This window comes from Nostoc sp. ChiVER01 (genome assembly GCF_034531155.1).
In the GTDB taxonomy this organism is placed as follows: Bacteria; Cyanobacteriota; Cyanobacteriia; order Cyanobacteriales; family Nostocaceae; genus Nostoc.
The window spans coordinates 188,676-304,018 of the sequence record NZ_JAVRBS010000004.1; the positions used below are offsets into that span (position 1 = coordinate 188,676).

General features: G+C 41.0%; 97 protein-coding genes, 4 tRNA genes and 5 pseudogenes (1 of these 106 only partly in view). 58 read left to right on the top strand and 48 right to left on the bottom strand.

Annotated features, from left to right (window positions below; translation table 11 throughout):
* Window positions 1-1,519: calcium-binding protein (locus tag RMY00_RS07605; RefSeq protein ID WP_322646963.1), on the top strand; the 1,519-nt coding region annotated here is incomplete at its 5' end.
* A 358-nt stretch (window positions 1,520-1,877) separates the two neighbouring features.
* Here the strand turns inward: RMY00_RS07605 and RMY00_RS07610 are convergent.
* From RMY00_RS07610 to RMY00_RS07625, 4 genes are all read right to left on the bottom strand, one after another.
* Window positions 1,878-2,399, bottom strand: a complete 522-nt coding sequence (locus tag RMY00_RS07610) for a GNAT family N-acetyltransferase (protein ID WP_322646964.1) — start codon at window positions 2,397-2,399, stop codon at window positions 1,878-1,880.
* A gap of 213 nt (window positions 2,400-2,612) precedes the next feature.
* Window positions 2,613-3,794 (bottom strand): catalase, encoded by a 1,182-nt coding sequence (locus RMY00_RS07615; RefSeq protein WP_322646965.1) that lies wholly within the window; start codon window positions 3,792-3,794, stop codon window positions 2,613-2,615.
* Between the two features lie 57 nt (window positions 3,795-3,851).
* Entirely contained in the window at window positions 3,852-5,483 is a 1,632-nt protein-coding gene (locus RMY00_RS07620) for a peroxidase family protein (RefSeq protein ID WP_322646966.1), read from the bottom strand.
* 82 nt (window positions 5,484-5,565) lie between these two features.
* The gene (locus RMY00_RS07625) at window positions 5,566-6,573 is read right to left on the bottom strand and encodes a DUF2235 domain-containing protein (protein WP_322646967.1); all 1,008 of its coding nucleotides are present in this window, start codon (window positions 6,571-6,573) and stop codon (window positions 5,566-5,568) included.
* A 324-nt stretch (window positions 6,574-6,897) separates the two neighbouring features.
* On the opposite strand from RMY00_RS07625, the gene mtnA reads away from it, so the two are divergent.
* A complete protein-coding gene (gene mtnA / locus RMY00_RS07630) occupies window positions 6,898-8,001 on the top strand; it encodes an S-methyl-5-thioribose-1-phosphate isomerase (RefSeq protein ID WP_322646968.1) in 1,104 nt (367 codons plus the stop codon).
* Window positions 8,002-8,095: 94 nt separating this feature from the next.
* Here mtnA and RMY00_RS07635 read toward each other — a convergent pair whose 3' ends face one another.
* Window positions 8,096-9,517, bottom strand: a complete 1,422-nt coding sequence (locus RMY00_RS07635; RefSeq protein WP_322646969.1) for an NADP-dependent isocitrate dehydrogenase — start codon at window positions 9,515-9,517, stop codon at window positions 8,096-8,098.
* Between the two features lie 270 nt (window positions 9,518-9,787).
* On the opposite strand from RMY00_RS07635, the gene RMY00_RS07640 reads away from it, so the two are divergent.
* The 9 genes from RMY00_RS07640 (at window position 9,788) to RMY00_RS07680 (ending at window position 18,122) form a co-directional block, all read left to right on the top strand.
* Window positions 9,788-10,516: a GUN4 domain-containing protein gene (locus RMY00_RS07640; protein ID WP_322646970.1), complete on the top strand. Its 729-nt coding sequence runs from the start codon at window positions 9,788-9,790 to the stop codon at window positions 10,514-10,516.
* A gap of 25 nt (window positions 10,517-10,541) precedes the next feature.
* Window positions 10,542-10,712, top strand: a complete 171-nt coding sequence (locus RMY00_RS07645; protein WP_322646971.1) for a type II toxin-antitoxin system HicB family antitoxin — start codon at window positions 10,542-10,544, stop codon at window positions 10,710-10,712.
* Between the two features lie 67 nt (window positions 10,713-10,779).
* Window positions 10,780-10,971 carry a hypothetical protein gene (locus RMY00_RS07650; protein WP_322646972.1) on the top strand — a complete coding sequence of 64 codons (192 nt, stop codon included), beginning with the start codon at window positions 10,780-10,782 and terminating at the stop codon, window positions 10,969-10,971.
* A 56-nt stretch (window positions 10,972-11,027) separates the two neighbouring features.
* Window positions 11,028-12,188: an ABC transporter ATP-binding protein gene (locus RMY00_RS07655; protein WP_322646973.1), complete on the top strand. Its 1,161-nt coding sequence runs from the start codon at window positions 11,028-11,030 to the stop codon at window positions 12,186-12,188.
* 111 nt (window positions 12,189-12,299) lie between these two features.
* The gene (locus RMY00_RS07660; RefSeq protein WP_322646974.1) at window positions 12,300-13,079 is read left to right on the top strand and encodes a superoxide dismutase; all 780 of its coding nucleotides are present in this window, start codon (window positions 12,300-12,302) and stop codon (window positions 13,077-13,079) included.
* 143 nt (window positions 13,080-13,222) lie between these two features.
* Complete coding sequence (locus tag RMY00_RS07665) at window positions 13,223-13,366, top strand: hypothetical protein (RefSeq protein ID WP_322646975.1); 144 nt, start codon at window positions 13,223-13,225, stop codon at window positions 13,364-13,366.
* A 24-nt stretch (window positions 13,367-13,390) separates the two neighbouring features.
* Window positions 13,391-13,642: a helix-turn-helix domain-containing protein gene (locus tag RMY00_RS07670; RefSeq protein ID WP_322647134.1), complete on the top strand. Its 252-nt coding sequence runs from the start codon at window positions 13,391-13,393 to the stop codon at window positions 13,640-13,642.
* Between the two features lie 340 nt (window positions 13,643-13,982).
* Window positions 13,983-16,784 carry a hybrid sensor histidine kinase/response regulator gene (locus tag RMY00_RS07675; RefSeq protein ID WP_322646976.1) on the top strand — a complete coding sequence of 934 codons (2,802 nt, stop codon included), beginning with the start codon at window positions 13,983-13,985 and terminating at the stop codon, window positions 16,782-16,784.
* 18 nt (window positions 16,785-16,802) lie between these two features.
* Entirely contained in the window at window positions 16,803-18,122 is a 1,320-nt protein-coding gene (locus RMY00_RS07680) for a response regulator (RefSeq protein WP_322646977.1), read from the top strand.
* A 68-nt stretch (window positions 18,123-18,190) separates the two neighbouring features.
* On the opposite strand, the gene rsmG is transcribed toward RMY00_RS07680, so the two are convergent.
* Window positions 18,191-18,925, bottom strand: a complete 735-nt coding sequence (gene rsmG, locus RMY00_RS07685) for a 16S rRNA (guanine(527)-N(7))-methyltransferase RsmG (RefSeq protein ID WP_322646978.1) — start codon at window positions 18,923-18,925, stop codon at window positions 18,191-18,193.
* Between the two features lie 88 nt (window positions 18,926-19,013).
* Window positions 19,014-19,688: an energy-coupling factor ABC transporter ATP-binding protein gene (locus tag RMY00_RS07690; RefSeq protein WP_322646979.1), complete on the bottom strand. Its 675-nt coding sequence runs from the start codon at window positions 19,686-19,688 to the stop codon at window positions 19,014-19,016.
* 300 nt (window positions 19,689-19,988) lie between these two features.
* On the opposite strand from RMY00_RS07690, the gene RMY00_RS07695 reads away from it, so the two are divergent.
* From RMY00_RS07695 to RMY00_RS07705, 3 genes are read left to right on the top strand one after another with little or no spacing between them, the layout of a single operon-like run.
* Window positions 19,989-20,918 (top strand): Sll0314/Alr1548 family TPR repeat-containing protein, encoded by a 930-nt coding sequence (locus RMY00_RS07695; RefSeq protein ID WP_322646980.1) that lies wholly within the window; start codon window positions 19,989-19,991, stop codon window positions 20,916-20,918.
* Window positions 20,919-20,978: 60 nt separating this feature from the next.
* Window positions 20,979-21,431, top strand: coding sequence for a DUF3531 family protein (locus RMY00_RS07700; protein WP_322646981.1), 453 nt, complete (start codon window positions 20,979-20,981; stop codon window positions 21,429-21,431).
* 8 nt (window positions 21,432-21,439) lie between these two features.
* Window positions 21,440-21,871 (top strand): NUDIX hydrolase, encoded by a 432-nt coding sequence (locus tag RMY00_RS07705; RefSeq protein ID WP_322646982.1) that lies wholly within the window; start codon window positions 21,440-21,442, stop codon window positions 21,869-21,871.
* Window positions 21,872-21,928: 57 nt separating this feature from the next.
* Here the strand turns inward: RMY00_RS07705 and RMY00_RS07710 are convergent.
* The 3 genes and pseudogenes from RMY00_RS07710 to RMY00_RS07720 form a co-directional block, all read right to left on the bottom strand.
* Window positions 21,929-22,168, bottom strand: a pseudogene (locus RMY00_RS07710) (hypothetical protein).
* Between the two features lie 145 nt (window positions 22,169-22,313).
* Window positions 22,314-22,571: pseudogene (locus tag RMY00_RS07715) on the bottom strand (type II toxin-antitoxin system RelE/ParE family toxin); the annotation flags it as partial.
* A 64-nt stretch (window positions 22,572-22,635) separates the two neighbouring features.
* Window positions 22,636-22,899: a hypothetical protein gene (locus RMY00_RS07720; RefSeq protein ID WP_322646983.1), complete on the bottom strand. Its 264-nt coding sequence runs from the start codon at window positions 22,897-22,899 to the stop codon at window positions 22,636-22,638.
* Window positions 22,900-23,247: 348 nt separating this feature from the next.
* On the opposite strand from RMY00_RS07720, the gene RMY00_RS07725 reads away from it, so the two are divergent.
* From RMY00_RS07725 to RMY00_RS07735, 3 genes are all read left to right on the top strand, one after another.
* Window positions 23,248-23,433 carry a hypothetical protein gene (locus RMY00_RS07725; protein ID WP_322646984.1) on the top strand — a complete coding sequence of 62 codons (186 nt, stop codon included), beginning with the start codon at window positions 23,248-23,250 and terminating at the stop codon, window positions 23,431-23,433.
* A 164-nt stretch (window positions 23,434-23,597) separates the two neighbouring features.
* Window positions 23,598-25,361 (top strand): gamma-glutamyltransferase, encoded by a 1,764-nt coding sequence (gene ggt, locus RMY00_RS07730; protein ID WP_322646985.1) that lies wholly within the window; start codon window positions 23,598-23,600, stop codon window positions 25,359-25,361.
* Window positions 25,362-25,612: 251 nt separating this feature from the next.
* Window positions 25,613-26,137, top strand: a complete 525-nt coding sequence (locus tag RMY00_RS07735; RefSeq protein ID WP_322646986.1) for a hypothetical protein — start codon at window positions 25,613-25,615, stop codon at window positions 26,135-26,137.
* A gap of 59 nt (window positions 26,138-26,196) precedes the next feature.
* Here the strand turns inward: RMY00_RS07735 and RMY00_RS36100 are convergent.
* Window positions 26,197-26,313: pseudogene (locus tag RMY00_RS36100) on the bottom strand (TRCF domain-containing protein); the annotation flags it as partial.
* A 73-nt stretch (window positions 26,314-26,386) separates the two neighbouring features.
* Here RMY00_RS36100 and RMY00_RS07740 point away from each other — a divergent pair.
* Entirely contained in the window at window positions 26,387-26,890 is a 504-nt protein-coding gene (locus RMY00_RS07740) for a DUF29 domain-containing protein (RefSeq protein WP_322646987.1), read from the top strand.
* 7 nt (window positions 26,891-26,897) lie between these two features.
* Here RMY00_RS07740 and RMY00_RS36105 read toward each other — a convergent pair whose 3' ends face one another.
* From RMY00_RS36105 to mfd, 4 genes are all read right to left on the bottom strand, one after another.
* Window positions 26,898-26,963, bottom strand: coding sequence for a hypothetical protein (locus tag RMY00_RS36105; RefSeq protein ID WP_416212050.1), 66 nt, complete (start codon window positions 26,961-26,963; stop codon window positions 26,898-26,900).
* Window positions 26,960-27,106 (bottom strand): type II toxin-antitoxin system HicA family toxin, encoded by a 147-nt coding sequence (locus RMY00_RS07745; protein WP_416212046.1) that lies wholly within the window; start codon window positions 27,104-27,106, stop codon window positions 26,960-26,962. Before RMY00_RS07745 ends, RMY00_RS36105 begins: the two co-directional genes overlap by 4 nt.
* Window positions 27,103-27,306 carry a type II toxin-antitoxin system HicB family antitoxin gene (locus RMY00_RS07750; RefSeq protein ID WP_104908349.1) on the bottom strand — a complete coding sequence of 68 codons (204 nt, stop codon included), beginning with the start codon at window positions 27,304-27,306 and terminating at the stop codon, window positions 27,103-27,105. The genes RMY00_RS07745 and RMY00_RS07750 overlap by 4 nt, the downstream gene beginning before the upstream one ends.
* 88 nt (window positions 27,307-27,394) lie before the next feature.
* Window positions 27,395-30,970, bottom strand: coding sequence for a transcription-repair coupling factor (mfd, locus tag RMY00_RS07755; RefSeq protein ID WP_322646988.1), 3,576 nt, complete (start codon window positions 30,968-30,970; stop codon window positions 27,395-27,397).
* A 240-nt stretch (window positions 30,971-31,210) separates the two neighbouring features.
* On the opposite strand from mfd, the gene RMY00_RS07760 reads away from it, so the two are divergent.
* Window positions 31,211-32,539 (top strand): hemolysin family protein, encoded by a 1,329-nt coding sequence (locus tag RMY00_RS07760; protein WP_322646989.1) that lies wholly within the window; start codon window positions 31,211-31,213, stop codon window positions 32,537-32,539.
* Between the two features lie 74 nt (window positions 32,540-32,613).
* Here the strand turns inward: RMY00_RS07760 and RMY00_RS07765 are convergent, their stop codons facing one another.
* Window positions 32,614-33,795 (bottom strand): aldo/keto reductase, encoded by a 1,182-nt coding sequence (locus tag RMY00_RS07765; protein ID WP_322646990.1) that lies wholly within the window; start codon window positions 33,793-33,795, stop codon window positions 32,614-32,616.
* 628 nt (window positions 33,796-34,423) lie between these two features.
* The gene (locus RMY00_RS07770; RefSeq protein ID WP_322646991.1) at window positions 34,424-40,366 is read right to left on the bottom strand and encodes a non-ribosomal peptide synthetase; all 5,943 of its coding nucleotides are present in this window, start codon (window positions 40,364-40,366) and stop codon (window positions 34,424-34,426) included.
* Window positions 40,367-41,662: 1,296 nt separating this feature from the next.
* Here RMY00_RS07770 and RMY00_RS07775 point away from each other — a divergent pair.
* From RMY00_RS07775 to RMY00_RS07795, 5 genes are all read left to right on the top strand, one after another.
* A complete protein-coding gene (locus RMY00_RS07775; protein ID WP_322646992.1) occupies window positions 41,663-43,105 on the top strand; it encodes a sugar transferase in 1,443 nt (480 codons plus the stop codon).
* Window positions 43,106-43,569: 464 nt separating this feature from the next.
* On the top strand, window positions 43,570-44,667 hold the full coding sequence (locus tag RMY00_RS07780) for a glycosyltransferase family 4 protein (protein WP_322646993.1): 1,098 nt from the start codon (window positions 43,570-43,572) through the stop codon (window positions 44,665-44,667).
* Between the two features lie 160 nt (window positions 44,668-44,827).
* The gene (locus RMY00_RS07785; RefSeq protein ID WP_322646994.1) at window positions 44,828-46,051 is read left to right on the top strand and encodes an O-antigen ligase family protein; all 1,224 of its coding nucleotides are present in this window, start codon (window positions 44,828-44,830) and stop codon (window positions 46,049-46,051) included.
* Window positions 46,052-46,594: 543 nt separating this feature from the next.
* Entirely contained in the window at window positions 46,595-48,796 is a 2,202-nt protein-coding gene (locus RMY00_RS07790) for a polysaccharide biosynthesis tyrosine autokinase (RefSeq protein ID WP_322646995.1), read from the top strand.
* Window positions 48,797-48,854: 58 nt separating this feature from the next.
* Window positions 48,855-49,076 (top strand): hypothetical protein, encoded by a 222-nt coding sequence (locus RMY00_RS07795; RefSeq protein ID WP_322646996.1) that lies wholly within the window; start codon window positions 48,855-48,857, stop codon window positions 49,074-49,076.
* Between the two features lie 355 nt (window positions 49,077-49,431).
* On the opposite strand, the gene RMY00_RS07800 is transcribed toward RMY00_RS07795, so the two are convergent.
* The 5 genes from RMY00_RS07800 to fabI form a co-directional block, all read right to left on the bottom strand.
* Window positions 49,432-50,532: a right-handed parallel beta-helix repeat-containing protein gene (locus RMY00_RS07800; protein ID WP_322646997.1), complete on the bottom strand. Its 1,101-nt coding sequence runs from the start codon at window positions 50,530-50,532 to the stop codon at window positions 49,432-49,434.
* Between the two features lie 1,299 nt (window positions 50,533-51,831).
* On the bottom strand, window positions 51,832-53,304 hold the full coding sequence (locus RMY00_RS07805; protein ID WP_322646998.1) for an SLBB domain-containing protein: 1,473 nt from the start codon (window positions 53,302-53,304) through the stop codon (window positions 51,832-51,834).
* 396 nt (window positions 53,305-53,700) lie between these two features.
* A complete protein-coding gene (locus tag RMY00_RS07810) occupies window positions 53,701-54,684 on the bottom strand; it encodes an ABC transporter ATP-binding protein (RefSeq protein WP_322646999.1) in 984 nt (327 codons plus the stop codon).
* A gap of 153 nt (window positions 54,685-54,837) precedes the next feature.
* Window positions 54,838-55,479, bottom strand: a complete 642-nt coding sequence (gene hisB, locus RMY00_RS07815) for an imidazoleglycerol-phosphate dehydratase HisB (RefSeq protein ID WP_196526286.1) — start codon at window positions 55,477-55,479, stop codon at window positions 54,838-54,840.
* A gap of 87 nt (window positions 55,480-55,566) precedes the next feature.
* Entirely contained in the window at window positions 55,567-56,343 is a 777-nt protein-coding gene (gene fabI, locus RMY00_RS07820) for an enoyl-ACP reductase FabI (protein ID WP_322647000.1), read from the bottom strand.
* Window positions 56,344-56,724: 381 nt separating this feature from the next.
* Here fabI and ntcA point away from each other — a divergent pair, with 381 nt between their 5' ends.
* From ntcA to RMY00_RS07835, 3 genes are all read left to right on the top strand, one after another.
* A complete protein-coding gene (gene ntcA, locus RMY00_RS07825) occupies window positions 56,725-57,396 on the top strand; it encodes a global nitrogen regulator NtcA (protein ID WP_017652326.1) in 672 nt (223 codons plus the stop codon).
* A gap of 168 nt (window positions 57,397-57,564) precedes the next feature.
* The gene (locus RMY00_RS07830) at window positions 57,565-59,055 is read left to right on the top strand and encodes a DUF3084 domain-containing protein (protein WP_322647001.1); all 1,491 of its coding nucleotides are present in this window, start codon (window positions 57,565-57,567) and stop codon (window positions 59,053-59,055) included.
* Window positions 59,056-59,170: 115 nt separating this feature from the next.
* Window positions 59,171-59,623 (top strand): pre-16S rRNA-processing nuclease YqgF, encoded by a 453-nt coding sequence (locus RMY00_RS07835; protein ID WP_322647002.1) that lies wholly within the window; start codon window positions 59,171-59,173, stop codon window positions 59,621-59,623.
* A 100-nt stretch (window positions 59,624-59,723) separates the two neighbouring features.
* On the opposite strand, the gene RMY00_RS07840 is transcribed toward RMY00_RS07835, so the two are convergent.
* The 3 genes from RMY00_RS07840 to RMY00_RS07850 form a co-directional block, all read right to left on the bottom strand.
* Entirely contained in the window at window positions 59,724-59,987 is a 264-nt protein-coding gene (locus RMY00_RS07840) for a DUF3146 family protein (protein WP_118171445.1), read from the bottom strand.
* Window positions 59,988-60,464: 477 nt separating this feature from the next.
* A complete protein-coding gene (locus RMY00_RS07845; protein WP_322647003.1) occupies window positions 60,465-60,911 on the bottom strand; it encodes a hypothetical protein in 447 nt (148 codons plus the stop codon).
* 378 nt (window positions 60,912-61,289) lie between these two features.
* A complete protein-coding gene (locus RMY00_RS07850; RefSeq protein ID WP_322647004.1) occupies window positions 61,290-62,051 on the bottom strand; it encodes a hypothetical protein in 762 nt (253 codons plus the stop codon).
* Window positions 62,052-62,212: 161 nt separating this feature from the next.
* On the opposite strand from RMY00_RS07850, the gene RMY00_RS07855 reads away from it, so the two are divergent.
* On the top strand, window positions 62,213-63,079 hold the full coding sequence (locus tag RMY00_RS07855; protein WP_322647005.1) for an aldo/keto reductase: 867 nt from the start codon (window positions 62,213-62,215) through the stop codon (window positions 63,077-63,079).
* 129 nt (window positions 63,080-63,208) lie between these two features.
* Here the strand turns inward: RMY00_RS07855 and RMY00_RS07860 are convergent, their stop codons facing one another.
* The 6 genes from RMY00_RS07860 to RMY00_RS07885 all read right to left on the bottom strand — a co-directional run bounded on the left by RMY00_RS07860 (window position 63,209) and on the right by RMY00_RS07885 (window position 67,371).
* Complete coding sequence (locus RMY00_RS07860) at window positions 63,209-63,667, bottom strand: type II toxin-antitoxin system VapC family toxin (RefSeq protein WP_322647006.1); 459 nt, start codon at window positions 63,665-63,667, stop codon at window positions 63,209-63,211.
* Entirely contained in the window at window positions 63,664-63,930 is a 267-nt protein-coding gene (locus tag RMY00_RS07865; RefSeq protein ID WP_322647007.1) for a FitA-like ribbon-helix-helix domain-containing protein, read from the bottom strand. The genes RMY00_RS07860 and RMY00_RS07865 overlap by 4 nt, the downstream gene beginning before the upstream one ends.
* A 79-nt stretch (window positions 63,931-64,009) precedes the next feature.
* The gene (locus tag RMY00_RS07870; protein WP_322647008.1) at window positions 64,010-64,537 is read right to left on the bottom strand and encodes a hypothetical protein; all 528 of its coding nucleotides are present in this window, start codon (window positions 64,535-64,537) and stop codon (window positions 64,010-64,012) included.
* A gap of 29 nt (window positions 64,538-64,566) precedes the next feature.
* Window positions 64,567-66,006 (bottom strand): AAA family ATPase, encoded by a 1,440-nt coding sequence (locus tag RMY00_RS07875; RefSeq protein ID WP_322647009.1) that lies wholly within the window; start codon window positions 66,004-66,006, stop codon window positions 64,567-64,569.
* A gap of 250 nt (window positions 66,007-66,256) precedes the next feature.
* Window positions 66,257-66,341: transfer RNA gene (locus RMY00_RS07880), tRNA-Ser, on the bottom strand.
* Between the two features lie 100 nt (window positions 66,342-66,441).
* Window positions 66,442-67,371, bottom strand: a complete 930-nt coding sequence (locus RMY00_RS07885) for a TIGR04168 family protein (protein ID WP_322647010.1) — start codon at window positions 67,369-67,371, stop codon at window positions 66,442-66,444.
* A gap of 149 nt (window positions 67,372-67,520) precedes the next feature.
* Here RMY00_RS07885 and nadA point away from each other — a divergent pair, with 149 nt between their 5' ends.
* From nadA to RMY00_RS07900, 3 genes are all read left to right on the top strand, one after another.
* Window positions 67,521-68,495 (top strand): quinolinate synthase NadA, encoded by a 975-nt coding sequence (nadA, locus tag RMY00_RS07890; RefSeq protein ID WP_322647011.1) that lies wholly within the window; start codon window positions 67,521-67,523, stop codon window positions 68,493-68,495.
* Window positions 68,496-68,619: 124 nt separating this feature from the next.
* Window positions 68,620-68,705 (top strand) — tRNA-Tyr (locus RMY00_RS07895).
* 86 nt (window positions 68,706-68,791) lie between these two features.
* Window positions 68,792-68,863: transfer RNA gene (locus RMY00_RS07900), tRNA-Thr, on the top strand.
* 144 nt (window positions 68,864-69,007) lie between these two features.
* Here RMY00_RS07900 and RMY00_RS07905 read toward each other — a convergent pair.
* Both RMY00_RS07905 and RMY00_RS07910 read right to left on the bottom strand, forming a co-directional pair.
* Window positions 69,008-69,698: pseudogene (locus tag RMY00_RS07905) on the bottom strand (group I intron-associated PD-(D/E)XK endonuclease).
* 72 nt (window positions 69,699-69,770) lie between these two features.
* Window positions 69,771-69,843, bottom strand: a tRNA-Arg gene (locus tag RMY00_RS07910).
* 146 nt (window positions 69,844-69,989) lie between these two features.
* On the opposite strand from RMY00_RS07910, the gene RMY00_RS07915 reads away from it, so the two are divergent.
* The 5 genes from RMY00_RS07915 to cutA all read left to right on the top strand — a co-directional run bounded on the left by RMY00_RS07915 (window position 69,990) and on the right by cutA (window position 73,196).
* Window positions 69,990-70,115, top strand: coding sequence for a hypothetical protein (locus tag RMY00_RS07915; RefSeq protein WP_322647012.1), 126 nt, complete (start codon window positions 69,990-69,992; stop codon window positions 70,113-70,115).
* An 85-nt stretch (window positions 70,116-70,200) separates the two neighbouring features.
* Window positions 70,201-70,860 carry an Npun_F0813 family protein gene (locus RMY00_RS07920; RefSeq protein WP_322647013.1) on the top strand — a complete coding sequence of 220 codons (660 nt, stop codon included), beginning with the start codon at window positions 70,201-70,203 and terminating at the stop codon, window positions 70,858-70,860.
* Window positions 70,861-70,984: 124 nt separating this feature from the next.
* On the top strand, window positions 70,985-71,836 hold the full coding sequence (locus RMY00_RS07925) for a hypothetical protein (protein ID WP_322647014.1): 852 nt from the start codon (window positions 70,985-70,987) through the stop codon (window positions 71,834-71,836).
* 20 nt (window positions 71,837-71,856) lie between these two features.
* Window positions 71,857-72,858, top strand: a complete 1,002-nt coding sequence (locus RMY00_RS07930) for a transposase (RefSeq protein WP_322647015.1) — start codon at window positions 71,857-71,859, stop codon at window positions 72,856-72,858.
* Between the two features lie 5 nt (window positions 72,859-72,863).
* On the top strand, window positions 72,864-73,196 hold the full coding sequence (cutA, locus tag RMY00_RS07935; protein ID WP_322647016.1) for a divalent-cation tolerance protein CutA: 333 nt from the start codon (window positions 72,864-72,866) through the stop codon (window positions 73,194-73,196).
* 419 nt (window positions 73,197-73,615) lie between these two features.
* Here cutA and RMY00_RS07940 read toward each other — a convergent pair whose 3' ends face one another.
* The gene (locus RMY00_RS07940) at window positions 73,616-74,557 is read right to left on the bottom strand and encodes an ADP-ribosylglycohydrolase family protein (RefSeq protein ID WP_322647017.1); all 942 of its coding nucleotides are present in this window, start codon (window positions 74,555-74,557) and stop codon (window positions 73,616-73,618) included.
* A gap of 393 nt (window positions 74,558-74,950) precedes the next feature.
* On the opposite strand from RMY00_RS07940, the gene RMY00_RS07945 reads away from it, so the two are divergent.
* The 6 genes from RMY00_RS07945 (at window position 74,951) to RMY00_RS07970 (ending at window position 80,601) form a co-directional block, all read left to right on the top strand.
* Window positions 74,951-75,490, top strand: coding sequence for a hypothetical protein (locus tag RMY00_RS07945; protein WP_322647018.1), 540 nt, complete (start codon window positions 74,951-74,953; stop codon window positions 75,488-75,490).
* A gap of 239 nt (window positions 75,491-75,729) precedes the next feature.
* Window positions 75,730-77,646, top strand: a complete 1,917-nt coding sequence (gene sir, locus RMY00_RS07950) for a sulfite reductase, ferredoxin dependent (RefSeq protein ID WP_322647019.1) — start codon at window positions 75,730-75,732, stop codon at window positions 77,644-77,646.
* A gap of 112 nt (window positions 77,647-77,758) precedes the next feature.
* A complete protein-coding gene (locus RMY00_RS07955) occupies window positions 77,759-78,403 on the top strand; it encodes a Uma2 family endonuclease (protein ID WP_322647020.1) in 645 nt (214 codons plus the stop codon).
* Between the two features lie 13 nt (window positions 78,404-78,416).
* Window positions 78,417-79,124 carry a 16S rRNA (uracil(1498)-N(3))-methyltransferase gene (locus RMY00_RS07960; protein ID WP_322647021.1) on the top strand — a complete coding sequence of 236 codons (708 nt, stop codon included), beginning with the start codon at window positions 78,417-78,419 and terminating at the stop codon, window positions 79,122-79,124.
* 60 nt (window positions 79,125-79,184) lie between these two features.
* Window positions 79,185-80,249, top strand: coding sequence for a tetratricopeptide repeat protein (locus tag RMY00_RS07965; protein WP_322647022.1), 1,065 nt, complete (start codon window positions 79,185-79,187; stop codon window positions 80,247-80,249).
* A gap of 100 nt (window positions 80,250-80,349) precedes the next feature.
* Window positions 80,350-80,601, top strand: coding sequence for a VIT domain-containing protein (locus RMY00_RS07970; RefSeq protein WP_416212047.1), 252 nt, complete (start codon window positions 80,350-80,352; stop codon window positions 80,599-80,601).
* A gap of 130 nt (window positions 80,602-80,731) precedes the next feature.
* Here RMY00_RS07970 and RMY00_RS07975 read toward each other — a convergent pair whose 3' ends face one another.
* Window positions 80,732-81,274: a hypothetical protein gene (locus RMY00_RS07975; RefSeq protein WP_322647023.1), complete on the bottom strand. Its 543-nt coding sequence runs from the start codon at window positions 81,272-81,274 to the stop codon at window positions 80,732-80,734.
* Between the two features lie 495 nt (window positions 81,275-81,769).
* Between RMY00_RS07975 and RMY00_RS07980 the strand changes: the two genes are divergently transcribed.
* Complete coding sequence (locus tag RMY00_RS07980) at window positions 81,770-82,405, top strand: triacylglycerol lipase (protein ID WP_322647024.1); 636 nt, start codon at window positions 81,770-81,772, stop codon at window positions 82,403-82,405.
* A 44-nt stretch (window positions 82,406-82,449) separates the two neighbouring features.
* On the opposite strand, the gene RMY00_RS07985 is transcribed toward RMY00_RS07980, so the two are convergent.
* On the bottom strand, window positions 82,450-82,881 hold the full coding sequence (locus tag RMY00_RS07985; RefSeq protein WP_322647025.1) for a VOC family protein: 432 nt from the start codon (window positions 82,879-82,881) through the stop codon (window positions 82,450-82,452).
* Between the two features lie 521 nt (window positions 82,882-83,402).
* Between RMY00_RS07985 and RMY00_RS07990 the strand changes: the two genes are divergently transcribed.
* From RMY00_RS07990 to RMY00_RS08005, 4 genes are all read left to right on the top strand, one after another.
* On the top strand, window positions 83,403-84,197 hold the full coding sequence (locus RMY00_RS07990) for a TIGR00297 family protein (protein WP_322647026.1): 795 nt from the start codon (window positions 83,403-83,405) through the stop codon (window positions 84,195-84,197).
* A 440-nt stretch (window positions 84,198-84,637) separates the two neighbouring features.
* Window positions 84,638-85,420 carry a peptidylprolyl isomerase gene (locus RMY00_RS07995; RefSeq protein WP_322647027.1) on the top strand — a complete coding sequence of 261 codons (783 nt, stop codon included), beginning with the start codon at window positions 84,638-84,640 and terminating at the stop codon, window positions 85,418-85,420.
* A complete protein-coding gene (locus tag RMY00_RS08000; protein ID WP_322647028.1) occupies window positions 85,369-88,071 on the top strand; it encodes a type I secretion system permease/ATPase in 2,703 nt (900 codons plus the stop codon). The genes RMY00_RS07995 and RMY00_RS08000 overlap by 52 nt, the downstream gene beginning before the upstream one ends.
* A 442-nt stretch (window positions 88,072-88,513) precedes the next feature.
* Complete coding sequence (locus tag RMY00_RS08005) at window positions 88,514-90,190, top strand: S8 family peptidase (RefSeq protein WP_322647029.1); 1,677 nt, start codon at window positions 88,514-88,516, stop codon at window positions 90,188-90,190.
* A 47-nt stretch (window positions 90,191-90,237) separates the two neighbouring features.
* Here the strand turns inward: RMY00_RS08005 and RMY00_RS08010 are convergent, their stop codons facing one another.
* The 4 genes from RMY00_RS08010 to RMY00_RS08025 all read right to left on the bottom strand — a co-directional run bounded on the left by RMY00_RS08010 (window position 90,238) and on the right by RMY00_RS08025 (window position 93,924).
* Complete coding sequence (locus tag RMY00_RS08010; protein ID WP_322647030.1) at window positions 90,238-90,414, bottom strand: hypothetical protein; 177 nt, start codon at window positions 90,412-90,414, stop codon at window positions 90,238-90,240.
* 166 nt (window positions 90,415-90,580) lie between these two features.
* Window positions 90,581-92,077, bottom strand: coding sequence for an HlyD family efflux transporter periplasmic adaptor subunit (locus RMY00_RS08015; protein WP_322647031.1), 1,497 nt, complete (start codon window positions 92,075-92,077; stop codon window positions 90,581-90,583).
* Window positions 92,078-92,196: 119 nt separating this feature from the next.
* Window positions 92,197-93,072 (bottom strand): SDR family oxidoreductase, encoded by an 876-nt coding sequence (locus tag RMY00_RS08020; protein ID WP_322647032.1) that lies wholly within the window; start codon window positions 93,070-93,072, stop codon window positions 92,197-92,199.
* A 474-nt stretch (window positions 93,073-93,546) separates the two neighbouring features.
* A complete protein-coding gene (locus RMY00_RS08025; RefSeq protein ID WP_229471105.1) occupies window positions 93,547-93,924 on the bottom strand; it encodes a hypothetical protein in 378 nt (125 codons plus the stop codon).
* A 128-nt stretch (window positions 93,925-94,052) separates the two neighbouring features.
* Between RMY00_RS08025 and RMY00_RS08030 the strand changes: the two genes are divergently transcribed.
* The gene (locus tag RMY00_RS08030) at window positions 94,053-94,241 is read left to right on the top strand and encodes a hypothetical protein (protein WP_179071541.1); all 189 of its coding nucleotides are present in this window, start codon (window positions 94,053-94,055) and stop codon (window positions 94,239-94,241) included.
* A gap of 857 nt (window positions 94,242-95,098) precedes the next feature.
* On the opposite strand, the gene RMY00_RS08035 is transcribed toward RMY00_RS08030, so the two are convergent.
* Both RMY00_RS08035 and RMY00_RS08040 read right to left on the bottom strand, forming a co-directional pair.
* Window positions 95,099-96,001 (bottom strand): S1 RNA-binding domain-containing protein, encoded by a 903-nt coding sequence (locus tag RMY00_RS08035; protein WP_322647033.1) that lies wholly within the window; start codon window positions 95,999-96,001, stop codon window positions 95,099-95,101.
* Between the two features lie 108 nt (window positions 96,002-96,109).
* On the bottom strand, window positions 96,110-96,850 hold the full coding sequence (locus RMY00_RS08040; RefSeq protein ID WP_322647034.1) for a dienelactone hydrolase family protein: 741 nt from the start codon (window positions 96,848-96,850) through the stop codon (window positions 96,110-96,112).
* Window positions 96,851-97,136: 286 nt separating this feature from the next.
* On the opposite strand from RMY00_RS08040, the gene RMY00_RS08045 reads away from it, so the two are divergent.
* Window positions 97,137-98,120 carry a GntR family transcriptional regulator gene (locus tag RMY00_RS08045; RefSeq protein WP_322647035.1) on the top strand — a complete coding sequence of 328 codons (984 nt, stop codon included), beginning with the start codon at window positions 97,137-97,139 and terminating at the stop codon, window positions 98,118-98,120.
* 140 nt (window positions 98,121-98,260) lie between these two features.
* Window positions 98,261-99,457, top strand: a complete 1,197-nt coding sequence (locus RMY00_RS08050; protein WP_322647036.1) for an FAD-dependent monooxygenase — start codon at window positions 98,261-98,263, stop codon at window positions 99,455-99,457.
* A 14-nt stretch (window positions 99,458-99,471) separates the two neighbouring features.
* On the opposite strand, the gene RMY00_RS08055 is transcribed toward RMY00_RS08050, so the two are convergent.
* From RMY00_RS08055 to tig, 4 genes are all read right to left on the bottom strand, one after another.
* On the bottom strand, window positions 99,472-100,392 hold the full coding sequence (locus RMY00_RS08055; protein ID WP_322647037.1) for an alpha/beta hydrolase: 921 nt from the start codon (window positions 100,390-100,392) through the stop codon (window positions 99,472-99,474).
* 97 nt (window positions 100,393-100,489) lie between these two features.
* Window positions 100,490-101,830: an ATP-dependent protease ATP-binding subunit ClpX gene (clpX, locus tag RMY00_RS08060; RefSeq protein ID WP_229482839.1), complete on the bottom strand. Its 1,341-nt coding sequence runs from the start codon at window positions 101,828-101,830 to the stop codon at window positions 100,490-100,492.
* A gap of 9 nt (window positions 101,831-101,839) precedes the next feature.
* Entirely contained in the window at window positions 101,840-102,538 is a 699-nt protein-coding gene (gene clpP / locus RMY00_RS08065; protein WP_322647038.1) for an ATP-dependent Clp endopeptidase proteolytic subunit ClpP, read from the bottom strand.
* Between the two features lie 363 nt (window positions 102,539-102,901).
* Window positions 102,902-104,347, bottom strand: coding sequence for a trigger factor (gene tig, locus RMY00_RS08070; RefSeq protein WP_322647039.1), 1,446 nt, complete (start codon window positions 104,345-104,347; stop codon window positions 102,902-102,904).
* A gap of 833 nt (window positions 104,348-105,180) precedes the next feature.
* On the opposite strand from tig, the gene RMY00_RS08075 reads away from it, so the two are divergent.
* From RMY00_RS08075 to RMY00_RS08090, 4 genes are all read left to right on the top strand, one after another.
* Entirely contained in the window at window positions 105,181-106,227 is a 1,047-nt protein-coding gene (locus RMY00_RS08075; protein WP_322647040.1) for an aspartate-semialdehyde dehydrogenase, read from the top strand.
* A 133-nt stretch (window positions 106,228-106,360) separates the two neighbouring features.
* Complete coding sequence (gene dapA, locus RMY00_RS08080) at window positions 106,361-107,245, top strand: 4-hydroxy-tetrahydrodipicolinate synthase (RefSeq protein WP_322647041.1); 885 nt, start codon at window positions 106,361-106,363, stop codon at window positions 107,243-107,245.
* Window positions 107,246-107,523: 278 nt separating this feature from the next.
* On the top strand, window positions 107,524-109,296 hold the full coding sequence (locus RMY00_RS08085; protein WP_322647042.1) for a ribonuclease J: 1,773 nt from the start codon (window positions 107,524-107,526) through the stop codon (window positions 109,294-109,296).
* 328 nt (window positions 109,297-109,624) lie between these two features.
* A complete protein-coding gene (locus RMY00_RS08090; RefSeq protein ID WP_322647043.1) occupies window positions 109,625-110,197 on the top strand; it encodes a hypothetical protein in 573 nt (190 codons plus the stop codon).
* Window positions 110,198-110,366: 169 nt separating this feature from the next.
* Here the strand turns inward: RMY00_RS08090 and RMY00_RS08095 are convergent.
* Window positions 110,367-110,744: pseudogene (locus RMY00_RS08095) on the bottom strand (anion transporter); the annotation flags it as partial.
* 445 nt (window positions 110,745-111,189) lie between these two features.
* Between RMY00_RS08095 and RMY00_RS08100 the strand changes: the two are divergent.
* On the top strand, window positions 111,190-111,567 hold the full coding sequence (locus RMY00_RS08100; RefSeq protein ID WP_322647044.1) for a Mo-dependent nitrogenase C-terminal domain-containing protein: 378 nt from the start codon (window positions 111,190-111,192) through the stop codon (window positions 111,565-111,567).
* Between the two features lie 70 nt (window positions 111,568-111,637).
* Here the strand turns inward: RMY00_RS08100 and RMY00_RS08105 are convergent, their stop codons facing one another.
* Window positions 111,638-113,518: a caspase family protein gene (locus RMY00_RS08105; protein ID WP_322647045.1), complete on the bottom strand. Its 1,881-nt coding sequence runs from the start codon at window positions 113,516-113,518 to the stop codon at window positions 111,638-111,640.
* Window positions 113,519-113,718: 200 nt separating this feature from the next.
* Between RMY00_RS08105 and RMY00_RS08110 the strand changes: the two genes are divergently transcribed.
* From RMY00_RS08110 to RMY00_RS08120, 3 genes are all read left to right on the top strand, one after another.
* Window positions 113,719-114,186 carry a hypothetical protein gene (locus RMY00_RS08110; protein WP_322647046.1) on the top strand — a complete coding sequence of 156 codons (468 nt, stop codon included), beginning with the start codon at window positions 113,719-113,721 and terminating at the stop codon, window positions 114,184-114,186.
* Window positions 114,187-114,299: 113 nt separating this feature from the next.
* A complete protein-coding gene (gene rpmF, locus RMY00_RS08115) occupies window positions 114,300-114,473 on the top strand; it encodes a 50S ribosomal protein L32 (protein WP_094328804.1) in 174 nt (57 codons plus the stop codon).
* Between the two features lie 306 nt (window positions 114,474-114,779).
* On the top strand, window positions 114,780-115,343 hold the 5' portion of the coding sequence (locus RMY00_RS08120; protein WP_322647047.1) for a sulfite oxidase-like oxidoreductase. 42 nt of this gene lie beyond the right edge of the window; 564 of the gene's 606 nt are visible here — the first part of the coding sequence; its start codon is at window positions 114,780-114,782; the stop codon falls past the right edge of the window.

The window sequence follows — 115,343 nt, forward strand, 5'->3', positions numbered from 1 at the left end:
ACAAGGAAATGACCGTTTAGAAAGTGGCTTGGGAGATGATACCTTGTATGGTGGTGCAGGGAATGATGTCTTTGACTTGGCATACTCTCAAGAAAAAGATGTAGTGATTGATTTTGTTCGAGGACAAGACAAAATTGATGTCAGAAGCCTGAATATTGGTGATTGGACTACGCTGCAAAAACTGATTACTAATGACGGTCAAGACAATGCTTTGATTACAACTTATTCTAATGGTTATTTGTCCCAACTGAAACTCAATGGCATCAATCCTAGTCAACTGAAAGCTACAGATTTCCTTTTGAATACTGTTAACCTGGCTCAGACAATTGATGGTGATGACTATTACGCAGATCAGTTGTTCGGCGGTTTAGGTAATGACACCCTCAGAGGATTTAGAGGTGATGATGTTCTGTTTGGTGAACAAGGAAATGACCGTTTAGAAAGTGGCTTGGGAGATGATACCTTGTATGGTGGTACAGGTAATGATATTTATTCTTTCCTGGCTAATAGTGCCTTGGGAACCGACACAATTATAGAAACTACAACAGATGGTATTGATACTATTAACTTTAGTGGTACTACAGTTCCCGTCAACGTAAATCTAAGTGTAACCACCTCGCAAACGGTTAATAGCAATCTCAAACTGATTCTCTTTGCCAACAACGTTATCGAAAATGCAACGGGTGGCACAGGTAATGACCGTCTCACTGGTAACACACTAAATAACACTCTGATAGGCGGTAACGGAAATGACCTACTGCAAGGGTTAGCAGGTAATGATACTTATTCTTTCCTAGCTAATAGTGCTTTGGGAACCGACACAATTAGAGAAACCACAACAGGTGGTACTGATACTATTAACTTTAGCGGTACTACAGTTGCCGTAAACCTAAATCTAGGTCTAACCACCTTGCAAACGGTTAATAGCAATCTCAAACTGATTCTCTTTGCCAACAACGTTATCGAAAATGCAACGGGTGGCACAGGTAATGACAGTCTCACTGGTAATACACTAAATAATACCCTGATTGGCAGTGGCGGAAATGACCAACTGCAAGGGTTAGCAGGAAATGACACCCTTGAGGGAGGTAATGGTAATGATATTCTCACAGGTGGAATCGGTAATGATTTTCTCTGGGGAGGACTGGGCAATGATACTTTGACTGGAGGAGTTGGTAGTGATAAATATGTATTCCAAGGCAATGGTGTGTTTAGTACAAGCTTAGGTATTGATTACATCACCGAGTTTGAAGCAGGACAAGACCAAATTGTGCTGAGTAAAACCACCTTTAATGCTATTACTAATACTGTGGGACAAGCTTTAACTGACTTTGCAGTTGTCACTAACGATCAATTCGTCAACGCTAGCAAGGCGCATATTGTCTTTAGCCAAGGTAGTGACAAGTTATTCTATAACCGGGATGGGAATATTTTGGGTGCAGGAGGTGTGTTTGAGTTTGCCACTTTAGGAAATCCTGATATTACTCTCAGTAGTAGCAATTTCAGTTTAATTGCCTAATACCGCTTCGCCCAATTCCAAATAAAAAATATCCAAGTATTTATTGTGAGGTGGTTATCTCGCCTGCCTAATGATCAAAGGCGGGTAAGATGCCCACCCCACAAAATTGGATAATTTATGTACTGAAAGTCCCTTAACTTCCTTTAGCGATCGCAATAAAATTAAAAGCGGACTTTTATTTCAAACCTATCCCAACTAATACCAAAATATGAACCTATCATAGTAACTGAAAACTTTAAAATTATTTTTAAAAGGGCTTATCTTGCGGTCTGTCTCACTTTTTTATTCTCATCAATACTTTAATTAATAGTTTTGCTGCACTTAAATCTTCAGTTTTTCCTAACGCCCAAGCTGCTATTTAGGTATCGTGGTTGAAGTGTAATGCAAGATGCTCTTCATCAAAATATGTGCCATCAATGAATAAAGCGTCACGCTCTAAACCAAAACGCTCGAAACCGCGTGACTTATAAAGGGAGGATGCTGCTAAATTATTCGCAGTTACTCCGAGGACAATCTGTCGCAGCACACCAAGTTGTCGAGCATGGGATAATGCGCGATCGAGAAGCGCTGCTCCAACACCTTGACGACGGAATTCGGGCAAAACATACATACTCCATAGTAAACCGATGTGAGCGCGTTTCGGACGACTCTCACGCGAAAAACCAAGCATTCCTGCTATTCGTTCTCTGTCATCGAAAGCACCAAAAATACCACTAGTATAATTATCGTGAGCGTCTAGTTTGGCAGCAAAGTCAGTCAAAGACAAACAAGCCTCCTGCTCAAAACTGGAAATAAAAGCCGTTGGTGACTCACTCAACGCTTGTAAACGCAGTTTGCGGTAAGCGGCGACATCTTGCGAGTTCAAAAATCGGATTTTCATGTTATCTGGATTCGCATGTGGTGGTCGCAATCACAGCGTTTTGGCATTGCTTAACTTTAAATAATACACAATATTTTGAGTCAAGATTTATATAAGAATAAATCTTGCCAGTACCCAGTAAAACGGGCGTTGCCGATTGAAAATATGAATTAGCCTCACGCAAAGTCACAAAAACGATTTAGGACTACTATAGTTAATAATTTTCTTGAAAAATTAAACAGTTGGTTCCTGGTATTTGACTCCTCGTTTTTGATGACGGTCATTAGCAACGATAGGATAAACAATGCTGCGTAAACGATTGATCGCACCGACAGGACGATGCACTGCTAGACCATTCCCAGGAGAAAAACTGAGATTTTCGCCAAAGTCATTATCTTTAGCAGAATTAACCTTCTGATGCTTAACTGTTAAGCGACCAACTGTAATGAAGGGTGATTCCTTTTCGCTCCAAACAATAGTGGTATCATCAATAGACATTTCTGGGCTAGTTTGAAATTGAATTTGAAAGTCCCAACAATATTCGGCATCAGGCTTTGCTAAAGCTTGAATGATATCATCTCGGTAGTAGTTATCCTCTGAACCGGAGGCTTTGGCACGCTGAAGCTCACTTTCTGGTCTGGATTCGAGAGGAAGTTGTTGATGAGGTGGTTGACTAGAAACTGGAGTAAATGCATATTTAATCACAACTGGATATTCCACAGGAACTCGACCTGGTTGGGATGGGTCAAAATCAGATTTGAGTCCCAAAGAAAACGCTGAAGCACTCCAATAGCGTTCTGTGAGCAAACTCTTAGGAAACCGTTTGAAACTGTTTTTTAAAAGAGTGGATTCGTAGGGATGCAACTTTAGCCAAAAAAGCACCAATAGCTTAAAAAGTGGAAACAGTCCTGCTCGATAAACCGCTACAAAAAAGCTGTGGAAGTCTTTGATGGTTCTAACAAAAAAGAATTCGGTATTGTGGACAATAATATCTTGGGTTTTTAACTCGTGACTTTGCGGTAGTCGTTCTCCTTCTACTCCTATTACCTTTACGGCCATAGAGCGCGTATCCCCTTCATAATCATTCTTGACTGAAAACGCTCCATTTGCAAATCGTAGCCAAACCGAATATTGTTTAGGTTTAGCAAATAAACCTTGTTTTAGAGAAATGGCTTGAAGTTGAGCTTCAGTTAATGAGGTGCGTTTGCTCAATTCCTGTTTAATTGCTACTTCATCAAAGTCAAAGATTTCTAGAGTTCCTTGTACAGCAGCGTTGGTTTTAGAGTGGGTATCTCTCTTTGCAGTTTCTTTCTTCTTACCTCCATAAAGATTTTCCATATTCTTTTTGACTAGTTCACTCATGAGAGCAGAATATTTGGCTTCGTCTTTTTCTGGATATTCGGTAAATAGTTTCATTTTTTTTAGATAGGATTAATCAATTAGTTAGGGTGCGATCGCACTATAAGCCGATCTTTAGTGAAGGTCAAAACTAACTTTGTACTTTTTGCCTGAAGGAGGAACGTTGCGATTAACTAAATCAGAAACAGTGTTGGTATTTTGAATAATTTTCCAACCCACAGGCGAGAAAGTCTTTTCATTAAAGATATTGGGTGATAATAAAGGATTAGTTAGTGCTTGAGAAAAAGCATCAATCCCAATTAAGCGTGCTACTAAGGAAGGAATAGTTGAATTTTTCCGCCCATCCTCGGCATAAAGTCCCACAAAGAATTCAATATTATCAACATGATCATATAATTCTTTGAGTTTATTTTGAGCAAATTTATTGCCAGTAATTTGCTCAAACTTTGTGACTCTGGGGAAACCACACAGTTGGCGATAATCGTTATAGCTTGCTAATTGTAACTGGCGTCCCAGTCGGATTGAAGGTAATTCTGTTAACTCAACCAATATATCAGGTGTGTTAAATAAACCAATTTTTGTACCTGGTTGAGAACAAGTTTCTTCCATCAATGCTCCTAAACCTTGGTCAATAAACATCTTATTGTTCCAAAGAGATGTAGCAATATGAGTTGGTTTACCGTTATAGGTAAAAGTTTCTGGAATCGCACTATGCCAGCGATAAACAAAGTCAAACTCAATTGCCATATAATTGGGACGATGCCAGCTTTCTTTAGTAAAAGCTTCAGGATCAGCAAACAACTTAAAGTGATAAGGAGTTATGTGGTTAATGTACTCTTCCATAATAATTTTGAGAATAATCGCCATGAGAATATTTCTCGATGTTTGGAAGAGGCGTTCATCATCCCAACTTGGGTAATTTTTTGCTAATTCATCACAAAGTCGATTATGTTCCCGGAGACATAGAGTATTGAGCATGACATAGCCAATTTGCACATTTGCTCGTTCTACTCCCATCGCAAACATATATTGTTTTTTATCTACGGCCTGTCTTTTTTCATCATTGATGGGTTCATAAAGGCCCTCAAATTCCGGCTTAACTTTACCCTGTGCTGCATCAGCATAATAAAACAACGGATATTCTTCTTCTACACCATCTTGGCGTTTGAGTTTCTGAGTTTTTAATTTACCTCCTTGAAAAGCTCTTAAAAGATGTGTTTGTTTTCTAGTTAAGCCATAAACATTACACAAATCAATCTCATGATTGGAAGTATTTTTTAATTTATTATAGTGATCGAGGCGGAGAAAACTATCAGTAAACCACTGCACCCAATAGGGAAACAGCATAGTTGATTTGGAAGAATAGATGGTTTTATCATCTCTTTTACGGAATAAGATAGCTAAGTCTTCAACTTTTGGTAAGTTACCCTCAGCGTTTAACTTGGGATCGGGTGGTAGATGTCGTCCTGTATAAGTGCGATCGTTGAGTGATTCCCACGAAGTATAAGTATCAGGTTTTTTAGGAATTTCAGTATCAGGAATATGCTCATCTAGACTCATCATACTGTAGGGATTAGGACGAGTTGGAATTTTATAGATGAGGCTGTTAATTAAAGTTTTATTAACTTTACGTTTTATAGTTTTGTTACTTTGTAAAAGTTGCCAAATCGGTTTAAAGTTTGTTAAAATGTATGTTTGAATTTTGTTACCTAAGCCATCTTTAGATGTATCTCTTTTTCCACCCATAATTTTTTACCTTATTTTATTATGCAACTCTGTATTCAATGCACCCTAAATTTATCTGATGCAATTACCAAATTAATTCAACTTATTTCAGTTTGGAAATAATCTTTTGTAGGTTTTTTGGTCGATAGTCCTTGCGACTTTTCAAACGGTAGATCGCACTTTCATGAAGGTCTTCAATGACATCGCTGACCTCACGAAACTTGACTCCTGCCAATTTAAAGAATCCGACATCGTTCTTAAAGTCACATTCATAATTAGGGTTGATGCCTGTCGGAATCACATTTGGATCTAAGTCAAGCCCTAATCCTAGTTCACCGGTGGAATCAATCATCCACTGTAAGGCAGCATCTGATAACCCACTATATTCTTCCGTTCCACCACCAACGCAACCGTGTACGCCTGGGAACCATTTTTGAATCACCTTCTGATTTTCAGCCTCAGGATGCTTTTTCATGGGAGTGACATCAAAGATTTCACGGATTTCATCAATCGCCATCGCGTGCAATGCATTCTGAACACATTTGTTTAAAGTAGTGTCATGGAATCTGTAGCGCATATTAAGCTGTTTGCTTAACCCACTAAAGGCTGGTATCCCAGGAATACCAAGGGCCCCAACTGTGTCAAAGCAACCGAGTAAGGTGATAGGGACGCGATCGCCATAAGCTTGACGGTATTCTACTGCTGCTTTATCCTTGGGTTTAATATCCCGGTTACGGTAAAGCTCGTAGGCTTCATGTGCTTTAGTAACATGGGGGCGATCTAGAAGACCAGAGCAATAGATCATGCCAGCTAAACTTCTAACTGTGTAAGCACCACGACTGAAGCCGAACAAATAGATTTCGTCACCAAAAACATAATTGAGACTAAGAAATCGGTAGCAATATTCTATATTTCTATCGATTCCTAGTCCGGTAGCTCCGCCTAAAATCTTTTGACCCTCGGTTCCAATGCCCTGGTCATAAAAAACGATTTGTGTAACCCCGTCCCTGGCAATCGATTTCACAGATTGAGCTAGCTTTACCACATTGCTTGGATAACGACTGGTTAACTGTTGCCAAGTTCCATCACAGCAAATAATAAGACGTTTCATAATTCTATTTCAAAACCCTTAAGTAATTTCTTAAACTTTTATCAAAATGTAAATTCGCCATTTAGTTAGGACAAAAGACGCTTTATATATTAACTCATAAATATTTATATTTTATAAATTATTTAGCGAAATGTCTTCCCACTTTTCTAATGAGAATGCAAGAACAGTTAAGCAAAAAATTAAGTAAATAATTATTAAGTAACCATCCGTACAGCAAAATCATCAATAGCTAAAAAATAATTAATTGAATTTTGTTTTTTAAAATGAAATCATCTAATTGCATTAAAGTAAAAAATATTGACCCTTTACTAAAGACCTTTTTCTATGACACCTTCTGCAAACCAGGTTTATCCCGTTATTTGGCACAATGACTCAGTGTCACTAATTGACCAAACTCGCTTACCAAACGAATATACATTTGTAGAAATTCACCGTAGTGAAGATATGGCGCGGGCGATTAAAACCATGATTGTGCGAGGTGCGCCTGCAATTGGCGTGGCTGCTGGGTATGGAATGTATCTTGGTGCTAGGGAAATTAAAACAAGCGATCGCCACGAATTTTTGCAACACTTAGATAAAGTAGCCGAGTTGTTGCGCTCTACTCGTCCAACGGCGGTAAATTTATTTTGGGCAATTAGCCGGATGCTGAAAGCCGCCTACGAAACACTGGGAACAGTAGAAGAAATTAAGCAAACTCTTTTCCAAACAGCCCAAGCAATCAACGCTGAAGATTTACAAACCTGTCAAGCGATCGGCGACAATGGTTTGGCAGTGTTACCCGCTACCCCAGGAAAGCTAAGGCTGCTTACTCACTGCAACGCTGGGGCATTAGCTACTGCTGGGTATGGCACAGCATTGGGTGTTGTACGTTCTGCATGGAGGGAAGGACGTTTAGAACGTTTATTTGCCGATGAAACCCGTCCTCGTTTGCAAGGCGCAAAACTCACCACTTGGGAATGTGTGCAAGAAGGTATTCCAGTAACATTAATTACTGATAATATGGCAGCCCATTGTATGAAACAGGGTTTGATTCATGCTGTAGTTGTGGGTGCCGATCGCATTGCTGCTAATGGTGACACTGCCAATAAAATTGGTACATATAGTGTGGCGATCGCAGCTAAAGCACATAATATCCCTTTCTTTGTCGCTGCACCCCTTTCTACTGTTGATTTTGAATTAGCCGATGGCAGCCAAATTCCTATTGAAGAACGCGAACCAACAGAAATTTATCAAGTTGGTGATACGATTCTCACACCTGCGGGTGTAGATTTTTATAACCCAGCTTTTGATGTGACTCCGGCTGAGTTGATTACAGCCATCATTACAGAGAATGGAGCGATCGCACCTGATAAATTAGCAAAATCACCCGTCTCTACTAGGGCGTGTTATCAAAAAACAAAAATTACCCCCCTTAATCCCCCCTTGTAAAGGGGGGAAACAAGAAATCCAGTTCCCTCCCCAATACATACGGGGAGGGTTAGGGTGGGGTAATTCGACTAGTGACTAATTAACCCTAATAGAATTAACCAAAATGTTGAATAATTGCCTCGGCAAATTCAGAACATTTTAAGGGTTCAACTGGCGGTTCCAGCAACCGGGCTAAATCGTAAGTCACTTGACTATTTGCGATCGCATCGCTTAAACCTTTCTTAATTAGGTCTGCCGCTTCTTGCCAACCCAGAAATTCCAGCATCATCACACCAGACAAAATCACTGAACCAGGATTAATCCGATCTAATCCGGCGTGTTTGGGTGCAGTGCCGTGAGTAGCCTCAAATATGGCACTAGAATCACCAATATTTGCCCCTGGCCCCATTCCTAATCCCCCAACAATGGCGGCGGCGGCATCAGACAAATAATCGCCGTTCAAGTTCATTGTCGCCAAAATCGAATACTCATCCGGTCTGGTTTGGATTTGTTGAAAAATACTGTCAGCAATCCGATCATTCACCAAAACTTTCTCTTTCCATTTGCCATCGCCGTGGGTTGCCCAAATTGTGTTAAGAACAGTTTCAACTTCCTTGACAATTTGCGCTTTCTTTTCTTCAGTGAGACTATCAAACCCAGGATCAATCTCGCGGGCGTTTTCTTCCAAGGAAATATTCGGATTTTTTTCCTTGTTGCTCAAAATCCAAGATTCTCGTTCGGTGACAGTTTCTTGGCGAAATTCGCTGGTTGCTAGTTCATAACCCCAATCGCGGAAAGCGCCTTCGGTATACTTCATGATGTTGCCCTTATGCACCAAAGTCACTTGTTGTTTGTTTTTGGGCAATAGCAAGGCGTGTTTGATGGCACGTCTAACTAGACGCTGGGAACCAGTTTTGCTGATGGGTTTGATGCCAATACCAGAATCAAGAGGAATGCGTTTTTTTCCGTGTTCTGGGGTGGCGGGGATCAGTTCTTCATTGAGAATTTTAATTAAGCGATCGCCAATTTCGCTACCTTGTCGCCACTCAATACCTAAATAAATATCTTCCGTATTCTCCCGATAAACAATTACATCAAGCTTTTCGGGATTTTTATGAGGTGAGGGCGTACCTGCATAGTAACGGCAAGGACGCACGCAAGCATACAAGTCAAAAATCTGTCGCAGCGCTACATTTAAAGAACGAATTCCCCCCCCAACGGGAGTAGTCAAAGGCCCTTTAATAGCTACACCATATTCTTCAATTGCCGTGAGAGTGTCTTGAGGTAAATATTGGTATGTTCCGTATAAATCGCAGGCTTCATCCCCAGCGTAAACTTTGAACCAACTAATTTGACGCTGACCCTTATATGCTTTAGCTACCGCAGCATCTAGCACCTTTTGGGTAGCAGGCCAGATGTCTATACCTGTACCATCGCCACGAATAAAGGGGATAATTGGATTGTCCGGTACGATTGGTTCACCATTTTTGAAGGTGATTTTTGCTCCGGTTGCGGGGGGGGTAATCTTTTCGTACATCGTTCACACACTCCTAATCGATACACTGCTATTCAAAAAAACCTTATGTGGCAGGCTTGTATATTTTGCTATGTATTTTGTTCACCAAGCCATAAGGCGCAGATTTTCCCCCTGTTCCCCACATTATTTGGGGATTAAGTGTGGGATTCAGTGAAGCGATCGCAATTTTGTACGATCAAAAATAGTAAACTACTTTTCGCTATCAGTGCTTCACCTTAGAGGAGCCAGATAGCTTAACGCTCTTTCACTGACCGCTAAAACAAGAATGGCATGACAGACCCAATGATTTTATCAGGCCCTGCAAATGACATCGACTCTCTCCGAAGACCATTAATCGCTGGGTCTGAAAAAGTCCAACAGCAGATAATCCCACAATTAGCTGAGTTGGGTAATGAGGGATTAGACGTGTTGATGGAATTTTTACTGAAACGGCGTGAGAACCCAGCGACTTGGGTCGATGGCAAAGCTTACCAAGTTCTCTATAACTCCGATGCACCTCAAGCCAAAGAATTTCTGCGCTCTTGTTTTCCTGAAGGAATTGTACCTCTAAAATCAGAGTGCGGGATTAACTACAATTCTTTGCAACAGCTACTAGCTGTTCAAGACTTCCAAGCAGCCGATCGCGTCACCATCGAAAAAATGTGTGAACTATCAGGGCCAACGGCTGTACAACGAAAATGGTTGTACTTTACTGAGGTAGAAAATACCTCCGCTATTGACTTGCAAACCATTAACAACCTCTGGTTAGTCCACTCCGAAGGTAAATTTGGTTTTTCAGTGCAGCGAGAAATCTGGTTAAGTTTGGGTAAAAACTGGGAGAACTTTTGGCCGAAAATTGGCTGGAAAGCAGGTAATAACTGGACGCGATACCCTAACGGGTTTACCTGGGATTTAAGTGCGCCTAGAGGTCATTTACCCCTCTCTAATCAACTTCGGGGAGTAAGAGTCTTTGCTTCTTTACTTTCTCACCCAGCGTGGTCTAAGAATCCAGAAAAATGATTTTAAGCCTACGGACAAACAGATTATGATCAATTCCACCAACCGAGAATTCTACGTCATCATTGAACGGGATGAAGATGGCTACTATGTTGGAGAAGTTCCTCAGCTAAAAGCCTGTTACAGTCAGGGAGAAACAATTGATGAGTTGATGGCTAATATGAAACAAGTCATTGAACTTTGTTTGGAGAATGTCTGAGAAGTCAAAAATCTCATGCTGTAGTCTGCGATCAGAGTATGACTTAAAAAGTCTAAGGGTTAGAAAGTTGGGCCCTGAACGAAAGAGCTTTGGTAAGACAACAATTCGTTTAGAACCTGATGTTGCACAGGTTTTTCCCAATGCCGATGCCGTGAATGAGGCTCTAAGATTTCTGATTAGAGTTGTGCAGGACAACCAAGTTTCTGCATTTACAAAGCAGCCTCACAGTTCCTCAGAGGGGGCAGATAAAACCCCCTAGTACTGAGTTGGAGGTTAATTAGCGCAGATCTCAAACTGAAAATATCAAATTAGATAATGGCAAACGTTCGTCTAGAAGATATTAAGCGTAGATTTAATAATGTCACCGCTATTGAGGATATTACCTTTGAAATTCCTGATGGCGAGTTTTGGGTTTTAGTCGGGCCGTCGGGTTGTGGTAAATCTACAATTTTGCGAACGATCGCGGGTTTAGAAACCGCTACATCTGGCAAACTTTTTATTGGCGATCGCTTGGTGAATAATATCCCAGCCAGACAAAGAGATGTAGCGATGGTGTTCCAAAACTACGCTCTCTATCCTCACATGAGTGTGGCAGAAAACATCGGCTTTGGCTTGCAAATGCGGAAGGTTGACCGAAAAATCATTCAAGAACGGGTGATGAATGTAGCGCGATCGCTTTCTTTGGATCACTTGCTGGATCGTAAGCCGAAACAACTTTCCGGGGGACAACAACAACGGGTAGCATTAGGGAGAGCGATCGCTCGTGAACCACAAGTATTTTTACTTGATGAACCTTTATCTAATTTAGATGCCCAATTGCGCGATGATACAAGGGCAGAATTGAAACAGCTACATCAAGAGTTAGGCATTACAACAATTTACGTCACCCACGATCAAGTCGAAGCGATGACTCTGGCTGATAAAATTGTCGTGCTAAATCGTGGACGGATTCAACAAATCGGCGATCCCCAAACTATTTATGCAAGTCCGGCTAATCAGATGGTGGCAACTTTTTTAGGCAGTCCCCCAATGAATATTTTGCCTGCAATCTATGAAAGTAGTGGTTTTGATGTAAGTGGACAGTTATTAACAATTCCAGCAGTTGTGAAAGAAAAATTGCAGTTGCGTCAGGGACACAGTTATGATTTGGGGATTCGTCCAGAGCATATTTTTATTAACGAACCGCCCTCCGGGTTCACAGTCGCTTACGGCGGGAAACCCGCCTACAGCGCTGATTCACCAAGTCGCCAAGGACGCCAAGAAGTAAATGAGGGTCAGCTGATTGTGGAAGTTAAGGTGGTGGAGCCTTTGGGAAGGGAAACTTTGATTCGTGCTGGTTTACTTGGTTCGGCGGTGGTGTTGAATTTTCAGGTGGGCGGGGATGTGCGTCCGCGTCCAGGCGATCGGCTTTCTCTACAACTTGATTTAAATCAATTGTTTGTGTTTGATCCCAAAACTGGAGACAGAATCTTATAAATAGTTTTTTAAACTGCCATAAATAATCACCAATTTCCAATTTTTTGTAGCCAGAATCTAAGAAAATAATAACTGCAATAAATACTTAATGGATTCGCTGCAAAAACTTATATGACTATTAATCGACGCCATTTCTTGTTTTTACTTACATCAGGAGCGGGTGCTTTTGCATTAGATGCTTGTGCATTGGCAGAGAAATCTCCTCAGGGAAACACTGCAACTTCTGACACAACACCAAATACAAAACTAAATACAACAGCAAATACAACAGGGGCTATCCAACTACCGCCTTTACCTTACGCCTACGAAGCACTTGAACCACACATCGATGCCAAAACGATGCAATTTCACCACGATAAACACCATGCAACTTATGTGAAAAACCTGAATGCAGCGTTAGCCAAACATCCAGAACTCAAAGGTAAAAGTGTTGAAGAACTGTTGCAAAAACTTGATACCGTACCACAAGATATTCGCAAAACAGTACGCAATAATGGCGGTGGTCATGTCAACCACTCAATGTTCTGGCAAATTATGAAGCCGAAAGGTGGGGGAGAACCAACGGGAAATATAGCCTCCGCGATTAATCAAAATTTTGGTTCTTTTGCAGCTTTCAAAAAACAGTTTAATGAAGCTGGTGCTGGTCGTTTTGGTAGTGGTTGGGTTTGGTTAGTGCGTAACAAAGGTGGCAAGTTGGAAGTGACCACTACAGCCAATCAAGATACTCCCTTAAGTGCAGGTAAATATCCTATCTTGGGTAATGACGTATGGGAACATGCATATTATCTCAATTACCAGAATCGCCGCGCCGATTATTTAGATGCTTGGTGGAACGTGGTTAATTGGGATGAGATTAACAAGCGATTTGCAGCAGCAAGTAAACTTGCCTGAGGCAAGACAATAATTTAGAGTTATAGGCACTTATAAAATGGCAACAGAAACAGTATTCTGTTGCCATTTTTGTGATGTAATACCAATTTGAAAAAAGAATGCGACAAATGGTAAATGTATAGAAGCAGCATTTGGGGGGTGTGATGGCAGGGATAACCCGGATAGAGATTAAAGAAAGTGCTGAGGAACTAGAGGCACTGCTACGTCAACAGCGTAATGCACGACTAAAAGAGCGCGTACAAGCGCTTTATATGATAAAAGATCAAGGAACGAGCGTGTGTGCGTAGCTTGCCGCCGAAGGCATCGCTAAAATACTAGGAAAGCATCGAAGCACAGTACAAAGGTGGTTGGCAGAGTATCGTGAAACTGGAATCGAGACTATGCTTGAATTTGGTGTAAGTCCAGGTCGAACAAGAGTAATACCAAATTGGGCAGTTGAAAGTCTCAAGAAACAATTAGAACAGCCAGAAATTGGTTTTGCAGGGTATAAACAAATTCAGCATTGGCTTGGTACTATCTTAGGAGTAGAAGCTGAATATGCCACGGTACATCATTTAGTTTGAAGTGGGAGTTATTCGATAATCTAGAACATTTGCGAACTAAGGTTGCTGAACTTCTTGCTCAACTGACTTCTCAAGTGGCTGCTTCTCTGACTGGTTATGATTTCATTTTGAATGCCCTATCTGTCGCAAACATTTTTTGAATTGGTATAAGTCTTGTTATTCAAAAGCAGATATAACGAATCAAAATATAAATTTATCCTGATTTTCCGAACTTATAACTCCTCAATAAGCAGGCGTATTGAACCTAACTGAGGATCGCTTTAATTATCAAGGTTAATTTGGGAATCCTATACATAGCCAATGACAATCGTCAGGATGTAAGGAGAGCCAATCTGAGGTGATGCTATCAAATAAGAAAAGTTTTCATGCCAAGGGGAATCTACCGCTACGCTTAGTGCTTGTGTTTCCTTTCGTTTTGCAAATTTTCGCCGCAGTAGGGCTAACAGGCTATTTATCTCTCCGCAACGGACAACAAGCAGTGAATGATTTAGCCAATCGATTGCAACATGAAGTTAGCGATCGCATTGACCAGCATTTAGATAGTTATCTTAATACAGGTCGTCATTTAGCTGAAATTAACGGCGGCGCGATGGATATGGGATTACTTCACCCGGACAATCCACAGCAACTTGGGCAGTTTTTCTGGAAGCAACTTCAACTGCATAATATTGGCTATATTGGTTTTTGCTTACAGACAGGAGATTTTGCAGGTGCTGGACGCTTCTTTGATGATGGTCGCGTTACAGTCGATGAAGTTTCCCGCAAGCGCAATGGCAACCAACATTGGTATATCTACAACACAGATAAACTAGGGAATCGGGCTAAACTGGCGATCGATAATGGCCCTTACATTGCAATGCAAGAAGCTTGGTGTGAAGAACCAGCAAAAACAGGCAAATCGATGTGGACGCTTTATCAATGGCAATCGCCGCCTTACACGCTATCTGTGTCTGCCAATCGTCCGGTTTATGACAAAAACAAGAATTTAATTGGTGTTATTGGAGTTGACCAGCGACTCACGCAGATTAGTGATTTTCTCCAGCAGCTAAAAGTTAGTCCAGCTGGGAAAACTTTTATTTTGGAACGCAATGGATTGTTAATTGCAAGTTCCAACAAAGAACAACCTTTTACGCTTGTTAATGGCAAAGCTAAACGGCTTTATGGCTCTGACAGTAAAGATCCACTGATTCAAGCTACTACAAAACATTTAACTGAGCGTTTTAAGAGTTTATCAACCATCAAAGACAATCAGTCGCTGGAATTTCAACTTAACGGTCAGCGCCATTTTGTTCAAGTAGCACCTTGGCGGGATGAATGGGGGTTAGATTGGCTGGTGGTTGTGGCGGTTCCAGAATCGGACTTTATGGGACAAATTAATGCCAACACGCGCACAACACTTTTGTTATGTCTGGGTGCATTAACATTAGCAACAATTTTAGGCTTCTATACCTCTCGTTGGATTGCCCATCCTATTTTGCGCTTGAGTCAAGCATCAGAATCGATTGCAGCAGGTGAATTAAACCAACAGGTAGAAGTACCGCCAGTGGATGAATTGGGTAGATTGGCGCAGTCCTTCAACCGCATGGCGCAGCAGTTACGAGACTCTTTCACCACTATTGAGCAAACCAATCAACAATTAGCTAAAACTAATGAAGAATTAGAAAGTCGCGTAGAAGAACGCACCCACGAGTTAAAGGAAGCGAAACTTACTGCCGATGCTGCCAATCATGCCAAAAGCGATTTTCTCGCAAACATGAGCCATGAACTGCGGACACCGCTCAACGGGATTTTAGGCTATGCCCAAATTCTTGCCCGGACTGCATCTGACGAAAAACAACAGCGTGGCATCGATATTATCTATCAATGTGGTTCGCATTTACTGACTTTAATTAACGATATTCTCGACTTATCTAAAATCGAAGCTCGCAAACTAGAACTACATCTAGTTCCATTTTATCTACCTGCATTTCTACAAAGTGTTGTGGAAATCTGCCGCATTAAAGCCGAACAAAAGGGTATTGAGTTTATTTATCAGCCGCCGAAGAATTCAGCAATTGGTATTGTTGCTGATGAGAAGCGTCTGCGACAAGTTTTGATTAACTTGCTGGGAAATGCCATTAAGTTTACCGACAAAGGCAGTGTCACATTTAAAGTGGAAGTTCTGTTAGGGGATATAACTAATCTTCGCTTCTATATTCAGGATACGGGCATCGGCATGAGTCCCCAGCAATTAGAGAAAATCTTCCTCCCCTTTGAGCAAGTCGGGGATAGCAAACGTCAAAGCGAAGGAACAGGATTAGGACTTGCTATCAGCCAGCGATTTGTTGAGTTGATGGCCAGTCAAATCCAGGTTGAAAGCCAATTAGGGGTTGGTAGTAAGTTTTTCTTTAATATTAACTGTGCGATCGCAACTGATTGGGTACAAGCAAATTCCCTAACATCATCTGGCAGAATTATCGGATACGCTGGCATTACCTCTGTGAAAGAGAATCGCAAAAAAATCCTAATTGTCGATGACCGTTGGGAAAATCGCTCAGTGATTGTCAATCTTTTGGAACCCCTTGGTTTTGAGGTTATCGAAGCCAACAACGGACAAGAGGGTTTAGAAAAAATTGCACGCGATCGCCCCGATGTGATCATTTGTGATTTAGCCATGCCCGTAATGGATGGCTGGGAAATGCTCAAACAATTGCGTCAGTCTGAAACTTTACGTGATGCTATCGTGATTGTCTCTTCTGCTAGCGTGTTTGAGATTGACCGCCAAAAGAGTTTAGCTGCTGGTGGTAACGATTTCTTAGCAAAACCCGTGCAAGCAGATGAACTTTATGCTGTATTAGCCAAGCAATTAAAATTAAATTGGGTATATAAAAATACCAGAACAGAATCCTCAATCGCTACAGATGCAAGCGCTAAAACCATTTTAATTCCAAGCATTTCTGATTTAAAAGGGTTATTAGAACATGTGGAAACTGGGTACTTTAGAGGTATCCGAGAAGAATTGGATCAATTAGCTCAATTAGATGAACAATATCAACCCTTTATTCAAGAACTTAGGGAATTGGTTAAAGGCTTCAATATTCAGACAGTTCGTCATTTTCTTCAAGAGTCGATAAACCAATCTCAAGAATCAACAGAAATTTAGCTAGGAGATTGAAAACTAATGGCAAATGATGAAAAAGGTCAAACAATTCTGATTATTGACGATCATCCAACTAATATTGAAGTGCTATATGATGCACTCGACCGATCAGGTTATAAAGTTCTAGTAGAAATGGATGGTTTGCACGGTATCGAAACGATTAAAAACTACCCTCCTGATTTAATTTTACTAGATGTAATGATGCCAGGAATTGATGGCTTTGAAACCTGCCGTCAATTAAAATCTCAGCAGACTACCTGTGAGATTCCAATTATTTTCATGACTGCTCTTAATGATACAACCGATAAAGTCAAAGGTTTAGCCTTAGGAGGTGTCGATTATATTACAAAGCCATTTCAACAAGAAGAAGTTCTTGCACGCATTAAGATTCACCTGAAACTGCGACAAGCAAATTTAGAATTAGCTCGACAAAAGGATATTTTAGAACAACGGGTACAAGAACGCACCGCAGAGCTTTCGCAAGCGCTAGATAATTTTAAAAACGCACAATTGCAATTAGTCCAAAGTGAAAAAATGGCAACTTTGGGTAACTTAGTTGCAGGGGTAGCGCACGAAATTAACAACCCTCTTGGATTTCTCAAAGGCAGCCTAAATAATGCTCAAGAGTATATCCAAGATTTATTTAAGTATGTGCAATGTGTGCATCAACATTATCCCCAACTGACACCGGCCGTCACCAACCTTGCCGAGAAAATTGACTTAGAATTTCTTACTGAGGACTTACCAAAGCTACTAGGTTCGATGCATGTAGCAACAGAACGTATTATGGACATTAGCACTAGTCTCCGCACCTTTTCCAGAGCCAATACATCTGAAAAAGTTGCTTGCGACCTGCATGAAGGAATTGAGAGTACACTGTTAATTTTGAAGTATCGCCTCAAACCGTCCCAAAAACGTCCAGCGATTGAGGTAGTTACAGATTATGGTAAATTACCGCCTGTTAAATGCTTTTTAGGACAATTAAATCAAGTATTTATGAATATCCTTGCCAATGCAATTGATGTATTAGATACAGAAAGCGTTGGACGAACATTTGCCCAATTACAAGCTAATTCTCAACAAATTATAATTCGCACTGAAGTATCCAGCGACGAGAATACGGTAGTAATTAAAATCAAAGATAACGGGCCGGGAATGCCAGAGGATATTAAAGGACATATCTTTGACCACTTATTTACCACTAAAGACGTTGGCAAGGGAACAGGATTGGGATTAGCGATCGCTCGTCAAATTGTCGAAGAAACGCACAATGGTAAGTTAATCTGCAACTCCATTCTGGGTGAGGGCACAGAATTTGTTATTAAGATTCCAGTATCTTAATAGCTAATATCTTAATGACAGATACAAGGAAAAAGAAATTCTTTTTCCCCACTATTCTCATGTTCCCCTCAAAGCGGCTTTTGAGTAGGTATACCAACAGCACGAGGAAAATTAGCTGGTGTGGTAGCTACCTTACGCAAATAAACACAGTGCCGAATGCTGCAACTCAGGGGTGTTGTAAATTGTTCGATTGATTCAATGACACCACCCAAATGCTTCACAGCATTCTGCAAAGCAATTGTTTCATCCTCTGTCCAATTACCGCGATAAATTATGGCTAAACCTCCCTGTTTGAGCAGTGGTAAAGTATATTCTGCACAGACAGAAGCTGATCCTACAGCACGGATTAATGCAATATCGTAAGCTTGCCGATGCTGCGGGTGATGACCGATTTCTTCAGCCCTACCAACTAGAGTTTTGGCATTGCTAAGGGCAAGTTCAGTTAATATATTGTCGATAAAAGAAATTTTTTTCCGAGTGGAATCGAGAAGATTAATTGTGCAATTAGGTACAGTAATTGCTGCTGGAACACCCGGAAAACCCGCACCTGTACCAATATCAATGAGAGCAGGGGAAGCAGGAGAGAAATTTGCTGATAAAAGAGGTGCAATTCCTCGCTGAGAATCCCAGAGATGTTTTTCCCAAAACTCTTGGGGGTCAGTGATCCGAGTTAAATTTAGTTGGCGATTACCTTCCAGGATTAACTCATAAAGCCTTTGGAATTGCGCTTGCTGTTGGACACTTGGTTGCCAATTGAGAGTTTGCTGCCAGATTTCTGCCATCTCAGGCAATAAGTTAGTCATTTGTCATTTGTCATTTGTCATTTGGTATGAAACATGGGGTATAGTTTTTCTCTTTGTCCCCTTGTCCCCTTGTCCCCCTGCTCTTTTCTCACACAGTTGGTAAAGGTTCTTTAGCTTTGGCTTCTAGTGACTTTGGGTCTACTGATTGTAGTTCACCGTGGTTGAGTGTCCAGCAACGGTCTGCGATCGCTAACAGATCCCCAGCATCGTGTGTCACTACCAACAGCGTCCAATCTTGTTTGAGTTTCGCTAATAAATTTACCAGTTGCCGACGCATTGACCAATCTAACCCAGCTGTGGGTTCATCCAATAACAGTAAATTTGGCTGGCGAATCAATTGCACTGCCAAAGCTAAACGTCGTTGCTGACCACCACTTAAAGCATAGGGAGCGGCAAAGAGCGATAAATGGTCTAATCCCACTTCGGTTAGGGCCTGTCTGACTCGTTCTGACCCTAACTCAGGATGTCCTAAACGCAATTCTTCTAAAATTGAACCACCGCAAAAGTGACGCTCTGGAAATTGAAATACCAACCCAGCTAACTGTTGCAGCTGTTCGGCTATAAGTTCTTGTTCCCGCCAAAAGAGTGCGCCGCTAGTGGGTTCAGCTAGTCCAGACAAAATTTCTAGTAAGGTACTTTTACCCGAACCACTCGCGCCAATAATCAGACCTAGCTGCTGGGGTGCTAATTCCAAGTTGATCGATTTGAGAATCGCTGTTGGGCACGCTGTCGGGTGATAATTTAAATTTCGGAGATAGAGCATTTGTTAAGATTACCAAAAAGTCAGCAAATTACTGATTAGCTACACTGAAAGCATCTGGAAAATTCCAAGAAAGGATTAACACCTTAATTTAGCAGCAAGAATCATCCACTTTTTCTCTATTGTGGCAGAGTCATCCTTAAAACTTTGGCTCTAACCAGCTTAGGAACATGAAAAAATTACCAAAGTCAACCTTTATATAAGAAAATTTTGGTTGAAGCAGAGGCAAGTTAAAATTAACCATTTTTTGCATTCTAAGTAACACATACAACTATTTCAACCGCAAATATTCTGAGGGTTAAAATGACTAAAAGGTTTTCTTCGCTTCGATTAGTAGTGTCTGCTAAACTCACTAACCTTGCTCAGACTGCTTTTGGCGCTGCGTTCGCACTTAGTCTGTGGGTAAATCCTTCTCTGGCTGGCGATCCGTTTCGCAATCGTGAACCTCATCAAATTGGCGACCAAACAGAAGCCGCTTTTAAAGCGATTTTCCAACAGGGCAATTATCCAGCAGCACAGCGTTATCTGGAACAAGCACTATCCAAAGAGCCAAATGAACCTCTAGCTTATGCCATGAGCGCATCTTTAGCATACGGAAATAAGGATTGGGCTAAACTAGATACCTACAGCCAAAAAACTCTAGAAACTGGACAAAAACTGATTTCTAGCGATCCATTGCGTGGTAATTTATACACTGCTGTTGGCCATTTTTTAGAGGGAGCAGCAATTATCACCCGTAAGGGTACAGTCAACGGTGTGCCGCAAGCCTTTAGTCGGTTGCGGCAAGTTTATGAATATTTGGACAAAGCTGAAGCAATTTCTGCCAACGATCCAGAACTGAATTTAATCAAGGGTTATATGGATTTACTGTTGGCGGTTAATTTGCCTTTTGCTAGCCCGGATCAGGCAATTGGACGCTTAGAACAAAATGCTGCTCCTGGGTATCTAGTAGATCGAGGTATTGCTCTTGCTTACCGCGATTTAAAACGGTATCCACAGGCGCTAGAGTATGTCAACCGGGCGATCAAAACGACATCAGATAATCCAGAAATTTATTATCTGAAAGCCCAAATACTGAAACAACTGGGGCAAAGAGAAAAAAGCCAGCAGATGCTCCAAGAAGCGATCGCTAATTTTGACAAAGCACTGACTAAAAAATCCCAACTCCCAGGCGATTTAGTCAAACAAATTGAACGTGAACGCAGCAGTGCTGTTAGCCTGAAGAATCCTTAGTCCCCACTCCCTACTTTGATATGCTTATTTGCAGAAGAGTAATTGAGATAATAAACTAAAATGGATATTCGGTTCCGCGAAATTAATCCTTTTGATATGTGGATTTGGCTGAAATTTAGCACAAATCCTTCTGCCCGTGAAAAGCAGTATGTAGAAGAAGTCTTTAATTCCTGGTTTTATTTAGGTAAATTGGGTGCATTTAATGCAGAAAATCTCCAGGTACAGGATACTGGACTCGATATCAGCTACATGAATTATGATGAGCAAGGGTATGACAAAAGTCTACTAGCACTGATGCACAACATTGGTGAGTTTGAATATGAGGGACAGTGGGGGCGTTGTTGGTTTGACTTAGGAACCAGTGATGCGATCGCATTAGATATTTTAATCAACGCCCTCACCCAGCTAAGTCAGGAATATGTCACCATTGAACAATTGTACATCGGCGGCGAAAATCCAGATTGGCCTATTGAGGATAGCGAAAGCCGTCCTCAGTCTATTTACGATAATTAGTTACCAAAATGAATAAAGCAGGCGAAATTCGGGTAATAGCCTTGGGGCTAATTCGGGATGGCGAACGCATATTTCTTTCTGAAGGCTACGATCCCGTAAAGCAAGAAAGATTTTATCGTGCTTTAGGCGGTGGTGTTGAATTTGGCGAAACCAGTCGCGCCGCCTTGGAACGAGAGTTTCAAGAGGAAATTCAGGCAGATTTAACGAATATTAAATATTTGGGTTGTATAGAAAACCTGTTTACATTTAGTGGTAGGCAAGGTCATGAAATTATTCAGCTTTATCAATGTGACTTTGCTGATTCAAAATTTTATCAACTAGAAAGTTTAGTTTTTTCCGAATCACCAACTCATAAACATACAGCATTATGGATAGATATTTCTCGCTTGAAATCTGGGGAATTACGATTAGTACCTGAAGTATTTTTTGACTATTTATAAAACATTGCTTAGGTAGATCAGCAAACCCTTGACAAAACTTAGCGGTTATACGTAACTTCACAATGTATCTGGATCTAACTCTTGGGTTTTACCTGCACGGTATTCAGCCATTGCTTCGGTTGCAAGTTTGGCAAGCATATCTGGAGAACGGGCAAAAGCTTGATCCCAACAGCGTTCATCTTCTAGTTCTGCCAAAATCATTGCCGCGATGCCTGCGGCGGGCTACGCCTACGCATCTTGTTCATTGGCAGGCAAATTTTTTAGTTTAGCGATCGCTTGTTCAAGTAGCTCAGTCATGGCTGTTATACGAAAGTCATACTATAAATTATCCCTGCTTGCACTTTGTTGGGGTTGTTAGGGTGCGATCGCTCTCAATAGCAGAGGTGGAGTAGAAGCAACTGTTAATTTCCTAACCTACAGCGAAGGCAATCGCCTTGAAATCCTAAACTTCACCTTGTAACTCTTCTAGATCATCTACTGTCAGTGGTGCTTGGCCACTATGGCGCACATACAATACATTAACTGTAGTACCTCGAATCGTAAAAAGTACTCGGTATACATTTTTGGCTTTCCCATAAAGAAGTTGACGTACTTCTTCTGGAAAAATTTCATGTTCGACTGCTAAAGCACAACGTTGGGGCTTCTCTTGTAGGGTAGCAATAGCATTCATCAATCCTCGAAACCAACGATCAGCAAATTCAGGATTCCGTTCTCGATACTAGCGATAAGCTTGCTCAATCTCAGTTTCCGCGATTGGGGTAATCTCAACCTGAAATGCCATACTTTTGTTGCATTTCTTGGACAAAATCCTCAATTGGGCGAGTTTTACCAGCGTTGAGTTCCTCGAAACCTTGTCCAATACCTGCAATTGTCTCCAACTGATCAATCAGTTGGCGTAATTTACTGGGGTCGATTTTGCCAGGAGCTAGAAAGGTAACGAGGACTTGGGAGCGATCGCTAATATCTTGCGGTAGCTGGGTGAGATGAATTTGTCCATCCTGATAAATGCCCTCGATAGTTTTTATCATGAATTAAAGTTGGGTTGGTATTTCCTTTAATTCTACTAAACTATACTCAAAGGGCTGGGTTTAGAATTCCCGCCTGCTCCTGACAGATAAAGTGTATCGTCCTTACTTACTCTCTGAAATAGCTTTTTGTAAACTTTCATTTCTGCGATTGAGTTAGGTATCTAATGGCTGGCATAAGGAAGTCGGCACGATAAAACCCATGTATGTTTAGTTTTATAAAAACTCTGGAATGACCAAATTCTAAGCTGTTTCCTGATTTTATATTTCATTAAATAGGTTGATTTTTTAAAACTGACCTTCTTAGCAGTAGATAGACGAGTTTATCTAATTTAAATTTGCAAATTAAATGTGGAACAGCTTAGTGGCAAAGATATCTTTACAGGTGGTGTGGGTGGCGTTGGCGTAGCCCACTGTAACCCTTTGGGGAAGCAAGCTACGCGTAGCGTCTGTCTACGACACGCTGCACGAACGCAGAGAAGGTATCGCTCTGTTTTCAATACATACACAATCAAAATTTTTAAAAGTGAGAAATAGTTGACTAGTATCCTAATATGCTGTAACTTGATGTCTTGTAAGCTAATTTGTGAAGTAAACAAGAAATCAACAAGCAAGACTCTCGATATTACGAGAGTTTTGATGATGTTTTTTGTAATTCCAGCATTAACGATAAATAAAATATTTAAATTCGGAGAGTTGCGTTGACTACAGCATCTAAGTTTGCGTTAGGTACTTGTTTGCTTCCCCTCACACTCAGTGCTACCCTCTTGCCAGCTATCATAGGCAAAGCCCAAAATCCTCCTCCACCGGAGGCTGGGAGTGGTCGAGTTGAGCGTGAAGCTGTTCGCACAAATAAGTATGTAGTAGTAGCTGCAAATCCACTAGCATCAGCAGCCGGACGCGATGTTCTACGTCGTGGAGGTAGTGCTGTAGATGCTGCTATTGCAGTCCAAATGGTATTGACGTTGGTAGAGCCACAATCTTCAGGTATTGGTGGTGGTGCTTTCCTTGTTTACTACGATGCCAAAACTAAGAAGTTGGTCACTTATGATGGTCGAGAAACTGCACCGGCTGCGGCTAAACCAGATCGCTTTCTTGATGTTAATGGCAAACCATTACAGTTTTATGATGCTGTGGTCGGAGGTAAATCTGTAGGTGTGCCTGGGGTGTTACGAATGCTAGAGTTGGCACACAAAAAATATGGCAAGTTACCTTGGTCTCAACTGTTTCAAGGAGCTATCCAACTTTCTGAACAAGGTTTTCCACTTTCACCACGTTTGTACACTCTGCTAAGTAAGGATCTATATCTATCTCGCAACGAGCCAGCTAAGAGCTATTTCTATCAACCCGATGGTACACCCAAGCCAATTGGTACAAGATTGGTCAATCAGCCTTTGGCAGAGGTATTGCGTCAGATTGCCAAAGGAGGCGCTAATGCCTTTTATCAAGGAAATATTGCAAAAGACGTAGTAGCTACAGTGAGGCAAGCTGCTGTACCAGGTGACTTAACCACCACTGATCTAGTGCAATATCAAGCTAAACTACGAGAACCAGTTTGTGGCACTTATCGAATTTACAAAGTTTGCGGCATGGGGCCTCCAAGTTCTGGTGGTTTAACCGTACTGCAAATTTTAGGTATTCTTCAACAATTTAATCTGGCAGCTTTAAAGCCAGCTTCTTTAGAAGCAGTCCATTTATTTTCTGAAGCTGGACGTTTAGCCTATGCTGACAGAAATTTATATATAGCTGATACAGATTTTGTCCGAGTACCAGTCAAAGAATTAATTAACCCTAACTACCTGAAGTTACGGGCAGCGAAAATCAATCCTGAACGTTCAATCGGTCAAGCCCAAGCAGGTAATCCATTGTTACAGCAAGCACGTCGCTGGGGTAAAGATCAATCTAAGGATTTGCCATCTACTAGTCATGTTTCAATTGTCGATGCGGCGGGTAACGCTATTTCAATGACTACTAGCATTGAAGATGCTTTTGGCTCAAGATTAATGGTACGAGGCTTTTTACTTAACAACCAACTAACAGATTTCTCTTTTTCACCAACATCAGAAGGAAAGCCCGTTGCTAATCGCATAGAAGCCAAGAAACGTCCTAGAAGCTCAATGGCTCCCATGATGGTTTTTGATCGCAATGGCAAGCTAGTAATGGTAATTGGTTCAGCTGGTGGGCCGCAAATTATTAATTATGTCGCTAAGGCAATAGTAGGGCATCTCGACTGGGGATTAGACATTCAGCAAGCGCTAGCTTTGCCAAATTTTGGTAGTCGTAATGGCCCAACTGAACTAGAAGAAAATACAGATGTTGCTAAACTCAAACCTGCTTTAGAAGCCAAGGGGCATACAGTCAGTATTCTACAACTAACCAGTGGTTCCACTGGAATTGTACTAACTAATCAAGGACTAATTAGTGGTGCTGACCCACGTCGTGAAGGAGCGCCTTTGGGTGAGTAACAGCTAGTGCCGGAAGGCAAAAGTCAACTTTTGACTTTTGCCGAGCACAGCCGAGGTAGCGCAGTCCAAAGGAGTCGAAGGGTCAAATGTCAAAAAGCTTGTGTTATCAGCTTTTTTTTGATTGTGAATTGTATCTCTATTTACGCCGTGCTGTACTAGGTCGATTAGAAGAAGTAGTATAGCTAGTTTTGAGCAAGTATTTTCTCTTTTTCAATATCAAAAATTACTCAACATTTCTTTGGCATAAAACTATGAGATGGTTCTCAAAAATAGCATTTACAACTACTCTTAGTATTTTCAGCTTGCTAGGAAGCTCAGTTAACCAAGTGCAAGCTGCATCTGTGGACTATACTTTTACGCAATCAGGCTGGGAAGGCGGAGGTATCTTGTCTGGTTCATTTTCTGGTGTGGATCAAAATAATGATGGGTTGATTTACACAGGTGAGTTGAGTAAGTTTGATTTGATATTTTCTGGTAACTCCAAAGTTCCTCAAGAGAAATGGTCGGGTGTATCTAGTTTAAGTTCTTTTGGATTTAACTATAGTAATTCTAAATTAGCTTTCTCAACTTCTGAAAATTTAGATGAGTATACTGCTAATGTTGTTGGTTTACCTTATCTTAATTATATTGGCAAGCCTTTTCTTGCTAACTATATTTCCTCTTCTGAAATTCAACCATTTGTAGTTGCAAAATCTATTCCCGAACCTACCTTTGGATTTGCTAGTTTAGCTGCCTTAAGTTTTATCCTATTACTAAAATTGAACAACTCCCGATGATGGTGAACAGCTAGCAAATACATTAAATTTACCTATTTTTGCTCACGGGTTTGGGCCTGATGGCGTACTTTGGGAAGTTTGATCCGGGTAAAGCCGAGTTTTTTTACTAGCTGTTTGAGTTCCATTACGCGCAAAAGTTGATTTGCTGATACTGGGAAAGTGCCATAGCGATCGCTCTCAATAGCAGAAGTAGTAGAGTTGAAGACAGTTATACAATAAAAGCAAAGACGTTAAGGTTGAACTAACCTAATGGGTGTACCTGAAACAAACCCAAAGATACCAATGCTTTCACCAAGCTTATACGAAACTGATTTTTACGCTTGGACACAGGAACAAGTAGCTTTACTTCGCAATGAGCAGTGGAGTCAGATTGATCTGCAAAATCTGATTGAGGAGATTCAATCTTTGGGTAAACAGCAACGTCAAGAACTGCGAAACCGTATGAGTGTGTTGATTGGACATTTACTAAAATGGCAGTACCAGTCAGGGCGTCGTAGCCGTAGCTGGTTAGCAACACTTCGTATTCAACGCTTAGATATTGCTGAACTGCTTGAAGATAATCCTAGCCTCAAACCCTACCTTGAAGAAGCACTTAGCAAAGCCTACCTTAAAGGCGTCGAGTTGGCTGTTGGAGAAACAGATTTGCCCAAACGGACTTTTCCAGTAGAGTGTCCTTACAGTTTGGTAGAGATTGTGGACTATGATTTTTACCCCGGTGAACCAAGCAAATTACTAGATGAATCCGAGCAGTAATTTGAAATTAAAGTAAATCTTCTTCGGATAGCTGGGCTATTTTCATCAAAGCTTTCAAGGTTCCAACTTTCAAATCTTGATTGCGGTGAACAGGAATTGACAGGATTTTTCTACTTCAAGGTTTTCATAAATATGATGACTCCCAGTAATTCTTTGTAAAACCCAACCTTTTTGTTCCACAATCTTACAAAGTTGCTTGCCAGAAATCGATTTCATACAGCAATTTCGACAACTTGATCTGTTGACTCAATTGCATTACGACTGTTGGCAACTTCAAGCCAACCTTCAATAGCATCTTTTAAATTAGCCATCACCTCTTCTATGGTATCTCCTTCGGTAATACAACCAGGAAGCGCGGGAACCTCTGCCCAATAGCCGCCTTCTTCTGCTGGATGAATGATTGCTCTGATTTTCATAAACTTGTTGAGCTAGTTTGTGAGAATATTCTAACGACGATACCTGTTTGCTCTTAACTGTGGCTATTCAAATTAATGTTGTTAAGGTTCAAACAACAGCCGCCTCTGGAATCGCACCCTGCATTCTCCCAAAAGCATCAATCAAATTCTGCAATTGTTGATCTGCTTTAAAAACTCCTAAACCGCGCACCGTTACTTTACCAGGAGAATACACAAAGCGCGTCTTGAGATTATCTGGTAAATTCGCCGCCAACAAATTCCAAGCGGGTTCCTCCATCGGCGTTTCTAAAACGACGTGCTGCTTGTTTTCTGGTTTAATCCGGCTAAATCCGAGTTTTTTCGCTAGCTGTTTGAGTTCCATGACTCGCAAAAGTTGATTTGCAGGGACTGGTAAACTACCATAGCGATCGCTCCACTCGGCTGCAATCTGTTTTAATTCTGATTTAGATTTAGCTGTTGCTACCGCCCGATATGCACTCATCTTTTGATCCAAATCGGTGATATAATCTGCCGGAATAAACGCCGTCAAGTTGAGGTCAATCTGGGTATCCTCCACTTTCGGAATTTCTTGTCCTCGGATTTCCCGAATTGCTTCTTCTAGCATTTCCATGTATAAATCAAAACCGATGGCATCCATTTGACCGGATTGTTCTGCACCTAGCAAGTTACCCACGCCTCTGATTTCCATGTCACGCATTGCTAGCTGATACCCAGAACCTAGCTGAGTAAATTCCTGAATTGCTCGTAATCGTTGCCGTGCTGCGTCAGATAATGCCCGTTGCTTTGGATAAAATAACCAAGCATGAGCTTGGATACCTGCACGTCCCACACGACCGCGTAATTGATACAGTTGCGCCAATCCAAAGCGGTGAGCATCTTCAATCAAAATCGTGTTGACTCGCGGAATATCTAAGCCAGATTCAATAATTGTCGTACAAACGAGGATATCTGCATCGCCATTGCTGAAAGTGAGCATGGTTGATTCTAACTCGCTTTCATCCATTTGACCGTGAGCGATCGCAAACCTAGCTCCCGGTAAAACTTCTCGTAAATTGGCTGTTGTCTCTTCAATTCCATCTACTCGTGGAACCACATAAAATACCTGCCCGCCTCTGTCTAATTCTTGACGAATTGCAGTACGGATACTTTCAGAATTTATTGGCGATAGATGGGTTTTAATTGGTCGTCTGGTTGGGGGTGGTGTGGTAATCAAACTCATTTCCCGAATTCCCGACAAAGACATATACAAAGTTCGGGGAATGGGTGTGGCGGAGAGGGTAAGCACATCAACCTGAGTTTTCAGGCTTTTAATTTTCTCTTTCTGATTTACCCCAAATCGCTGTTCTTCATCCACTACCAATAGCCCTAAATCTTTGAATGTCACACCTTTACCTAAAAGTTGGTGCGTACCAACTACTACATCTAATTCACCCGTCGCCAATCGCTTTTGAATCTCGCGGCGTTCTTCAGCAGAACGAAAACGGTTGAGCAAACCGACATTTACCGGGTAAGGAGCAAAACGTTCTTTGAGTGTATGGTAATGCTGCTGTGTTAAAATAGTAGTTGGCGCAAGGAGTGCCACTTGTTTTCCGGCGGTGACTGCTTTGAAAATAGCACGAATCGCCACTTCCGTCTTTCCGAAACCGACATCGCCACAAACTAAGCGATCCATTGGGCGATCGCTTTCCATGTCGCGTTTTACATCTTGGACAGCTTTGAGTTGATCCGTCGTGGGTTGGTAGGGGAAAGAATCTTCCAATTCTTCCTGCCAAGGCATATCACCTGGAAAGCTAAAACCTTGTTGTTGCGATCGCGCTGCATACAGTTTCAACAAGTCCACCGCCAATTTTTTAATCGCTTTGCGGACTTTATTCTTGGTATTTTCCCAAGCTTTACCAGTCATCCGATTGAGTTCCGGTGCTTTATCACCTGCGGCGCGGAACCGGGATAAAGCACCTACTTGATCGGCTGCGACTCTTAATAATCCGTCAGCATACTGCACCACCAAATAATCACGGGTTTCATTATTAATCGTCAAACTTTCGAGCTTGACAAATTTACCAACACCATGATTTCTGTGAACCACATAATCGCCTGGACGCAGCTTATTGGGATCGACTTGTTTAGAAGTAGCTTTGTGACGCTTGCGAATATAGCCGGGAGTCGCCAAAGAATGCTGTCCAAAAAATTCCCGATCTGTAACGATTACGATTCGGTACGTAGGCAGGATAAAACCTTCTAGTTCGGCCAGACCAGAATATTTTAGGGCTATGGGAGTATGATTGATTTGGAGCTTATCTATTGCTTGGTAGTCGCGGGGATTGGGAATAAACTGAGCCGGACAATCATGTTCTTGCAATAAAGAGACGGAACGCGAAGGTTGAGCAGAAAGCAGCCAGATCGAGAAATTGCGATCGCGTTCTTGGCGGATGGTTTCAGCTAGTTTAGCAAACTGGTGCGGCGTGACAGGAACAGGACGGCTGGCAAGATTAATCCCATCATTTTCCTCTGAAAGTTCCGATAAATATAAGGTTTTAAATTTGGCAACATCAGCCAAACACTCATCAAAAGAACGGTGAATTTTCGGCAATGTTAGGGGAGTAGAGCTAGATTCTTCATTCCCTACTCTCCATTCCCTATTCCCTATTCCCCATTGTTCTTCGGCATTTTCTACCCAGCGATCGCTATGAGCATGACACTGTTCTGGCTCATCAATGGCAATAAGGGTATTTTCTGATAAGTAGTTTAGCAAGGATGCTGGTTGCTCAAAAGCCAACCCCAAAAAGCGACGACTACCCTCCAGTGATGAGTTCTCAGTGCTAAGTTCTGAGTCAGAATTTAACTCATAACTCATAACTCCTAACTCAGAACTATTTTTCAGTGCCGCCATGACGATGGGAGCAAAGCTAGTGGGGGTAAGAATTAACTGGTCAACTTTATCGAGGGCGGAACGTTGGGTTGCTGGGTCAAATTCCCGCATTTGCTCGATTTCATCACCAAACCATTCCAGCCGGACTGGAAACTCAGATGAAACTGGGTACACATCAACAATATCGCCCCGTCGGCTCCACTGTCCTTCTGTTTCTACCAGAGGAACTCGTTCGTACCCCAAAATAGTTATTTTCTCACTGAAGGCATTCAAATCTAATTCCATCCCCCGCTTCAAGGTAAGACAGAATTGCCCAAAAGCTTCCGGTGGTGGTAAATGGGGTTGCAGCGCCCCTTGAGTCGCCACAATTGCTAAATTTGTCATTTGTCCTTTGTCATTTGTCTTTTGTCCTTGGTTTGTTTCTAATGACAACTGACTAATGACTAATGACTCCTGATTTTTGAGCAAATCTGCCAATACCTGCATTTGCCCCCAACTCATCTCAGTTTCCGGGTCAAAAGGTTCGTAGGGAGAAGCCTCGGAGGTGGGGTAAAAATGTACTGTTTGCCATCCCATTGCCTCCAGTTGTGCATAAACGCGTCCAGCTTCTTCCAGAGTGGCGCAAACCACAAACAAATCCTTGCCCGTAGCCTGCGCCAATGCCGAAGCCACCAAACCCTTGGGTAGTCGAGGAACGCCATTTAACCGCAATTCTTGTTGTCGGTTTAGCTTAGAAATAAATTCAGTGGTGAGCGGCGATCGCGCTAAGGCACGCACAATAGAAGAAAATGACATAAGTACTACTAGCGGTGGGAGTCTTTGTGGATCAGAAAATATTGAGGCAGTTTATCTCAACTATTTTAAAAGTGTTAACAGCCTTCTTATTCTTTGGATGGAAGAATAATGCACGGCAACTAATAAATTTAAGAACTATAACTATTACTTTGTGTACAGTAAAAGCATTTATAGAAGCACCTTTAATACTAGATACTAGGTATTGAGCTACGTTCGCTCTGATAAGCGGCAATTTTAAACATGTCCTCCATAAATTTTGAAATTTTAATCATTTTGGTGCTAATTATTGCCAACGGCGTGTTTTCTATGTCTGAGATGGCGATTGTCTCAGCTCGGAAAGTTAGGCTACAACAGCTTGCCAATCAAGGAGATGCCAAGGCAAAAGCAGCATTGAAACTTGCTGATTCTCCAAATCATTTTCTGTCAACCGTCCAAGTAGGTATTTCCCTGATCGGTATCCTGACTGGTGCTTTTGGAGGAGCAACAATTGCCAACCGACTAGCAGTCTATGTAAAACTTGTGCCCTTGTTAGCACCTTATAGTGAACCGCTATCTTTCGGCATAGTGGTTTTGATCATTACCTATTTGTCACTGATTGTTGGCGAATTGGTACCGAAGCGTTTGGCATTAAACAACCCAGAAAGGATTGCATCGATTGTAGCGATTCCGATGCAAGCCTTGGCGGCGATCGCTTCTCCTGTAGTCTATCTCTTAAGCGCTTCTACAGATTTGATCTTGCGAGTATTGGGAATTACAGCTTCTACCGAGCCGCAAGTCACCGAAGAAGAAATTAAAATCTTAATTGAGCAAGGTACTGAGGCAGGAACCTTTGAGGAAGCTGAACAGGATATGGTAGAGCGAGTTTTTCGTTTAGGCGATCGCCCTGTCAGCTACTTAATGACACCCCGCCCAGATATTGTCTGGCTAGACTTGGATGACACTGCCGAAGAAAATCGCCAAAAAATGGTTGATAGTGCTTATTCTCGGTATCCAGTTTGTCAGGGAGGACTTGACAATGTGCTTGGTGTTATGCCTGTCACTGACTTATTAGCCAGGAGTTTCCGAGGAGAACCGCTAGATTTAACAGTGGGATTGCGACAGCCTGTATTCGTGCCAGAAAGCACTCGTGGTTTGAAAGTTTTGGAATTATTCAAGCAAACAATCACTCACATGGCGTTAGTAGTCGATGAATATGGTGTGATTCAAGGATTAGTCACTCTCAACGACATCATGAGCGAAATCGTGGGTGATGTTCCTTCAACAGATGGGCAAGACCAACCACAAGCGGTGCAACGCGAGGACGGTTCCTGGCTTTTGGATGGGATGTTGCCTGTAGAGGAGTTTTTGGAACTTTTCGGGATGGAAGAGTGGAAATCTGAAGAAAGCGGCAGTTATCAAACCTTAGGTGGTTTTGTGATCACCCATTTAGGCCGTATTCCTGCCGCAGCAGATCATTTTGAATGGCAAAGTATGCGAATTGAAGTGATGGACATGGATGGTAACCGCGTTGATAAGGTGCTAGTCGTACCAAAGGGGAGTAAATCACCGGATACGGCAAAATCTGAGTAGTATTTGGTATTGGGCATTGGGCATTGGGCATTGATAATTGTTTACTATTTCCCATGCCCCATCACTACAATTTGTCAAGTCTTCGATAGACGTTGGACGGCCTCACCTGCCAATATTTGATGGGCTTGTGCCAAAAGTTGAGGGATTTTATCGGCGTGGGGATTGCGGGCGAGACATTGCCGCAAGTCTAATTCGTCTAGGCGATCAGCTTTGTTGCCAGGAAACCAATGGCTGGCATTACCAAGCAGGTTGTAACGCATTTTGGCATACTCTACCAGATCGTAGGCGATCGCTAAATTTCGCAGCCACAAAATTACCCGAATATTTACCTCACCAGGGGTTTGGTCAAAGGTTGGTAGATTTGTTTCCCAGGATTTTATCCAATCTTCTCCCAAAGTAGCGATCGCTTCTTCTTCCAACCTTGCTAAAATTGGCGGCAAAATTTCTGATGCCCGATCTACTAATTCTAAAGTCTTCAGGTGCTCATCAAAATCTTCTGGTTTTGCTGCTCCCAAACTCAGGGTATGTACCTCTTGATGACTCAAACAAAACAAATCATTAAACACCATTGGACTCAAAGGGGCGCAAAGATTTACTAATTTTTGCGGTGGTTTATATAACAAACCTCCTTTATCAGATGGGCTAATAATAAATACCCCCATATCGTGGCGTTTAGCTGCTTCAATTGCTGCCCAATTCCATTGATTAATGTAGTACCAGTGCAGATTTACATAATCAAATAGATTGGTATTAATTGTCTGCACAATTATATCTGTTGAGCCGTGTGTGGAAAAGCCAATAAATCTAACTTTTCCCTCCGCTTGCAACTGCTGCGCTACTTCCAAACAGCCACCTGGACGGATGCTGTCATCAAACGACTCAGCATGATTGATGCCATGCAACCCTAAAAGGTCAACATAATCTAGCTGGAGATTTTTCAATGATTGTTCAAATGTTTCGCGGAATTCTTTCGCATCTGCCTTTGGGCTGACTTTGGTCTGAACAATCAACTTTTCGCGGGGAAACTTGGGCAATATTCTCCCTAATTGCATTTCGGAAGTACCATAACCACGAGCAGTTTCAATATGATTAATCCCAACCTCAACAGCCTTTCTAATAGTCGCTTCCAAATTCGCTTGATTATCAGCAGGAATTTCATTATTGGGAACATCTTCCCATTTAAACTGATATCTCATGCCACCGCAGGAAAACACTGGCATCTGTAATTCTGTGCGTCCAAATCGTCTATATAGCATCAGTAAATTGTGGATTGCTTACCAACTTAAAATCTAAAACAACAGCCATTCAAGCCTACAGTGCCACAATAGACATCGTGCAAAAGTAACTTTTGCCTTGATGTTGGGGAAAGGTGAAAGGTTAAAGGGTAAAGGAAAATTCTATCTTTTCCCCTTTACCCCTTCCCCTTTACCCCACTTCTGCAAGAAGTCTAATAACTACCTCTGTTCAATCTGTGACACTAGCAGGATTCATCGCATATTAAATTGGTCAGGTCTTTTGGTTATTGGACTGCGACCAGTATTCCCGTTCCACAAAATAATTATCTTATCCTAGTTAACACTAGCAAATATTTCTCCATTAGACTTCTTGCATAAGTCGGGAAAAGGGGAAAAAGTTCTGTATCGTCCTTTTCCCCTTTAACCTTTACCCTTTTCCCCAAGAGTGCAAAAAGCACAAATGCCAAGAGGTCTATTATTTTCCCAATTAGTGTTTAGGCTAAGATATGACAAAACCACTCAGCAGGGCTGAGTTGAGGCTAGAAAAAATCTAAAATCCTTAAACCTCGTATCCTTTTAGTTTCTTTCAATCCAAAATCAAAAATTAAAAATTGGTTGATTTCTTTTGCTAAGGTAGCGGGTTATCAGGTTAATTCTTTGGAGACTGCGCTTGGATTAAGCAATTTCTCAATGTTTCAGCTAACACCTGTACATGCGGCTCATTAAGTAGGTCAAGGTGAGATCCGGGAATATAATGAATATCTAATCCTCCAGCAACTACTTCGCCCCAGCCGAATTGAGGATCGTATTGTGTGCCTATAGCTTCGTCCCGATTTTGATCTTCTGTTCGCAAGAGAATAGCTTGGCCCGGGTAAACCGGGAAAGTATATTCACTAACGGCTTGAGTGTTAGCATCTATAATCTTTAAGTGCTTGTCACTTACAGGTATATCTAGTGCCACTTCTAAGTAACGGTCGTATGTATTTTGGAGCAGAGACTTGCGCCAATAACTCCATCTCACAACTCTTTGCCAAAGGTAGGCTGGCCCTTGTTGGACAATATTATTTAGATGCAAGAAAACTCGCTTGAAAAATGATGCCCGCCAGCTATAACCTGGACGGCAACTATCAAGCATAACTAGAATACCAACTTGTTCGCCTTGTTCTCGCAGTTGCCGAGCCATCTCGAAAGCAACTACACCTCCAAAAGAATAACCTCCCAGAAAATAAGGGCCATTGGGCTGAAGGGTCTGGATTTCTTGAATGTAGTGAGTTGCCATGTCTTCAACCCGTGTATGGAAAGGATGTTTTCCATCTAACCCTTGTGGTTGTAGTCCGTAGAATGGTTGGTCTGGCCCTAGATGCTGTGCCAATTCACGGAAACACAAAACTTCTCCACCCAGTCCGTGAATACAGAAAAAAGGTGGCTTGGAACCATTGGGTTGAATTTCTACCAAGGATGACCAAGTAGTTCTTGACTCGTCTAAGGTATTTACTAAAGTTTTGTTTGCTGTTTCATCTTGACAGATTATTTGGGCTAAAGCCTCTATAGTTCCTGACTGGAAGAGAATGGCAAGAGGCAGATTTTTATGAAATCTCTTCTCAATTTGCCAAAACAGTTTTACTGCTAATATTGAGTGTCCTCCTAGCTCAAAGAAGTTATCCTTGACACCAATGGGCTGGACACCTAAAGTTTGTTCCCAAATCTCTGTTAACTGGCGTTCTACTTCATTGCGGGGAGCAACAAAAGTGGCTTCCAACTCTTGCCTTGATGAGTCGGGTGCTGGTAAGGCGCGGCGGTCTACCTTGCCGTTAGGGGTTAAAGGCATGGTGTCTAGCAAGACAAAAGCCGAAGGGAGCATGTACTGTGGAAGCTTTGTTAACAGGAAACTCCGTATGTCACTAATTTTAGATGCCCAGTCTTGATTCGGGATAATGTAAGCCACTAAACGTTTATCCCCAGGAACATCTTCACGAGCAATTACTACGGTTTGGAGTACATGCGGGTGTTGGGCTAATACCGTCTCAATTTCCCCTAGCTCAATGCGTATCCCACGGATTTTAACTTGATGATCTCGGCGACCGAGAATTGTTAGAGAGGCATCTGGACGATAGCAACCGCGATCGCCTGTATAATAAAGCCAATCTCGTTCGTCATTCCGAAAGAGGTTTTTGACAAACCGAGAACGGTTTTCATCTTGAGCATTTATGTAACCCAAAGTACGGAATGGCGTTCTTATAACGATCTCGCCTGGTTCCCCAATGCCACAGAGTTGGTTATTTGGTGTTAAAACTAATGCTTGGGTTTCAGGAAGCGGTAATCCTACTGGCTGTATCCCTGGTGTAGACTCAACAGGTACTTTGTAATAACACTTCGCCAAAGTTGTCTCTGTTGGCCCATAGAGATTGACAATTTCACCTGATTCTGGAAAAGCATCCCGCCACCGATATACAAGTGTCTCCTTGAGAGGTTCTCCAGCCAAGAATAACCAGCGTAAGTTACGTAGATAGACTCCTGACGGCACATTAGCTAACCATGATTGCGCCAGCGATGGAACTGTGTGTAGCACAGAAATTTGCTCATGTTCCAAGTAATTCAGAATTTTAGTTGGCTCTAGGTTATGCTCTTCCTCTGGCAAACACAGGGTTGCACCACTAGTCAAAGGTAAGAAGATGTCTCTGAGAACTACATCAAAGGAAAGACCTGTCAATTGGGCTACCCGGTCTTGTTGACTAATTTCAAATGTCTGCCTTTGCCAGTTAAGAAAATGCGCCATTCCTTTGTGACATCCCAGCACTCCCTTGGGTATACCAGTAGTGCCAGAAGTAAAGAAAATATAAGCTGGATCATCGCCAGTGATTTCAGGTAAGTTTATTGCTTTACTGGTGTCTTGGGGGGAATTTATCGCTTCTCCTGTATCTGGGTTTACACTAATGATTGTTAAAGATTTGTATATTTCTTTATCTTCTGAACGCTGACTATCTATATATAAGATATATTTAGCTTTAGCTTCCTTTAACATGAGCAAGTGGCGATCGCTAGGAAGTTTCGGATCTAGGGTAAGTAGAACACCACCACTCAAAAGTACAGCGTTCATACTCGCAATCAGTGCAAAGCTTCGTGTCCCGAACACGGCTACAACATCTCCCCGTTGGACTCCGTGAGACAACATCACCCCCGCTAAAGCTTGAGCGCTTTTGCCCAATTCCCTATAATTCCAAGTGCGAGATCCTTGACGGAGTGCCGAATATTCTGGGGTGCGATTTACCCAAAAGGTAAATATTGTTGTTACTAATTCGTACCGAGGTTCTGGCAAAACCGCCCTTGGTTCTGGTAGCAAAGTTCTGGCTTTTGGTGTCACAAGAGAATACAAACTAATCTGGCATTCCGTTGCAGCAACAATTTGCTCTAACAAATGATGGAATTGATGTAGCATTTCCATCATCCGCTCTGAAGTAAACAGATCAGTGTTGTAGACTAAATCAAGTTGGATTCCCTGATTTTTTTCTGTCACATACAAAGTTAAGTCGAACTTAGAAGCTGTTTCTAACATCGAAACTGGTTCTATAGCCACCCCAGGTAGTTCCAGTTGGATATCCTTTAAGTTGAGCATATTAAACCACACTTGAAACAGTGGGTTACGGCTAGTATCTCGCTCTGGTTGCAGTTCTTCTACCAATTTCTCGAAGGGCATGTCTTGATGGGCATAAGCACCTAATGCCATCTGGCGAACTCGACTCAGCACTGAACGAAAACTAGGATTACCGGAAAAATCAGTCCGTAAAACGACCGTATTAATAAAAAATCCGATCAACCCTTCAATTTCAGAACGGTTACGCCCAGCAATGGGAGAACCGATGAGAATATCTTCTTGCCCAGTGTACCGATGCAGGATTGTTCCAAAAGCCGCCAGCAAGGTCATGAATAGGGTGACACCTTCCTGACGCGAGAGTTCAATGAGCGATGCACTCAAAGTCTGCGGTAGCACGAGGGATTGAGCCGCCCCCTGGTAAGTTTGCACTGGTGGCCGTGGCCGGTCGGTAGGCAATTCCAGTACAGTATTAGCACCTGCTAACTGGGTTTTCCAGTAGTTGATTTGACTGGAGAGGACTTCACCAGATAGCCATTGATGCTGCCAGACAGCAAAATCGGCGTACTGAATGGGTAATTTTGCCAAAGGAGAAGGCTTACCGCTCAATAAGGCTTCATAAAGGGATGCTAACTGCTGCCAGAGAATGCCCATTGACCAGCCATCGGAAGCGATGTGGTGCATCACTAACAAAAGTATTTGCTCCTGTTCGTCTATCTGGAGCAAGCAAGCTCGCAACATTAAGTCAGATTCTAAGTTAAAGGGACGTTGCGACTCTTGATTTAGCAGAGATTGTACCTGCTTTGGTGTTACTTTAATTATTTTGAGTTCAACTGGCCGAGGCTTGCCAATAACTTGTATGGGGCTACCATCTGGTGATGTAATAAAGTTTGTTCGCAATGCTTCGTGATGGATGACGATCGCATTTAGTGCCTGTTGCAATATACTCGTGTTGAACTCGCCCGTTAAGCGCAGTGCATTGGAGATGATATAAGCTGGGCTGTTAGGTTCCAACTGCTCCAAAAACCACACTCGCTGCTGGGCAAAGGATAAAGGGACTGACTCCCGGTTGGCTATTAGGGGAATAGTCTGGTTTTGAGGATCATTTTCTTGAGTCTGGGTTTGAGCTATCGCTTGAGCTAAACTAGCGATCGTTGGATTCTCAAATAGGATTTGCAACGGCATTTCTATCTGAAAGGCTTGGCGAACCCCAGACATAATTTGCGTCGCCAGCAGTGAATGGCCTCCCAATTCAAAAAAATTGTCGTGAATGCCTACTTGTTCCAAACGCAAAACTTTTTCCCAAATGCTAGCCAAGACTTCTTCTGTAGCATTTTGGGGTGGGACAAAGTTAGTTGATAGACCAAGGTCAGATATATGCGGTGCAGGTAAAGCGCGGCGGTCTATTTTGCCGTTGGGGTTTAATGGTAGGTTGTCCAAAAATACAAATGAGGCAGGCACCATATATTCAGGCAACCGACCTTGCAAAAAGTAACGCAATTCAACTTGACTAGGAATTTGCTCTGGGTTGCCAACAATATACGCTACGAGCTGTTTGTCACCAGGAACATCCTCTCTAGCTATGACTAGAGTCTGTGTCAGTGCCGGATGTTGACCTAATGCCGCTTCTATTTCTCCCAATTCAATTCGGAAGCCACGAATTTTCACTTGGTAGTCAACACGACCAAGGAACTCGATATTACCGTCTGGTAGAAAACGTGCTAAATCCCCAGTTTTGTAAAGACGTGCCCCAGCTTCAGAGCTAAAAGGGTTGAAAATGAATTTCTCTGTGGTTAATTCAGGACGGTTCAGATAGCCTCGCGCTAAACCAATCCCGCCAATGTGCAGTTCACCTGATTCACCAACAGGCATAGGCTGCAAATTTTCGTCAAGGATGTAAATCTCTGCATTAGCAATGGGGCGACCAATGGGAGCAATGGTATTATAATTATTGCCGCGCTGACAAGTCCAGAAAGTGGCATCAATGGAAGCTTCTGTCGGGCCATAGCAATTATGGAAAACATTATCCAAATTCAGTTGGGCAAAGAAGCGTTCTATTAGTTCGCTAGGTAAAGCTTCACCACCGCAGGTAATATGCTTAAGAAATCGGCAATTCTCAATTCCCTTCTCTTCCAGTAAGACACGCAGTATAGAAGGTACTAAGGCCAAGACAGTAATTTGCTGCTCAATAATCAGCTTTACCAGGTAAGTAGTATCTTGCTGTCCACTAGGACGAGCCAAGATCAATTGCCCCCCAAAGCACAATGGCCAGAATATTTGCCACACTGAGGGGTCGAAGCTAAAAGAAATAGTCAGTAAAACTTTATCTGCTTGAGTTAATCTAAAGGTTGTTTGCCGCCAGTATAGTTGATTGCAGATACCACGATGAGGGATCATTACACCTTTGGGCTGTCCTGTAGAACCAGATGTGTAAATTACATAGATTAGGTTATCAGCCGTCGTTTGATTTACAGGATTTTCTTGACTGTTTTGGATGTTACCTTGCCAGTTTGAGTCTAGACAAACCACTTGCGCCTGATGCGCTGGTAAGTTCTTAACCAATTTTTCTTGCGTTAACAACACTGATGCCTGGGTATCTGACAAAATAAAGGCTAAACGCTCTGGAGGATATGCCGGATCTAAAGGTACATAAGCGCCTCCAGCTTTGAGAATAGCCAGTATTCCTACGATCATCTCCAAGGAGCGCTCCATGCAAATTCCCACAAGTACTTCAGGCCCAACTCCCAAAGTACGTAGGTAGTGCGCTAATTGATTCGCCCGCTTATTTAACTGTTGATAAGTAAGTTGTGTATCTTCAAATACTAGAGCGATCGCTTGAGGCGATCGCTCTACTTGCATCTCAAACATCTGATGGATGCACAGTTCGTAATTAACTACTTGAGTGTTATTACATGCCTCTATAACTTGAGTATCGATGATGTGAGTTAAGGTATTTAAAGGAATATTTTGCTTATACTCTGGAGTCTGGCTATTTCTCTGCATTTTTTATATATCAACTCCATCAACAAATGCGATTCTTTTAATTTATTATTTATTGTAAATGTTTTTATACAAAATTTTCTGCCAAACTGCACATCAATAAATACCCTCAGGATAGAAGCCTAGCCTGACTTAAGGGCAGTCTGGTGCGCGAAATGCTTCTTTTTGGCAGTATCCAGGCTAATTATATGCATCTTCAAACATAATTGATATTTAAAACTCTCACTAATCAATTTTTATTGAATACTATAAATGCCAATAAATGCAAAAACTTTACCAAAGCTTTATTAATAATTAATTTTTAAAATGCATTTAATTTTTAAAAAGTATCTGATTACATTATTGAGGTACAGTTAAAATAAGCATTTAATTTCAAGATTTTTGTTTACTTCAATAAATGCTTTTTTGTATAACTCTCAATATGGTTCAAATACAATGACTGAAAAGACTTTATCTTTTTCTACAACAATTTGCTGAAATAAAAAACAATTATTACCCAATCTTCATTGTGTTTATTCAAATGTAAAAATACTGTAAAGCCAAAGAATTGATTCTCTGTGAGTAAGTAAAAATGTCTATAATGCAGATATGACAAGACTCAACAGATATCAACCACTGTTGATATTACTTTATGACCAATTCTCGAGAGATGCCCATAAAACTTACTTAAGCTTAACCACGACAAGAAATTATGTAAAGTTTTGTAACGATAATCAAATTTTTGATGCATTTTGTTATATCTTGTGTGTGTAAGTTTTATTAATCAGTAATTATGCGTAAAGAAACAGACAACTTAGTAAGCAAAGCTGAATTAGTCTAGCTCAACATGCTACAGTAATTTCCGAAGGTATATCATTGCCTGAATAAAAGCGAAAATCTGCAATTGAACTGTAGTAACTCAGTTCAGTAACTCAGTTCAACTCTTACGCACCTTAAAATCCTTCCTAATATTTTTTTATCTTCAGCTACTTGATTACCTGACCTATTTATTATTTACGCCAGGAATCTTGATTCTGCTGTTAAGTTAACATTCACCAAAAAATCTTTGTTTTGGCATCTAAAGCTCAAAATTTCCAGGCTAAACAGGATTATACCCTGCAATAAAAGCTAAGTATCTAGGTAGTAACTGCGCTCAACGACCCTGGAAGATACTTTATGATCAAGAACTTAAATTTAAAATTAGTGCAAAGAAAATGGTTAATTAGTAGGCTATAAAATCCAGGTTTCTTTGAAAAAAATATAAAATTCCCCGCAACGTTAGCTTCCATCAAATTTTAACTACATCAAGTCTTTATAACTATGAGTAATCAAAGCATTACAACAAGTAAATTCAATGAAGTGCCTTTAGATTTACGTGCATCTTCATTTGCCAGGGTACGCAAGGGTTCATGGTGGTTGAGATTAACAACATTGTTTTTAGTAGACTATACTCTTTTATCCTTGGCTTGGGTTATAGCTGGATATCAATCCTCTTATGGGCATTTTACTTCGTATATACAGAGTCATTATTTGCCGATTATAATAACTATTGCTATTCAAATAGGCTCATTAGCTATCGAGGGTATTTATCGAGAAGGTCAAAAACGCTATGACTATTTCAATATTGTAAAATCGTTAACTTTTGCTCATGGGTTAATTCTCCTAGTTTGCCTTTTATATCAGCCAGTCATTGATATTACACGCCCAAGATTAATATTGTTATCTTGGTTGCTAAGTATATTGTTTGTTTGTACAGGTAGATATGCGATAAATCTTACGCTTGAATATCTGCGGAAACAGAAGAAAATAGTTCGTTCTTCTGTCTTCATTATTTGCGATTCTCAAGACCATGAAGTGATAGCTAACTTTATAAAAAAAGAAAAACATTACATTGTATCTGGAACTGCTAAAGCTAATTCACTAGATAGATATCAACGTCAAAAAACATTGAAGCAACTTAATGAATTAGGTGTAACAGAAGTTTTTATATCTTGGGATGCTCTCAAAAATAGAATGTTTTTATGCTGGTTATTTCAAGCATCTGGCATTCAAGTGCATATTTTGCCGATGGAATTAAAACCAATTTATAAAAACATAGAATTTAATAAAATAGGGGGAATGCCTTGTTTAAGTTTGGATTGTCCAATAATTACAGGGAAAGATTTTTGGATAAAGCGTACTTGTGATTTTTGCTTTGCGACTTTATTTGTCATGTTATCATTTCCTATTTATATAGCTATAGCTATAGCTATCAAACTGGACTCTCCCGGCACAGTATTTTACAAACAAACCCGTATAGGTTTACATGGGCAACAGTTTAAAGTATGGAAATTCAGAACTATGAGGTCTGATGCAGAAAAATTCCAAAAAGAATTAGAAGCATTAAATGAAACGAAAGATGGAATTATCTTTAAAATTAAAGATGATCCTCGCATTACCCGTGTTGGAAAGTTCCTTCGACGTTATAGCTTAGACGAATTACCCCAACTTTTTAACGTTATCCTTGGAGAAATGAGTATAGTAGGGCCTCGTCCTTTACCTATTAGAGATGTAGATAAGTTTTCTGAACATCATTTTATTCGCCATGAAGTTTTACCTGGAATTACAGGTCTTTGGCAAGTCTCAGGTCGCTCAGACATTTTAGACTTTGAACAAGTGATACATCTTGACCTTAATTACATTGAAAATTGGTCGCTTCGGTTAGACTTTGAAATTCTCCTCAAAACAGTTATGGTAGTTTTGAAAAAAGAAGGTGCCTACTGAGTCAAAAATAGAAAATAATAGCAGACAGCAATAATTGTATCAATATAATGTATTATAATTATTGCTGTCTCCAGTAGCACTCTGTTTTTCACACATTAAATAAAGTCATTGAATTAAGGTTAATTAGTAATTTAAGAATGGTATAAAAATACTTCGTAAGTAATGATTATTACCAATACATTAGGAATACTGAGAGGATTGTCATTAGCTTCGCAGTATCAGTTACTAATGCTACTTATATTTGCAATTATTGGAAAAAATTAAATTATTTTGTACTTTATATTCGCTACTATTGATTCCTGTTTATTTGTGATTTATCTAAATATTAGGGCGTTCAGTGGGTTTCGTTTTTTGTAGATAAAACTTTTAAGAGAGTCAAAAAATTTTAAGATAAAATCCTATTAGGAAAGCATCCAAATAAATTTCTTGAATAAATAGTTATAGCTGATATTATAATATTAATTATGATTAAAGTTGCGTTATTACATTTTTGCTTTGAAGACTATACTATCGAATTAGCAAATAGCCTGGTTAAATACGTTGATTTAACGCTAATTCATCCAGAAAAAGTCTCAGATGCCTGTATCAATGTTATTGATCCAAGTATCCGCGTCATTAGCTTTAAAAAACCACGGATTCGTGACCTGCGTAACCTATTATCTATGGGCGCTATGATGCATATAATCAAGGACATACAGCCAGATGTTTTACATGTCCAAGAAACTAACGATCCTTGGTACGATTGGACTTTGTTACTCAACAAGATGCCACCATTGGTGACAACTATCCACGATATATTCCGTCACCCAGGTGATAGTATGTCTGTGTTCGGTTCAGAGTATACCAAGCGTATTGCTTTCTACCGTTCCCAACAATTGATTGTCCATACTCATCAACTAAAAAAGATTTTAATTGAACAATTCAATTTACCTAAAGAGCAAGTTAATATTATACCGCATGGGGAACTTGGTAGTTTGTATCAACGTCGGAGTAATCTCAAGAGTCAGCCTCGCGAGCCAAATACATTACTATTTTTTGGACGCATCTGGCCCTATAAAGGATTAAAATATTTGCTTGAAGCTATGCCTTTAATTGCTGAACGTGTACCTGAAGTAAAACTGATTATTGCTGGACAAGGAGAAAGCATTAAACAATATTTACCTGATGGCCATAATGATAAACGCTACGAGATTATCAATGACTTTATACCCCTTGAAGAAGTAAGTAATCTATTTCAACGAAGCACAGTAACAGTTCTGCCATACATAGAAGCTTCTCAAAGTGGAGTAGCAACCTTATCTTATGGAATGGGAACACCTGTTATAGCCTCTGAGGTAGGGGGATTAAGTGAGATAGTTCAGCATAAAAAAGATGGGTTGTTAGTTCCTCCCTGTGATATTCGATCCTTAGCTGATGCCATAATTTGTTTATTGAGCGATCGCGACTTACAACAACGTATGCAAACTGCCGCACTAGCTCGCTGCCAGGAAGATTTAAATTGGTCAAATATTGCGGCTCAAACTGTGGAAGTTTATGAAAAAACCATAAAAACGAGAAATTAAAAGCGTTGTAATCATTACATGGCATTTAACGAACATAATTAATAAATAGAAATTTAAGAAACAAAGTATTTGCCAAAATCAACTGATACTAGCAACCAGTAATGTCTGGCTTACTTAATATATTTTCTATATATATGGATGATGATACATATCATAAAAAATGAGAAAATTTTTAATCTCTGCTGAACAAATACTTACATTCGCTTGCTTGATGATCTACTCAGGAACTCCACTAGATGCTTTTCTAACGGATGGCTATACTATAAAGCAGGGCGATCGAGTTATATTTCGACTTCTTTTTACTTTTACATATATATTTAGTATTTTTTTGATTACTCTACGTTGGAAGAAGGTTACTTACGTTTTTAGCAGAGATAAATTCATTTGGCTCTTGGTTGGACTTTGTGCACTTTCTAGTTTTTGGTCTTTAGATCCAGACACTACTTTTCGTCGCGCTATTGCTGTGGTAGGAACAAGTCTTTTTGGACTTTATTTAGCTTCACGTTACACCATAAACCAGCAACTGAAGTTATATGCATACATGCTTGGCATCACAGCAGTAATGTGTTTTGTATTTGCTATATTGATACCAAAATATGGTTTCTCAGGCGGTATTGATGGAAATACTTGGCGAGGAATATTTCCAACTAAGAATGTTCTTGGCAAGAGATTTGTACTTAGTGGAGCAGTATTTTTCTTTCTTGCCATGACTTCTAAAGAAAATCGCTTGTTTTTATGGTTTGGCTATATTATTTCTGGATTACTTGTATTATTATCAAAATCAACAACATCTTTAGGTAATTTTATAATCATTACAGGTGCTTTTATTATATATTATCGAATTTTAAACTTAAAGTATAAAGTAATGATACCTATTGTAACTTTTATGTCAACATTTGGTATAATTTTGTATACCTGGTTTATATCAAATGCTGATACAATTTTAGGGTCAGTAGGTAAGGACACAACACTCACTGGACGTGCAGAATTATGGCCTGCTGTGTTGCAGATGATTGCCAAAAAACCGTGGTTGGGATATGGCTATGGAGCATTCTGGGGAGAGAAGGGTGAAGCTTCTATTATTGTACAAACCGTAGAATGGAGTGCTCCTAATGCTCACAATGGTTTTTTGGATCTCTGGTTAGGGTTGGGTTTATTAGGAGTTTTAATTTTTCTAATTGGGTTAGTTATTAATTTCTTAAGAGGAATATATTTAATCCGATGGAATCAAACATCTGAAAATTTATGGCTTTTAGTTTATCTTACCTATATTATTCTTTCAAATCTAACTGAAACTACATTACTAGACCAAAATAGCCTTGAATGGATACTTTATGTATCAGCAATATTATCAAGCAAACTTTCTACACGCACAAATTTATAAAAAGAAAATCAATAGGCTTGCTGGAACTCAATAAAAAGCTAGGTGGTCTTTTGAAGCTGGTAAAATAAATCAAACCTTAATTTGTGATTCTTTCGCTGATATATTAATTAAACGATAGACCAAGTATTCAAAAATTACAGCTAATATGTCGAACTAATAGTCTCAAGATTATCACATTAAGTTCTTGCTTCCTCCTACAAAGTGGTATCTCTGGTTATGAGAAACTATCATGGCTGAAGAGAAAATTGATTATCTTCTGAGATAGAAGCCGAAGGACAACGCAGAATAGAGAAGATCCTTGAGTGGCAATATCAAGCTCCAAAACTGTTAGAGGCTGATGATAAAATTTTGCAAAGCTAGTAGTTACTTTAAATTTCGGAAGGAATTAAATTTGTAACTTAATATAGTTTATACTATTGTCATATTGTCAAATCGCATCAGTCTTGTCAGTTGCAGTGGTTTGTGCATTCTCTATCTAAGTAAGACAATTTTTAGTTTCTTGCTTAAAACCTGTACTTTTGAAGATTTATGTCAAAAAAATCTATGGAATCTAGAGAATCTATCGATTTAGACCTTAGTCGTTACTTATTGATATTAAAACGATGGTGGCTACCTGCTACTGCGATATTTGCAGCTACAGTTACGCTCAGTGCTATAGCTACCCAATTTATTAGGCCATCCTATGAAGCCGAAGGAAAACTGTTATTTAGAATTCCTTCTTATAAAGTAGTAGGCTCTAATCTTTTTCCTACTAACAATGAAGGAGGAGATCCAGGAGATTTAAAATCCCTCCTAGCAACTCAAAATCCTATAAACACTCAAATAGAGGTGATTTCTTCACCTAGTATATTGGAGCGAACAATAGACAAACTAGGGCTTAAAGACGACGAAGGTAAACCCATAGAGGTAGAGAAACTACGGAAAGCCGTAATCATGAAAATAGTTAACGGCACTGATGTATTGCGAATTAGCTACACCAGCCATGACCCTGAACAATCAGCGGCAGTAGTCAACACAATCATGAATCTTTATTTAGAAAATGATATTTTGACAAATCGCTCTGAAGCAGCAGCAACTCGTCAATTTATGGCCAAGCAGCTTCCTAAAACTCAAGAGGCTGTTAATAATGCAGAAGTAGCGTTACGTATATTTAAACAGAAGTATCAGATAGCTGATTTATCAGAGGAGACAAAGTCAGCCGTTGCAACTATTGGAAATCTAGATAATGAGATGAATACTGTTAAGGCTCAACTGGATGAGGTAAACGCTCAAACCAATGCACTGCGCCAGAAAGTAGAGCTAAATTCTCAGGAAGCGATCGCAGTGAGTGCCCTCAGTCAGTCACCCGCAGTACAGGGAGTTCTTACACAACTTCAAGATACTGACCGACAGCTAGCGATAGAGCGTAGCCGTTTTTTAGATGACAACCCTGTAGTTGTTAACTTAGAAGCAAAGAAAGCTAGCTTAAAATCACTCCTGCAACAGCAAGTTGGTCAGACTGTTGGTAATCAAACACAAATTCCGCAGAGACTATTGCAGATTGGAGAACTCAGACAAAACTTGATCCAAAGTTTTCTACAGTCAGAAGTACAGCGCTTTGGTTTAGCTAAAAGACTCTCATCTCTGTCTAATTCCCGTTCTGCCTACGAGCAACGAGTGAAAATTATACCTCAGTTAGCACAAAATCAGCGAGAGTTAGAACGGAAAGTTGAAGTTGCAGAATCTACATATCAAACTCTTTTGAAAAAGGTACAAGAATTACAGTTAGTTGAGAATACAAATACACCTAGTTCGCGGATTATTACTCCGGCTTCAGTGCCAAGTAAGCCAGCAATAGGCAAAAAAATTATCGTTTTATTGCTAGGAGTGATGTTTGGTTTATTCTTGGCTACTACAACTGTTCTCTTCCTAAGCATGAGAGATAGATCATTGAAAACACTTAAGGAAGTCAGAGATGTATTTAGATATACGTTGCTAGGAATTATTCCTTTATCTGTTAAAAAGCTTCGTCGTGATTCAAATGTAGAACCAAAAATTGCTGTCAGAGATACGCCTTACTCTTTAACTAGCGAAATGTACCGAATGATTCAAGCCAATCTGAAATTCCTGAGTTCAGATAAAGTGCTCAAAACTATCGTGGTAACTAGCGCAGTTCCTAAAGAAGGCAAGTCTACAGTTTCAGCTAATTTGGCAGCAGCGATCGCTCAACTAGGGCGTAAAGTTTTACTAATTGATGCAGATATGCGAATTCCTTCTCAGCATCATCTTTGGCAGCTAACCAATGCAGTTGGTTTGAGTGAGGTTCTTGTAGGCCAGGCTGAATTTGACGTTACTGTATCTAAGGTAATGGATAATCTTGATGTCTTAACTGCTGGGGTTAGACCTCCCAACCCACTGGCTTTGCTTGACTCGAAACGGATGGCATCATTAATTGAAAATTTTTCATCTCAACATAACTATGATTTTGTAATTATTGATGCTCCTCCTCTGCTTTTGGCAGCCGATGCTTTGACTTTAAGCCAAATGACTGACGGGATTTTGTTAGTAGCTCGACCTGGGGTAATTGATTCTAACAGTGCTAACGCTGCTCAAGAGATGTTAGAAAGATCCAATTATAACGTATTAGGCTTAGTCGTGAATGGAATCATTGATAAAAATGAATCTAGTAGTTATTTATATCACGATCATGAATATTTTAAACCAACGAAGTTGGCAAAGGAGTTTCAAAGACTTGCGAAAAAATAAAATTTTCAAAGGTTAGGAACTACTCCAATACTATTAATAAACCACAATCCTAATTCATGTGGCTGAAGAGGCAGGGGAGCAAGGAGCATTTCTTGCTGGGAGAAAAATATTGAAATTACCCTGCCACAAGGGTTTCAGAGCAAATACAGTTGTGCCAAAAATTAAAAATATTTATTTTGAAACGCAATACGCAAAAAATAATGCGTCCTTATTTCAAGCCCCTGCATTTATGTATGGGGTTCTGTCTCCAGGAATAACTGCCCCTTTTCCTCTTCTTTAATATTTAGAATAGTGAGTTTAATATGCGGAATGTAGGTTAAAACTTACATCTCGCCCATTTTATTTTTATTAGAGTTAGGAGAAATCAGCAATCTAGTTTTGCTCTGGGATTGAATATAGAAAATGTATTGCTGTTAAAGTAACAGCTATATTTAGCCAGCAATTACCTATGCATTAACGTAGCTTGATACAGTATTAACTATCTTCGCAAACGCTAAAAGCCTTATTTTTTACCACAATTTTTCTTAGTTTCTAATAAATGAGCCAATAGTATGTGTGTTACAAAAAGGGTTGTAGACAAAAAGGCTGGATAAATTAGGATTTTGCCATACAACCCAATTCCATACTCTTAACTACTACCGCATTTCGTATGCCCCTCTATCAGATCGTGAACCTTTCACACGAGGGTCGCCTAAAAAATCAGTTGTTACACTATTGAACTTCATACCACTATTGATTGCCGGACTCGTAGACTTAAGCCTAAAATCACCACTGTAGGGATTCATAAACTGTGGATCTGCAATCATATCATTATAGCCAGAAGCAGGTATCAAGGAACTATTGGCGTTGAGGTTGTAGTCAAACCTAACGTTGTCACCACCATTTCTTAGATTTATCCGTTTTCCACGCTCAGAATAAAGGATGTTATTGAAAACATTGATATTATTTGAGTAATTAACCGAGATTTGCCCGTATTCAACTTCCCGACTTTGGTTATTCAGATAACTAGTGTTGTAGACAATATCGATATTCTCACTTTGAAATGTATGAATGCCACCACCACCATTTTTATATGAGATGTTGCTGGCAATCAAAGTACGTCCTCGATACGCACTTATTGTTGATCCTTTTTGCTTATTCATTCCACGATCAATAATAATACCATTACCATCTTGGATCTTCCCATTCCAAATCCAGGGAACCAACATTTGATTGTTGTAGACCTTGTTTCTGGTCACAAACATTTTATAGTTTCGGTTGTTGTCAGAATTCCAATTGTTGAGCAGCGAAATCCCACTACACCCGTGAACTGAGTACCAGGCATTATTAAATACCTCGTTATTATCTATTGTTAGATAGTCTGCTTGAATAGCTGAAATGCCTCCGCCTCCACAATCATGTACCTTGTTGTTGAGAATACGTATATGGTGGGAACGACCACCTTGTCCTCCCTCTATGCTGATGCAATTTCCATTGGTCAGGGGGTTTGATTGGTTATACTTCTGACTCAGCGCATAACTACGGGACATTTTGCGATTGTTCCCTTCAACCTCAAGCCCGTTAACTTCAATATATGATGCTCCATCGTTAATCGAAATTCCATGCCATCCATTGTGCTGAAGTTTCGGTCGCTGTCCAGGGTATGCTTTATACGTAATCCATGCATTTGCCCTTCCAGAGCGTTTAATATCTATTACCGATCCAGTTGGATATGCATTCTTGTATACCCCGTCCATAATAAGTACTGTGTCGCCAGGGTTAGTCAGGTCTGCTGCTCTTTGAATTGTCCTAAAGGCAGATGAGGTAGTGCGTCCGCTATTTCTATCGTTTCCTTTACCACTAACATAGTATGTTGTCCCATATGAAATATAACTGATCAGTTTGCGGCTTGGTAGTGGCATTTCTTGATCAGTGGATGACTGACGAACATCTTTAACAAAAGACTCTGTTATTTTCTGGCCTTGAACTAGACCTGTTAATGCCCAGGGAAGTACAAGAGATGCGCTCAAACTGAGAAAACCTAAACCATGAATCATCATAGGGAAAAAATAGGGTATGTTGCAAAAACTGATTCGTCAACGGTCAGTAGTTCTAGCCTTAGTCAGTAACTCAGTATTGGATACAGTCGTGAATTGCCATTTGTAAGTTTATACACCCTTTATCAGGTTTCAACCTGAGAATTCCCACGTAGATATGCCTGAAAAGCCTTTTTAGCTTGTCTTCCAAAAAATAGTAATTATATAGTAAAAGTACTGAAGGAAAATGATTCAGTATCCAGAGCTATTACATTAATGGACACCAAGCAACTGTACAAATGGCGTCATTTCCAATTCGACATCATTGTACTGTGTATACGCGATATCTGTGGTTAAGATAGTATATCTGTTATAAATCAGTTAATTTACTTAAATAATTCTTATCATAATGATAATGAAGAAATAAGTGAAATCCTTTTACAGAGTAGATTTAGAGGAACAATACCTTTTAATGATTATCATTATCAAAAATATCAGAGTAAGTAAAACAAAGCTTGAAAAAGCCTATCAATAGCAGATTAAGAATTTTCAGTGAAAACTTTAGGTATACAGTACTTTCAAGTGGCTAATACTATCTAAAAAGATATTAAAATTGAGATAGAAAATACAATTTTTGAGGAAGCGATCGCTCTATGCAAAGCAGTTCTGTAGCCTAGTATTATCCTGTAGCGGAGGCTGCGTAGCTTGTTCCATAAGAGTAGGAAAACAGCTATTCTCTAATCTAGAAGTTTTTCTTTGGAATAAAAGACGCGTTGCATAGCTTGCTTCTCTGTAAGAGTACAGTTTTGTGCATCATATTTAAACGCATCATTTAAGTAAGTGAGCAAGAAGAAATAAAACTATATTACGTAATGTAAAGTTAATTTAATCTGCTGTTACTAAACGGCTCCAGCCCTTAAAATATAGGTGAATCCGCTTAGTACAACCGTTTAATTATTCAGTACAATTTTGGAGACGGAGAGATTTGACCAACGTCCCCAATTCACATCTGTATCTTAACTAGAGTCCGAACAAGTTCAGAAGACTAAAGATAACACCTAGAGGCCCAGTTACAGTGCCTATGGTATCGCCAGTTTTAGCTGAACCAGATCGATTAACTACTACAACGTCATTATTGCGGAGTATGGGATTAGTTTGCTCATTAATCCCAGCCGAGAAATCCACTTTTACTATACGTTTAGTGACAGAACCATTAGGGTTGAGGCGAATCAAATCAACAGCTTTACTACTAGCTCTGGCATCATTAAATCCTCCAGCAGCGAGTATCGCTTGATTTAAGGAACTATTCGGCTGAACGTCTGTTAATCCTGGTTTTTTAACTTCACCTACCACACCAACTTGAATGCGTGTAGGAGACAAAGTAGTGGTAGCTAATTGAGTGGCTTCTGCGGGGTTAATTTCAGTTGCCGTCGGAATAACTATTGTATCTCCGTCTTGCACAATGATATCTTGATTGGCGTCACCACTCTGCAATAATTGCCAAAGATTGATATCTATAGCTTGTTCTGAGCCGGTTCTTGTTGGTCGGCGTAGCTTCAGATTACGAATATCAGCCTGTGCTGTAATTCCCCCAGCTAGTTGAATTACCCGCGTCACATTTGGTAAACCATTGGGAGTAGTAGTACCACTATTAGCGGTTGCGCCCCCTCCTTGTGGATCTGTGCTGGCTGGGGTGACAAGATACGAACCGGGACGGTTAACTTCACCAATAATTGTTACCGTGCGAGGTGTGGTTTGGCTAGCGGCAAAGTTGGATGCAAATATATTGCGAGATTCTGCCACGTTGAAGTTGGTTGCTGTTGGCACAACTATGGTATCTCCATCTCGCAAGGTAATATCCTGTGATAACCTGCCGGTTTGGATGAATTCTTTCAAATTGATGGTGGCAGTTTGCTCTGAAGAACGTCCTACTTTACGCCGTAATTGAACTTGAGTTACATCCGCAGCCAAGGTTACCCCCTGTGCTGTTGTTAATGCGGCTAATACAGTGGGATATTGTACACCTGGATTGTCTCCCGCGCCGCCGCTCAAGCTGAGAGTATAAGCTCCTGGACGTGTCACCTCTCCAGCAACGAAAACATTGATGGGACGAGGCGATAACAAATTGACTGAAATCAAAGGGCGTTTGAGGAAGCGAGCATATCTTCTAGAAATTTCGTCAGCAGCCTGTTCAGCTGTTAGACCGAGGACTGGCACACTGCCAATTAAAGGTAGGTTGATGGCTCCACCTGGGGGAATTTGATACTCACCTGTATATTCAGGTACTTCAAATACATTTACACGGATGCGATCGCCGCCTCCTAATGAATAATTAGTATCTAATTGTGTTGGTGTTGTTGGCGTTGGTGTTGTTGATGGTAATGGTTGTCCCTGAGCTAAACTGGCAAATGGCACGACGGCATTGACAGCAGTTAACAAAGCCACACCCACAACTGGCTGAGTTAGGAATTTAAACAAACTTGTATTAAGCATATTTACCTGAGACTCTGAAACTACAATCAATAATGTACTGTCTAAACATTTTTATTTGAACTATACCTAAGTATTCAAGTTCCCCGACACTCTTATTTTCCTCGAAAAGTGTCATTTTCCGGAGGAAATTTGTTTATTGAATTTGAATTTTTAGTGAAGCTAATTTAAAGTTAAGCCAACTTGAATATAGGAATTATAAAAAAATATTAGGGATTTATGCAAATCACCCCAGTTTCTACAATAAATTATCTGTTAATTAACAAGGCAGTGACGAATAAAATTTTCTTGTGAAAGTCAATTTTATGATATTTAAACTATGAACTCAAAAAGGCATAAAGTTTACTTTTGCTCTTCAAATTAACCCAAAATTTTCTATTTGGCAATAAGTTAGGAACACTAACTCAGTAAGTCATTTTTTCTTCGGATTTGTTGAATAAAAAACTCTTCTAGGGAGTAACGCGACAAATTCATGGCAATAATTTTACCCTCCATAAGACGAAGACTGGCGAGAAAATCATAATAATCGTCTTGTAGTGTACCTTGCCAGGAACCATCAGGTTCAAATCTGAGAGTGGGTATCCATTTTTGAAGAATTTCCCAGTCACCACCTTGACCTTTGACATGATATGTGTTATTTCCGCCTAAGAGTTCATTAAGGGAACCAGAGCAAATTAATTCACCTTGAGCGAGGATGGCAATGCGATCGCAAATCTGTTCTACTTCACTAAGAACGTGACTGTTAAAAAAAATCGTCTTTCCAGCAGCTTTTAGCGCCAGGATAATTTCTCGCATTTGGTAGCGTCCTACAGGATCAAGACCAGACATCGGTTCATCCAAAAAAACCAAATCTGGCTCGTTAATTAGCGCTTGTGCCATACCAACACGCTGTAGCATTCCTTTAGAATAGCGACGCAGCAACTTTTTGCGGGCATCGGCTTGGGATAAACCCACTAATTCCAGCAGTTGAGGAATACGTTTGCGTTGGACACTTTGGGGAATTTGGAATAGCCCGGCAGCTAGCTGCAAAAATTCCCAGCCAGTGAGATAGTCATACAAATAGGGATTTTCCGGCAGATAACCGATATGTTGCTTGATAGTGCGATCGCCTATTGGCTTACCCAACAATAATCCCCGTCCAGAGCTAGGGCGAATAATCCCCAGCAACAATTTTAAAAGGGTGGTTTTACCAGCACCGTTTGGCCCCAGCAACCCAAAGGTTTCACCTTTATAAACTGTTAAAGAACAGTTTTTGAGAGATACGACTTTTTGATTTAGCCAAAAACCAGTGCGATAAACTTTTCGCAACTCAGAAGTCAGGACTACTGGCGGAGTATCCGTCGTATTAAGTTGAGAATCAGGGTCATCTGCAACAGACTTCATCTCAGTTCAATTACTAATTACCAGCTTGGCACTAATTACAAGTTACCCAATAGGCTGATAATAACCATCACTAACCTGTGTGTCAATTGTCGTAAATAGAGTAGCTGAGTCAACACTAAAAATATTAGTCCTAGCAAATAATTCTGGTTAGCTTTACAAAACGCCTTTAGAACTGGGAATTAGACCAGCACGACGAGGGTCAATTTCCACCGCCAGCCGGGTTGCTCTTGCAAACGCCTTAAATGTCGCTTCAATAATGTGATGAGAATTAATGCCATCCAGTTGCCGAATGTGCAGTGTCATTTGGCTATGGTTCACCAGTGCCACGAAAAATTCGCGCACGAGTTGAGTATCATAGGTTCCTACACGCTGGGTAGGAATTTGTAAGCCGTAACTGAGGTGAGGGCGTCCAGAAAAGTCTAGGGCTACCTGAACTAAAGCTTCATCCAGTGGCGCAAGAAAATTACCAAAGCGGACAATGCCTTTTCTGTCTCCTAGTGCTTGGTTAAAGGCTTGGCCCAAGGTAATACCTACATCTTCGTTGGTGTGATGGTCATCAATTTCCCAGTCTCCCTTGGCTTGAACATCTATATCAATCAGCCCGTGGGAAGCAATTTGATGCAACATGTGATCTAAAAACGGAACACCTGTTGCTGCTGTGCAAGTTCCTCTACCATCCAGATTGATGGTAACTTGCACATTAGTTTCGCCAGTGGTGCGGTGAACAGTGGCAATCCGAGGGGTTTTAGTTGACTGGTCGTAGTTTGAATTAACTTGGCGATTGGTTGTTTGCATAGGAATGGGGAGTGGGGAATGGGGAGTGGGGAATGGGCAAGAATAATTCTTCGCTTACTCCCCCTACTCTCCACTCCCCAAATTATCTTACATTCCCATAATTTCATATCCTGCATCTACATATAGAATTTGTCCGGTAATGCCGCTAGACAAATCACTACATAAGAAAGCGGCAGCGTTACCCACTTCTAGCTGAGTGACGGTGCGTCGTAGGGGAGCTACTTCTTCTACATGATGAATCATATCCAAAATCCCACCCACTGCTGAAGATGCCAAGGTGCGGATGGGGCCTGCGGAAATGGCATTGACGCGGATATTTTGTGGCCCTAGTTCGGCGGCTAGGTAACGCACACTCATTTCTAAGCCAGCTTTGGCAACTCCCATGACATTATAGTTAGGGATTGCCCTAACACCGCCTAAATATGTGAGGGTAACGATACTACCTCCTTCTGTCATCAAAGGTTTAGCTGCACCAGTTAACTGCACTAATGAGTAGGTACTAATTTCTAAGGCGGTGTTGAAGCCAGAACGAGAGGTTTGACTAAAATTTCCAGTCAAATCATCTTTGCTGGCAAAGGCAAGACAATGGATGAGGATATCTAGCTTTCCCCACTTTTCACGGATTGTCTCAAAGGTAGATTGAATCTGTTCCTCATTTTGGACATTACAGGGAAGAAATAAGCTGGGGTTGAGGGGTTCTACCAATTCCGCAACTTTTTTCTCCATCTTGCCGCGTTCATCGGGTAGGTAAGTAATACCCAGGTTTGCTCCGGCGAGGTGCAACTGTTGGGCGATACCCCAGGCGATCGAGCGGTTATTGGCAATACCTGTAACAAGAGCATTTTTTCCAGTCAGATTTAGCATATAAATTGTTAATGCGATCGATCATCTAGGAGCATACTAGAATCTGAGGCACGTTTTGTCTTTGTTTTATACAGGCTTTGCAAAAATGAATATTGGTAAGAGTGTTTGCTATGACAAAAATCTTGATTTTTCCTAAAGATATTTCCAAAATAACTTTATTTGTTCTTTAAAAAACCCTTTTTAATACTGCTATTGGAAGTACTTATCAACAATTTGTAGCTGAAAGGATCACCAATTATGTATCATTATAAACAAAGAGTTATGAAGAGATTAGTTTGAGTATAGGAAAGTACAGAAAGGTTGACGGTGCTTTATTCATTTTTCGGGTGTATTCTTAGGTAATCAGTTTTTGTTTTTCCGGCATTGGGTAGGGGAAGGGAGATGATCGTGACACAAGATAAAGCCCTAGCAAATGTATTTCGTCAGATGGCGACCGGGGCGTTTCCGCCAGTTGTGGAAACGTTTGAACGCAATAAAACGATCTTTTTTCCTGGCGATCCTGCCGAACGAGTTTATTTTCTTTTGAAAGGTGCTGTTAAACTTTCTAGGGTGTATGAGGCAGGAGAGGAAATAACGGTAGCGTTGCTGCGGGAAAATAGTGTTTTTGGTGTATTGTCATTGCTGACGGGAAATAAGTCAGATCGGTTTTACCATGCGGTTGCATTTACGCCTGCGGAATTACTGTCAGCACCAATTGAACAAGTAGAGCAAGCACTCAAGGAAAATCCAGAATTATCAATGTTAATGCTGCGAGGTCTGTCTTCGCGCATTTTACAAACAGAGATGATGATTGAAACTCTCGCTCACCGAGATATGGGTTCTAGGTTGGTGAGTTTTTTGCTAATTCTTTGTCGAGATTTTGGAGTTCCTTGTGCAGATGGGATCACAATTGATCTGAAGTTATCTCATCAAGCGATCGCAGAAGCAATTGGTTCAACTCGTGTTACTGTTACTAGGCTACTAGGGGATTTGCGTGAGAAAAAGATGATTTCTATCCACAAAAAGAAAATTACTGTGCACAAACCTGTTACCTTAAGTAGGCAATTCACATAAAATCAATTGGAGAAAGGGGAATCGGCGCGTGTTTTATTTTGAAAAATGACACTAATAGCTAGAGGTAAATCTAAAATTGAGTAATTTCAGCTATTGCCAATTTCCACTTCTTTCCAGACAATGCTTAAAAGTAGTAGGCTGTATCTGGAAGGATTTCGGTAGCTAAAGATGACCACCGGATACATCCTCATCGCAGCAATTTTAATTCTGGGAGGCGTAATTGCAACCGTGGGCGATCGCATCGGCACACGAGTTGGCAAAGCCCGCCTCTCACTTTTTAACCTTCGTCCAAAAAATACTGCTGTACTAGTAACTATTTTTACGGGCGGTTTGATTTCTGCATCAACATTAGGGATTTTATTCGCTGCCGACGAAGGCTTGCGAAAGGGAGTCTTTGAATTAGAAGATATTCAAACAGACCTCAGACAGAAGCGGGAACAGCTAAAAACCGCAGAAACTCAAAAAAGTCAGGTAGAGAGTGAGCTAAACCAAGCAAGAATTGCCCAAACAAAAGCACAACAAGACTTGCAGGTAATTAATCAATATTTGCAGGCGGCGAATGCCAAACAACGCCAAACACAAGCTCAGTTGAACCGCACTATTAGTCAACAAGCTCAAACTCAAACTCAACTCCAACGCACTCAAAGTCAGCTAGAACAAGTTGTACCTCAATACCAAAAAGCTATAGCTGAATTGCAAAGCGTTTACAATCAGAGAAAGGAGCTACAAGCGGCAGTTGAACTACTGAAGACAGAACGTCAACGACTGTATGCTGAAGCTAAAAAAGCTATTGACGAAGCCAAAACAGCTATTGAAAAACGCGATCGCGAACTTGCTAATCGCCAAGAAGGTATAGAAGTACGCGATCAAAAAATTTCCCAACTCGATCAATTGATTCAAAAGCGTAACGTAGAAGTAGCAGCGCGAGAGCAAGTAATTGCCACACGGGAATCACGCCTCAAAGACTTGGAAGCACAACAGGAGCAACTAGAAATGGAAGTTGCCAGGTTAGAAAAATATTATCAGTCCTACCGCGATCTGCGTCTAGGTAAGCTAGCCTTAGTTCGTAGTCAAGTTCTGGCTGCTGCTGTAGTTCGTGTTACCCAACCTGCTGCTGCTCGTCAGGCAGTGATACAACTTTTACAAGAAGCCAATCGCAACGCCAACCTCAGATTAAGTGAGCCTGGGGCGAATCCTGCAAATGTAGAGCTACTGCGCGTGACTCAGGATAGGATTGACCAGTTGAGCAAGCAGATTGCCGATGGTCAAGAATATGTGGTGCGAATTTTCTCGGCTGGTAATTACGTTAGAGGAGAAAAGCAGATAGAATTTTTCGCCGATATAGCCCGTAATCAACTGGTTTTTTCGGGAGGCGCAGTGCTAGCCACAACGACTGCTGATTCTAAAACCATGACATCCTATCAGTTACAGCAGCGACTGGAAATATTGATTTCTGCTTCCCAATTTCGGGCCCGTAATGCCGGAATTGTCGAAGATGTACAAGTAGAGGGGACTTTCTTACGCTTTGTTAGCCAATTAAGACAATACAATCAACCATTAGAGATTAAAGCGATCGCAGCAGAGGACACTTATACAGCCGGGCCATTGAGAGTAAAATTAGTGGCAATAGTCAACGGACAAATTATTTTTACTACTTAAAACATTATTTGCACACTCTTATTAGTAAGATTTAAACATATCCAACAGCAGTCAAAATAGTTGCTGTGATTGAATTTATTGATTTCTAATTCTTAATTTTTAATTTTAATTTATTATGACTTTCCCGGAATTTTCACCAACGCAACCAGTCATATTGGGATTTGATCCAGGTCGAGATAAGTGTGGTTTAGCGGTGATGGGACTGGATCGACAATTGTATTATCATCAGGTCGTCTTAGCAAAAGAGGCGATCGCTAGTATTGAGACACTGCGTCAAAAGTTTCCGATCTCTTTGATGGTGATGGGCGACCAAACTACAGCCAAGGAGTGGAGACAGAAACTATATCAGGAATTGACAGAACCGTTGAGTATTATTTTAGTCGATGAGCGCTACACAACCTTAGAAGCACGCGATCGCTATTGGCAAATGTTCCCGCCCCAAGGGTTAATAAAACTATTGCCACAGGGTCTACGACAGCCACCAAGACCGATAGATGACATTGTTGCCATCCTCTTAATCGAAAGATACTTAAATCGTCTCACTGAATCAACAGTCAGCCAATTTTAGATTTTGGGTCGCACCTCTGGTGCGCTTCCAGCGCAAGTTGGATTTTGGATTCAAGCAAAAATCTAAAATCTAAAATCCAAAATTGAATGGCTTCTAACTTTTAAAGTTCCGCCCGAATAGTAAAAGCATAATCTCCTCCAGGCTCTAGCTGATAATCTTGTTGCTCTAAAAATCGACCGAGGGGTTCTTTGATTAAGGCGCGGCCTTGGGAAGGCTTGACGGCAAGTTCTCCCCGGCGAAAATGCCACTGAAAATGCCACTCAAACTCACCAGCATTCACTTCGCCTTCAAGGAAGCCGTGTTGCCAGGATTGGCGAGTAATTCTGACATGGGCAATGGTTTCTGGCAGACGTTTTGCACTCACAATGCTTTATGTCAAGTGTGAAATAACAGCCGCTTATATAGGCTGGCTACTTATTCTATTTACCAAACATAGCTTAATTACACAAACTGACAAAGTAGGTATTTGTAGTTGACTAGGTTGTGTTATGAGCAAAACGATTCCAGTATCCTGAAGTCGCGGCTATAGCAATCCTATTTTATTTGTGAAAATCTAGGGGCTTCAGATCCCCGACTTCTTCGAGAAGTCGGGGATCTTGTTGTTCACGAATGATTTAGGACTACTATATAACGCAACAAGGTTTTAAAGCATTGTGTGAATAAAATTTGCTATTATACAAGCGTTTGCGTAGCGTCCCGCAGAGAAGTCTACCTTCGTGGAAAGCGTGCAAAATGAAGGGCTTGCTAACCCACGGAGGTGGGTTTTGCCTGTGTAGCCGCGAATTATATTCGCTAGGACGAGTCATAAATTAGACTTTACAAATATTCTTTAAGGGCTTGCTTAGTAAGCGGCTATCTCAGCACCAGCATCAATGATAGGTGTCTTACCAGTGTTATCGTGGTTACAGACAAGAAGCATTGTGGTTGGCTCATTTAAGTTAGCGACTGTAACCCCACTGATTGTAGATGCCAGAGATGCACCCTGTTGTGTTCCAACGACGGCTACGTGTTCAGAAAGAATCTGACCTGTTTCTCTGGCGCGGACATAGCATCGCACGGTGTCATTCGCTCCAAAGTTTATAGCTGTCGCGGAATAATTAACTATCCACTTACCACGAGGAAGAAGAATTTCCGCTAGCCTGAGTTCCTGACCCTGAGTAATAGGCAATGAAAGACTCTGTGTTGTCTTGCCAAAGTATGCTGCGTTGATTGCTGTTGCAGGCAGTGTTAAACTGACTACCGATCCAACAATAGCTAACAAGGAACTACTTAATGCTAATGGTTTCATACTTTAATGAATTGTTGGTTAATTACATCAAGTCAATAACCTTTATCAACATTGCAATATAGTGATAGTAGCTACTTCATATATAATTTATTTGCAAATCTACATAATTAGGGGCATTGAAACGATTGTGCAAAACTCCCCTATTTTGTTTGAAAACTTTACTTAATCGCCTAACGGCTGCAAAGCTTAATTGACTATTAAAAGAGCGCATATATCCAGCCCAGATCACTCGAAGGTATCATCAGGGGCAATGTCTATTGCAAGCCGCAGATCTCCGACTTCTTTGAGAAGTCGGGGATCTTTTTTGTTGCTGTATAACCTGCACGGATTTAATGTCGGAAAGTTTGGGTCAGCAAGTTACCCTGGGGGTAATTTCGGTTAAAATTTTAGGAATGAGAGTATCCTAGAAACTGCATATCTAACGTTTTTTTCATCAGTATATTGGGGATTAATTGGAATTACCTCACCAAATTTCAGCACAATTACCGCCCGGTAAAGCTTAGAGTATTTATATTGCTGTTCTTGGATATCAAAACGCAAAATATTTTCTAGTGGATGTTCAATAATTTGCTTACCACGCAAACTTTTACGTTCAATAAATACCTTATCGATACTCTTATAGAAGGTGCAGGTAGTTACAGGTGACGTGCCAAAATAAGCAGCGATCGCCATCATAATCAATATAAATAAACTGAAGAAAAATAAATAATTACGCTGATTCTGCTGCACTAATAGGGAAGTTTGCCCAGAGTTAATAAAATTATTGATTTTTAAGACAACTTCCTCATTCTCTTGATAGCTAATATTTGATAGCAGATCAAAGTCTCCAAATGGAGTCACAATAATAACTTGATAGCTTTTTCCTCCTTTGCTACTAGTCTTTGTCAGGATGTATGCTTCTTGAGGATCAAACATTTTAAGCTTTTCCATGCTTCCCAGCAAATTAAACCGCTTCAAGTCACAGTTAATTTGGTTTGATGAAAGGCGATCGCAAGTTAGATGAATTGAAGCAGAATTAAAAACTAAACAGTAAATCAAAAAGCTTAAACCGAAAATAAAAAAGCACCACCCGTTGAACCAATATCTGAGGGGTCGATGTTTTAGCTGCAATCTTGTACGGGTTTCCTCTACAATTTTCATCTGTGTCTGTGTATATAATACTTAAGCCCTGAGTAGAGTATTCCCCTCGTAGCGCATTAACTAATCGCCAAGTCTAAGTACTAGGGAGGATTTATGATGAATCGCTAAAAAAGCTTTGGCTAGCTGGTAGATAATTGGGGCAGAAAGCTAGAGCTAGAAGCATGGAAAGCAAACAGCTAGGAAAAACTGGTATATTTGTGAGTGCGATCGGTTTGGGTGGTATGCCCATGTCAATCTCTAATCGCCCTCCTGAATCGCAATCAATCCAAGTTATTCATCGGGCTTTGGATCTGGGTATCACATTTATTGACACTGCCGATTCTTACTGCAAAGATGAGTCAGATAAGCACCACAACGAGCGACTAATTCACAAGGCGCTTACTAGTTACAAAGGCGATGTTAGTCAAGTAATTGTGGCAACTAAAGGCGGTTTGATGCGTCCCAATGGAAACTGGACAAGCAACGGCAACCCAGAACATTTACGCGAAACAATTCGAGTTAGCTTTGAGGCGTTAGGTGGTGCTAAACCCATTGATGTTTGGCAATATCATTCGCCGGATACTAAGTACACAATCGAAGAATCCCTTGCACCTGTGAAAGAAGCAGTCGAGGCAGGTTTAATTCGATTTGTGGGAGTTTCTAACTTTTCCGTTGAACAGATTAAACGGGCGCGAGATGTCGTGGATATTGTTTCGGTGCAGAATCAATACAGCCCTTGGCAACGACAGCCAGAAAATGACGGCGTGTTGAAGTATTGCGAAGAACAAGGGTTGACGTTTTTGCCTTGGAGTCCCTTTGGTGGTAGGCGTCGTCATCAGGATTTACAAGATATCCCTGCGATCGCTAACTTAGCTAAAGAAAAAGGTGTTTCAGTATATAATATCGTCTTGGCGTGGTTGCGTTCCAAGTCGCCTGCTATTTTACCAATTCCTGGTGCTAGCAAGGTTTCTAGCATTGAAGACTCAGCACAAGCTATCAATGTGAAACTATCTGATGATGAAGTGCAAAAAATTGATCGGGCAACTTAATCATTGCAAGCGATTTTCACTTCGGTGTAATACAGTCTAAACCTCATCCCCAACCCTGATGTATCGAGATGTTTAGTCTCATCCAATACTTTGGGGTTGAATATTATAGTGAGGAAAAGCGATCGCTCTCTACATCGACTCCAACGGCGGAACCTCAAATTCATTAAACGAGCAAATATTGTAAGATGAACCTGCTAGAGCTTTCACCAGCTTGCCGTCGAAAGTCAGCAAACTAGCACATGCCTGATGTGAAAGTGCGACATACGAGCCATCGTAGGCGGAGATTCCATAATTTAATGCGATCATAACTGCATCCGCCATCAAATCAGCCGTTGAGACAACACCCAAGGGAAAAGCTTTGAGAGTAGCTAAATCTGCCTGAACCTCAGCACCAGTGTACATCCTTGCACGGACATACTTCCATAAGGCGTTAGCACACTCAATGTAAAAAAGGTCTGGAACAAACATTTCTGTCTGTGGATTGGCAAGGTGATCAAAAAGTTGGTTAACTTTGGGGGTTAGTGGATCAGAGATAAAATATTTGATGCACACACTGGTATCCACCACGCATTTAAGAGGAATGCTCATCTGTTGCGGTCTTCTCGAATCATTTCAGTACTATCAGGCAATGCGAAGTCTGCTGGATTCAGACGGCGACGCTGGCGACTTTCTTCTAGGACTTTAAGTACATTCTGTCGTTTCTGGTCTTCTGCTTGCTGTGCTTCAGTCTTCAAAGCTTGCTCTAACAGAGTGATAACTTGGGCGTTAATGGAACGGTGTTCAGATGCCGCTAACTCTTGCAGCTTTGCATACAAATCATCAGGTAAATTTCTCACATAAAGGGTAGCCATCACTTTACCTCAAAGTAGGATTTATCCTGATGCTAGCACGATGCAAGCATGGAGAGGAGGAGCGATCGCTGGCTGCCAATTATCTACTTTTTTTTGATTTTCCTCTGGGTTGATAGTCAACGTCTCGCAGAAAGTTACCTAAATCTGAATTCCTGCTAATATCGTAGTTATTTTCGCCAAATTCCTGCTTTAATTCTTGTTTATATTTATCAATTTCTTGTGGGACAGAACTGTTAGATTTAATATATGCTTTTGCAATAAAACTTAATGATGGTTCAGACTGTTTCAATAATTTTTTAAAATATGTATGTGTGGATATAACTTGCTTTGTAGCGGTTTTCACATCACTACCTTTTAATTCTACAAAGCAGATTATTCTTTTACTCTCTTTTGCATAAAAGACAATTAAATCACAGATTTTCATACCTTCTTGCTCTAATCCTAATAGTTGACGAAATTTACAATTAGGATTTGACTGATTATCTATAAGAAAAAAAAGAATTGTTTCACCGCTAGATGGTTTTATATTTATCTCTACTCCGTTTTCTGTATAACTTGTTTTTCCTGGTAGCAAACAACTCGATAACAATAAATTATTTAAAGGCATTTTTAAATCACTCCTTAGCTTAAGAGTGACTATGGGAATATATGGGAAATATCATCAGATACATCACCAAATGTACCCCAATCTATACGCCCTTCTTCATTTAAAATATTTTTAGTTATACCATCTTCAAACAGATATACAGAGACTTTCTCTTGAGGAATAAAAGCTTCTATCCGTTCTAAATAAAATTTATTTTTTAGACTTTCTTTATCTTTATATTTAGCAGCTTTCATCAAATTCGATAGATGATCCAAAATATAAGGACTATGAGTTGTAATTAATACTTTTAGACCAGCTTGGACTAACATTGCTAAAAATTCAGTAATTGCTATTTGTGCTGATGGGTGTAAATTCATTTCTGGTTCATCAATAATCAGCAACTCATCCGGTTCAGCCAGATAGCGTAAGCAAAGAACTAAAGGTGCTAGCTCTTTAACCATAGATGAAACAATTGTCATTTCCAATTTGATTTTTTCTGAGGGCTGAAAAAGTATTTCATTTTCTAATCCAGGCTCATTAAAATCTATTTTACCTTGCAAAATTTGTTTTTCTAATAATTCTGCTAATTCAGCATAAATGGCAATTTCTGGTCTTTTCTGAATTTCTTCTTGTCTTTTATCTGTTGTATTTATATATGCATTTGCTAATATTTCTATTAAACTTTGTACTGGCTCACTTGGTTTTTTGCTTTTTGGTTGATCAAAACGTTCAGATATTATTGTTTTTATATCATCAACATTAGAGGTTTCATCAAAATTATCAAAATCTAATTTTTCGAGTTTTATTATTTCTTTCTTAATAGAAAAAGGAAAAGTTATAAAAGTAGTTCTCTCTGTAGGAAATATATAAACATACGAATAAAAAGACCTATGAAGTATTTGAAAAACCTCTTGAAGTAGAAGTTCTTTAAATAACCTTATAGGAATTTCTTTCAAAATGCTACCTTCGGAAATTATGTTAAAATAAATATTATTTTCACCAACTTCCTTTAATATATTTAAATAGTTTTTACCTTGTGAGCCAAAAGAAATTTGCCTTTCTAAACTATATTTTTTAATATTTTCAAGTATTTCTTGTTTTACCGTAGCTAAATCAAAGCTTATCTTCATTGATTTAAAATCACTACGTTCAGTACTCAAAAATCTTTTCATCCAACTAGGAGATGACTTAGCAACATCATTAATATATGCCTCGGCATACTCTTCAGCAAACTTAATTAAGTCAATATGAACATTTCCTTCTTGCAAAAATTGCTCAATAGCATTATCTATAACCCGATATTTCTGCAGAGTTTTGCCATTTATGTAACTTTTCCAATACCTATCAAATCCATGTTTACCCAATATAGATGCTAAAGTATATGCGGCCCAAGTTTTTCCAGTGCCATTTCTTCCAATAAAAACAGTAAGAGGTTTTAAGTCAATTTCAAGTTCTTCGATAACACCTAAGTTATGAATTTCTACTTTCATGGCACCATTTTATTTTAATTACTTAAGGTTAATTTTTTCTATATATACTCAAATAAAGCTACCACGCTTTGTAAATTCAGCAAATCATAATTTGTTGCTGAATGACATATCTGAATCCTAATACCTTGAATGATAACAGCGCTATCTTTAGCTTTACTGTTATATGCAATATAAATTTGATTCACTCTCATAAACTGGAATCTCTTAGTCAGAGAGTTTATCTGTAATGCATCATACATAAATCTTTCAACGGAGAGGGGGAGATTCGAACTCCCGGAGGTTTTAGCCTCATCCGATTTCAAGTCGGACGCAATCGACCACTCTGCCACCTCTCCAGTAAATCTGTCAAACTTGTGCATACCCTACTTTCAGACGCTATTTAGGCGCTTTTGTTGGTTAGCACTAAAGCTGACAGATAATACTATACCCTATCATCTACGCAGATTGCACTACTGGATTTGATCGCTCATACAAAATTTCCCCCTTGGCCACCTGAAAGTCATTCCCCACCCAAACTAGGGAAACTTGCGAAACCACACCTGCCTCTAGGGTGACAATGGAAAAGTTACGCAGCTTCTCGCCATCATTTTCCACAATCCTGGGGACACTAGCCGCATTTAAGTAAATTGTCCCCTCTGGACTTCTAAAGAGAGGTTTGCGCTGCACCTTCTTGGTATGGCGTAAATCTCGGTGCATGTGACCAAATGTTACCAGAGGAATGGTTTTACCAGCAGTCAAGGCTTGAGAAATCGCCTCGCCCAAATCTGGATCGCCAAAGTCGCCGCCAATTGGGTGCCAGTCTTTGCCGCAGGGGTCTTCGGGGCGATCGCCTAACCCACTAGGGCCGTTGTGACCCAAAAATATAATCGTCTCGTAAGCGGCGCTTTTAACTGCTTTCACGATGCGATCGGCGGATTCTTCCAAACTCGTCACACCGTAACGTTCTTTACAGATTTCCGCGAATTTCCACTCTGGGCCACCCCAGGTAAAGGGACGACCCCCCACTACAGTTAAATTCCAAGCGGGAAAATCCAACTTACCGTAACCAACGTGGGACGAACCTAATAAATCGAGTTGTTCCTGTACCCAGTCTTCCTTAGAGCGGTCATAAGGAGCCTTTTTGCGTCCCCATTCGGTGGCGGTGTACCAGGCATCGTGGTTGCCCATTACGGCTGCTTTGGGAATATCGAGAGATGCGATCGCTCTGACCACTTCCACCGATTCATTGCCAAAATCCCCGACAAACAGCACTAAGTCAACACCCAAATGCTTGAGTGCAACGCCATCTTCCACTTCCCATTGGTCGTGAATATCTCCAACTACAGCAATTTTGAGGTTTATCGATTGAGTTTCTTGACTGGTCATGCCACTTTCCTTGCCGTCTATCTCCAGGATATGAAACTCAGCCCAATTTGGACACAACCCCAAAATATCAACCGTCCACTATTTTTGGTAAAAACTACTATAATTGAATCCACAGGACATACATTTGCAACATAAAGCACCCCTAAACTGTGTTTACCACTGCACTAGCTCAACGAGAAAACACCCAACTGGGTGAACTACCACTAGATTTGTTTGCCGCGATTCAGAGTCTCAAAAAAGAACTCAACGCCGTTATCCTGGCGCATTATTATCAAGAGCCAGATATTCAGGATATTGCAGACTTTATTGGGGATTCATTACAACTAGCAAGAGCCGCCGAAAAAACCAATGCGGATGTGATTGTCTTTGCTGGTGTTCACTTCATGGCAGAAACAGCAAAGATACTTAATCCCGATAAATTAGTACTTTTACCAGATTTGGCTGCTGGTTGTTCTTTAGCAGACAGTTGTCCACCAGAGGAGTTTGCAGCTTTTAAAGCAGCACATCCAGATCATTTGGTGGTATCTTACATCAACTGCTCTGCTGATATCAAGGCGATGAGCGATATTATTTGCACCAGTTCCAACGCTGTGAAAATTGTCCAGCAGATACCAAAGGAACAGCCGATTATTTTTGCCCCAGATCGGAATTTGGGGCGTTATGTGATGGAACAGACGGGACGAGATTTGGTGCTATGGCAAGGTAGCTGTGTTGTCCATGAAACCTTCTCGGAAAAGAAAATTGTCCAGTTAAAAATTGCCTATCCCGAAGCAGAGGCGATCGCACATCCAGAATGTGAAAGTAGTGTATTACGCCACGCCAGTTTTATTGGCTCCACAGCCGCCTTACTCAAGTATTGTCAAAACAGCCCCACCAAAGAATTTATCGTTGCGACAGAGCCGGGAATCATTCACCAAATGCAAAAACTAGCTCCTGACAAGCATTTTATTCCTGCACCGCCGATGAATAACTGCGCTTGTAACGAATGTCCATTTATGCGGTTAAATACCCTAGAAAAGCTCTACTGGGCAATGAAAAATCGCACTCCCGAAATTACCATGTCAGAGGATATTCGCCTTGCTGCACTGCGACCAATGCAACGAATGCTGGAGATGAGCGTGTAACCAGTATTTTTTATCCAGATGGTAGAGACGCAGTTTTGTTGCGATCTCTACCCGCAAGTTGTTTTTTCTAATAACTTGCAATTTCTAAAATATGGTGCTAAGATTTTAAATCGTGAGACAAATCGGGTCGGTGTCCGAGTGGTTAATGGAGACGGACTGTAAATCCGTTGGCTAGCGCCTACGCTGGTTCAAATCCAGCCCGGCCCACCACTTACGAAGTTATAAGTTATAATGACTGGGTTAAGAGCAAAGCTCCCAGCATTGTAACTTACAACTAAAAAAACAAAGTTATATTTGCCCGTGTGGCTCAGTGGTAGAGCACACCCTTGGTAAGGGTGAGGTCACGAGTTCAATCCTCGTCACGGGCTTTTTAAATTTGCAAAAAAATAATCAACGTAAAACTAACGCTTTTAACCTTCTGAAGTAATTCAAATATTGAAAAGCTAAGTTTTTTACCTGTATTTGTAGCTATTCTGACTATGATTTGGCTATCATGACAGAATTGTTAGGTATCAGCTTGTTTTTTGGCTATCATCATGAATTGTTAACTGCCCTTCTACTTTTCCATAAGCCTTCTTCACCCAATACCCTCTAGGTGGCTTTTCTACCCCATAAACCTTACACCATTTTTCTACAGCCTTATCAGACACGCCAAAATCTCTGCCAATTTGTGCAGTTGGCTTTTCCCAAACTAGTTTTTCTAGTTCTTCTTTCAATGGTCTTTCTACTTTTCTAGTATGAATTCTAGAGTCTGGATTAACCTTTCTGGTTGTTAAATCAACGCCGAACTCCTTGTACGTTCGCTTAAATGCTACTTCAGTTAAATCTGTAAAATCTTCCCACCAGTAGAAAGGATTGGGTGATTTAGGCGGCGTTGTCCTGATACCGCAACCGCCAAACTTGATTGATGGATACACTACTTTGTTTATATCTGGCAAATAAAGACCATAGAAATCAAAGTCATCAGATTTGTACTTTTTCTCATGACAACCATTCTTGTCTGCCCAATTGCTTTTATTTTTCAGTGTGCCATCACAACTGTATTTAGCTTGAATTCTGTAACATTTGCCATCTTTGTAGGCAATCAAATCAAAGGGTGCATGTTCAGTTACTACTGGTACAAAAACCGAATATTCTTTCTCGACTAAATCTGCTATCTACTTTAGCAGCTGCTAGATCGCCCTTATCTTTTGTATGGTGCATTTATATGAACTCTTAAGCCTATTTGATAAATTACCATAAAAAGACTGCTTTAAGGTTCGTATTAAGTTAAAACGAGCGCGGCAGGGTTCGAACCTGCGACCAACGGATTAGAAATCCGTGGCTCTATCCACTGAGCTACGCGCCCAAAACAAAATTATGGCTCCCAAAAGAGTCATCTAAACCATTATATCGTTTCGACGTAACAAGAAGCAATCGAAAATTGCAGATTTACCATTAGCAAGGCTAAGATGCTAGTCGCTAGTTAGTTAATCTACACCGAAAACGAAACAGATGGAGTATTGGTTTAGATATATTAAGTTGTCAAAGGGTTATTTGCCTGTTAACGCCACCGTCCTCTGGGCGGCTACCTTCGGGAAGGAAGTGGCGATCGCTAGGCTCATTTCCACAGTATGCTAGGTAATTTCAGCCTTGGCGATGCTGCCAAATGCCATTATATATTCCATATTAAGAGTGCCCCTGTGAGGAGTTATTTGCTAGTGCCATGTTTATTCTCAAACGGCAGGATGTTGAAATATCAAGCATTCAGCACCCAAAAAAGGATCAGCAGGTGCCGATTCTCAGTTATCAAGGGCAGACTTTTCGCTTGATTAGCGTATTCAAAGCTAGTCAAGAGGAAGAAGCTAGAGCCTTATGGAGAGAATTAACGGATAACCGAGGTAAAGCCTGTGTTTTACTGGAAGAACCCGAACGCTTTAGTGTTTGGGGTAAAATCCGTTTAGAGCAACTGGATGGTGACACAGGTAGTCATGGCAAAACGGCGATTTTAATCCAAGCCAGTATTTTGCTGTTGCAGGGTGTTTCTATCGACATTGAAGAGTTTTTAGGTGCTAGGCAAGCTGCATTATTTGAAAAAGATATTGCCGAAGTGTTCAAGCAGAAACAATTTCCCCAAGTATCTTCTTTAGAAGCAGTTAAATATTTGGTATCTACTAATCCGTTACCGACAGCCAAAGTACCTGATTGGCAAGAAAATCATGTAGTGATTTTGTTACAAGAACTGCATCGATTAGGAAAGGGCTATTTTGGCAACGCTAATTTTACCAAACAAGTCATTTATAAGCTAGAAGATATGCCAGAAGCCGAGCGATCGCTGTTTCTCAGTTGGCTAAATCAATCCCCACTGGGTAAACTATGGCAGTAACAAAATTCTTACCAATGGCACTTGCTTTTGGTGTCCGATTGTGCATTGTTTAGCAGACACATTGCTAGATATACAGTCCTTTAACTCAAAATACTGCCAGAGTTCATCTACATAGTCAAGTTTTATGAATAACTCTTACGAGAATTCGTTCCTTTCTAAATCAATTTTCACCACTCAGAACATTGTCTTAGCTAATATTGGCTGGGCCGTACTGGCACTGCTATACTTTTTGTTGTTTAGTGCCAAAGTTCCGGGAGCAAATGGCATAGAAAGCCGAGCCGAGTGGTATGTGATTGGCACAAATATTTTTGAAGCTTTAGCTTATTTGGCTGCCGGTATCTTATGCTTGAGGAACTGGCTGAGTCCGCAAATCGTCAGTGGTCGAAATGTTTGGCTCTTGATTGGCTTAGGTATGCTTTCCTATTTCGTCGGGGGGATAATTTTCGGCTATACGGAAATAGTTTTAAAAGATGAACCGGATGTGTCTGTAGGCGATATATTTTTTGTACTGACTTATCTATTACTTGGCGCAGGCATGATTTTAGCTGTGGCTTCCAGGCGAATCAATCTGGAAAAATGGCAGTGGCTAATTGTGTTAGCAATTGCAGTTTTCGGTAGTTTGTTAGCATGGTGGATTTCTATGCAACAGGAAAAACCCTCAGAACTACTAGTCGCTATTTTGAATTGGTTTTACGTAGTTAGCGATGTGGTTCTGTTAATTATTGCTACCACTCTGTTACTAGCCTTTTGGGGGGGAAGAGTTTCCCAATCTTGGCGAATGATTGCAGCTGCGGCCTTTTCGCTTTACATTGCAGATATGTGGTTTAAATATGCCCAAGGCCCCAATTATCAAAGTGGAGAGATATTAGAAGTGTTTTGGGTTTTTAGTGGAGTGTTATTTGGTATGGGCGCTGTCTTAGAATATGACGCATCACTAAGACGAACGCGCCGTACCAGTGGACGAAAACGAGCTTAGTAAAGATTTTGGTATCTACCGTGAGAAAATTAACAGATTCTGACAAACAAGAAATTCTTAAGTTATATCGAGAGACTGCCGAAACAACCTCAACTTTGGCAGACCGCTATGGTGTGAGCAATTCGACAATTAGTCGCCTGCTCAAAAGCACTTTGCCAGAAGATGAGTATGAATACTTAGTCTCCCTAAAGCGGGCTGCGAGAACTCCTGAGGGTAGGGCGCAGGTAAACTACGAGCAGTTACCTCTGCTGACTCAACCAGAGCCGGAAATAGAAGTTCCACCCATCGAAACCCCACCTGTGGAAGTGCCAAAGGTTGAGCCGCAGCCACGTCGGGTAATTCATGTAGAGCAGGAACTTTACTCTGAGGAAACGGCTGAGTCACTCGCTGCTAGTAGACGGGTGCGGCGACGCCCCTCGGCGACGGAAAAACCAAAGCTCCGAGTTACAGAGAAATTAGAAACTCCAGAACCAAAGCCGCCGGAAATAGTCAGCATTCCCATCCCACCGCTAAAGAATGAGCATCCAGGAGCGGCTGTCATCGCGCAGATGCTGGGCGAAGATTTGCTAGACGAATCAGAGGATTTGGATGATTTAGATGATGATGATTTAGATGATGATGACTTTGAGGAAGAAGACTTTGATGATGATGACCTGGATGACCAAAGACCGTTAGTCACAAAACGAAGACCAGGTGAAGCATCAGTTCAAGTTTTACCTCTGTCGATAGCCAATTTGCCAAAAACTTGCTATTTAGTAATTGACCGTTCTTCGGAATTAATTACTCGACCTCTTAAAGACTTTGGTGATTTGGGGCAAATTCCCAGCCTGGAAACCCAGCAAAGAACTCTGCCAGTGTTTGATAACCATCGCGTCGCCAAGCGTTTTTCTACGAAACGCGATCGCGTGATTAAAGTTCCTGATAGTAAAATGCTCCATAAGACTCGGACTCATTTGCAAGCTAAGGGCATCACCCGACTACTGATTGATGGTCAGGTCTACTCGTTGTCTACGACGGTTTAGAGGTCATGGAGACACCTGCTGGCTATGGTGTGGTATTGGTGACAGTTAGCAACATGCAGGAGGCAGAAGCAATTGCAAATGCCCTTGTGGAGGCTAAACTTGCTGCTTGTGTAAGTCTGTTACCAATTCACTCAATTTACACCTGGCAAGGAGAACTGCATAAAGAGCAAGAATGGCAATTAGTAATTAAAACTGATTTGGCGCAATTTCCCGCAATAGAAGCCAAAATTAAGGAATTGCACTCTTATGAAGTGCCAGAAATTATTGCTTTACCAATTGTTGCCGGTTCTCAAGCCTACTTACAGTGGATTTCTCAGCAAGTTAAAAGTAAAGAGTGAGGAGTGAGGATTTTCATAACTCCTCACTCTTTGTATAATTTAAAATTACAAACTAGTGGTTTGTCTCATTAATTTGAGAGATTAAGAGAACGAACCACAAAGTACGCAAAGAGCGCAAAATTAAAAGATAAAGAAGAAAAATTTAAAAACTGATTCACCTATCAAAACTTTTGCGATAGCCCAGTAGTGGTCTGTCCTATTAATTTTGCGGGGTTATAGAGACGCGAAATTTCGGGTCTCTACAGGGTTTTGGTAACAAACTAATCAATCAGAACTTGTGGGACAGATCAGTAGTAGTCTATCAAGCCAACAATGTTTAGTAAATCAAATTTTTATTTCTCTCTTTCCCGTCTTCCTTTGCGCTCTTTGCGTCCTTTGCGGTTCGTTCCTTTACCCTTCAAACTTCGCTTGACAGAGTACTAACTGTAAACAGCCCTTGCAAAACGCTCTGCCAAGTAAATAATGTCTTGTCTACGAGCAATTTGATTTATCCATTGTTTAGGAATATTTTCCACACCGTAGTAAATTCCCGCTAATCCACCAGTGACGGCGGCAGTAGTATCGGTATCTCCGCCTAAGTTGACAGCTTTCAGTACCGCTTCAGAATAAGACGAGCTATTTAATAAACACCACAGGGATGATTCTAAGGTATCAATCACATAGCCACCAGAATTAATCTCTTCTACTGGTACCTTGGCAATCTCACCACTCAAAACTCTGCCAAAATGCGGCTTCTCTAATAAAAATTCTCGGACAGAATAAATTGGTTGGATATCTTGCAATCCTTGTAGATAAGCTGTCTGGAGGTCAGCCCCTTCCAAGAGTGCCACTGCAATACTAATATAAATGCCACAGGCCATTTGCGATCGCGCATGAGCATGAGTAATCGCCGAAACATCATGCACCCGCGCCAGCAATTCGCCTAAAGTGAAGTTTCTGTGACAATAAGCCATCGGCAAGATTCTCATCAGCGAACCGTTGCCATTACTATTTTCAACCTTACCACCCGCCTGATGGGGAACAACTCCCTGCTTCAGGCGCATAATTGCTGTGTGAGTAGTTTGACCAATATCAAAGACATCGCCACGGGGAGTCCAGTAAGCCTCTTTGTACCAACGCCAAAAGGAATTGGCTATAGCATCCAACGAATACCCCCTACAAAGGCATTCTGCCAAGCAAAAGCTTAATGAACTATCATCTGACCAAGTTCCTAGTGGTTGATTCCATGTGCCATAGCCCTGCATCGTTGTCACTGGAGATTTTACTCGTTCAGCGCGGCTAGTAAACTCCACCGGCACACCCAACGCATCACCGACACATAAACCCATCAAACCAGACAACGTTTTTGTAGCGGTTAGCATTATTCAATCTCCACAATAATTGCTCAAAATTAACTTTATAGATTCCCTCTATTGCTTGTTGCAACGGATGCTACAGCCTATTTTCTATTATCTGTGAAAAGCTCGGCAAAAAATTGTTAATTAGGTATTTTATTTACCATTTCCCGACTTAGTTTTAGTTCCAAATATTGTGCCAGTTTTAAAAGCGTCTGTTTTTGGAACAAAGGAGCCAAATGAAAAGACATTGAATGTAATTATAACAGCTTGTTTATAATTTTTAAGGATGGTTAACCTGGAAAATTTATAAATAAATGGCAACATTGATCTAATAAAAACTAGAAAACATTTGGAACATTTTTACACAGCTTTCGACTTGGAATATACAAGTAAAAAATACAAAGTTTGGTAAAAATTATGAGGCGCTTACTAAAGTCTTTCATGACAATTTCTGCATTATCTTCTTTAATAATTTCTCCTCTTGTTCTCTCAGCTGGTCAAGCTTCTGCTGAAACCAAAAAAGGTACTGATGCTAGTTATATTGGTGCTGGTGTTGCAGCTGGTGTTACTAGTGGTGGACAAGGTATTAACGATGATGCGACATTTGGTGGTAATGTCACAGGTCGCGTGAAATTAGGAACTACGCCATTTTCTGCACGCGGTAATGTCCTTTGGAGTGATAAGACAAGTGCTATTATTCCAGAACTTTCTGTGGATGTGCCTATCGCTAATAGAACTAATGCCTATTTAACTGGTGGTTATTCTTTTGTAGAAAAAGATGGCTCACCAACTCCTATAGGTAACAAAGATTCCGTTGTGGTAGGTGCTGGTGTTGAATCGGAAGTTGCTAACAATTTCCTCGTCTACACTAACGCCAAAGTAGGAATTGGTGCTTATCAAAATAGTGATACTCCTGCTGTTAGCATTAATGGTGGTCTTGGTTATCGCTTCAAATAAAAGATTATTGAGTCCTTAGTCAGTTTATACTGTACTTAAGTACTCAGGACTCAGCACTTAAAACTCACTACTTCAAAAAGCTGGTTTTGTTAAGTGTTACATCACTGACAAAGCCTGCTTTTGCCGTGGTAAAATTAGAATATTCCTCATTATCCCGGCCGGATTACCGGGGATAAAATAGCCGAAGGGTGCTGATTCGGCGTCTACTAATGCTTTATTGAGAATACTATACAAGTCTAATGGTTAAATCTGCTCCTTCCCCTATCGCAACACGTAAACCTTCCAAAGTAGAAGGAATCAAGGAAAATAGTAATTTTTTGCGTGAACCTATAGCAACTGAGATTCTTCAAGACACTACCCATTTTACTGAAAATGCGGTGCAGCTTTTGAAGTTTCATGGTTCTTATCAACAGGATAACCGTGACAACCGCACCAAGGGACAGGAAAAAGATTACCAGTTTATGTTGCGGACAAAAAATCCGGGTGGTTTAGTACCGCCGCAGCTGTATCTGGCTTTAGATAAAATAGCTGATGAGTATGGCAACCATACGTTACGAGCAACTACCCGTCAAGGTTTCCAACTGCACGGAATTTTAAAGAAGAATCTTAAATCAGCGATCGCCACCATTGTCAAGAACCTGGGTTCTACTTTGGGAGCTTGCGGCGACATTAATCGAAATGTGATGGCACCACCAGCCCCATTTAAGAATCGCCCAGAGTATCAGTATGCTTGGGAGTATGCCCAGAATATTGCTGACTTGCTGACAGCGCAAACAGGCGCTTATTACGAAATTTGGTTAGATGGGGAAAAAGCAATTAGTGCTGAAGAAGCCCCAGAAGTGAAGGCAGCCCGACAGCGCAATGGAAATGGGACAATTATCCATGACACCGAAGAACCGATTTATGGCACGTACTATATGCCCCGCAAGTTTAAAATTTGCGTGACAGTGCCAGGGGATAATTCAATTGATTTATATTCTCAAGACCTGACGTTGGTAGTAATTACCAATAAGAAGAAGCAATTAGAAGGATTTAATATTTTTGCTGGTGGTGGTTTAGGTAGAACCCACGGTAAAGAAGAAACTTTTGCTAGGTTAGCAGATCCCATTGGTTATGTGGCGAAGGATGACGTTTACGACATAGTGAAAGCGATTGTTGCTACTCAGAGAGATTATGGCGATCGCACCGATCGTCGTCATGCCAGATTAAAATATTTAATCAATGAATGGGGCGTAGATAAATTCCGTGCCCAAGTTGAAGAATATTTCGGTAAACCAGTCGAAGCCTTCAAACCACTGCCAGATTTTAAATATTACGACTTCCTCGGCTGGAATGAACAAGGTGATGGCAAACTATTCTTAGGGATTTCCATTGACAATGGTCGAATCAAAGATGAAGGTTCGTTTCAACTGAAAACCGCTTTGCGGGAAATTGTCGAGCAGTTCAACTTACACATCCGTTTAACAGCCAACCACAACCTGATTTTTTACGATATCGAACCAGATAGTAAGGAAGCGATTCAAGACATTCTCAGCCGTCATGGTGTCGGAGACGACCCTAGTAAAATCGAACCTTTAGTGCGGTATGCAATGGCTTGTCCGGCTTTGCCCACTTGCGGCTTGGCAATCACGGAATCAGAACGAGCAATACCGGGGATTTTGGAACGGGTTCGCACTCTATTAGATAAAGTGGGTTTACAAAATGAACATTTTGTGATAAGGATGACAGGATGCCCCAACGGTTGCGCTCGTCCCTACTTAGCAGAATTGGGCTTTGTCGGTAGCGCTCCAGAATCTTACCAACTATGGTTAGGCGGTTCGCCAAATCAGACTCGACTGGCACAACCTTACACAGAGAAACTGCACCACAATGACTTAGAAATCTTCTTAGAGCCAATTTTTGTTTACTTTAAGAAATCTCGGAAATCGAAGGAAAAGTTTGGTGATTTTTGCGATCGCGTAGGTTTTGATGCCATCCGCGAGTTTGCTGCTAGCTACGATCCTAATACCGCTAATGGTGCAAACAAATCACGTCACCGGGTGAATTTGAAAGAAGAAGTTTACAGCAAGTTGAAGGAAGTAGCAGAAAGCCAAGGTAAGCCGATGACTCAGTTAGTGACTGAAGCGCTAGAGACTTACTTCCAGACTCTTTCGTAAGCCGAAAAATTGAAGATAATGAAATAAAAGAGAGACACAGATAAATCCATCTGTGTCTTTCTCGCGTAAATCCTAATACAGTTAGGCAACACATCCACAGGAAGACTCAACTATGGTAACGACAGCAAAATTCGCAGAAACTAGGGATGTGCTGCAAAACATTAGCTGGCAGACATTCAAAGCTATGCTGGCAGATATGGGATGTGAGCGAAATAAAAGGCTAGCTTATGACAACGGAATAGTAGAAATTATGACTCCGTTAATGCCACACGAAAACTCAAACCGTCTCATCGAAGGTTTTGTTCTTGTGCTGTGTGAAGAATTTGGTTTAGAAGTTAAAAGTGCTGGCTCGTTGACTATGACACGGGATGATTTGGAGCAAGGAGGCGAGCCGGACAGTAGTTACTATATCCAAAACGAATTTTTAGTCCGCAACAAAGAAAGTATTGACCTAAATACAGATCCACCACCAGACATAGTACTGGAAGTGGAATATTCCAGATCCAAAATAGACAAGTTAAGCCTTTATGCTTCAATGGGAGTCCCAGAGTTCTGGCGATATAACGGAAATGTCTTAAGAATTTATGCCCTTAATAATGGGCAATACTCACAGAGCGATCGCAGTCCAACTTTTACACCTGTGCTGCTAACAGAGATTCCCCGATTTATCCAAGAAAGCAAGAAACTTGGACAAATAGCAGCAACTCGTGCTTTCCGTACCTGGGTGAGACAACAGATATCTACAGCAGGGCAATAATTTATTAAGAAAAATGTCTCAACTGCAAAGAATTGCGATCGCACCCTTCCAATTCCAACAAAGGCAAATTTTGCTCACAAAAGAACAACAGCATTATTTGGGGCGTGTGTTGCGCTTGCGTGAAGGCGATCGCTTTATTGCAATGGATGGTAAAGGAAAATGGTGGTTGGCGCAGCTAGCAGGGGAACAAGCACGGGTTTTAGAAGCGCTTTTGGTAGAAACAGAATTACCTGTATCAATTACGCTGATAGTGGCGTTGCCCAAAGGCAATGGATTTGATGAAGTTGTGCGGTGTTGTACAGAGTTGGGAGTAACTTGTATTGCACCAGTATTGAGCGATCGCACTTTGCTTCATCCTAGTCCTCAAAAACTCGAACGTTGGCGGCGCATCGCTGCGGAAGCCGCCGAACAATCAGAGCGCTCGTTTGTACCAACAATTTTAGAGCCTGTTGTTTTTGACACTGCTATAACAGCTAATCAGACAAGTCACCGTTATATTTGTGAGGCTCGCGGTGAGTATCCCCATTTAAACAAGGTGCTGAGTGACATTTCTGACGAGATTGTTATTGCTATTGGGCCAGAGGGAGGATGGACAACACAAGAAATTGAAAATGCGATCGCATTTGGATTTCAACCTGTTTCTCTTGGTCGTCGCATCCTCAGAGCAGTTACAGCCCCAGTAGTAGCATTATCCTTGATTACCGCAGCTTGTGAAGTATAAATGATTTATAGCTCACGCAAAAGTGATTTTGCGCGAGACACTGATCCAGTGGATTGAAACATGATTGAGCAAGTTGCGATCGCCTTTGAGCATAAAGATTATCAAACAGCTGCTAAATTACTCAAACAGCTGCTAGTAGAATCGCCAGAACATCCTTGGGTACAATTTTATCTCGGTCGGCTGCATGAAGTATCTGGAAAGCGCCAGGATGCAGAAAAAGTGTATCGGCAATTGCTGCGAGATACGAGGAATAGTAGAATAGTGACCCTCGCGCGTGAAGGTTTGCGGCGGCTACAAGAAATCGAACTAGAAGAAAGACAAAGAGCTATTTCCCAAGCAACAGCCGAAGGGAATAACAGCGAACTTGGGGTACTAGTTTTAGAGCCACTCAGTAACGAACTCAAAACAGAAGCTTCTCGAAAATTTGCCCAAATTATGCAGCTAGACCCCTACACTGCAAGGCTGTTACTGCCAAGTCGTGGCTGGAGGTTGTACCGCACTGGCCAAGTAGGAGAACTAAAATTTTACGGTAAACAGTTACAGCAGGCTGACATTCCTTGCTTTTGGGCAACAATAGCTCAAATTCAACAAATTCAAGTTTATCAAGTCAAATATTTCCAGGAATTTACTCCACAAGCTACTGTTATTTGCCGTAATGATCAAAATCAACTTGGTTCTCTCACCTTTGATTGGTCAGAAATCACAGCAAGAGTAGTGGGACTGTTGCCCATTTTTGAGGAAGTAGTAGATCGTGATGTACGCGGTAAACTAGAACGGAAAACTCAAACACAAGACTATGCTCAGTTTTGTGATTTACACATACCTGGTAGACGTTCCATTCTCCGACTTTATGATAATGGCTATGAATTTCAACAAGGATTAAAAATTATTTCTCAAGCTAGCCAAAATACAATCAGAATTAATTGGAATAGTTTATCAAGTTGGATTGAACAGCAATTACCTCAAGTCAAAATCTGGTCAGATTTCACGTCTTTTGCAGATACAACATTAGATCAAACAGAAATATTAAGTCATATCAAGTCTCACATCGATCTGTTTCGTAGAGAACAGACTAATTGGGATTCAGCTTTTCATTTGTATAGTGGACTGGTATTTGTTAAATAATTCGTAATACTCGCCTCCGGCGAGAAGCAAGCTACGTAATTTGTATTATCTACCTGAAGAACTCAGTTCATAAATCAAATTGGAGTGTTATATCAAATTTATGAATACAGTAAGTGATAAAAATCAACAAATAGGGGGTTTGTATGTCCAGTCTCCTCAAGGGGAGCAACTAGTTTTTCCGCTCAAGCATACAGAAGTTTTAGCGAAAATTGCAGGTAACTTGTCACGAGTTGAGGTGATCCAAAGCTTTGAAAATCCCTTCACACAGCCTTTAGAAGCAGTGTATATCTTTTCGTTACCTGATGAAGCGGCGGTGGATGATATGGAAATCAAAATAAAGCAGCAGTTGTAGTGGAGAAAATTAAGCGATCGCTCCTACTTTGGAGAGTTCCCCCATCTACAACTGGTAAAATTGTCTTAATATTGCGTATTCACACTTAACTTATTAAGTATAGAGACGCGAAATTTCGCGTCTCTATAATTTAACCAGGGGTTTTAACCTGACGTGCCATGTCTAAGTAAGCGCTCATATTCGCCCCTGGACGCCGACGACCATTAGAGCTAGTTGCTGAAGGAGCGAGATATTTAGGCGCAAAGGTAGTTTCCTTTGGCTCCTCTTTGAGAACTTTGGCTGCTGCGGCTTTTTCCTTTTTGCCAGGTTCAACTTTAAGACCCTCAGCAGTCTGAACAAGCGTAACATCGGCTGGTTTAGGATTTTTAGCTGGTTTTTCCTTAGTTTTAGCTGCGGCAGCTTTTGTTCCGTTCAATGAAGCTGGCTTGGATGCTTCTGGTGCTTCTGGTGCTTTTGGTGCTTCTGATATAACTGTCTCTGTTACTTTTTTAGCACTCGATACAACTGTCTCTGCTACTTTCTTTACGTTCGATGCTACTTCTTGAGCAGCATCTTTCGCAGCATCTTTGGCTTCGTCCAATTCCAAGAAGTAGCCGTTGCTTTTCTTCTTTCCTCGTAACAGCCCAGTAAAGAAATCCAAAATACCTGAAATTAACTTTTTGATAAAATCCATTACAATTACTCCTGCCTTTTACCTTTTATATTTGAAACTTGACCGTAATTGTTAAAAATTACGACAAAATGTTACATTTTCTACTTTGGGCCACCCCATTGTGGTGATAACCCTTATAGGTTTGTGTTTAATCAGCATTGTAGTAAAACTATAGGGCAAATCTTCTTTTGCAAGCACTTGCAACCTGTATATACCAAGAACTAATTATTAAATTTTACTGTAACTAAGAGCAAGATTGTGAAAGCAGGCTTTACAAAAATTAACATTTATTTGTTTGAAATTACTGATTGGAGAAAACAACCAGAGGGGGGAGTGTCATAGCCTGTTGCCAAATAGCGCTGGCTATAAGTTAAATTTTATACGAACTATCTTTGGAAGCATTTCAGTTTTGCAAAAATGTCTTTTAAAGCATCCGAAAAGTAACAGCTTCAGTTTGTAGAGCAGTATGTACCTACAAAAGTGAAACATACCCCTTAATTTAGCCAGATTTTGTCAATGAGCATTGAAAATCAACAACGTAATCCCGTTTTGTTAATACATGGGATTGACGATACGAGGGCAGTTTTCCAGAAAATGGCGGTTCACTTAGTATTACAGGGTTGGTCTGTACATTCTCTCAATCTAGTTCCTAATAATGGTGATGTCGGTCTTGATGAGTTGGCAAAGCAAGTAGCAGATTATGTTACAGCCACCTTTGCGCCAGAACAAAGCCTAGATTTAGTAGGCTTCAGCATGGGAGGAATTGTCAGCCGTTACTATGTCCAGCGACTCGGAGGAATTAACCGCGTTCAGCGATTTATCACAATCTCTTCGCCCCATCATGGAACCGTGGTTGCTTATGGTTCCCGGCGTCCTGGTTGCGTACAAATGCGCCCCGACAGCATTTTTCTTAAAAATTTAAATTCTGATGCTGTAATGTTGGGGCAGCTAGATTTTACATCTATCTGGACACCTTATGATTTGATGATTGTCCCAGCAAATAGTTCACAAATGTCCGTAGGAAGCGAAGTCATAGTACCAGTTCCTCTACACCCTTGGATGCTGACAGACCCCAGGAGTTTAGCAGTAGTTAAAGCAGCTTTAACAGAAGATATTAAGCTGCCCTTACTTAAAAAAGCATCTAGTCAGTAGCTAGAATGCTTGCCACCCTGGATTCATCTTTAATTACGAATTTTTCAAGCCCTATCGCCAATTTGCGTATGTTCGTAACTTCCAAAAATCGCCTCTGGGTGACGATAATACTTGAACTCCATAAGATTATAAAAAGGATCTTCTAAAAAGAAAGTGCGATGCTCAAGAGGAGAGCCAACAAAGCGGTTTTTGGTTTCCTCACGAAAAAGTAGCTGTTTTTGTTGTGCCTTTGTTAGTAAATCTTGCCAGTCACGTTCTTGGGTAAAAATTAGCCCAAAGTGTCTAGGATATATACTGTGTTGCGGTGTCAAGGGTTCTTTGGTGACGTGAGCCACTAATTGATGACCGTAGAGATTTAGAATTAGGGCGTGATGGTTTTCACGACCAGGAATGCAGCCCAACCCATCCATGTAATATGCTTTTGTTTGGGCAATGTCGGTTACAGGGAAAGCAAGATGGAATAAAGTTTGTCTCATAGCTTGTGTGGAAAAGACTAGTAGTTAATGCTATCTATAATTTATGCTGTTAATCTTGATTGTGGTCAACTTGAACACAGTTTTAATTGGCATTAACTTATATCCTTTATCCTTATGAATAAGATTGGGGACTGATTACCATTTCAGCCTAGAAATTGCTTTGAGTATGTTACGCACTCGAAGAGTCTACTCAACTAAACAGAAGTTTTGCATTTTGTTTAATGCATGTTCTTTAGTCAATATTCCAGTGTCTATCTAAGACATTGTTTATCGTTTTACACTCAGCTTTCAGGGTAATGCCTACGAAATTTAGTTAATAATACAAACATATTACTTTAGCTGCGGAGGTGTCAAAAATTAAGCACTAGTAAGTCACAGCGTAAATAGAGCAACCATTTAAAATCTCTAAAGAGCTTATTCCATAATACTTTTGACTTTTGACTTCCGACTAGCGGTACTAGGGGTAACAAATTAGTTATTCTGTTGATATTCAGACAAAATTACTCATTGATTAATTGCTGATGTCATCCTTAATTGATTCTGTTAATCCCTGGTTGGTGGCGATAGGATTAAACACAATTCTATTGGGTTTAGCTTGGATTGCTCCGAAAAAGCTGCTTACTCCTGCTGGATTATTCCACGCCTGGTTTCTGGCGATCCTAATTTGGGTAACTCTAGGCTGGCAAGGATATGCAGTAGTAATGTTCTATTTTCTTGTTGGTTCTGGCGTTACCCGCATCGGAATGGCGCAGAAGGAGGCTGAAGGAATTGCCGAAAAGCGTTCTGGGGCAAGAGGCCCAGAAAATGTTTGGGGTTCGGCTTTGACTGGGGCGCTGTGTGCTTTGGGAGTAGGGATAATAAATTCGGGATTTATTGTACCTAGTTCCCCTCTAGTCCCCAATCCCCAGTCCCTATTATTGTTAGCCTATGTAGCGAGTTTCAGTACCAAGCTGGCTGACACTACTGCTAGTGAAGTCGGTAAAGCCTATGGTAAAAGCACCTTTCTAATTACCACACTCCAACCAGTGCCTCGTGGTACAGAAGGAGCAGTAAGCTTGGAAGGGACTTTAGCTGGGATTGTGGCTTCTGTAGCGATCGCATTTGTTGGTTGGGGAGTTGGTTTAATTGATCTATTCGGAGTAGCTTGGTGTGTACTGGCAGCATTTATTGCCACTAACTTAGAAAGTGTGATTGGGGCAACATTGCAATCTAAGTATACCTGGCTGACCAATGAGGTGGTAAACATTTTTAATACATTAATCGGTGCGATCGCGGCTGTGATACTCGCCTGGATATGGATAAGCATAATTAAGTAGACAGGTAAGAATAAACGACTACTTGTTAATGTTCCGCATAGCAAAGGTTTTCCATGTTAGTTGCTACTTTAGTCATATCAGCAATCCAGTCACTCGACTTGTAGCAACTGGCATAGAAAACTGCAAGAAACTATTCTTGATATGTTTTGCTTTATTTTCGCCTATCTACTTACCTGATTATTTCTCTGAATTGATAAAGATTTGGTTACACAACTGATTTTGCCTTATAACTGATATTTTAAATCCTGTTTTGTCCCCACTAGACCGTAAAAGTAATCATGGGAAATTATTTTATTTACTAGTTATATAATTTTTTGACCATTTAGATGTAATTAATTCATAAAATCTTTATCATATTTAATCATTAATGACCAGATGATTTTTATATGATTTAATTTAAAAGTCGTATAAATGCTTAACCATTTTCACATAGTTAGTTCATGGAATCTTCATCATTTTTGACAATCAATGACAAAATAATTTCTATTGAGGAGGCAGTAAAGTACCTGCAAGCCTCTGGAAAATTGGGACAGTTCATTGGAGATATTCTCCGCCAGTACGTAATTGAAGAAGAAATCCGAACCCGAGACGATATTGAGATTGGTACAGCAATAACTGAACAGGCAATTATTGACTTTAGGCTGAAAAACCAACTGATTGACCCCCAAAGTTTTCAAGAATGGTTAAAAGCCAACAACACAGACTACACTACCTTTCATACATCAGTAGCTTTTGGTTACAAGTTAGAAAAGCTAAAAACTGTAGTGACCCAAGCAAAAATCCCAGAATATTTTATTGAACGCAAGATTTTTTTAGATCGAGTGGTACTTTCTCGGATCGTTGTTGATAATCAAGAATTGGCAGACGAACTACACACCCAAATTGAAGAAGGAGGTAGTTTTGAGCAACTAGCTAAAGAGTATTCCCTTTCAGATGACCGAATTGTGAACGGCATGATGGGAATAGTCAGCCGAGGAAGTATGCCAGATATATTACGGGCAGCTATTGATGTGGCCAGTCCTGGACAATTGATCGGCCCAATAGAAATCGTTGGCAAAGACTCTCCCCAAGGAGAAGGGCCTTATGGTTTGTTTCGAGTAGAACAATTTCTGCCAGCGTCTTTAGAAGATACTCAACTAAATCTTGCACTACAAAATGAGTTGTTTGAGAAATGGCTAGCAGAGAAAATTCAAAAACTGACAGTCAAATTACAAGTGAGTTAAATATTCTGGATAATGAATCTTTACGATTAAAAGTGCTAGCTTCTTTGCCTTGGAATCAGCCACCGTTATGTTGGCTGACTCCCGAACAACAATCCCGATTGGAAAAGGAGTCTCAAACTCGTCAGTATCGTCTTGGAGAGAAAATCTGGTCAAACGATGTTGGCGGTTATCAATTCTTAATTGTGGCTGGGAAAGTCCGCTTACGAGAAGAAGGCGTTGGTAAACCTTTAGCAGCCCTAGATGTGGGGGATTGGTTTGGTGACTTCCAAAAGCTATCTGGGGATTTTAAAGCTGTAGCTGCTAGTAAAGAAGTAGTAGTAGTGTGTTGGCATACAGCACTGTGGGCAGAATTTTCTAACCCACAAATTCAAGAATTCTGGCAAGTGTTACCAGTGGACGTGGAGAGAGAGAAAGACACATTTTCCTTTTCTTCGACTCCTTCACTAGCACCAGCCTCAGAGGGAACTTCTAGCCCCCATAGCCTCCAACCCCAAAGAGGACTTCCATCTGCAAATCTGATCGTCTCAAGTTATCCTTTTGTTGCTAGTTGGAATACTGCTGCTGCCTGTTTAACAATGGTGGCGCAACAGTTAGAAAATTCTGTGCAACTGGAATGGGTGCAGCGCCAACTCAGAGGACAACGCCCAAAACAGGTTGTGGAAGCAGGAGAAAAGTTAGGGTTAGTGTTGCGGCGGTTACAAGTGAGTTGGGGTGAGTTGCGACAGTTATCATTTCCAGCTTTACTGCTGTGGAATTCTGATTCACCCCAGAGTCCATCTTGGGTGGTGGCTTATGGAATTAAAGGCGATCGCTTAATTATCGCTAACCCTCTAAATCCCGATCGCATTTGTGAAAGCTTACCGCAGTCGATAGTTGAAGCGTCTTGGGATGGACGATTGTGGCAAGTAGAACTTATATCCCAGCAAGAAAAATTTAACCTTAGTTGGTTCACCCCAGCAGTTTGGAAGTATAAGGGATTGCTCACAGAAGTATTGTTAGCATCTTTTACCTTGCAGCTTTTGGGGTTAACAACACCACTAATTACGCAAGTCGTCATTGATAAAGTGATGGTGCAGGAGAGTTTGCCGACTCTCGATGTAATGGCGATCGCACTTTTGTTCGTAGCCATATTTGAGTCCGTACTTGGCATTCTGCGCTTATTCATCTTTACCCATACAGCTCGTCGTCTGGATTTGAGTTTATCTGCACAGCTATTTCGCCATCTGATGCGTCTACCATTAGCTTATTTTGAGTCGCGGCGCGTTGGAGACACAGTAGCACGAGTCCAGGAACTCGAACAAATTCGTCAGTTTCTCACAGGTACAGCATTAACTGTGATTCTGGATAGCATCTTTGCTGTGGTGTACCTAGCATTGATGTTTTACTATAATATCCCACTCACTTTTGTAGCTTTAGCAGTACTGCCACTATTTGCCACATTAACGATAGTTGCAACACCAATTCTGCGTAACTGGCTCAACGAAACCTTTAACCGGAGTGCCGATAGTCAATCGTTTCTAGTAGAGACAATCACCGGAATTCACTCCGTTAAAGCTCATGCAGCAGAACCAGTAGCCCGCGATCGCTGGGAAGGCTTATTTGCTCGCTTCATTCGCACAGGTTTTAAAGCTTCTACTACCTCCAATATCAGCAGCAATATTGGTGACTTCCTCACCAATTTTTCCACCCTGCTGATTCTCTGGTTTGGCGCGAAGTTAGTCATCGAACAAAAACTTACAGTTGGACAACTAGTTGCCTTTCAAATGCTCTCTGGTAGAGTCACAGGCCCACTTTTGCGCTTAGTACAGTTGTGGCAAACCCTCCAACAAGTGCTACTTTCTGTAGATCGCATTGGTGATATTCTCAACGTCTCTCCAGAAGCTGAACTGGGAACTGGTCTAGTTTTACCACCCCTAAAAGGTCAAGTCACCTTTGAGCAAGTATTTTTCCGCTACCGGCCAAACTTTGATGCCATTCTGCGGGGAATATCTTTCAATGCCGAACCAGGGCAATTTGTTGGCATTGTCGGACGTAGCGGTTCTGGTAAAAGTACTCTGTCTAAACTATTGCAACGCCTTTATCAAATTGAATCAGGACGTATCCTTATTGATGGTTTTGATATAAAAAGTGCCGATTTAGCATCACTGCGGCAACAAGTTAGTGTAGTTCTCCAAGAAGACTTTTTATTCAACGGTTCTATTTTGGAAAATATCACTCTCGGTAGTCCCGACATTACCGCAGAGCAAGTAGTAGAGGCGGCAAGACTAGCAGTAGCCCACGACTTCATCAGTCAATTACCCTACGGTTACGAAACTAATGTTGGCGAACGCGGTACCGCTTTATCTGGTGGACAGAGACAACGTATTGCCCTCGCAAGGCTATTTCTTTCTCAAGCGCCAATTTTAGTTTTGGATGAAGCTACCAGCGCTTTGGATAGTGAAACTGAACAACAAGTACTGCAAAACCTGCAAAAAATTTCTGCTAATCGTACCGTGTTTTTAATTGCTCACCGCTTTGCCCCTCTCAAACGTGCTGATTTGATTTTGGTGTTGGAGCAAGGCGTGATTGCTGAACGTGGTACACATTCACAATTGTTGCAACAAAAGGGTTTGTATTGGTCACTATATCAACGGCAGCAAGCAAACATTTAACTAATTTAAAGCTTGTGGCTACATAAAAGATAAACGTTTGAAAAGCGTTTTAAAGATAGCCTTTGGCGAATGGAGCATAACTCCATTCGCCATTTTAATTTTGATGGTTTTAATAATTACCCTCGCTCCAGCCTGAGTGGTGTAAATAATTTTATAGGCAGCGATCGCAGTCGTTTTAAAAGTAGTAACAGTTATAACGTTTTCTTCTTATTGTACTAGTGTACATTAATACACTTCAAAAATTTAAGATTTACTTGAGCAATTAACTTTTAATAAAAGCCATAGTTTTAAGAACATTTTTTGGTAATAAAATTAGCATTTTCTTATAGAATTTCATAGTAATTATGACAATAGAACTTATTCACATATTGAGTTTTTTTGAGCAAGATTTTAAAGCTTAAAACTGTCAAAAACCGATTGCTATCTTTGAGAAAAAATACTTATGCTCACTGATGATGTTAAGAACAATGTGTTGGCAACTCAACAGCTAAATGCCACTTCGATTTCCTCATTAGATAGCTTTAATACGAAAAATAGCCACAGCCTCAACTTCAGCAGTAGTAGCTATAACTCGACCGATGCTGATGTACACTTGCTAAATAATGGTGACTTCGAAAATAGCAATAACGCTACTAATAATGGTTTTAGCGCTCAAAGTTATAACTCCACCAATGGCTATGGCTTGATTAATGGAGCAGCAGCAGTGGCTAGAGCTATTGGTCAGAATACCTTTGCTGATGTTCCTGATCTTGGTGGCAATAATTGGGGAGCAGACCTTGTGAAAGCACCAGAAGTCTGGGCGCATGGATACACAGGGCAAGGTGTTGTTGTTGCCGTTGTAGATACTGGAGTTGACTATAACCACGAAGATTTAAAAAATAATATCTGGACGAATACCAAGGAAATTGCGGGTAACGGTATAGATGATGATGGCAATGGCTATGTTGATGATAATTACGGTTGGAACTTTGCCGATAAAAACAACAACACCTTAGATAACAACGGTCATGGTACTCATGTTTCTGGCACGATCGCAGGAGAAAATAATAATTACGGTGTCACTGGTATTGCATACAATGCCAAAATTATGCCCGTCAAAGTTTTAGATAGCTCTGGCTCTGGTTCCTATAGTTCCATATCTAAAGGTATTCGCTACGCTGTGGATAATGGAGCTAATGTGATTAACCTCAGTTTAGGAGGTGCTTATTCCAATCCTACTTTAGAGTCAGCCATTGACTATGCCAGCAGCAAAGGAGTGATTGTTGTCATGGCAGCAGGTAATGATGGCGACTCATCACCTGACTATCCCGCCCGCTATGCATATAAGTCGGGAATTGCTGTTGGGGCTGTGGATAAAAATAATAATCTAGCCGACTTCTCTAACCGTTCTGGAACAAATGAAATTGCTTACGTCACAGCCCCAGGAGTCAAGGTTTATTCATCAGTTCCGAATAATCAATATGCCACTTATAGCGGCACGTCTATGGCTGCTCCCCATGTTGCTGGTATAGTTGCCCTGATGCTTAGTGCTAACCACAACTTGACTGATGCCCAAGTCCGTCAGATTGTCACAGAAACCGCAGGAAATAGTACACAAAGAACAAGCTCTAATTTGAATATTTCTAATGTCAGTTCTCTGTCAAGTCAGCCAATTACAGAAACAGGAGAATATCTCACAACAAAAAGTATGTTTGGTTTCAATAATTTCGATTTTGGTTCTGGGATCAATCAGGTAATTACACAAGGCGCAAAATATCTGACGCCAGAGACTATTTCTAGTTTGAATAATTTCGATATTGCTTCTGTAATTGGTCAAAGAATTACACAAAGTGCAAGATATTTGACACCAGAGACTATTTATAGTTTGAATAATTCCGATGTTGTTTCTGTAACTAGTCAGGGAATTACAAAAACCACAAAATATCTAACCTCATCTGAAGGTAATGATACATTAGTTAATCCAGAATTATGGTCTCTATCTCTAGACTATAATAAAATATTCAGCGACATCAATATCAATAGTAATGAGAATAATGTTGATTATGGTAACCTAATTGAGCAAATGCAAAAACAATTAAAACAATTAGAACAGGTTAGAAAATACTTGGGTCTTGGTTGAAGATTATAGGGGTTTAGCATTGCTAAACCCTTAATACAAAACTAATACTATTTTAGATTTTGGATACTTCGACTTACCTCGGCTCCGGTTCCATTGAGCAAAGTCGAGATGCTCGGCACGAGTCGCGGTTCCTGAGCGTAGTCGAAGGGCAGTACAAGTTTTAGATTTTGGATTGGAAACCGCTTAGTATATCTGGGTTTTCTCTGTCCATCTGTCGCAATCATTTTTTAAATTGGTATAAGCTGATGCGCGAAAAGAATTGTATATTTTGACTAATTGACTGTCCTAAGTCAATTAGTCATTTGTCCTTCCTTTGAAATACAAATAACTAATGACAAATGACAAATGACAATCCTCACCAGTAAATATACAACTTAAATACGTAATAGCTTACCTGACTGAAAATGCCTCACTGAAGCGTCGCGTCACAGGCTCAGTAATGAATGTCAAAATTGACTTTTTCCGAGTGACAATTTCACCTGAAGCAGACATACCTGGTGTAAATTCTACTTCTTGACCCCGGACGTTAACTGAGTGTTTATTTAGCCTAATTCTGGTGGGAAAAACTAAGCCTAATTCTTTATCAACAATTGCATTCGGACTGACTTGCACAACTTCTCCATTCACAGTGCCAAATTCCTGGAAAGGGAAAGTCGCCATTTTTACTTTTGCCTTCATTCCTTGACGAATAAAGCCAATATCGCGGTTGAGAACTTTCACCTCTAGGAGCATTTCTTCGCCTTCTGGCAAAATTGATAGCAATTCTTCACCTGATTGCACTGGCCCCTTGGTGGCTTTAACTCTGTAAATTGTACCGGCAACAGGAGCTTCAATGGTTTCTAAAGCTTGCTGCTTTCTCGCTTGTTCTAATTGACCTTGAACAGTTGTCAGTTCTTCTTTACGCTTGTTGTACTGGGTCAAAATTTCACTTTGGCGTTCTGATGCTACACGTTGGGCTTGACTGCGTGCAGCATTGTAAGCTTGTTCTGCTTGGCGAATTTCTTGGACTTGAGCAGCAATATCTTGTTCTAACGATGTGACTTTATCTTGAGCCTCTGTGATTTTATTCTGGGCGTTAGTCACTTCATCTTGCGATCTAGTAATTTCTGTCTTTGCACGAGTTAATCTTTCTTGAGCATCTAAGTAATCGACACGAGGTACAGCCCCAGGAGTCATTAAGCTACGTAGGCTTTTTTCTCTTTCTTCGGCAAGTGCCAAATTACTTTCAATTTTAATTCGGATGCTGTCTGCGTTGGCAAGGTTAGTTTTGGCATTGGCAACGCTGCTTTTAGCATTAACTAAGTTGTCTTGCAACCGAGTCAAACGGACTTTGGCTTGATCTATCAGTGATTTTTGGCGATTTGCTTCTGCTTCCGCCCCTGCTTGCCGCGCTTGGAAGTCTTGCAGGCGAGAACTTAAAAGTTCATTTTGCAGTTTTGTCCCAGTAGTTTTGCTTCCGGTGCGTTCTGCATCCAAACGTTGCAAATCTTCCTGAATCAATCTACTAGATTTTGCTAGGCGGGAAACATCAGTTATTTGCAAGTCTGGATCTTTTTGAATTAGAACTTGACCTTTAGTAACGCGATCGCCTTCTTTGACTTTAACAGCAACAATTGACCCCCCACCCAAGGATGTCACAGGTCTTACCTGTGTGGAAGCAATTAATTCTCCTGGTGCTGTTGCTACTTCATCTATTTGCGAAAAGTACGCCCAGGCGATCGTTCCAAATACGATAACGCTCATCGTTCCCGCTAATAATCTCGTGTAGAGGGGTGGCAATTCCTGTACCGCTTTCCCCAACTCGTAAGTAAGTTGTTCCTCTGGTTGGGCGAATCGCTCTTTTGTCTGACGTGCTTGAGCAGCATTTACAGTTAGGGAAGATTTCATAGAATTTTAAATTTTAAGAATGGGGAGTGGCGAATGGGGAGTGGCGAATGGGGAATGGGAGAATGATTTATTATTTATAGTGTTTTTCTTCACCCTACTCCCTACTCCCCACTCCCCATTCAAACTGCTAGATAACGCCGCAAAAAACTTTCTAATGTTTCCAACTGGAAGTTATAAATTGCTTCTAAATTGGTAATTTCATCTTTTGTACAGAAAAATTCATTTGCTAGCAATGTACGATAAGTTCCCAAAGTCTTTTGGATTTGGGGATTAATTAAACCCAATGCACTCTGTAACCCATCAATGGCAAATAGTGGTGAGTTAATTATTACTGGTTGTTTGTTGAAGATCCGGCCAAAAATCCGGGGAATATCTTCTCGTAATAAAATTTCCGGCCCTCCTACAGGTAAAATCTGGTTGCGAGCGCCTTCAACTGTCACAGAATCCACCACTATCTTTGCTAAATCATCGGTACTGACAATTGAAGTACGGTTTTTGCGATCGCCAATTAGCAGATACAATCCCGTTTCCCGAAATTGTTCTACTAATGGCAGCAAGTTAGATGCTAATCCAGATGGGCGTAAAATAGTGTAATTTAAGCCACTAGCTGACAAATATCGCTCTACTGCTCGTTTGGCTTTAAATACAGGAGCATCTTCATATCCGCGATCGGCTCCTAGTACAGAAATAAAGACAAAATGCTCTACACCATTAGCTTTTGCTTGGTCTATTAGTTCAATATTGGCGCGGTAATCTAAAGAAAGAGCATCGCTATCAGAACCGTGGGCGCTGATAACATACTTGACACCCCGACTAGCTTTCTGGATATCTCTTTCTTCTAGCAAGTCACCGATAAAGATTTCTGCACCCCGGTGTTCTAACTCGCTATAGCGCGAGGTCAGGCGGACAAATCCCCTTACAGACTGTTCTCGTTGTCGGAGAAGTCGCACAACTCTGCGACCAATTCCTCCCGTTGCTCCAGTTATTAGAAACATATAAATACCTAAATTGAATAGTTACAAGGTTTATATAGGGGTTCGCTCGTTTGTATGCAATACACTTTGACCTCACTTTCATTCCTCTCTCCTTTTAGGACTACGGTGTACACACAAGTTATCGAATCACTACCAGTCCTTGAATTACCCCACCCTAACCCTCCTCTTTACAAGGGGAGGGAACAAGAATCTCTTTTCTCCCCAGTAAGTTTTCCTCAAGAAACTCAAAGGATTCTCTTGTAAAGAGGAGGGAACAAGAATCTCTTTTTTCCCCCCTTTACAAGGGGGGATTAAGGGGGGTAATTCGGCTTGTGTATACACAGTAGCCTTGTAGGAGAGGGTTAGGGAGAGGTAGGGAAGGGGTTGGGGGTTAGGTCTTTATTAGCCAATAAGTCATACCTTATTTATCTTAATCTCAAAAAATTATCCCCCACATCTTTGTAAATGCAGGGGATAGGGTAAATGGGATTAGTTTTACTGGCTCAACAAGTCAACAGCTTGTTCAAGCGACATCTTAGCCTTGTGCAAATTCAGCAGGTTCTCCTGGTCGTATCGGTCAGGATAGCTCATTTTCCTGCCCTCCAAAGTTATCCGAATTAGTGCTGCTTGCTCATCTGTGGGTGAATTCATCTCTTCTATAGCAGAACTGATTATCTGGATAGCGTTAAAGTTAGGGAATTTTAATCCTTTACCTTGCTTCATTTGTTGCAGGGCTAAAAGTGGAAATGCCATCAGAGTTACGATGTACGAGGTTTTGTATCCTGCATTGCCAGTTGGTTTGATGCCATATCTACGACACAAGTCGCGTAATTCTTTAATAGTCTTGATTTCAAGTTCGGAACGCGTGAACATAAAATAGTAGTGTCCATTTTTGACATTGGATATTGGTGGTTGTACTTCCGGCAAGTTGTAGCAACCACCAAAAAACAATCTATTGTTTTGGCACCAAGTAAATCAAGCCTTGTTTATATTTCTCAATAATGCCTAATCCTAAAGGGAATCCACAAAATTTACAACCAATTAAATCAAATAGAGAAGAATCATTAACAGAGAGAATTAACCTACGCATTACCAAAACTATGAAGGAAGAACTATCCACCAAAGATGATCCTCCAGAATTTTGTCGTCGTGCAATTCAGGAAGCGTTAGATAAAGATAGAGAAAAGTAATCTCAAAGGGATAGTTGTCACAAGTGTGTAAATTACTGGAATGAGTCAGCAATTAAGCATATTGAAAAAGCAATATGCTTGATTGCTTGCGGAAAACACCGAAATGAGAAAGTAAACTGGGGTTTGAGAAAGTCAAAGTTCCTTTTGCTTGCGGAAAACACCAAAATGAGAAAGTAAACTGGGGTTTGAGAAAGTCAAAGTTCCTTTTGCTTGCGGAAAACACCAAAATGAGAAAGTAAACTGGATTAATGAAAAAGGTGTAGTTTATAACACTTCAGCGCTAGAGGGACACCTCCCGCTTTTCGGATTTAGTGAGGCGTGGTCAGATTGGGGAAGTGGAGCTCTCTTCTCGCATCAAGACTTGTGAAAGGTAACATTTAAGCACTTCAGATTTTTATAAATATTTGTAATAGGGTTGTTTTCTACGAGTTAATCAATATTTTGGTGAACGAGTCATAAACCAATACAATTCAGATAAGACCAAAACACTTGTAGAGACGGCGATTTATCGCGTCTCTGAACCATATTTAGTCATAAACAATTCGTAATTAAAAGTTTTCCCAATTTAAAATCCCCCCACATTTTTGTAGATGCAGGGGGAGTATTAACAATTTAAAATTGTTTCACATGGGTATTTAAACGCTTTATCCCTCTTCTGTCACTCTCCGGGAGGGCGATCGCTAGAAGCCTGATGAGGCAATCAATACAAGCTATACTATTAGAAAAAAATGGGTCTTGTATTTGTTATTAGAAAATAATCGCGCGATCGCTTGCTATACAAAAGCTCTAGATTTTAGAAAAGGCAAATGTTTTCGGAGAGTGACATAAGAGGGTTATGCAAGCAGCCAACTTCAAAACTATTCAGCAGCTTTGTTATTAGCTCTATTAGCACGCGCCTCAGCCGAAGCCATCACCTCATCAAAATTCTCTAACACTTCACCAGGAAAGTTTTCCAAAACTCTGGTAGAAAGAGCAACCCGCCCTTTACCTTCATCCAAGTCAATAATTACAGCTTTAATTTGCTGACCAACTTGAAATACCTTTTCTAATGAGTCGATGAATTTTTGGCTTACCTGCTTGATATGAAGCAAGGCCCCCATACCATTTAAATCAACAAACACACCAAAAGGTTTGATGCCAGTAACTTTACCTTCCACCAGTTGACCTAGTTCTAATAAGCTGAAGTTGCTAGAACGAGTTGCTAAGCGCTGCGAAAGGATGAGTTTGTTGGTGTTTTTATTGATTTCCAAAAAGCCCACAGTCAGATTTTGACCTTTGAGAGCTTCTAAATTATCACGTTCTGCCAGGTGCGATCGCGGAATAAACCCCCGCAAAGAAAGAATATCGACGGTGACACCACCTTTATTCACACCCATAACCTTTACTTGCACAGTCTGAGCATTTTCCTGCATTTCGGCCAATCGTTCCCAGATGTGCTGAATTTCCAACTGCTTTCGAGAAAGGGTGACTTGACCTTCTGCATCCTGATCTCGGATAATCAAAAACTGCATTTCCTCTTGCAATGGCAGCACTTCCGATAAATCGGTAACTGCTCTCAAAGAAGCCTCATCGCGCGGCAGAAAAGCTGACGACTTGCCACCAATATCGACATAAGCTCCATCATGGTCAAGTTGGAACACTTTGCCATGTACAATCTGTCCCTTTTGAAACTGGTAGTCGTGTTTTTCTAGTGCTTTGGCAAAATCGTCCATTGTAAACGACGAATTGGCTGTTTGAGAAAGTTTCGATTCGGAATTCATGACTTTTGAAGATTAATTGTTATTTGATATGGTGCAACTGGAGTTTAGATTGTCATTAGTCACTTGTCATTTGTCATTTGTCCTTTGCTAATGATTAATGACTAATGACTAATTCAGTTGACTAAAGAGTTGTTGGACTTGCTCCCAAGCATCAGTAGCAGCTTTAGGATTATAACTGCCACGACGGTCACAGAAAAATCCGTGATCAGCTCCATCGTAGCGAAACACACGATAAGGAATTTTATATTTTTCTAATTCTGCTTCAATCTGATCTACTTGTTCGGGTGGGATACTTGCATCTTCTTTACCAAAGAAACCGTAGAGAGTGCCAGGAATTTCTTTGGTGCGGGTGACAGTGGGAGCTACACCTCCTGGTGTGCGAGTCGTAATTCCAGCACCGTAGAAGGAAGCCGTAGCTTTAATATCTGGTAAGGTAGCTGCAAGATATGCGACATGACCGCCAAAGCAGAAGCCAATACAACCAAAACTATCTTTTTTGACTTGAGGCAGAGTTTTGAGGTAGTCAATTGCTACTTGAATATCGCTCAATAACTCTGAGGCTTTAGTTTGCATCGCGTAGCCTCTACCCGTTTGAATATCTTCGGGTGTGTATCCGGTTTCAAAACCAGGAGCAGTCCGTTGAAAAAGTGCAGGTGCGATCGCTACATACCCAAGTTTGGCAATTCGTTCTGTAACATCCCGAATGTGAACGTTAACACCAAAAATCTCTTGTAATACCACTACTCCTGGGTAAGATCCAGCTTCTTTTGGCTCTGCTAAATAAGCAGATACTTGAATATTATCTTGCAAAAGATTAACTGTTGTGGTAATTATTGCTTGCTCTGTCATAATAATTTTTACCAGTGCTGTATGATTAGCCGTGTGTTTATTTGATATAACTATGCCAGTATGCCCAGGTCATTTCTATTTAAATTATCAATTACCAGTAGGAGCGCATTAGAAATTTGTACCAGAAAAACTTCATGTGTAAATAAAATATTTGACATGTAGCAAATGCAGCTGGTCACTAAAGGAGGGCTGAGTTAAAAGTGCTGTGTGCTGAGTAGTAAATCAACACTCCCCACTCCCCATTCCCCACTCCCCACTCCCCACTCAGTATTCAGGAGGTTTGCTGATGATTCAATTCCGTATTCAGCCAGACAGCGAAATTCCCGCATCAACCCAGCTGTTTAATCAAATCCGGTTTGCGATCGCTTCTCGGCAATATCCCCCTGCTTACAAATTGCCAAGCACAAGGGCATTAGCAATGCAAACTGGGTTACACCGTAATACCATTAGCAAAGTTTACCGTCAACTAGAAGAAGACGGATTTGTTGAAAGTATGGCTGGTTCAGGGATTTATGTTCGTCCCCAAGGTCATGAGGGCGGTAGTAGACTGCAATCACCTATACTTAAACAAAATCCTGATGCATATCAAGTTGTCCAGAAAGCACTAGATGATTTGCTCACCCAAGGATGTTCACTCAATCAAGCCAGAGAGCTATTTTTGGCGGAAATTGACTGGCGCTTGCGTTGTAGTGCGCGGGTGCTGGTTGCAGTTCCATCTTATGATATGGGTGCTGGTGAGTTGATGGTGTATGAATTAGAGCGAGCTTTAAAAATCCCAGTCCAGTTGGTAGCAATGGAAGAATTAACAGCTGTGCTAGATAAAACTACCTCTGCGACAGTGGTTACAAGTCGGTATTTTATCAGTAATGTGGAAGCGATCGCAGCTCCTAAAGCTGCACGGGTAATTCCTCTGGATATCTACGACTACAGCAAAGAACTCAGCCTCTTGAAAACCTTACCAAAAGAAAACTGTGTTGGCATAGTTAGCCTCAGTTCCGGGATTGCACGAGCCGCAGAAGTCATCCTCCACGGTTTGCGGGGAGATGAACTATTAGTGATGACTGCACAACCAAAAGATGCCTATAAACTTCAAGCAATGGTTAAACGGGCTGAAGTAATCATAAGTGATCAAGCCAGTTTTGCGGCAGTCCAAGCAGCCGTGCAAGCATCTGATGAAGATATTATTCGTCCACCGAAGCTGATTAAGGTTGAAAATTATATCGGTACTAACTCAATTAACTTGCTAAAACGAGAACTAGGTTTGAGTTAATTAAAACTTACGCCTATCTCTCAAACTCTCATTTTCTATACCCTCTGCGCCTCTGTGGTTCTCTATTCCGTAATTAATATCAATATCAAGATAATTCAACCAACATCTTTGAGAGCAACTGATACAGGAGGGATAAAGTAGTGCAAATTGTGATTGTGGGCGCAGGCCCAACAGGCGTAACACTTGCCCTGCTTCTTGTAAAACGTGGCATTGCTGTAACGTTAGTTGAAGCAGCAAAAGACTTTCATCGTGTTTTTCGTGGCGAAGGATTAATGCCCAGTGGGTTAGATGCACTAGAGCAAATGGGACTATCACCGTTGTTAGAAGATATTCCCCATCGACAACTCGACGCATGGGAATTTATTTTAGGTGAAAAGCAGTTGTTTCGAGTTGATGAACCAATGGGAGCAACCCGACCTTGTACACTGGTTTCACAACCACCGCTACTCAAAGCACTAATTTCGGAAGCTCAAACTAATGATGGGTTTGAATTTATCCAGGGTGTTCCAGTCAAAGATTTACGCTGGAGTAATCAACGTGTCGCAGGTGTAGTACTGAGCGATGGGAGAGAACTAACTGCTGACTTAGTGATTGGCGCAGATGGTCGAAATTCCCTTGTGCGACAACGTATAGGATTGGAATTGGTACGCCAGCCCAAAAATATTGATATTCTCTGGTTTAAGCTTGCCGCCAGCCCTGAGTTTGCAGCCAATAATGTATTTCGTACTATTGTAAATGGCGATCGCGTATTTACCATCTTTCACGGAGCAGAGTCAGGTAAACTGCATCTGGCTTGGGTGATGTCCGCAACCGAAAACACTGACTCCAAGCAAGCCAACTGGGCAGAGATTTTTGCCTCGCTATCACCCTCATGGCTAGCAGAGCATTTCCGTAATCATGCAGACACCATCGAATCGCCCATTAGGCTGTCTGTTGTGGTTGGTTATTGTCCACAGTGGCACGTACCAGGGGTACTACTTTTGGGTGACGCTGCACACCCAATGTCTCCTGTCCGCGCTCAAGGAATCAATCTTGCATTCCGTGATGTGATTGTCGCTGCTAATCATCTTGTGCCACTGTTGCACAGAGAAGCTGGACACCAGGAGATTGACATGGCATTATCGCACATCCAAGCGGAACGTCAGCCAGAAATTATCCGCGCCCAGCAACTCCAGTTAGAGGAAGCTAAACAAGGTGAACTACTGCGAAAAAATGCACTGCTGCGATCGCTGTTGATTCAACTTGCTCCCTTACTCCGTAAAATAATTAAAAAGTCTTGGTTAAGGCGACAATATAAAATGCGTCAAGGTATCACACAGGTACACCTAACTGTCTAAAAAACCGCCAGCAGTTATCCGACTTGTGGTTGTGGGGTGTTAATTCGCAAAAACTTTTGTACCGTTTGCAAATAAGTTGGCGCATCTTCCAACATTGGGAAATGCGCTGTGTTACGAATCATCACAAATTCCACTTTGTCACTAAGTGCGGCTGCTTGACGCCCCATCTCGGCTGGAATAATCTTGTCGTATTCTCCCGCCACGAGTAGAGTCGGCACTGTCAGCTTGGCAAACTCTTGTGGCATCACTTCAGATTGAGCCTTACTGACTGAAGTAAAAATTGTTCCTAAAGCCGCATCGTAATCTGCTTCGAGAAAATCTTCCAAAAAAGCTTGCCGCTCAGAATGTGGAATGGAACTATGCAGAAATCTGGCCATAAACATCCGGTCAACAAATGGAATTTTGCTTAACCACTTGGGACGGAATTTCACTACATAGCCACCAAATTTATGAAAAGCACTAAAGGATTTTTCGTCGTACTCAAAAACGCCGCTACAAGTTAAAATTCCTCGTTCTACTCGTTCGGGGTAGCGGTTAAAAAATAAAGTAGCAACAGACGCGCCCATTGAATGAGCATTGATATAAACACCTTGAAGATGCAACCCATCTAACAAAGCTGCCAAATCATCAGCGTATTCTTCTAATTCATAAGTTAACTCTCTGATTGCCTGTGATTCTTCCTGCGGGGATTCCGATTCGGCAACAGCTTCACTTGCTTCGGCTATAGTTGGCTTCCCACCAGAACGGCCAAACCCCCGCATATCGTAGAGTAAACAATCAAATTGCTCCGATAGAGCATTCGCGGTATTTTGCCAATATCTAGCCGAACCAGCCCAACCGTGGATGAAAACCATCACTGGTTTTACCAAAGAACCAGATGGTTTTTTCACCCATTCATAGTAATGCTCAACGCCACGAACATTAATATAAGGCATTAGTCATTTGTCCTTTATCAGTTGTCATTAGTCATTTGTCCTTGGTACATAGTAATTATTCCTTAGTTTTTGCCCAATGACTAATGACCAATGATTATTAGGCTGATTCCGGTTTCGGCAGTGAAGATGGATGTATTATCAGTTCGGCAGTTGATCGCTTCTCAACCATCTCCCGTGTTACTGTACAACGTGTCACATCCTTACGGGATGGTAACTCGTACATTACATCCAACATCAATTCTTCCACAATGCCCCGTAGCGCTCTAGCACCAGTTTTACGACGGTAGGCTTCTTGAGCGATCGCTCGTAAAGCATCTGGTTTAAAATCTAACTGGACATTATCCATCTTCAGCAGTTTTTGGTACTGCTTCACTAAGGCGCTGCGTGGTTGGGTGAGAATCGCCATCAACGCTTCTTCATCTAGCGGATCTACTACTGCTACCATTGGCACACGCCCAATAAATTCGGGAATCATGCCAAATTTTACTAGATCGTCTGGTGCTAGATGGCGGAGAGTATCTGCTGCCCGTTTTTCTTTCGATTGGCCTTCTCCAGGTTGCACAAAGCCTATTGCTTTTTTGCCAACTCTCTGATCCACAACCTTTTCTAAGCCTACGAAAGCACCACCACAGACGAATAAAATATTACTTGTATCAATCTGGATGCAGTCTTGATAGGGATGCTTACGCCCTCCTTGGGGTGGTACATTGGCGATCGTTCCCTCTAACATTTTCAGCAAGGCTTGCTGCACGCCTTCCCCAGAAACATCGCGGGTAATTGACGGGTTCTCACTCTTGCGAGCAATTTTGTCAATTTCATCAATGTAAATAATTCCTCGTTGCGCTTCCTCTATATCTAAATCTGCCACCTGCAACAGTCGCAGCAAGATATTTTCTACGTCTTCTCCCACATACCCCGCTTCTGTCAACGTCGTAGCATCGGCGACGGCAAAAGGTACATCCAGGATTTTCGCTAGGGTTTGCGCTAAGAGAGTTTTGCCGCAACCAGTCGGGCCAATTAACAAAATGTTAGACTTTTGCAATTCTACAGCATCATCTGCCGCAGCTTTGCCACTGGTTTTAGACTGAATCACTGCCAACCGTTTGTAGTGATTGTAAACAGCTACTGACAGGACTTTCTTGGCTTCGTCTTGACCAATAACGTGTTCGTCTAGATATTTTTTAATCTCTCTTGGCTTGGGTATTTGATTAAACGAAATACTAGAAGATTGAGTACGCCGTTTTTGAGGTGGTTCTGCTCTTGGTGCGGGTTGTGCAGCCGCCCCATTGGTATCGAGTAACTCCTCGTCTAGTATTTCATTACACAAGTCAACGCATTCATCGCAGATGTAGACTCCCGGCCCCGCGATTAATTTACGCACCTGCTCTTGAGACTTGCCGCAAAATGAACATTTTAAATGGGAGTCGTACTTAGACATACCAGCCTCTTATTTCAGAATGGTGACGTTTTCCCCTGCTGTGGGAAGATTTTGCCTGGAAATGACCTGATCAATCAAACCGTAGTTTTTGGCTTCTTCTGCCGACATGAAAAAGTCGCGCTCAGTATCTGCTTCAATTCTTTCTATGGGTTGACCAGTATGATGAGCCATTAACTGATTCAACTTAGCCTTAATGTAAAGAATTTCTCTGGCTTGAATTTCAATGTCAATGGCTTGACCTTGAGCGCCACCAAGTGGTTGGTGAATCATAATTCGGGAGTCGGGCAGAGACATTCGCTTACCGGCAGCCCCTGCTGTCAACAAAAATGCCCCCATGCTCGCGGCTAATCCAAAACAGATGGTAACAACATCAGGGCGAATTTGTTGTATTGTATCATAGATTGCCATCCCTGCGTAGACTGAGCCGCCGGGAGAATTAATATACAGTTGGATGTCTTTTTCTGAGTCTTCGGCGTCTAGAAATAACAACTGAGCCACGATTGAGTTGGCTACAGTATCATCTATTGGCGTTCCCAAAAAGATAATCCGCTCTCGCAGCAGGCGGGAGTAGATGTCGAAAGCCCTTTCTCCCATGCCAGATTGTTCCACCACCATCGGCACGATGTTGCTAGGGCTGTTCAACTGGGAGTTAATGTTGATTCGACTTTGGTTGCTGATGGGGTTATTTCCAGACTGCGATACAAGCATACAAGCTTTCTTTGACGATAATTTAGGACAGGTGTTTCAGCAGCAGATGCTGCCTTTTCAACGAATAGGATTTTTATAGGTACGTGTTAACCATTATGCCTCATATAATTTCCTCTCGTGTAACACAGTATCAAGCTCAGGCGATAACATGTGTCACAATTTGCTGAAAATTCATTCATTCTTTAATTATTCTGTCTTCATACCTGAGTTTTCAGGATTTAAGAGTAATTGGGCATTGGGCATTGGACAATAATTAGTAGTTATTCTCTCCCTGTTCCCCCTGCTCTCCCATCTCTTTTAACTTACCCATTTCACCAGTACTTTAACTCAGGACTGGTGAACTCATGGCTGTGGGATTGTTAATTATCCTTCTGTGACTTCTGTTGAAGCAACGCTTGTTTCTTCCTCTGTCTGAGGTGCATCCGCATCCGTATCCGCATCTAATTCTGCGGCTTCTGTTTCTTCTGCGGGGCTTAAGGAACCTTCGGGTACAAGTTCAACTGAGGAATGTTCTAATAGCCAATCAATGGTTTTTTCGGTTAATAGTTCGTTTTCCACGATTGAGCGCAGTCTATCTTCATCAACGTCTTGTTCTTCTGGGTACTGTTCCAAAAGTTCTGTGACTCTGGCTGCAATTTCTTCAGGTGTTACCTCGATAGATTCACGTTTAGCAACTTCTCGCAACGACAAGGAGCGTTTGATGCGTTCAATGGCTTCAGTACGCGATCGCTCCCGCAATTGAGGAATAATATCTTGAGTAAACAACTTCCTCACATCCAATCCCTGCTGAGACAGGCGCATTGCTGTTTGCGTTAGCATGGCATCCACTTCTTGCTCAATCATGGTTGCTGGTAAGTCAACTTCTACGTGCTTGAGCAGTTCCGTTAACAAAGCTTCTTGCTTATTTGTTTTTGTTTTGTCGTCCGCCTCTTTTTGATATTGCTCGACCAAAGAAGCACGCAACTCCTCTAAGGTTTCAAAATCGCTGATTTCTTGGGCGAAATCGTCATTTACTTCTGGTAGTTCCTTTTCCTTGAGTTCTTTGAGCGTCACTGTGAAAGTTGCTGCTTTTCCAGCTAAATCTTCATTAGCATAAGGATCTGGGAACTGGGCCGCAATTTCTCTGGTTTCTTCCGGATTCATCCCCACTATTCCCGAAATAAAGCCTGGAATAAACTTATCTTCTTGCAACTCAACTTGAAAATCAGTTGCTTCGGCTCCGGGAATCGGTTCTAGTTCAGCTGTTTCGTCTTCGCCTTCACCTCTGGCGAATGAACCTTTAAAATCGACTACGGCAATATCACCGATTTGGGCTGCACGTCCTTCCACAGGAATCAGTGTCGCCAATTCTTGACGTTCTTTGTCAAGGTTTGCGTCCACTCGTTCTGGATCGAACTTGACTTCTTCAGCCTTTGCTTGCAAATCAGTGTACTGAACTAGATTCACTTCTGGTTCTACATCGACAGCAGCCAAAATCGTGAGAGGTTTTCCAGGTTCATAATTCTTAATTAAATCCTCAAAGGAGGAGCGCAATTGCGGCTGACCTATTGCCGGGATAGCTTCTTGTTTAACCGCTTGCTCAATACCGTCTTGAATTAATTCTTCTAGCGCTGCTGCCTTGATCCGAGTTGTACCCAGCCGTTGTAGCAATATCGGCCGAGGTACCTTGCCTTTACGAAACCCAGGAATATTGGCAGTACTGGCTAAGTTTTTAATGACCTGTTCGTAAGTTTGCTTGGTAATTTCTGGCGTAATCTCTATTTCCAGGCCAATTTGGCTGGCGGGAAGTTTTTCCTGGGTAACTTTCATGCTTCGTCTCTAGTTTTCTGGTATTTTATACTCCAAGTACACACAAGATGCAATAATTGTTTGCGTTTATGGCTTGATGTGTCTTAAGGGAACGGAATGCCAAAAGGCTTTATGACATCCAAGGTTGGATGTTTGTCCTGGGGCAAAGATCCAGTTTACTGCCAATCACCAAGGACTTGACATTTTCTCTTCATAACAATTTAGTTAATGGGAGCATTTGGCATTAGTTCTTCTTTCTCCCCCTGCTCCCTCAGCTCCCTCGAAAACTTAGGAATTAATTATCCAATGGGCTAACGCCGTGATATCCTGGTTCTCAGCGACTAGATTAGTACTCCCAAGCTGAAGTTATAGTATTGAGTCTAGCTATTATTTAAGTTGTGATACAAGATTGCATCTATTACCTAACCGTATAGCTCAGTTTTATGCTGTGCTGGTTTTATCCATTTAGATCAATAGTATATTCATCATTTTGGTCAGCAACTTTGAAGCTAAGACGTTCGTCGTATTACAAGTGGGCTGCTTATGAAACGCCTAAGTGCAGATATCTCTAGTTTTCTATTAAATGGCTGTTTATTGTATAATAATATATAGTTGAAATCGATGGATAAATCGGATAACCATTGTTGTAGAGTGCAACATAACTTAATGTTTTAAATAATAAAAAAAAATAAATGTATTCAATAATTATTTAGAAATCAAGAGATTATAGATTAAATAAGAGAAAAATTTAAATTTATTCAAAATGCATTTAGATAGTGCGATCGCCATTTTAATGTGAGTAAATATTCAACAGTTTCAAATTGCAAATAAACCTCTTAAAGGAGGAAGTGAGTTTGTCTAAATCCTATCGTTTAGCTATTTTGGGGGCGACTGGTGCCGTTGGTACAGAGTTGCTGGAATTATTAGAAATCCGTAATTATCCGATTGCTGACTTGAAGCTATTGGCATCAGAGCGGAGTGTCGGGCGATCGCTGCGCTTTAAAGGGGAAAATGTTCCAATAGAGGCAGTGAGCGATCGCGCTTTTGAAAATGTTGATATAGTACTAGCTAGTGCGGGTGGTTCTACATCTAAAGCTTGGGCAGCAGTTGCTGTGGAAAAGGGTGCAGTGGTAATTGACAACTCCAGTGCCTTTCGGATGAACCCGGAAGTTCCCTTAGTAGTGCCAGAGGTGAATCCAGAAGCCGCAGCTAATCACCAAGGCATTATTGCCAACCCCAACTGCACGACAATTTTAATGGCAGTGGCAGTATGGCCGTTGCATAAAATCAAACCAGTGCAACGCATTGTAGCGGCAACCTACCAATCTGCAAGTGGTGCTGGTGCTAGAGCAATGGCAGAAGTCAAAAGGCAAACAAGCGCTATACTACAAGGACAGCCGCCAGTCGCTGAGGTATTACCTTACCCACTAGCATTTAATTTATTCCCGCATAACTCACCATTAAACGATTTGGGTTATTGTGAGGAAGAAATGAAAATGGTCAACGAAACCCGAAAAATATTTGGTACGCAGCAAATCAGAATCACTGCAACCTGTATACGGGTTCCCGTACTCCGGGCCCATTCAGAAGCCATTAATTTAGAATTTGAGACTCCCTTTAGTGCAAAGGAAGCCAGAGAGATTTTAAATTCCTCCCCTGGAGTAAAGCTCGTAGAAAATTGGGAAACTAACTATTTTCCGATGCCAATTGAAGCAACAGGTAAAGACGAAGTTTTAGTGGGGAGAATTCGTCAGGATATTTCTCATCCCTGTGGTTTGGAATTATGGTTGTGTGGTGACCAAATCCGCAAAGGCGCAGCATTAAATGCAGTACAAATCGCCGAATTGCTCGTAGAAAAAAATCTACTCAAACCATCAGCTAAAGCTTATGTTTCAAGCTAGTCATTAGTAAAAACAAACAACTAATGAAAAAGGACAAATGTGCAAATTACTGTTGAAAGAAATTTGCACATAGGTTATTACAATAGAAAACCACCAAAATATAAAAACATGGGTAATCAGGAGTGAAAACAGGGTGGGAGATTTTGGCAATGTTTTAACCGCTATGATTACGCCGTTTAAAGCAGACGGTAGTGTAGATTATGATGTAGCGGCAGAACTGGCAGCACATCTAGCTAACAACGGTACAGATACATTGGTGGTGTGCGGCACAACCGGAGAATCCCCTACCCTAACTTGGGATGAGGAATACCAGCTGTTTGTCGAGGTATTGAAGTCCGTGGCAGGAAAAGCCAAGGTAATAGCAGGTTGTGGTTCAAATTCTACCAAAGAAGCGATCGCAGCCACCCAAAAAGCGTATAAAATAGGAGTACATGGTTCCTTACAAGTTGTCCCTTATTACAACAAACCGCCACAAGCGGGATTGGAAGCGCACTTTCAGGCCATAGCACAAGCCTGTCCCGACTTACCTTTGTTGTTATATAATGTCCCCGGTCGTACCGGACAAAACCTTCAGCCAGAAACAGTTGCCCGGTTAGCTGAGGTTAGCAATATTGTCGGAATTAAAGAATCCACTGGTAGCATAGATCAGGCAAGCGAATTTCGTCGCTTGACACCAAAAAAATTTGACATCTACTCTGGTGATGATTACATGACTTTACCCTTGTTAGCGATCGGGGCAAAGGGCGTGGTAAGTGTAGCTTCTCATCTGGTAGGAAACCAACTACAGCAGATGATCCAAGCTTTTAAAGCGGGAAAAATTGAGGTAGCAAGCGACATACATCTCAAACTCTTCCCGTTGTTTAAAGCTTTATTTCTCACTTCAAATCCCATTCCAGTGAAAAAAGCACTGAAACTTCAAGGTTGGGAGGTTGGTTCAACTCGTCCGCCCCTATGTGAAGCTGATTTAGAAGTAAGTCAAAAGTTAGAAAAGGTTCTGAAAGAACTTAGTTTAATCTAGCCACCATGCGGTTAAGCGCTGTTAATCTGCCGCTTTTTAAAAATACATATAAACAATGCTCATAATTGTTCATAAGTTGCAATTAAAAATCTGTGCTACGACTGATAGACATACTATAAATTCTTCAGTATAAAGTCGATTTTATTGAATAAAAAATTGAAATCTTCAATTAAAACTTGATCGCTTTGGGACTGAATTAAGAAACAAATAATGTTGTCTTAAATACAAGTTCGTTAACTATCAACTAAATTAACCACAAGTAACAATCTAAGGAGAAAATGGCTAAAAACGAAGCTGATAATTCCGCCTTGAAAATTATTCCTTTGGGCGGTTTGCATGAAATTGGGAAAAATACCTGTCTTTTTGAGTATGACGATGAAATTATTCTCTTAGATGCAGGATTGGCTTTTCCCACAGAAGCGATGCATGGAGTAAATATTGTTCTGCCAGATACGACCTATCTGCGAGAAAATCGCCACAAAATTAAAGGGATGATCGTTACTCACGGTCATGAAGACCATATTGGCGGGATTGCTTTCCATCTTAAGCAATTTGATATCCCCGTAATTTATGGGCCCAGACTAGCAATGGCAATGCTAGAGGGTAAATTAGAAGAAGCAGGAGTGCGCGATCGCACAGAAATTAGAACAGTTCTACCACGCGATGTGGTGCGGATTGGCAAAAACTTTTTAGTTGAATATATCCGTAATACCCACTCCATTGCTGATAGTTTCACTGTTGCCATTCATACTCCCCTTGGTGTAGTCATTCACACAGGGGATTTTAAAATTGACCATACCCCAGTGGATGGTGAAAAGTTTGATTTGCAAAGGTTAGCAGAACATGGTGAAAAAGGTGTTCTTTGCCTACTAAGTGATTCTACTAATGCTGAGGTACCAGGGTTTACACCTTCGGAACGTTCAGTTTATCCCAATCTTGAGAGAGTATTTAGTCAAGCTACTGGACGATTATTTGTCACTACCTTTGCTTCTAGCGTCCATCGCATTAACATGATTTTGGATATCGCCAAAAAGCAAAATCGTGTAGTGACGATTGTCGGGCGTTCTATGTTGAACTTGATTGCTCATGCCCGCAATTTAGGTTACATCAAGTGTGAAGATAATCTGCTGCAACCATTGCACGCAGTCCGCAATCTACCTGATGAAAAAGTATTAATTTTAACTACAGGTTCTCAGGGTGAATCGATGGCAGCAATGACCCGCATTGCCAACAAAGAACATCCTCACATTAAAATCCGCGAAGGAGATACAGTAGTATTCTCTGCTAACCCAATTCCCGGAAATACGATCGCAGTAGTCAACACCATTGATAAATTGATGATTCAAGGTGCAAAAGTGGTCTATGGGCGAGATAAAGGGATTCACGTCTCCGGTCACGGCTGTCAGGAAGAACAAAAGCTGATGATTGCCTTAACTCGACCCAAGTTCTTTGTGCCATTTCACGGCGAACATCGGATGCTAGTGAAACACGCAGAAACGGCTCAGAGTATGGGCATTCCCGCAGAAAACATGATCATTATTCAAAATGGTGATATTGTCGAACTGACTGAAGATGCGATTCGCGTTGCTGGTAAAGTGCCATCTGGTATCGAATTGGTAGATACTACTAGTTCGGGTATGGTAAGTGCCAAAGTGCTGCAAGAACGGCAACGCATGGCTTCAGAAGGCATTATTACGATCGCAGCCGCCATTGATTGGAATGGTAAACTGTTGGCAAAACCAGAAATTCACCTACGAGGTGTAGTTACAAGTGTAGAGCGATCGCTCCTACAAACCTGGGTAAAACAACGCATTGAAGAAATCTTAACTGTGCGCTGGACAGAATTTGCTCCTGCCGAAGGTCAAGCAGCAGATATAGACTGGGGTGGATTGCAAGGAACTTTAGAACGAGAATTGCAACGTTCCATCCGCCGCGAATTGCAATGTCAGCCATCTGTAACTTTGTTGATGCAAATTCCTGATGAGCCACCCGTGAAAGTTGCCGATGGTAGAAGACGGCGGACTCGGACTGCTGCTCAGGTAGCATCATAGAGAATTAGAGAATTTAAGATAAAAATCTCATGCAGAAGCGCAGAGACGGAGAGTTTTTCTCACGTCTTTGCGCTTTTGCGTGAAATATAGCCTTTTATTATGAGTATAGAACTCACAGTTAATAGTAATTGCCTATAGTTCTTAGAAGCGGCCACCAATTTGTACACCTGCGTCTACAGATGAACGAAAAAATACATCTGACGTATAAACTTATGTAAATAGTTAGCAGGTTTTCGGTAGGAGCGCAGTCTTAAAGCTGAATAATATCAGGTATTAACTTAACCAACACTAATTCTATTTCATAAGAGGAGAAAAGATGTACAACCGGATGAATTTTTGGGGTTCTATGTTTTCTGCCTTTCTTTTTTATACCGGACTTACCCTCAATATTCCGATAGCAAATGCACAAGTAAAGCCAAATATATTGATAAATCAATCGAAAATCATATTTTTAGTTCCGGTGAGCGAAGTGCCGTGCTCAACATTTCTACAACCATACTTTGATTGGGAAAGGGGAAGTTTTCTCAATTTTGTAACCGCCTCTGTAGTTTTTAACAGCGCAGGAAACAATCCAGTTACTTACACCACTGGAACGCTCAGTCTAAATGGAAACAATCTCACAGGTGATTTTACACAACTGTTGAGTAACCGATTTATTAGTTTGCCAGGAGAGGGATCTTTTACTTTCGCTTCTCAACCTTTCTCCATAAAAGAACCAGCTTCCATAGGTATAACGCTTGCAGCCGATGGTTCAGTAACCTGGGTTCAGCGAAGCAATAATAAGACTTTTAATTACAAGGCAGTTTGTTATTCAAATGATACTGCAATCTTATTACCTTTATTCAGTGCAGACAGTTCAGCCGGAGTCATAACGTTTGGAAAGGGGACTGGGCCAAGGTAAATTATAGGACTAATGTTTGATTTCTGAAAAAGCTCGGTACAGATCGAAAAGCCTAATTCCTTATTCCCTACTCCCTACTCCCCGCCCACGTAGATAATTTCAAAAATCAGATACGATTCCTATAGAGTTAGCAACATACACTGAGATAATTTAATTTGCGTGACTCACTTTAGTAATTAGAGCGATCGCCCTCAATTACCCAGAGGTATACTAGAACTAAAGTACACACTGTTAAAGGCGCTCCAAAGCGCAGGTGTTCCCAAAAAGTTAGCTTGTAACCTAAATTAGTAGCAGCTTCTACAACTATCAAGTTGGCAACTGAACCAAACAAAGTTAAATTACCAGCTAAAGTTGATCCGGCTGCCAACAATAGCCAATACTTACTGTCACCTGAAGGAACCAGGGGATGCAGCAGAAGTACAGCAGGCACATTAGAAATTAAGTTAGATAAAACAACAGTTACACCCAAAAAACTCGCAGCAGAATTGATTGCATGGGTAAATGGCTGGAGCAAATTCAACTTTTGCGTAACTCGGGTCAGGACAAACCCCCTTGTCTCCCCTGCCTCTTTTTCAACAGACTTCTACGCCATTCAGCCACCAATAACAAGAATGGTCTTACGTGGGGAAGTGGGAATACGGGGAGGAAAGACGCCTGCTAAGGTATTACCGATATTTATACTTAGCAAAAATACTCTCAAAAATATCTAATATTAAGTTCTGTAAATGTTACAATAAAACCTATCCAATGACGGATGCCTTTATTAAAATTTAAACTACATCAAGTTATGAACAAGATCGTAATATTACACTACCGATCCCCAGAAAATTGCGATTAACTTGACGTAGTAATCAAGTAGGTTCTGACTTAAGTGGCTAATCAGGTATTACATTATATCGCAGTCAGAACGCGATTTTTCCGGGAAATTTCGTTGCCACGTTGTATATATTCATCAAAAAGATGAATAGCCTCAATAACACAGAGGATTAACCATGAAGGTATTCGACAATACCACTAAAAAGATTTTTCTGGCAAGCTGGGTATCAATCAATCAAGCAGAAACTAGTGACCATAAATTAACCCAGCTAAACCGTTCTGTTTCTAAGCCTTACCGAGATATTCTCCACCCTCTACGGCAGCGTGTAGAAAACATTCAAATCCGCGATCGCCAACTAGCTCACCGTTTGTGCAAACTGATTCCATCTCAGTGTCCCTTTGAGCGAGATGTCAAATTATTTGGGAAAACCTTGTTTCACATACCGCCCATGTGCAAGCTTAACCCCTTATATGAAGAAGTGGTTGGTTTACGTTTCCGAGCGCTGTGCTATCTAGCCGATGAATGCGGCGAAGATGTATCACAGTACTGCTAAGTCGTGAGGGAAAAATTATGAGTAAAGAGTGAGGAATTAAAACTCCAAACTCCAAACTCCCCACTCCAAACTATTTTTTTTGCCATTTTTGAATAGCATCCTGAGCATCTTCGTAAGCGCCTGTTTCCTCTGGCACTAAAGCAGCAGTCGCAATTGCGGCATTAAGTTCTCCTTCTGTGGCGCGACGCTTGGCCAAGTCTAAAATTTTCTCACTCCAGCTATTGATCGATTTTTGGGCAGTATCGAAGCCTGGTTGACCCGATGGTACTTTCTTCGCAACTTCGATCGCACGATTGTAGGTGGATGCCTGTCCAGACTTAATTAAGGCATTAGCTGCATCTAAAAGAGTTTTGTTACTTACATACTGCTTGCCCTCTAAGCGCCACAGGTTAATTGCTGCTTGTGCTTTGGCATAGGGGGCTTCATCTTTGGTGATTAATCGAGCAGCAGCAATCGCGCTAGCATACTGTCTTTGTTTAGCACGTCCCTCTGCTAAATCTAAAATCATTTGGCTCCAAATCTTAATATTCTCCTGAGCTTGATCGTAGAGTGGTTCACCAGGTCGAATTTTCCGGGCTGTAGCGATCGCCATGCTCAAATCACTAGCCTGAGTTTGTCTGAGCGACATCTTGGCCAAATCTAATACTGCTTGATTCCGCTTTTCTGGCTCGGAACTAGTAGTTATTTGGGCGCTAGATTGATTTTTAAGTCTAATTGGTGGAGTGCGGCTTGGTAAATTCTCGATAACCTGGCGATCGCTTGTAGCAGCATTAGGTGATGTGCTTGATATTTGCTTAATTTTAAAAGTTTCTTGATTACGGAGAAAAACTACGGCGATTAAACCTGCTACTAGCAGGCTGCCTCCACCCCATAAAATAAACTGTTTCCAAAAAGGAATGTTTGGCTGATTCGATGGCAATCGAGAGACGTAACCTTTAGAGGAATTGGGAATAAATCTTCCGCTCGGCACTCCTAAAGAAGTTTCTGCCATTGGCTGGGAAACTAAGCCAGTAGCTGACTCCTTTTCCTTTCCTTGTTTACCTTTAGATTTTTCGACCTTGAGAGCCTTCAGCTGTTGGGAAGAGTTCACAGTAGCTTCTCCCCATCTGCCCCGTTCTGCTGAAGTTTTAGGGTAATCGTCGAGAGGAGGAGCCGCACGGGCAATAGCAAAGGATTCTTCAGGATAAATCACCGGTTCTGATTGCAAGTCGCTTTCCATTGCCAATTTTGGCAAGATTACCTGCTGCCTTGATGGGATAATAGTGGCAGGGTTTTGGACAGGACGCCAGTGGTGGTGACATACTTTTGGCACAATCAGGCTTAGGTAGCTTTCTAAATCTGCCAAGTTGTTGCCATTACCAGAACGTAAAGCTTCTAACAAAACTGCTGTAAAGAATCCGTGACCTAATTCGCTACTTTCATGGGAAAATTGCTCAGGTTGACAAGAAAGAATGGTCGCGAATTGTAGTTCTTGGGCTAATTCTATTGTTTCTTCACCAACGGGAGCATCCGCTTGAGTGCCAAAAGCGCGGTTGATATCGAGTAGTAGCAATACATTTAGATCAGCAAGTTGCAGACTTTGCATTAGCGATCGCAATTCTATACCAGTCTCTTGCACTAGTTCGGGATTGCCCTCTGCTGGCATTAAGTAATCTTTGCCTTTGTAGTTGACCCCATAACCGCTAAAAAATAACCACAAATAATCTTCTGGTTGCCAACTTGTCGCTGCCAAATCCTCAAGCAGCAGCAAAATATTCTCTTTAGTCGGATAAGTTGATCTATCCCCAATCGGCGGCGAGGTATCCGTCATTAGCAAGCAGTGTTTGGGGAGAAAACCTGCCTCTGTCACCAAAAAATCCTCTAATGCCTCAGCATCTGCTTGGGCACAACTTAAAGGTTGAAATAACTGATATTGATTGATGCCAATTGCGATCGCCCAGTAATTTGCCATCCCGCTATTTGTCAGTTATTGTTTGCTGGTCTTAAAATTGCGGTTGGCTTTGCCCAAAAAACAAAGCTAACCTATGTTTTATAATCTAGGTGATTCTGATTGAATCTTAAGTTAAAATGTAATTTTTATTACTTGAATAGACCGGAAAATACCTTTTACCTAAATTCCATAAAAGATCATTACTAAGGAGATAGAAGGTTATGAGCAAAATTCCTGCTCACCTACCATCATCGATCACTCCCTTTTCAGTTATTAGCCAAATTGCCAGAAGAATCCGGATAATTCCTTTAGTAGTTTTGCTTATATCTACTGTTCCTGCGTGGTTTTTGATGGAAGCGATCGCACCTCAGGTTGTGCGAGCTTACACCGCTAGAGTTGATCTAGCTATTGACCGCCTGCCAGATGAAAACTATGAAACCATTCTCAGAAGGGCAGAAGCAGCCGCTAGAGCAGCTGCTCAACGGAGTTTCGACCAAGATATCTTGGTGACAGATGTTTCAATCATTGTGTCCGTACAAAATAATGGATCGATCGCACCAGTTCTGGCATTAGATGTCAGTCGTCCCGAATGGCGATCGCGTCCCGATGCTCAAAATTGGGCAACTTACTTCAAAACTGCGCGATCGCTACTTTACTTGGAAAATAGCCAGGACTTACCCAAAAAATAGCCGAAACCCTAATTTTTAGTAGAGGCAATTCATTAATTGCCTTTACTGTTGTCCTTCGCGTCAGTGGATGGCCTAGAATAGTAAGGTTGTCAAGAATCGCAATATCTGCTGACATGGCTGTTCCTAAGAAGAAAACTTCAAAATCAAAACGAGATAAACGTCGAGCTACCTGGAGGCATAAAGCCGTCGTCGAAGCTCAGAAAGCCCTGTCTTTGGGCAAATCAATTTTGACTGGACGTTCTACATTTGTATATCCAGCTGCTGAAGAAGAGGAAGAAGAGTCATAATTTCCCAGTCAGGAAAAGCGTGAACAGCACCGATAGATTTGATTACCAAAGTCACCAATCAAACTTTTTAATACTGGATCAATGCTTTTTTTAGCTTTCCTGATTGCATTATGAATCTTAGGTACTCTACACAAGCTCATTAGATCGAAAAAATTGGTAGTGAGTAATTGGGAATATCCATTACCCATTACCTATCATTTACGAGTAACGATCAAGTAATCATATAAAGAATCAAACATTTAGTGCCGTTGGCAACTAAGCAAAAAAGCTTGTACACATTTTGAGAAAACTTATTTTTCTCTAACTATGCTAGGAAAATTTTTTCAGAAACCAGGGAAGGAAGAGGGTGAACGCGTCCCTCCTGGTCAACACTTAGCTAAAGGTTTCCCCGTATTAACTTACGGTGCAACTCCCCAAGTCACCATTGAGGAATGGGAATTTCGAGTTTGGGGTTTGGCAAAACCTGCTACTTTTAAGTGGTCAGACTTTATGGCGCTACCTCAACAGGAATTTACGGCAGACTTTCACTGTGTAACGCGTTGGTCTAAACTGGATGTCAAATGGACTGGCATAAAAGTAACAGATTTCATGGGTCTGATTGAACTAGACCCTAAAGTAGCCCATATTATGGAACACTGTTACGGCGGCTACACTACCAATATTTCTATAGAAGATTTTATGCGCGAAGAAAACTTCTTTGCTTTTAAAGTCTTTGGTGAACCCCTTCCATCTGAACACGGTGGGCCGATGCGGCTAGTTGTTCCCCACCTCTATGCTTGGAAAAGTGCTAAGTGGATTAATGGTTTGGAATTTTTAGCTGCTGAAGAACTTGGTTTTTGGGAGCGCAATGGCTACCATCGCCGTGGTGAA

What these genes read in the sequence shown, in the direction of transcription:
- RMY00_RS08010 (WP_322647030.1), bottom strand. Translation starts at nt 90,414, where the DNA reads ATGATTGCGACAGATGGACAGAGAAAACCCAGATATACTAAGCGGTTT.
- RMY00_RS07955 (WP_322647020.1), top strand. Translation starts at nt 77,759, where the DNA reads ATGGTAACGACAGCAAAATTCGCAGAAACTAGGGATGTGCTGCAAAAC.
- ntcA (WP_017652326.1), top strand. Translation starts at nt 56,725, where the DNA reads ATGATCGTGACACAAGATAAAGCCCTAGCAAATGTATTTCGTCAGATG.
- RMY00_RS07990 (WP_322647026.1), top strand. Translation starts at nt 83,403, where the DNA reads ATGTCATCCTTAATTGATTCTGTTAATCCCTGGTTGGTGGCGATAGGA.
- cutA (WP_322647016.1), top strand. Translation starts at nt 72,864, where the DNA reads ATGGAGACACCTGCTGGCTATGGTGTGGTATTGGTGACAGTTAGCAAC.
- RMY00_RS07735 (WP_322646986.1), top strand. Translation starts at nt 25,613, where the DNA reads ATGAGATGGTTCTCAAAAATAGCATTTACAACTACTCTTAGTATTTTC.
- clpX (WP_229482839.1), bottom strand. Translation starts at nt 101,830, where the DNA reads ATGTCTAAGTACGACTCCCATTTAAAATGTTCATTTTGCGGCAAGTCT.
- RMY00_RS07620 (WP_322646966.1), bottom strand. Translation starts at nt 5,483, where the DNA reads ATGGGTGGAAAAAGAGATACATCTAAAGATGGCTTAGGTAACAAAATT.
- RMY00_RS07940 (WP_322647017.1), bottom strand. Translation starts at nt 74,557, where the DNA reads ATGCTAACCGCTACAAAAACGTTGTCTGGTTTGATGGGTTTATGTGTC.
- RMY00_RS08105 (WP_322647045.1), bottom strand. Translation starts at nt 113,518, where the DNA reads ATGGCAAATTACTGGGCGATCGCAATTGGCATCAATCAATATCAGTTA.
- RMY00_RS07850 (WP_322647004.1), bottom strand. Translation starts at nt 62,051, where the DNA reads ATGAAAATTGTAGAGGAAACCCGTACAAGATTGCAGCTAAAACATCGA.
- hisB (WP_196526286.1), bottom strand. Translation starts at nt 55,479, where the DNA reads ATGCAAACAACCAATCGCCAAGTTAATTCAAACTACGACCAGTCAACT.
- clpP (WP_322647038.1), bottom strand. Translation starts at nt 102,538, where the DNA reads ATGCTTGTATCGCAGTCTGGAAATAACCCCATCAGCAACCAAAGTCGA.
- RMY00_RS08110 (WP_322647046.1), top strand. Translation starts at nt 113,719, where the DNA reads ATGAGCAAAATTCCTGCTCACCTACCATCATCGATCACTCCCTTTTCA.
- RMY00_RS07915 (WP_322647012.1), top strand. Translation starts at nt 69,990, where the DNA reads ATGGAGTATTGGTTTAGATATATTAAGTTGTCAAAGGGTTATTTGCCT.
- RMY00_RS07645 (WP_322646971.1), top strand. Translation starts at nt 10,542, where the DNA reads ATGATCAATTCCACCAACCGAGAATTCTACGTCATCATTGAACGGGAT.
- RMY00_RS07640 (WP_322646970.1), top strand. Translation starts at nt 9,788, where the DNA reads ATGACAGACCCAATGATTTTATCAGGCCCTGCAAATGACATCGACTCT.
- RMY00_RS08055 (WP_322647037.1), bottom strand. Translation starts at nt 100,392, where the DNA reads ATGCCTTATATTAATGTTCGTGGCGTTGAGCATTACTATGAATGGGTG.
- RMY00_RS07740 (WP_322646987.1), top strand. Translation starts at nt 26,387, where the DNA reads ATGGGTGTACCTGAAACAAACCCAAAGATACCAATGCTTTCACCAAGC.
- RMY00_RS07695 (WP_322646980.1), top strand. Translation starts at nt 19,989, where the DNA reads ATGACTAAAAGGTTTTCTTCGCTTCGATTAGTAGTGTCTGCTAAACTC.
- RMY00_RS07965 (WP_322647022.1), top strand. Translation starts at nt 79,185, where the DNA reads ATGATTGAGCAAGTTGCGATCGCCTTTGAGCATAAAGATTATCAAACA.
- RMY00_RS07635 (WP_322646969.1), bottom strand. Translation starts at nt 9,517, where the DNA reads ATGTACGAAAAGATTACCCCCCCCGCAACCGGAGCAAAAATCACCTTC.
- RMY00_RS07960 (WP_322647021.1), top strand. Translation starts at nt 78,417, where the DNA reads ATGTCTCAACTGCAAAGAATTGCGATCGCACCCTTCCAATTCCAACAA.
- RMY00_RS08005 (WP_322647029.1), top strand. Translation starts at nt 88,514, where the DNA reads ATGCTCACTGATGATGTTAAGAACAATGTGTTGGCAACTCAACAGCTA.
- RMY00_RS07615 (WP_322646965.1), bottom strand. Translation starts at nt 3,794, where the DNA reads ATGAAACTATTTACCGAATATCCAGAAAAAGACGAAGCCAAATATTCT.
- RMY00_RS07785 (WP_322646994.1), top strand. Translation starts at nt 44,828, where the DNA reads ATGAGAAAATTTTTAATCTCTGCTGAACAAATACTTACATTCGCTTGC.
- RMY00_RS07855 (WP_322647005.1), top strand. Translation starts at nt 62,213, where the DNA reads ATGGAAAGCAAACAGCTAGGAAAAACTGGTATATTTGTGAGTGCGATC.
- RMY00_RS08015 (WP_322647031.1), bottom strand. Translation starts at nt 92,077, where the DNA reads ATGAAATCTTCCCTAACTGTAAATGCTGCTCAAGCACGTCAGACAAAA.
- RMY00_RS07805 (WP_322646998.1), bottom strand. Translation starts at nt 53,304, where the DNA reads ATGCTTAATACAAGTTTGTTTAAATTCCTAACTCAGCCAGTTGTGGGT.
- RMY00_RS07870 (WP_322647008.1), bottom strand. Translation starts at nt 64,537, where the DNA reads ATGCCTTTAAATAATTTATTGTTATCGAGTTGTTTGCTACCAGGAAAA.
- RMY00_RS07945 (WP_322647018.1), top strand. Translation starts at nt 74,951, where the DNA reads ATGAGGCGCTTACTAAAGTCTTTCATGACAATTTCTGCATTATCTTCT.
- RMY00_RS07680 (WP_322646977.1), top strand. Translation starts at nt 16,803, where the DNA reads ATGGCAAATGATGAAAAAGGTCAAACAATTCTGATTATTGACGATCAT.
- RMY00_RS07800 (WP_322646997.1), bottom strand. Translation starts at nt 50,532, where the DNA reads ATGGACGGGGTATACAAGAATGCATATCCAACTGGATCGGTAATAGAT.
- RMY00_RS07885 (WP_322647010.1), bottom strand. Translation starts at nt 67,371, where the DNA reads ATGACCAGTCAAGAAACTCAATCGATAAACCTCAAAATTGCTGTAGTT.
- tig (WP_322647039.1), bottom strand. Translation starts at nt 104,347, where the DNA reads ATGAAAGTTACCCAGGAAAAACTTCCCGCCAGCCAAATTGGCCTGGAA.
- RMY00_RS07865 (WP_322647007.1), bottom strand. Translation starts at nt 63,930, where the DNA reads ATGGCTACCCTTTATGTGAGAAATTTACCTGATGATTTGTATGCAAAG.
- RMY00_RS07845 (WP_322647003.1), bottom strand. Translation starts at nt 60,911, where the DNA reads ATGAAACCATTAGCATTAAGTAGTTCCTTGTTAGCTATTGTTGGATCG.
- RMY00_RS08085 (WP_322647042.1), top strand. Translation starts at nt 107,524, where the DNA reads ATGGCTAAAAACGAAGCTGATAATTCCGCCTTGAAAATTATTCCTTTG.
- RMY00_RS07875 (WP_322647009.1), bottom strand. Translation starts at nt 66,006, where the DNA reads ATGAAAGTAGAAATTCATAACTTAGGTGTTATCGAAGAACTTGAAATT.
- RMY00_RS07700 (WP_322646981.1), top strand. Translation starts at nt 20,979, where the DNA reads ATGGATATTCGGTTCCGCGAAATTAATCCTTTTGATATGTGGATTTGG.
- mtnA (WP_322646968.1), top strand. Translation starts at nt 6,898, where the DNA reads ATGACACCTTCTGCAAACCAGGTTTATCCCGTTATTTGGCACAATGAC.
- sir (WP_322647019.1), top strand. Translation starts at nt 75,730, where the DNA reads ATGGTTAAATCTGCTCCTTCCCCTATCGCAACACGTAAACCTTCCAAA.
- RMY00_RS07860 (WP_322647006.1), bottom strand. Translation starts at nt 63,667, where the DNA reads ATGAGCATTCCTCTTAAATGCGTGGTGGATACCAGTGTGTGCATCAAA.
- RMY00_RS07975 (WP_322647023.1), bottom strand. Translation starts at nt 81,274, where the DNA reads ATGGATTTTATCAAAAAGTTAATTTCAGGTATTTTGGATTTCTTTACT.
- RMY00_RS08090 (WP_322647043.1), top strand. Translation starts at nt 109,625, where the DNA reads ATGAATTTTTGGGGTTCTATGTTTTCTGCCTTTCTTTTTTATACCGGA.
- RMY00_RS07610 (WP_322646964.1), bottom strand. Translation starts at nt 2,399, where the DNA reads ATGAAAATCCGATTTTTGAACTCGCAAGATGTCGCCGCTTACCGCAAA.
- RMY00_RS08100 (WP_322647044.1), top strand. Translation starts at nt 111,190, where the DNA reads ATGAAGGTATTCGACAATACCACTAAAAAGATTTTTCTGGCAAGCTGG.
- RMY00_RS07835 (WP_322647002.1), top strand. Translation starts at nt 59,171, where the DNA reads ATGACTTTCCCGGAATTTTCACCAACGCAACCAGTCATATTGGGATTT.
- RMY00_RS08020 (WP_322647032.1), bottom strand. Translation starts at nt 93,072, where the DNA reads ATGTTTCTAATAACTGGAGCAACGGGAGGAATTGGTCGCAGAGTTGTG.
- RMY00_RS07810 (WP_322646999.1), bottom strand. Translation starts at nt 54,684, where the DNA reads ATGAAGTCTGTTGCAGATGACCCTGATTCTCAACTTAATACGACGGAT.
- RMY00_RS07705 (WP_322646982.1), top strand. Translation starts at nt 21,440, where the DNA reads ATGAATAAAGCAGGCGAAATTCGGGTAATAGCCTTGGGGCTAATTCGG.
- RMY00_RS07655 (WP_322646973.1), top strand. Translation starts at nt 11,028, where the DNA reads ATGGCAAACGTTCGTCTAGAAGATATTAAGCGTAGATTTAATAATGTC.
- RMY00_RS07765 (WP_322646990.1), bottom strand. Translation starts at nt 33,795, where the DNA reads ATGCTATATAGACGATTTGGACGCACAGAATTACAGATGCCAGTGTTT.
- RMY00_RS07625 (WP_322646967.1), bottom strand. Translation starts at nt 6,573, where the DNA reads ATGAAACGTCTTATTATTTGCTGTGATGGAACTTGGCAACAGTTAACC.
- RMY00_RS07925 (WP_322647014.1), top strand. Translation starts at nt 70,985, where the DNA reads ATGAATAACTCTTACGAGAATTCGTTCCTTTCTAAATCAATTTTCACC.
- RMY00_RS08040 (WP_322647034.1), bottom strand. Translation starts at nt 96,850, where the DNA reads ATGACAGAGCAAGCAATAATTACCACAACAGTTAATCTTTTGCAAGAT.
- RMY00_RS08045 (WP_322647035.1), top strand. Translation starts at nt 97,137, where the DNA reads ATGATTCAATTCCGTATTCAGCCAGACAGCGAAATTCCCGCATCAACC.
- RMY00_RS07775 (WP_322646992.1), top strand. Translation starts at nt 41,663, where the DNA reads ATGAGTAATCAAAGCATTACAACAAGTAAATTCAATGAAGTGCCTTTA.
- RMY00_RS07780 (WP_322646993.1), top strand. Translation starts at nt 43,570, where the DNA reads ATGATTAAAGTTGCGTTATTACATTTTTGCTTTGAAGACTATACTATC.
- mfd (WP_322646988.1), bottom strand. Translation starts at nt 30,970, where the DNA reads ATGTCATTTTCTTCTATTGTGCGTGCCTTAGCGCGATCGCCGCTCACC.
- RMY00_RS08000 (WP_322647028.1), top strand. Translation starts at nt 85,369, where the DNA reads ATGGCTAGCAGAGAAAATTCAAAAACTGACAGTCAAATTACAAGTGAG.
- RMY00_RS07790 (WP_322646995.1), top strand. Translation starts at nt 46,595, where the DNA reads ATGGAATCTAGAGAATCTATCGATTTAGACCTTAGTCGTTACTTATTG.
- RMY00_RS08025 (WP_229471105.1), bottom strand. Translation starts at nt 93,924, where the DNA reads ATGTTCACGCGTTCCGAACTTGAAATCAAGACTATTAAAGAATTACGC.
- RMY00_RS07750 (WP_104908349.1), bottom strand. Translation starts at nt 27,306, where the DNA reads ATGAAAATCAGAGCAATCATTCATCCAGCAGAAGAAGGCGGCTATTGG.
- RMY00_RS07970 (WP_416212047.1), top strand. Translation starts at nt 80,350, where the DNA reads ATGAATACAGTAAGTGATAAAAATCAACAAATAGGGGGTTTGTATGTC.
- RMY00_RS07660 (WP_322646974.1), top strand. Translation starts at nt 12,300, where the DNA reads ATGACTATTAATCGACGCCATTTCTTGTTTTTACTTACATCAGGAGCG.
- RMY00_RS07745 (WP_416212046.1), bottom strand. Translation starts at nt 27,106, where the DNA reads ATGAAATCGATTTCTGGCAAGCAACTTTGTAAGATTGTGGAACAAAAA.
- RMY00_RS07770 (WP_322646991.1), bottom strand. Translation starts at nt 40,366, where the DNA reads ATGCAGAGAAATAGCCAGACTCCAGAGTATAAGCAAAATATTCCTTTA.
- RMY00_RS08035 (WP_322647033.1), bottom strand. Translation starts at nt 96,001, where the DNA reads ATGAATTCCGAATCGAAACTTTCTCAAACAGCCAATTCGTCGTTTACA.
- RMY00_RS07720 (WP_322646983.1), bottom strand. Translation starts at nt 22,899, where the DNA reads ATGATAAAAACTATCGAGGGCATTTATCAGGATGGACAAATTCATCTC.
- RMY00_RS07690 (WP_322646979.1), bottom strand. Translation starts at nt 19,688, where the DNA reads ATGCTCTATCTCCGAAATTTAAATTATCACCCGACAGCGTGCCCAACA.
- RMY00_RS07675 (WP_322646976.1), top strand. Translation starts at nt 13,983, where the DNA reads ATGCTATCAAATAAGAAAAGTTTTCATGCCAAGGGGAATCTACCGCTA.
- rpmF (WP_094328804.1), top strand. Translation starts at nt 114,300, where the DNA reads ATGGCTGTTCCTAAGAAGAAAACTTCAAAATCAAAACGAGATAAACGT.
- RMY00_RS07830 (WP_322647001.1), top strand. Translation starts at nt 57,565, where the DNA reads ATGACCACCGGATACATCCTCATCGCAGCAATTTTAATTCTGGGAGGC.
- RMY00_RS07995 (WP_322647027.1), top strand. Translation starts at nt 84,638, where the DNA reads ATGGAATCTTCATCATTTTTGACAATCAATGACAAAATAATTTCTATT.
- RMY00_RS07760 (WP_322646989.1), top strand. Translation starts at nt 31,211, where the DNA reads ATGTCCTCCATAAATTTTGAAATTTTAATCATTTTGGTGCTAATTATT.
- RMY00_RS07665 (WP_322646975.1), top strand. Translation starts at nt 13,223, where the DNA reads ATGGCAGGGATAACCCGGATAGAGATTAAAGAAAGTGCTGAGGAACTA.
- RMY00_RS07985 (WP_322647025.1), bottom strand. Translation starts at nt 82,881, where the DNA reads ATGAGACAAACTTTATTCCATCTTGCTTTCCCTGTAACCGACATTGCC.
- rsmG (WP_322646978.1), bottom strand. Translation starts at nt 18,925, where the DNA reads ATGACTAACTTATTGCCTGAGATGGCAGAAATCTGGCAGCAAACTCTC.
- RMY00_RS08030 (WP_179071541.1), top strand. Translation starts at nt 94,053, where the DNA reads ATGCCTAATCCTAAAGGGAATCCACAAAATTTACAACCAATTAAATCA.
- RMY00_RS07920 (WP_322647013.1), top strand. Translation starts at nt 70,201, where the DNA reads ATGTTTATTCTCAAACGGCAGGATGTTGAAATATCAAGCATTCAGCAC.
- RMY00_RS07980 (WP_322647024.1), top strand. Translation starts at nt 81,770, where the DNA reads ATGAGCATTGAAAATCAACAACGTAATCCCGTTTTGTTAATACATGGG.
- fabI (WP_322647000.1), bottom strand. Translation starts at nt 56,343, where the DNA reads ATGCTAAATCTGACTGGAAAAAATGCTCTTGTTACAGGTATTGCCAAT.